Annotated in this window: 102 protein-coding genes and 1 riboswitch (1 of these 103 cut by a window edge); of the genes, 60 read left to right on the top strand and 42 right to left on the bottom strand. The window is 70.7% G+C overall.

The window, feature by feature from the left end; genetic code table 11:
* Nucleotides 1–670 carry the 5' portion of a universal stress protein gene (locus tag AB0E90_RS23380; RefSeq protein ID WP_360409229.1) on the bottom strand. The gene continues 167 nt to the left of window position 1, outside the view, so the window shows 670 of its 837 coding nt (coding positions 1–670); the start codon lies at nucleotides 668–670; its stop codon lies off the left edge, out of view.
* Complete coding sequence (locus AB0E90_RS23375) at nucleotides 667–1167, bottom strand: flavodoxin domain-containing protein (RefSeq protein WP_360409226.1); 501 nt, start codon at nucleotides 1165–1167, stop codon at nucleotides 667–669. The genes AB0E90_RS23380 and AB0E90_RS23375 overlap by 4 nt, the downstream gene beginning before the upstream one ends.
* 160 nt (nucleotides 1168–1327) lie before the next feature.
* Here AB0E90_RS23375 and AB0E90_RS23370 point away from each other — a divergent pair, with 160 nt between their 5' ends.
* Nucleotides 1328–2734, top strand: a complete 1407-nt coding sequence (locus AB0E90_RS23370; RefSeq protein ID WP_360409223.1) for a glycoside hydrolase family 6 protein — start codon at nucleotides 1328–1330, stop codon at nucleotides 2732–2734.
* Between the two features lie 38 nt (nucleotides 2735–2772).
* On the opposite strand, the gene AB0E90_RS23365 is transcribed toward AB0E90_RS23370, so the two are convergent.
* Nucleotides 2773–3621: an SMP-30/gluconolactonase/LRE family protein gene (locus tag AB0E90_RS23365; protein ID WP_360409220.1), complete on the bottom strand. Its 849-nt coding sequence runs from the start codon at nucleotides 3619–3621 to the stop codon at nucleotides 2773–2775.
* A 138-nt stretch (nucleotides 3622–3759) separates the two neighbouring features.
* On the opposite strand from AB0E90_RS23365, the gene AB0E90_RS23360 reads away from it, so the two are divergent.
* Nucleotides 3760–4230 carry a hypothetical protein gene (locus tag AB0E90_RS23360; protein ID WP_360409218.1) on the top strand — a complete coding sequence of 157 codons (471 nt, stop codon included), beginning with the start codon at nucleotides 3760–3762 and terminating at the stop codon, nucleotides 4228–4230.
* Nucleotides 4231–4271: 41 nt separating this feature from the next.
* On the opposite strand, the gene AB0E90_RS23355 is transcribed toward AB0E90_RS23360, so the two are convergent.
* The 5 genes from AB0E90_RS23355 to AB0E90_RS23335 are packed head-to-tail and all read right to left on the bottom strand — an operon-like array spanning nucleotide 4272 to nucleotide 10094.
* A complete protein-coding gene (locus AB0E90_RS23355) occupies nucleotides 4272–5669 on the bottom strand; it encodes an RICIN domain-containing protein (protein ID WP_360409215.1) in 1398 nt (465 codons plus the stop codon).
* Nucleotides 5666–7063, bottom strand: a complete 1398-nt coding sequence (locus AB0E90_RS23350; RefSeq protein WP_360409212.1) for a pectinesterase family protein — start codon at nucleotides 7061–7063, stop codon at nucleotides 5666–5668. The genes AB0E90_RS23355 and AB0E90_RS23350 overlap by 4 nt, the downstream gene beginning before the upstream one ends.
* Before the next feature lie 43 nt (nucleotides 7064–7106).
* A complete protein-coding gene (locus AB0E90_RS23345; RefSeq protein WP_360409209.1) occupies nucleotides 7107–7928 on the bottom strand; it encodes a carbohydrate ABC transporter permease in 822 nt (273 codons plus the stop codon).
* Nucleotides 7918–8793 (bottom strand): sugar ABC transporter permease, encoded by an 876-nt coding sequence (locus tag AB0E90_RS23340; protein WP_360409206.1) that lies wholly within the window; start codon nucleotides 8791–8793, stop codon nucleotides 7918–7920. Before AB0E90_RS23340 ends, AB0E90_RS23345 begins: the two co-directional genes overlap by 11 nt.
* Nucleotides 8790–10094 carry an extracellular solute-binding protein gene (locus AB0E90_RS23335; RefSeq protein ID WP_360409203.1) on the bottom strand — a complete coding sequence of 435 codons (1305 nt, stop codon included), beginning with the start codon at nucleotides 10092–10094 and terminating at the stop codon, nucleotides 8790–8792. Before AB0E90_RS23335 ends, AB0E90_RS23340 begins: the two co-directional genes overlap by 4 nt.
* 148 nt (nucleotides 10095–10242) lie before the next feature.
* On the opposite strand from AB0E90_RS23335, the gene AB0E90_RS23330 reads away from it, so the two are divergent.
* The 20 genes from AB0E90_RS23330 (at nucleotide 10243) to AB0E90_RS23235 (ending at nucleotide 34968) form a co-directional block, all read left to right on the top strand.
* Entirely contained in the window at nucleotides 10243–11100 is an 858-nt protein-coding gene (locus AB0E90_RS23330) for a PmoA family protein (RefSeq protein WP_360409200.1), read from the top strand.
* A complete protein-coding gene (locus AB0E90_RS23325; RefSeq protein ID WP_360409197.1) occupies nucleotides 11097–12653 on the top strand; it encodes a glycoside hydrolase 43 family protein in 1557 nt (518 codons plus the stop codon). Before AB0E90_RS23330 ends, AB0E90_RS23325 begins: the two co-directional genes overlap by 4 nt.
* A gap of 41 nt (nucleotides 12654–12694) precedes the next feature.
* Nucleotides 12695–13516, top strand: coding sequence for a PmoA family protein (locus AB0E90_RS23320; RefSeq protein WP_360409194.1), 822 nt, complete (start codon nucleotides 12695–12697; stop codon nucleotides 13514–13516).
* The gene (locus tag AB0E90_RS23315; protein WP_360409191.1) at nucleotides 13513–13716 is read left to right on the top strand and encodes a hypothetical protein; all 204 of its coding nucleotides are present in this window, start codon (nucleotides 13513–13515) and stop codon (nucleotides 13714–13716) included. Before AB0E90_RS23320 ends, AB0E90_RS23315 begins: the two co-directional genes overlap by 4 nt.
* Before the next feature lie 17 nt (nucleotides 13717–13733).
* Nucleotides 13734–15119 carry an ROK family transcriptional regulator gene (locus tag AB0E90_RS23310; protein WP_360409188.1) on the top strand — a complete coding sequence of 462 codons (1386 nt, stop codon included), beginning with the start codon at nucleotides 13734–13736 and terminating at the stop codon, nucleotides 15117–15119.
* 159 nt (nucleotides 15120–15278) lie between these two features.
* Entirely contained in the window at nucleotides 15279–16463 is a 1185-nt protein-coding gene (locus AB0E90_RS23305) for a serine hydrolase domain-containing protein (RefSeq protein ID WP_360409185.1), read from the top strand.
* Nucleotides 16456–17079 (top strand): VanZ family protein, encoded by a 624-nt coding sequence (locus tag AB0E90_RS23300; RefSeq protein WP_360409182.1) that lies wholly within the window; start codon nucleotides 16456–16458, stop codon nucleotides 17077–17079. The genes AB0E90_RS23305 and AB0E90_RS23300 overlap by 8 nt, the downstream gene beginning before the upstream one ends.
* A 9-nt stretch (nucleotides 17080–17088) precedes the next feature.
* On the top strand, nucleotides 17089–17763 hold the full coding sequence (locus AB0E90_RS23295; RefSeq protein ID WP_360409179.1) for a response regulator transcription factor: 675 nt from the start codon (nucleotides 17089–17091) through the stop codon (nucleotides 17761–17763).
* Complete coding sequence (locus AB0E90_RS23290) at nucleotides 17756–18922, top strand: HAMP domain-containing sensor histidine kinase (RefSeq protein WP_360409176.1); 1167 nt, start codon at nucleotides 17756–17758, stop codon at nucleotides 18920–18922. Before AB0E90_RS23295 ends, AB0E90_RS23290 begins: the two co-directional genes overlap by 8 nt.
* A gap of 116 nt (nucleotides 18923–19038) precedes the next feature.
* Nucleotides 19039–20493: a class I SAM-dependent DNA methyltransferase gene (locus AB0E90_RS23285; RefSeq protein ID WP_360409173.1), complete on the top strand. Its 1455-nt coding sequence runs from the start codon at nucleotides 19039–19041 to the stop codon at nucleotides 20491–20493.
* On the top strand, nucleotides 20486–21631 hold the full coding sequence (locus tag AB0E90_RS23280) for a hypothetical protein (protein ID WP_360409170.1): 1146 nt from the start codon (nucleotides 20486–20488) through the stop codon (nucleotides 21629–21631). Before AB0E90_RS23285 ends, AB0E90_RS23280 begins: the two co-directional genes overlap by 8 nt.
* The gene (locus AB0E90_RS23275) at nucleotides 21624–22742 is read left to right on the top strand and encodes a restriction endonuclease subunit S (RefSeq protein ID WP_360409167.1); all 1119 of its coding nucleotides are present in this window, start codon (nucleotides 21624–21626) and stop codon (nucleotides 22740–22742) included. Before AB0E90_RS23280 ends, AB0E90_RS23275 begins: the two co-directional genes overlap by 8 nt.
* A gap of 52 nt (nucleotides 22743–22794) precedes the next feature.
* Nucleotides 22795–23511 (top strand): DUF2238 domain-containing protein, encoded by a 717-nt coding sequence (locus AB0E90_RS23270; RefSeq protein WP_360409164.1) that lies wholly within the window; start codon nucleotides 22795–22797, stop codon nucleotides 23509–23511.
* Nucleotides 23512–23546: 35 nt separating this feature from the next.
* A complete protein-coding gene (locus AB0E90_RS23265) occupies nucleotides 23547–25154 on the top strand; it encodes a methyl-accepting chemotaxis protein (protein WP_360409161.1) in 1608 nt (535 codons plus the stop codon).
* Nucleotides 25155–25190: 36 nt separating this feature from the next.
* Nucleotides 25191–26186, top strand: a complete 996-nt coding sequence (dhaK, locus tag AB0E90_RS23260; protein ID WP_360409158.1) for a dihydroxyacetone kinase subunit DhaK — start codon at nucleotides 25191–25193, stop codon at nucleotides 26184–26186.
* Complete coding sequence (gene dhaL / locus AB0E90_RS23255; RefSeq protein ID WP_360409155.1) at nucleotides 26138–26818, top strand: dihydroxyacetone kinase subunit DhaL; 681 nt, start codon at nucleotides 26138–26140, stop codon at nucleotides 26816–26818. Before dhaK ends, dhaL begins: the two co-directional genes overlap by 49 nt.
* An 8-nt stretch (nucleotides 26819–26826) precedes the next feature.
* On the top strand, nucleotides 26827–29241 hold the full coding sequence (gene ptsP, locus AB0E90_RS23250; RefSeq protein WP_360409152.1) for a phosphoenolpyruvate--protein phosphotransferase: 2415 nt from the start codon (nucleotides 26827–26829) through the stop codon (nucleotides 29239–29241).
* 211 nt (nucleotides 29242–29452) lie between these two features.
* Complete coding sequence (locus AB0E90_RS23245; protein ID WP_360409149.1) at nucleotides 29453–34162, top strand: ExeM/NucH family extracellular endonuclease; 4710 nt, start codon at nucleotides 29453–29455, stop codon at nucleotides 34160–34162.
* Between the two features lie 100 nt (nucleotides 34163–34262).
* The gene (locus tag AB0E90_RS23240; protein ID WP_360409146.1) at nucleotides 34263–34574 is read left to right on the top strand and encodes a hypothetical protein; all 312 of its coding nucleotides are present in this window, start codon (nucleotides 34263–34265) and stop codon (nucleotides 34572–34574) included.
* A complete protein-coding gene (locus tag AB0E90_RS23235) occupies nucleotides 34477–34968 on the top strand; it encodes a GGDEF domain-containing protein (protein WP_360409143.1) in 492 nt (163 codons plus the stop codon). Before AB0E90_RS23240 ends, AB0E90_RS23235 begins: the two co-directional genes overlap by 98 nt.
* Here the strand turns inward: AB0E90_RS23235 and AB0E90_RS23230 are convergent.
* Complete coding sequence (locus AB0E90_RS23230) at nucleotides 34955–36691, bottom strand: AAA family ATPase (RefSeq protein WP_360409140.1); 1737 nt, start codon at nucleotides 36689–36691, stop codon at nucleotides 34955–34957. The genes AB0E90_RS23235 and AB0E90_RS23230 overlap by 14 nt on opposite strands.
* A gap of 100 nt (nucleotides 36692–36791) precedes the next feature.
* Here AB0E90_RS23230 and AB0E90_RS23225 point away from each other — a divergent pair, with 100 nt between their 5' ends.
* Complete coding sequence (locus tag AB0E90_RS23225; protein WP_360409137.1) at nucleotides 36792–38042, top strand: NAD(P)/FAD-dependent oxidoreductase; 1251 nt, start codon at nucleotides 36792–36794, stop codon at nucleotides 38040–38042.
* A 40-nt stretch (nucleotides 38043–38082) separates the two neighbouring features.
* Here AB0E90_RS23225 and araA read toward each other — a convergent pair whose 3' ends face one another.
* The 4 genes from araA to AB0E90_RS23205 all read right to left on the bottom strand — a co-directional run bounded on the left by araA (nucleotide 38083) and on the right by AB0E90_RS23205 (nucleotide 42541).
* Nucleotides 38083–39573 carry an L-arabinose isomerase gene (araA, locus tag AB0E90_RS23220; protein WP_360409134.1) on the bottom strand — a complete coding sequence of 497 codons (1491 nt, stop codon included), beginning with the start codon at nucleotides 39571–39573 and terminating at the stop codon, nucleotides 38083–38085.
* Entirely contained in the window at nucleotides 39570–40229 is a 660-nt protein-coding gene (locus AB0E90_RS23215; RefSeq protein ID WP_360409131.1) for an L-ribulose-5-phosphate 4-epimerase, read from the bottom strand. The genes araA and AB0E90_RS23215 overlap by 4 nt, the downstream gene beginning before the upstream one ends.
* Nucleotides 40226–41857: a ribulokinase gene (gene araB / locus AB0E90_RS23210; RefSeq protein WP_360409128.1), complete on the bottom strand. Its 1632-nt coding sequence runs from the start codon at nucleotides 41855–41857 to the stop codon at nucleotides 40226–40228. Before araB ends, AB0E90_RS23215 begins: the two co-directional genes overlap by 4 nt.
* A gap of 114 nt (nucleotides 41858–41971) precedes the next feature.
* Nucleotides 41972–42541 carry a TetR/AcrR family transcriptional regulator gene (locus tag AB0E90_RS23205; RefSeq protein WP_360409124.1) on the bottom strand — a complete coding sequence of 190 codons (570 nt, stop codon included), beginning with the start codon at nucleotides 42539–42541 and terminating at the stop codon, nucleotides 41972–41974.
* A 168-nt stretch (nucleotides 42542–42709) separates the two neighbouring features.
* On the opposite strand from AB0E90_RS23205, the gene AB0E90_RS23200 reads away from it, so the two are divergent.
* Together AB0E90_RS23200 and AB0E90_RS23195 are read left to right on the top strand one after the other, a co-directional pair.
* A complete protein-coding gene (locus AB0E90_RS23200) occupies nucleotides 42710–44875 on the top strand; it encodes an MMPL family transporter (protein ID WP_360409121.1) in 2166 nt (721 codons plus the stop codon).
* Between the two features lie 120 nt (nucleotides 44876–44995).
* Nucleotides 44996–45766: a trypsin-like serine protease gene (locus AB0E90_RS23195; protein ID WP_360409118.1), complete on the top strand. Its 771-nt coding sequence runs from the start codon at nucleotides 44996–44998 to the stop codon at nucleotides 45764–45766.
* Between the two features lie 227 nt (nucleotides 45767–45993).
* Here AB0E90_RS23195 and AB0E90_RS23190 read toward each other — a convergent pair whose 3' ends face one another.
* Nucleotides 45994–46599 (bottom strand): discoidin domain-containing protein, encoded by a 606-nt coding sequence (locus AB0E90_RS23190; protein ID WP_360409115.1) that lies wholly within the window; start codon nucleotides 46597–46599, stop codon nucleotides 45994–45996.
* Nucleotides 46600–46846: 247 nt separating this feature from the next.
* Between AB0E90_RS23190 and AB0E90_RS23185 the strand changes: the two genes are divergently transcribed.
* Nucleotides 46847–47059 carry a hypothetical protein gene (locus AB0E90_RS23185; RefSeq protein ID WP_360409112.1) on the top strand — a complete coding sequence of 71 codons (213 nt, stop codon included), beginning with the start codon at nucleotides 46847–46849 and terminating at the stop codon, nucleotides 47057–47059.
* 92 nt (nucleotides 47060–47151) lie between these two features.
* Here AB0E90_RS23185 and AB0E90_RS23180 read toward each other — a convergent pair whose 3' ends face one another.
* From AB0E90_RS23180 to AB0E90_RS23140, 9 genes are all read right to left on the bottom strand, one after another.
* Nucleotides 47152–48204: an FAD-dependent oxidoreductase gene (locus tag AB0E90_RS23180; RefSeq protein ID WP_360409109.1), complete on the bottom strand. Its 1053-nt coding sequence runs from the start codon at nucleotides 48202–48204 to the stop codon at nucleotides 47152–47154.
* An 80-nt stretch (nucleotides 48205–48284) separates the two neighbouring features.
* Nucleotides 48285–49013, bottom strand: a complete 729-nt coding sequence (locus AB0E90_RS23175) for a hypothetical protein (protein ID WP_360409106.1) — start codon at nucleotides 49011–49013, stop codon at nucleotides 48285–48287.
* 20 nt (nucleotides 49014–49033) lie between these two features.
* Complete coding sequence (locus AB0E90_RS23170) at nucleotides 49034–49765, bottom strand: hypothetical protein (RefSeq protein WP_360409103.1); 732 nt, start codon at nucleotides 49763–49765, stop codon at nucleotides 49034–49036.
* Nucleotides 49766–49839: 74 nt separating this feature from the next.
* Complete coding sequence (locus AB0E90_RS23165) at nucleotides 49840–50595, bottom strand: hypothetical protein (protein ID WP_360409100.1); 756 nt, start codon at nucleotides 50593–50595, stop codon at nucleotides 49840–49842.
* Nucleotides 50596–50675: 80 nt separating this feature from the next.
* Complete coding sequence (locus AB0E90_RS23160; protein WP_360409097.1) at nucleotides 50676–51860, bottom strand: hypothetical protein; 1185 nt, start codon at nucleotides 51858–51860, stop codon at nucleotides 50676–50678.
* The gene (locus tag AB0E90_RS23155; protein WP_360409094.1) at nucleotides 51857–52204 is read right to left on the bottom strand and encodes a hypothetical protein; all 348 of its coding nucleotides are present in this window, start codon (nucleotides 52202–52204) and stop codon (nucleotides 51857–51859) included. Before AB0E90_RS23155 ends, AB0E90_RS23160 begins: the two co-directional genes overlap by 4 nt.
* The gene (locus AB0E90_RS23150; protein WP_360409091.1) at nucleotides 52201–53100 is read right to left on the bottom strand and encodes a hypothetical protein; all 900 of its coding nucleotides are present in this window, start codon (nucleotides 53098–53100) and stop codon (nucleotides 52201–52203) included. Before AB0E90_RS23150 ends, AB0E90_RS23155 begins: the two co-directional genes overlap by 4 nt.
* Complete coding sequence (locus AB0E90_RS23145; RefSeq protein ID WP_360409088.1) at nucleotides 53097–54137, bottom strand: hypothetical protein; 1041 nt, start codon at nucleotides 54135–54137, stop codon at nucleotides 53097–53099. Before AB0E90_RS23145 ends, AB0E90_RS23150 begins: the two co-directional genes overlap by 4 nt.
* A gap of 98 nt (nucleotides 54138–54235) precedes the next feature.
* Nucleotides 54236–55252 (bottom strand): LacI family DNA-binding transcriptional regulator, encoded by a 1017-nt coding sequence (locus AB0E90_RS23140; protein WP_360409085.1) that lies wholly within the window; start codon nucleotides 55250–55252, stop codon nucleotides 54236–54238.
* 273 nt (nucleotides 55253–55525) lie between these two features.
* On the opposite strand from AB0E90_RS23140, the gene AB0E90_RS23135 reads away from it, so the two are divergent.
* From AB0E90_RS23135 to AB0E90_RS23110, 6 genes are all read left to right on the top strand, one after another.
* The gene (locus AB0E90_RS23135; RefSeq protein ID WP_360409082.1) at nucleotides 55526–56890 is read left to right on the top strand and encodes an extracellular solute-binding protein; all 1365 of its coding nucleotides are present in this window, start codon (nucleotides 55526–55528) and stop codon (nucleotides 56888–56890) included.
* Nucleotides 56891–56944: 54 nt separating this feature from the next.
* A complete protein-coding gene (locus AB0E90_RS23130; protein ID WP_360409079.1) occupies nucleotides 56945–57907 on the top strand; it encodes a sugar ABC transporter permease in 963 nt (320 codons plus the stop codon).
* Nucleotides 57904–58770, top strand: a complete 867-nt coding sequence (locus AB0E90_RS23125) for a carbohydrate ABC transporter permease (RefSeq protein WP_360409076.1) — start codon at nucleotides 57904–57906, stop codon at nucleotides 58768–58770. The genes AB0E90_RS23130 and AB0E90_RS23125 overlap by 4 nt, the downstream gene beginning before the upstream one ends.
* Nucleotides 58771–58779: 9 nt before the next feature.
* Nucleotides 58780–60291 (top strand): alpha-N-arabinofuranosidase, encoded by a 1512-nt coding sequence (locus AB0E90_RS23120; protein WP_360409073.1) that lies wholly within the window; start codon nucleotides 58780–58782, stop codon nucleotides 60289–60291.
* 54 nt (nucleotides 60292–60345) lie between these two features.
* Nucleotides 60346–60942 carry a GrpB family protein gene (locus tag AB0E90_RS23115; protein ID WP_360409070.1) on the top strand — a complete coding sequence of 199 codons (597 nt, stop codon included), beginning with the start codon at nucleotides 60346–60348 and terminating at the stop codon, nucleotides 60940–60942.
* 437 nt (nucleotides 60943–61379) lie between these two features.
* Nucleotides 61380–61568: a hypothetical protein gene (locus tag AB0E90_RS23110; protein ID WP_360409067.1), complete on the top strand. Its 189-nt coding sequence runs from the start codon at nucleotides 61380–61382 to the stop codon at nucleotides 61566–61568.
* Nucleotides 61569–61636: 68 nt separating this feature from the next.
* On the opposite strand, the gene AB0E90_RS23105 is transcribed toward AB0E90_RS23110, so the two are convergent.
* Nucleotides 61637–62194 carry a helix-turn-helix domain-containing protein gene (locus tag AB0E90_RS23105; protein WP_360409064.1) on the bottom strand — a complete coding sequence of 186 codons (558 nt, stop codon included), beginning with the start codon at nucleotides 62192–62194 and terminating at the stop codon, nucleotides 61637–61639.
* Between the two features lie 82 nt (nucleotides 62195–62276).
* Here AB0E90_RS23105 and AB0E90_RS23100 point away from each other — a divergent pair, with 82 nt between their 5' ends.
* From AB0E90_RS23100 to AB0E90_RS23085, 4 genes are all read left to right on the top strand, one after another.
* Entirely contained in the window at nucleotides 62277–62639 is a 363-nt protein-coding gene (locus AB0E90_RS23100) for a nuclear transport factor 2 family protein (RefSeq protein WP_360409061.1), read from the top strand.
* A gap of 54 nt (nucleotides 62640–62693) precedes the next feature.
* Nucleotides 62694–63038 carry a YciI family protein gene (locus AB0E90_RS23095; RefSeq protein ID WP_360409058.1) on the top strand — a complete coding sequence of 115 codons (345 nt, stop codon included), beginning with the start codon at nucleotides 62694–62696 and terminating at the stop codon, nucleotides 63036–63038.
* Complete coding sequence (locus AB0E90_RS23090; protein ID WP_360409055.1) at nucleotides 63035–64321, top strand: RNA polymerase sigma factor; 1287 nt, start codon at nucleotides 63035–63037, stop codon at nucleotides 64319–64321. The genes AB0E90_RS23095 and AB0E90_RS23090 overlap by 4 nt, the downstream gene beginning before the upstream one ends.
* A gap of 279 nt (nucleotides 64322–64600) precedes the next feature.
* Complete coding sequence (locus tag AB0E90_RS23085) at nucleotides 64601–65575, top strand: serine hydrolase domain-containing protein (protein WP_360409052.1); 975 nt, start codon at nucleotides 64601–64603, stop codon at nucleotides 65573–65575.
* On the opposite strand, the gene AB0E90_RS23080 is transcribed toward AB0E90_RS23085, so the two are convergent.
* On the bottom strand, nucleotides 65572–65844 hold the full coding sequence (locus AB0E90_RS23080) for a hypothetical protein (protein WP_360409049.1): 273 nt from the start codon (nucleotides 65842–65844) through the stop codon (nucleotides 65572–65574). The two genes, AB0E90_RS23085 and AB0E90_RS23080, sit on opposite strands and share 4 nt — an antisense overlap.
* 154 nt (nucleotides 65845–65998) lie before the next feature.
* On the opposite strand from AB0E90_RS23080, the gene AB0E90_RS23075 reads away from it, so the two are divergent.
* The 3 genes from AB0E90_RS23075 to htpG all read left to right on the top strand — a co-directional run bounded on the left by AB0E90_RS23075 (nucleotide 65999) and on the right by htpG (nucleotide 70128).
* The gene (locus tag AB0E90_RS23075; RefSeq protein WP_360409047.1) at nucleotides 65999–66916 is read left to right on the top strand and encodes an RNA polymerase subunit sigma-70; all 918 of its coding nucleotides are present in this window, start codon (nucleotides 65999–66001) and stop codon (nucleotides 66914–66916) included.
* A gap of 45 nt (nucleotides 66917–66961) precedes the next feature.
* The gene (locus AB0E90_RS23070; RefSeq protein ID WP_360409044.1) at nucleotides 66962–68155 is read left to right on the top strand and encodes a hypothetical protein; all 1194 of its coding nucleotides are present in this window, start codon (nucleotides 66962–66964) and stop codon (nucleotides 68153–68155) included.
* Between the two features lie 143 nt (nucleotides 68156–68298).
* Complete coding sequence (gene htpG, locus AB0E90_RS23065) at nucleotides 68299–70128, top strand: molecular chaperone HtpG (RefSeq protein WP_360409041.1); 1830 nt, start codon at nucleotides 68299–68301, stop codon at nucleotides 70126–70128.
* 18 nt (nucleotides 70129–70146) lie between these two features.
* Here htpG and AB0E90_RS23060 read toward each other — a convergent pair whose 3' ends face one another.
* The 3 genes from AB0E90_RS23060 to AB0E90_RS23050 all read right to left on the bottom strand — a co-directional run bounded on the left by AB0E90_RS23060 (nucleotide 70147) and on the right by AB0E90_RS23050 (nucleotide 72339).
* Nucleotides 70147–71166 (bottom strand): PfkB family carbohydrate kinase, encoded by a 1020-nt coding sequence (locus AB0E90_RS23060; protein WP_360409038.1) that lies wholly within the window; start codon nucleotides 71164–71166, stop codon nucleotides 70147–70149.
* A gap of 54 nt (nucleotides 71167–71220) precedes the next feature.
* On the bottom strand, nucleotides 71221–71376 hold the full coding sequence (locus AB0E90_RS23055) for a hypothetical protein (RefSeq protein ID WP_360409035.1): 156 nt from the start codon (nucleotides 71374–71376) through the stop codon (nucleotides 71221–71223).
* Nucleotides 71377–71451: 75 nt separating this feature from the next.
* Nucleotides 71452–72339 (bottom strand): amidohydrolase family protein, encoded by an 888-nt coding sequence (locus tag AB0E90_RS23050; protein WP_360409032.1) that lies wholly within the window; start codon nucleotides 72337–72339, stop codon nucleotides 71452–71454.
* A gap of 72 nt (nucleotides 72340–72411) precedes the next feature.
* Between AB0E90_RS23050 and AB0E90_RS23045 the strand changes: the two genes are divergently transcribed.
* Together AB0E90_RS23045 and AB0E90_RS23040 are read left to right on the top strand one after the other, a co-directional pair.
* Nucleotides 72412–73929, top strand: coding sequence for an MFS transporter (locus tag AB0E90_RS23045; RefSeq protein WP_360409029.1), 1518 nt, complete (start codon nucleotides 72412–72414; stop codon nucleotides 73927–73929).
* Nucleotides 73926–74525 (top strand): TetR family transcriptional regulator, encoded by a 600-nt coding sequence (locus AB0E90_RS23040; RefSeq protein WP_360409027.1) that lies wholly within the window; start codon nucleotides 73926–73928, stop codon nucleotides 74523–74525. Before AB0E90_RS23045 ends, AB0E90_RS23040 begins: the two co-directional genes overlap by 4 nt.
* Here AB0E90_RS23040 and AB0E90_RS23035 read toward each other — a convergent pair.
* Complete coding sequence (locus AB0E90_RS23035) at nucleotides 74470–75030, bottom strand: TetR family transcriptional regulator (RefSeq protein ID WP_360409024.1); 561 nt, start codon at nucleotides 75028–75030, stop codon at nucleotides 74470–74472. The genes AB0E90_RS23040 and AB0E90_RS23035 overlap by 56 nt on opposite strands.
* Nucleotides 75031–75102: 72 nt before the next feature.
* On the opposite strand from AB0E90_RS23035, the gene AB0E90_RS23030 reads away from it, so the two are divergent.
* Both AB0E90_RS23030 and AB0E90_RS23025 read left to right on the top strand, forming a co-directional pair.
* Nucleotides 75103–75774, top strand: a complete 672-nt coding sequence (locus tag AB0E90_RS23030) for an SDR family oxidoreductase (RefSeq protein WP_360409021.1) — start codon at nucleotides 75103–75105, stop codon at nucleotides 75772–75774.
* A 346-nt stretch (nucleotides 75775–76120) separates the two neighbouring features.
* Nucleotides 76121–78760, top strand: coding sequence for a hypothetical protein (locus AB0E90_RS23025; RefSeq protein WP_360409018.1), 2640 nt, complete (start codon nucleotides 76121–76123; stop codon nucleotides 78758–78760).
* A gap of 251 nt (nucleotides 78761–79011) precedes the next feature.
* Here AB0E90_RS23025 and AB0E90_RS23020 read toward each other — a convergent pair whose 3' ends face one another.
* Nucleotides 79012–80634, bottom strand: coding sequence for an FUSC family protein (locus AB0E90_RS23020; protein WP_360409015.1), 1623 nt, complete (start codon nucleotides 80632–80634; stop codon nucleotides 79012–79014).
* A 56-nt stretch (nucleotides 80635–80690) separates the two neighbouring features.
* On the opposite strand from AB0E90_RS23020, the gene AB0E90_RS23015 reads away from it, so the two are divergent.
* From AB0E90_RS23015 to AB0E90_RS22985, 7 genes are all read left to right on the top strand, one after another.
* On the top strand, nucleotides 80691–82106 hold the full coding sequence (locus AB0E90_RS23015; protein WP_360409012.1) for a gluconate:H+ symporter: 1416 nt from the start codon (nucleotides 80691–80693) through the stop codon (nucleotides 82104–82106).
* Between the two features lie 36 nt (nucleotides 82107–82142).
* Complete coding sequence (locus tag AB0E90_RS23010; protein WP_360409009.1) at nucleotides 82143–83813, top strand: sodium:proton antiporter; 1671 nt, start codon at nucleotides 82143–82145, stop codon at nucleotides 83811–83813.
* 354 nt (nucleotides 83814–84167) lie between these two features.
* Nucleotides 84168–84791: a maleylpyruvate isomerase family mycothiol-dependent enzyme gene (locus AB0E90_RS23005; RefSeq protein ID WP_360409006.1), complete on the top strand. Its 624-nt coding sequence runs from the start codon at nucleotides 84168–84170 to the stop codon at nucleotides 84789–84791.
* 49 nt (nucleotides 84792–84840) lie between these two features.
* On the top strand, nucleotides 84841–85155 hold the full coding sequence (locus AB0E90_RS23000) for a hypothetical protein (protein WP_360409003.1): 315 nt from the start codon (nucleotides 84841–84843) through the stop codon (nucleotides 85153–85155).
* Entirely contained in the window at nucleotides 85152–87305 is a 2154-nt protein-coding gene (locus AB0E90_RS22995; protein ID WP_360409000.1) for a bifunctional polysaccharide deacetylase/glycosyltransferase family 2 protein, read from the top strand. The genes AB0E90_RS23000 and AB0E90_RS22995 overlap by 4 nt, the downstream gene beginning before the upstream one ends.
* Nucleotides 87306–87315: 10 nt before the next feature.
* Nucleotides 87316–88761 carry a serine/threonine-protein kinase gene (locus tag AB0E90_RS22990; RefSeq protein ID WP_360408997.1) on the top strand — a complete coding sequence of 482 codons (1446 nt, stop codon included), beginning with the start codon at nucleotides 87316–87318 and terminating at the stop codon, nucleotides 88759–88761.
* Between the two features lie 36 nt (nucleotides 88762–88797).
* Entirely contained in the window at nucleotides 88798–88935 is a 138-nt protein-coding gene (locus AB0E90_RS22985) for a hypothetical protein (RefSeq protein ID WP_360408994.1), read from the top strand.
* On the opposite strand, the gene AB0E90_RS22980 is transcribed toward AB0E90_RS22985, so the two are convergent.
* Complete coding sequence (locus tag AB0E90_RS22980; RefSeq protein WP_360408991.1) at nucleotides 88936–90723, bottom strand: LamG-like jellyroll fold domain-containing protein; 1788 nt, start codon at nucleotides 90721–90723, stop codon at nucleotides 88936–88938.
* Between the two features lie 226 nt (nucleotides 90724–90949).
* On the opposite strand from AB0E90_RS22980, the gene AB0E90_RS22975 reads away from it, so the two are divergent.
* The gene (locus AB0E90_RS22975) at nucleotides 90950–91393 is read left to right on the top strand and encodes a hypothetical protein (protein ID WP_360408988.1); all 444 of its coding nucleotides are present in this window, start codon (nucleotides 90950–90952) and stop codon (nucleotides 91391–91393) included.
* Here the strand turns inward: AB0E90_RS22975 and AB0E90_RS22970 are convergent.
* The 3 genes from AB0E90_RS22970 to AB0E90_RS22960 all read right to left on the bottom strand — a co-directional run bounded on the left by AB0E90_RS22970 (nucleotide 91360) and on the right by AB0E90_RS22960 (nucleotide 94925).
* On the bottom strand, nucleotides 91360–92481 hold the full coding sequence (locus AB0E90_RS22970) for an FAD-dependent oxidoreductase (protein WP_360408985.1): 1122 nt from the start codon (nucleotides 92479–92481) through the stop codon (nucleotides 91360–91362). The genes AB0E90_RS22975 and AB0E90_RS22970 overlap by 34 nt on opposite strands.
* A 72-nt stretch (nucleotides 92482–92553) precedes the next feature.
* Complete coding sequence (locus tag AB0E90_RS22965; protein ID WP_360408982.1) at nucleotides 92554–93459, bottom strand: RNA polymerase sigma-70 factor; 906 nt, start codon at nucleotides 93457–93459, stop codon at nucleotides 92554–92556.
* 62 nt (nucleotides 93460–93521) lie between these two features.
* Complete coding sequence (locus AB0E90_RS22960) at nucleotides 93522–94925, bottom strand: DHA2 family efflux MFS transporter permease subunit (protein ID WP_360408979.1); 1404 nt, start codon at nucleotides 94923–94925, stop codon at nucleotides 93522–93524.
* A 78-nt stretch (nucleotides 94926–95003) separates the two neighbouring features.
* Here AB0E90_RS22960 and AB0E90_RS22955 point away from each other — a divergent pair, with 78 nt between their 5' ends.
* On the top strand, nucleotides 95004–95558 hold the full coding sequence (locus AB0E90_RS22955; protein ID WP_360408976.1) for a TetR/AcrR family transcriptional regulator: 555 nt from the start codon (nucleotides 95004–95006) through the stop codon (nucleotides 95556–95558).
* Here the strand turns inward: AB0E90_RS22955 and folP are convergent.
* A complete protein-coding gene (gene folP, locus AB0E90_RS22950; protein WP_360408973.1) occupies nucleotides 95555–96430 on the bottom strand; it encodes a dihydropteroate synthase in 876 nt (291 codons plus the stop codon). The two genes, AB0E90_RS22955 and folP, sit on opposite strands and share 4 nt — an antisense overlap.
* 55 nt (nucleotides 96431–96485) lie before the next feature.
* On the opposite strand from folP, the gene AB0E90_RS22945 reads away from it, so the two are divergent.
* Nucleotides 96486–97424 (top strand): TIGR03557 family F420-dependent LLM class oxidoreductase, encoded by a 939-nt coding sequence (locus AB0E90_RS22945; protein ID WP_360408970.1) that lies wholly within the window; start codon nucleotides 96486–96488, stop codon nucleotides 97422–97424.
* On the opposite strand, the gene AB0E90_RS22940 is transcribed toward AB0E90_RS22945, so the two are convergent.
* Together AB0E90_RS22940 and AB0E90_RS22935 are read right to left on the bottom strand one after the other, a co-directional pair.
* Complete coding sequence (locus AB0E90_RS22940) at nucleotides 97425–98048, bottom strand: hypothetical protein (protein ID WP_360408967.1); 624 nt, start codon at nucleotides 98046–98048, stop codon at nucleotides 97425–97427.
* Between the two features lie 193 nt (nucleotides 98049–98241).
* Nucleotides 98242–98790: a TetR/AcrR family transcriptional regulator gene (locus tag AB0E90_RS22935; protein WP_360408964.1), complete on the bottom strand. Its 549-nt coding sequence runs from the start codon at nucleotides 98788–98790 to the stop codon at nucleotides 98242–98244.
* 75 nt (nucleotides 98791–98865) lie between these two features.
* Here AB0E90_RS22935 and AB0E90_RS22930 point away from each other — a divergent pair, with 75 nt between their 5' ends.
* The 4 genes from AB0E90_RS22930 (at nucleotide 98866) to AB0E90_RS22915 (ending at nucleotide 103128) form a co-directional block, all read left to right on the top strand.
* Nucleotides 98866–100044, top strand: coding sequence for an acetyl-CoA C-acyltransferase (locus tag AB0E90_RS22930; RefSeq protein ID WP_360408961.1), 1179 nt, complete (start codon nucleotides 98866–98868; stop codon nucleotides 100042–100044).
* A 21-nt stretch (nucleotides 100045–100065) separates the two neighbouring features.
* The gene (locus AB0E90_RS22925; RefSeq protein ID WP_360408958.1) at nucleotides 100066–102099 is read left to right on the top strand and encodes a prolyl oligopeptidase family serine peptidase; all 2034 of its coding nucleotides are present in this window, start codon (nucleotides 100066–100068) and stop codon (nucleotides 102097–102099) included.
* 67 nt (nucleotides 102100–102166) lie between these two features.
* A complete protein-coding gene (locus AB0E90_RS22920) occupies nucleotides 102167–102622 on the top strand; it encodes a hypothetical protein (protein WP_360408955.1) in 456 nt (151 codons plus the stop codon).
* A complete protein-coding gene (locus AB0E90_RS22915; protein WP_360408952.1) occupies nucleotides 102622–103128 on the top strand; it encodes a hypothetical protein in 507 nt (168 codons plus the stop codon). The genes AB0E90_RS22920 and AB0E90_RS22915 overlap by 1 nt, the downstream gene beginning before the upstream one ends.
* Nucleotides 103129–103179: 51 nt before the next feature.
* Here AB0E90_RS22915 and cydC read toward each other — a convergent pair whose 3' ends face one another.
* From cydC to AB0E90_RS22900, 3 genes are all read right to left on the bottom strand, one after another.
* Entirely contained in the window at nucleotides 103180–106638 is a 3459-nt protein-coding gene (gene cydC / locus AB0E90_RS22910; protein WP_360408949.1) for a thiol reductant ABC exporter subunit CydC, read from the bottom strand.
* A gap of 392 nt (nucleotides 106639–107030) precedes the next feature.
* A complete protein-coding gene (cydB, locus tag AB0E90_RS22905; protein ID WP_360408946.1) occupies nucleotides 107031–108011 on the bottom strand; it encodes a cytochrome d ubiquinol oxidase subunit II in 981 nt (326 codons plus the stop codon).
* A gap of 13 nt (nucleotides 108012–108024) precedes the next feature.
* Complete coding sequence (locus tag AB0E90_RS22900; RefSeq protein WP_360408943.1) at nucleotides 108025–109383, bottom strand: cytochrome ubiquinol oxidase subunit I; 1359 nt, start codon at nucleotides 109381–109383, stop codon at nucleotides 108025–108027.
* 72 nt (nucleotides 109384–109455) lie between these two features.
* Here AB0E90_RS22900 and AB0E90_RS22895 point away from each other — a divergent pair, with 72 nt between their 5' ends.
* From AB0E90_RS22895 to AB0E90_RS22885, 3 genes are all read left to right on the top strand, one after another.
* Entirely contained in the window at nucleotides 109456–109803 is a 348-nt protein-coding gene (locus AB0E90_RS22895; RefSeq protein ID WP_360408940.1) for a BlaI/MecI/CopY family transcriptional regulator, read from the top strand.
* The gene (locus AB0E90_RS22890) at nucleotides 109800–110705 is read left to right on the top strand and encodes a M56 family metallopeptidase (protein ID WP_360408937.1); all 906 of its coding nucleotides are present in this window, start codon (nucleotides 109800–109802) and stop codon (nucleotides 110703–110705) included. Before AB0E90_RS22895 ends, AB0E90_RS22890 begins: the two co-directional genes overlap by 4 nt.
* Nucleotides 110706–110824: 119 nt before the next feature.
* A riboswitch (cyclic di-AMP (ydaO/yuaA leader) is annotated at nucleotides 110825–110959 on the top strand.
* 104 nt (nucleotides 110960–111063) lie between these two features.
* Nucleotides 111064–111966 carry an NlpC/P60 family protein gene (locus tag AB0E90_RS22885; RefSeq protein ID WP_360408934.1) on the top strand — a complete coding sequence of 301 codons (903 nt, stop codon included), beginning with the start codon at nucleotides 111064–111066 and terminating at the stop codon, nucleotides 111964–111966.
* Nucleotides 111967–112014: 48 nt separating this feature from the next.
* On the opposite strand, the gene AB0E90_RS22880 is transcribed toward AB0E90_RS22885, so the two are convergent.
* Together AB0E90_RS22880 and AB0E90_RS22875 are read right to left on the bottom strand one after the other, a co-directional pair.
* Nucleotides 112015–113361: a M1 family metallopeptidase gene (locus AB0E90_RS22880; protein ID WP_360408931.1), complete on the bottom strand. Its 1347-nt coding sequence runs from the start codon at nucleotides 113359–113361 to the stop codon at nucleotides 112015–112017.
* Nucleotides 113362–113382: 21 nt separating this feature from the next.
* Nucleotides 113383–113823, bottom strand: coding sequence for a MarR family transcriptional regulator (locus AB0E90_RS22875; protein WP_360408928.1), 441 nt, complete (start codon nucleotides 113821–113823; stop codon nucleotides 113383–113385).
* Between the last annotated feature and the right edge of the window lie 697 nt (nucleotides 113824–114520).

Genomic DNA, 114520 nt, shown 5'->3' with positions numbered 1-114520 from the left:
CCGTCTCCAGCCGGACCTGCGGGTACCGCTTCCGCCACGGCGCGAGCTGCTCCTCGAGACGGGACCGCTCGGCCGGGTCGTCGGCCGGCGGCATCGGCACGCCGGCCAGCCACCGGGGGATGGCCGGCAGGTAGGAGCGGATCACGATGAGCGTGGTGTCCCGCTCGGCGGCGGCCGCGAACGCGGTCGGCAGCACCTGCCCGGCTGCGGGGGAGTCGTCGACGCCGGCCACCACCGCGCCGTCGCCGGATGCGCCGTCGCGAACCACCGCGACCGGGCACGGCGCGTGCGTGGCCAGACGCTGGCTGACCGAGCCGAGCAGCATGCCGGTGAAGCCGCCGCGGCCCCGGCTGCCGAGCACCAGCAGGTCGGCGCCCTCGGCCCACTCGATCAGGCGGGGGATGGCCGGGCCGGGCCGGGTGTCGGTCTCGATGTAGAGGTCGGGGACGGCCGCCCGGGCCCGGTCGCGCGCGTCGGCGACCACCGCCTTGGCGAGGGACTCGGCGACGTCGAGGTATTCGGCGCCGATGTCGTAGCGGGACTCGAGCCAGTCGCTGTCGTACGCATAAACGATCCGCAGGCTCGCCCGGCGGCGGCGCGCCTCGGCGGCCGCCCAGGTGACCGCGACGGTGGCCGCCTCGGTGCCGTCGGTGGCGACGATGACGCTCATGACCGCTCTTTTGTGGTCGAGAGGGCGAGGAGGCTCGTCGCCCAGGTGCGGGCGCGGTCGGCCTCGCTCTCCAGCAGTGGGCCGGTCGTGCCGCTGACCCGGAACTCGGCCGGCGTCGACACGACCCGGCAGCCGAGCCGGCGCAGCCGCTTGGCGGATTTGCGGGCCGCCGAGCCGGACATCGGCTTGTTCATCCGGGTGCAGAACGCGGCCGCGGCGACGCCCGGCAGCGGGACCGAGGTGTCCAGGTATTCGCGCAGGCCGAGCGGGCCCGGCTCGGCGCCCTGCCGGGCGGCCTCCTCGCGGGAGGCGGGGCGGCTGAGCCCGAACGCGTGCGTGGGCGAGCCCACGACCAGCAGGTCGAAGCCGGCCGCCGAGGGCGCGGCGTTGACCTCGGTCAGGGTCACCTCGGCGGTCTCGGACAGCCCGTCGGCGATCGCCCGGGCGAGTTTCGCGGTGTTGCCGAACATCGATTCGTAAACGACCAGCGCTTTCATGCTCAGCCTCCTCGGTCTCCATGCTGTCGCCGCCGGGGCCGGGGGGTCAGGGCCGATCGGCCCTTGAGGACGGGACCTGTGTTGCCCGGACGTTCCCGGCGGGTTACCGTCTGGGAGCGCTCCCATTGACGGATGTCTCTTCACCTCGGAAGGAAGGTCCGTGTCCCCTCTCCCCGCCACCTCCCCCGCTCGCCGACGGCTGACCACCGCCGGACTCGCCGCCGTCTGCGCCACCGCAGCCGCCGGCGCCTGGACCCTCGCCGGCGGCACCGCCTCGGCCGGCACGATCAGCGGCGCTCTCTACCGCGACTCCGACACCGCCGTCGCCCGCTGGGTCACGGCCAACCCCAACGATTCGCGTACGGCGGTGATCCGCGACAAGGTCGCGAGTCAGCCGTCGTCCCGCTGGCTGTCGTCGTTCAACCTCGGCACCGTCCAGGCCGAGGTCACCTCGTACGTCGGCGCGGCCACCGCGGCCGGGCAGATCCCGCAGCTCACCCTCTACGGGATCCCCAACCGGGACTGCGGTGGCGCCAGCGCGGGCGGCGCGCCCGATCTCGCCACCTATCAGACCTGGGTCGACAACATCGCCCGCGGGCTCGGCAGCCAGACCGTGCTGATCCTCCTCGAGCCCGACTCGATCGCGCTGCAGACCTGCCTGAGCAGCAGCGAGATCCAAGCCCGGGACGCGGCTCTGCGCACCGCCACGCAGACGCTCAAGGGCGCCAACCCGAACGCCAAGGTCTACCTCGACGCCGGCCACTCGGCGTGGAACGCGGCGAGCGTCCAGGCGTCGCGACTCGTCGCGGCGGGCGTGGCCGACGCGGACGGCTTCTATTCGAACGTGTCGAACTTCAACTCGACCGCGAACGAGGCCGCCTTCGGCCGCTCGGTCCTGTCGGCGCTGTCCGGGCAGGGTGTCTCGGGCAAGCGTCAGGTCATCGACACCAGCCGCAACGGCGGCGCGTCCGGTGACTGGTGCGGCGACGACAACACCGACCGGCGGATCGGTTCCTACCCGACCATCGCCACCGGTGACGCCAACATCGACGCCTACCTGTGGGTGAAGCCGCCGGGCGAGGCGGACGGCTGCAAGTACGCGGCCGGCTCGTTCCAGCCGGACCTGGCCTACAGCCTGGCCGGCTCGGCGCCGAACCCGCCGGTGACGACAGCGCCCACCACGGTCCCGACCACGGCCCCCACCACGACGGTGCCGACGACCGCGCCGACCACCACCCCGCCGGCCACCGTGCCTACGCCCACTCCCGCCGCCGCGGGCTGCTCCGCGACCTACCAGACCACGAGCACCTGGTCGGGTGGCTTCCAGGGGCAGGTCACGGTCAAGGCGGGCGGCAGCGCGATCGGCGGCTGGACGGTCACCTGGACGCTCGGCAGCGGCCAGACGATCAGCCAGGCGTGGAACGGTGAGCTGAGCACCAGCGGCTCGGCCGCCACCGTTCGCAACGTCTCGTGGAACGGCGCGCTCGCCGCCGGTGGCACCGCCCAGTTCGGCTTCCTCGCCAACGGCACCGCCACCACCCCGGCCATCACCTGCACGGCCAGCTGAACGGTCCGGGCCCGGTCACGCGGCCGGGCCCGGCCCTCTCAGACGGGGATCGCGATGATGTGGCCCTCGCGGACGGCCCGGCGCGCGTGCTCGAAGAAGTCGGGGGCGGCGCACGCGAACAGGGTGTTGTTGCCGAACGCGCAGGCGTAGACCGGCGTGCCCGGCCGGATCTCGTCGGTGATCGTGCCGCCCTCGACGACGCGCAGGAGCCGCGAGCCGGTCGCGTCGGCGATCCACAGCGCGCCCGCCGGGTCGAGGCACGCGCCGTCGGGGGCGACCACGAGCTGGGGGAGGACCTTCTCGAACTCGCGCTCGGTCGGCAGCGGGCCGAACTGCGCCCAGACCCGCCGGTTGGTGAGCTCCCCGTCCGGGGTCAGGTCGAAGGCGGTGACCCGGTTGCCGAAGGTCTCGTTGACCAGCAGCACCCCACCGTCGGTGAGCACCGAGCCGTTCGGGAACCACAGGTCGTCGGCCACCTCGGTGACGCCGCCGTCCGGATCGACGCGGTGCAGCGACGCCGGGGCCAGCGGCGCGCCTCCCATCAGGTCGAAGCCGAAGTTGCCGACATAGACCCGGCCCTGATCGTCGACCGCCATGTCGTTGAGGTGCCCGGTGGCGTGGCCGCCGAGGTCGGCGTGCACCACCAGCGAACCGTCCTGTTCGCGGCGCAGGATCTTCCGGTCGCGCATCGAGACCACGAGCAGGCGGCCGTCCGGCAGCCAGCCCAGCCCGGACGGCTGCTCCGGCACGGTGGCCTCGACCCGGATGTCCGAGCCGTCCGCCCGCGCCGACCGCACCAGGCCGCCGTAGAAGTCGGAGAACCAGAGCCGCTCGTCGTGCCAGCGCGGCGCCTCGGCGAAATGAAGATCGGCGATGACGGTCTGCATGGAGCCACCTCCCGGTGAACCGCATGGTCACCACGCCGGCCGGCCGATGTCAAGGCCGGCGGCCGGATAACGGAAGGCGGGACATCGACGGCGGCGGTTATGCTCCGCGCCGAAAGATCCGGCCACGGGGGAGTTCCGATGTCTCGTCGTTTTCGCGGCGTTCTGCCGCTTGTCCTGGTAACCGTCGCCGCGCTGGCCGCCGGCTGCGACGACAAGAGCACGCCGGAGGCGGCCCCGGTCGCTACCGCTCCGGTTCCATCGCCCTCGGCCGCGCTGTCGCCCAGTGGACCGGCGTCCACCGAGACCTGTTCCGCGGTCATCAAGATCGTGATCGACGGCAGCGTGGGGATCGCCGACGACGCGGTCAAGTCGATCGACGAGCACTGGAGCCGCAAGAAGGTCGACGACAACATGCGGACCCGGTTCCGCGCGATGTCCGAGAAGGTGGCCGCCGAGGCGCCGCAGATCAGCGACCCGGAGCTGAAGGCGGCCGTGCAGAAGACCGCCGACGAGCTCGCCGCGGGCGCGAAGTCCAGCAAGCCCGAGACGTTCCTGAAGAAGGATTTCCAGACCCTCGGCAAGGACCTGGACTCCCACTGCAAGAGCTGAGAAACGGGCCGGCCGGAGCTTTCGCTCCGGCCGGCTTCGCTTCAGGAAATATTGGCCTGCGGGCCGGAATAGGTTTTCACCAGCGACGGTACGGCGGAAGCCGCATCCAAGGTGTACGAGTAGAAACTGCTCGGCGTGAACGCGGAACCGAGCGTCGTCTGGTTACCCGTGCAGTTCACCATGATGCTGCCGCTCTGCTTCAGCTGAGCCGTCGAGTCGGGGTAGAACGGGTCCTTGACGGTGTCGAAGTAACTGTTCTCGATCACCATCTTGGTGGCGCCACGCGAGTAGTTGCCGTAGCTGGTGACGTTCTGCAGGTAGTTGTTGTAGAGGTGGGCGTACAGCAAATTGTCGGCACTGGGGTTTCGCTGGTTGCTGTTGTAGATCCAGTTGTGGTGGATCGTCATCCGGGCGATCACGTTGTCGGTCCAGCCGATGCCGAACGTCTTGTTGTGATTGCCCATCTGGTTCCAGGACACCGTCACGTAATTGGTGTCCTTGCGGCTGTCGATGTAACCGTCGTTGATGTTCTGGAACGTGTTGTGGTCGATCCAGACGTGGTCGGCGGTGTCCATCTGGATGCCGTCGTAGTCGAAGTCCTTGTCGTCCGGGTCGTCACTCGCCACCGCCGTGTCGCCGATGGTGAGGTTGCGGATGATGACGTTCTTGACGCCGGCGCCGAGGAAGAATCCGCCGGCTTTGATCCGCCCGGTGGTGCCCACCCCGATCATCGTCTTGTTGCTGGTGACCGGAATTTCGTACCCGTAGGTCGGCACGGTGATCGTCCCGCTGACCTTGATCACGTAGGCGGCGCTGGCCGTCGCGTACTTCAGCAGGTCGGCGTAGGTCGTGACGGTGACCGTCGTGCCGCCCGCGCCACCGGTGGTCCCGGCGGCGAAGCCGTCGGCGGTGCTGGACCAGGTGCGTCCGCCGATCGCCACGAAGGCCCATTGCTTGTTGGTGTTGGCGGAGCAGGTTTCCTGGATGATCGCCGCACCACTCGTGGTCGAGGCGCCGGCGTCACTGATGCAGAGTCCGCTGCCGACGTTGACGATCTGGTAGGTGCCGGTGCCGCTGGCGACGAGCTGCCATTGCTGGTTGGTCTGACTCGATACGCACGTGTACTGCTGTAGCTGGGTGCCCGACGTGGTGGAGTAGTTCGGCACGTCGATGCACTTGCCGCTGTTGACGTTGACCAGCAGGTAGTTGGAGCCGCTCGCGGTCAGCGTGAACTGCTGCCACTTCGCGCCGTCGGTGCAGCCCCACTGTTGTAGAAGTGCGCTGTTGGCGGTCGAGGCGCTCGGGACATCGATGCACATCCCGCTCTTGGTGACTTTCAGTTGATAGGCGGCGCCGGTGGCAGGTGCGGCGGAGGCCGATGTAGAAGTCCCGACCAGCGCGGCCGCTGCGAGTAGCACGAGTACTAGAAGTTTCCTCATAGCGGGTTCCATCCGTCCGTGCCGGCCAGGTACTTCTGCGGGGTGTAGTTCGCCGCGGTCGAGTCGCTCATCTGCGGCCGGTTGCTGTTGGTGGTCGCGCCCGAACCGGTGTTCTTGTATTCGAAGAAGCGCGCGTTCTTCCAGGAGTTGCTGGACATGTCGATCCACGGCTGCGCGGTCGCGATCGTCGCGCTCAGCGACGACTCCCGGTAGAGGACCTGGGCGTCGGCGCCCCACGGCCGGCCGAGCTGGGTGGTGTTGTTCGTGGCCCCGGTGATCGTGCACTTGTAGAACAGGAAGCCGTAGGTCACGCCCGCATCCGTCTTGGCCGCCGTGATCGGGCCGCCGGTCGAGCGCTTCTCGTAGATCGAAGTGGCGTTGAAGACCGCGGTGCCGCCGCCGAAGATGAAGTCGACGGTGCCTTCCACATAGGAATTGGCATAGTACGAGCGGTAGGCGTTGACCAGCAGCGTGTCCTGCGCGCCGAGGAACCGGACGTTGCTGAAGACCGACCGGTCGGCGTTGACGTTGACCGCGACTGCCTGGCTGCCCTCGCCGTAATCGTTGGACATCGTCAGGTTGGTGGCCGCGAAGTCATGACCGTTGACGAACACACTCGCGCTGCCGGACGTGCCGTAACCGCCGGCCGAGCTGTGGTTGTTCACGATCACCGTCTGCGACGCCGACGAGCCGAGGCCCTGCAGCGTGACGTACGGCTTCGTGGACGGGATCGTCACGATCTCGCGATAGGTGCCCGCCTTGATCGTGATGACCTGCCGGGTGGTGTTGTTCGCCGGCACCGCGTCGACCGCCGCCTGGATGGTCGTGTACTTCCCGGTGCCGTCGGACGCGACAACCGCCCCGGTGCTGGACCCGACTGCCACGAACGCCCACTGCTTGTTGGTGTTCGCCGTGCAGGTCTCCTGGATGATCGCCGCACCACTCACTGTCGAGGCGCCGGCGTCGCTGATGCAGAGCCCGCTGCCGACGTTGACGATCTGGTAGGTGCCGGTGCCGCTGGCGACGAGTTGCCATTGCTGGTTGGTCTGCGACGAGACGCAGGTGTACTGCTGCAGCTGGGTGCCCGACGTGGTGGAGTAGTTCGGCACGTCGATGCACTTGCCGCTGTTGACGTTGACCAGCAGGTAGTTGGAGCCGCTCGCGGTCAGCGTGAACTGCTGCCACTTCGAGTTGTCGGTGCAGCCCCATTGCTGAAGCAGGGCACTGTTGGCGGTCGAGGCACCGGGGACGTCGATGCACATGCCGCTCTTGGTGACCTTCAGCTGATAGGCGACACCGGTCGCGGGAGCGGCGGCTGCCGGGGAGGGCGACGCGACCACGACGCCGGGTATCACCAGCGCCAGGGCCGCCAGAAGCAACCGTTTCCTTCCCATGGTGGGTCCTTCCTTCTCGGTCGCCCGGTGGCAGGCGACACATCTATCGGAGCCCCGTGGTGGCGATGCCCTTGACCAGGTATTTCTGCCCGGCGATGAAGAAGCCGATGACCGGGGCGAGAGAGACGAACGACATCGCGAACATCTCGCCCCACTGGCTCTGGCCCTCGGAGTCCATGAACTGCCGCAGGGCCAGCGGCACCGTGTAGAGGTTCGGGTCGGTGAGATAGAGAAGTGGTTCGAAGAACTCGTTCCACACCGCGATGAACGTGAAGATCGCGGTGGTGGCGAACGCCGGCAGGCACAGCGGCATGATCACCTTCCAGAACGTGCGGAACGGGCCGCAGCCGTCGATCCGGGCCGCGTCGTCCAGCTCGGTCGGCAGCGACCGCATGAACTGCACCATCAGGAAGATGTAGAAGCCGTTGGTGGCCAGGAAATGCGGAACCAGCAACGGGTAGTACGTGTTCAGCCAGCCCAGCTTGTCGAACAGCACGTACCGCGGGATCGTCAGGACGTGCCCGGGCAGCATCATCGTGCCGAGCATCAGCGCGAAGAACAGCCGCCGGCCGGTGAATCTGAGGCGGGCGAAGGCGTACGCGGCGAGCGAGCACGACATCAGATTGCCGACGATGCTGAGCGTCACGATGATCAGCGAGTTGATCAGGTAGACGTCGAACGACTCGGGCAGCGACGTCCAGCCGCGGGCGTAGTTGCCCGGCGCCCAGTGGTGCGGCCACAGGCCCTCGTCGGTGAAGACGGTGTTGCTCGATTTGAGCGAGCTGGAGACGAGCCAGAGCAGCGGATACATCATGAGGGCGCCGACCGCGGTCAACGCGAGATAGCGCAGCCAGTTAGTTCTCATAGAAGACCCAATAACGGGCGGCCAGGAAGTTGACCGCGGTGAATCCAGCGACGATCACCAGGAGCAGCCACGCCATCGCGGACGCGTAGCCCATGTCCAGCTCGCCGAAGCCCTTCTGGTAGAGGTAGAGGTTCGAGAACAGGGTCGACTCGGCCGGGCCGCCGGTGCCGCCGCTCATCACGTAACCCTGGGTGAAGGTTTGGAACGACGCGATCATCGACTGCACCAGGTTGAAGAAGATGATCGGGCTGAGCAGCGGCAGCGTCACCGACCGGAACTGCCGCCAGCCCGACGCGCCGTCCATCGCGGCGGCCTCGTAATACATGGCCGGGATCTGCTTCAGCCCGGCCAGGAAGATCACCATCGGCGAGCCGAACGTCCACACGTGCAGCAGGATCAGGGTGCTCAGCGCGTAGTGCGGATCGGACGTCCAGCCCGGCCCCTGGATGCCGAGCCAGCCGAGGAACTGGTTGACCACGCCCTGATAGCCGAACAGGTAGCGCCACAACATGACGATCGCGACGCTGCTGCCGAGCAGGGACGGCAGGTAGTAGACGCTGCGGTAGATCGCCAGACCCCGTACCCCTCGATGCAGGATCATCGCGACCGCGAGGGCCGCAGCGAGCGAGAGCGGCACCGAGACCAGCGTGTAGATGAACGTGACGCGCAGCGACTGGTGCAGGGTGGCGTCGCCGAACATCTCCTTGACGTTGGCCAGGCCCGACCAATGTGGGGGAGTGAGCAGGTTGTAGTCGGTGAACGCGAGGTAGAGCGAGACCAGGAACGGGCCGACCGTGAACACGATGCCGATCAGCCAGGGCAGCAGGAACAGGTACGCCGCCCGGTCCTGTCGTCCGGCTTTCACGCCGTCAGAGCCTTCTTGGCCTGGCCGACGAACTCGGTGGCGCCGGCCGCGGGAGTCTTGCGGCCGAACTCGACCTCGGTGCTGATCGACTTGAGGATGTTGGTGAGCTTGCTGGCGCCGATCGGATAGGAGTACGACGGCGGGAGCTTCTCGCTCTGCAGGTCGGTGAGGTACTGAGTGGCCCGCTGGTCATCGGGCTCCAGCTCCGGCGCGATCGCCTTGGCCACCACCTGGCTGGCCGGAACGCCCCGGGTGGTGCCGGCCGCCTTCGCCCCGGCCACGTCGTTCACCAGGAAGTTCAGCAGGACCAGCGTCTCCTTCGGGTGCTTCGACTTCGCCGCCACCGACCACAGCGCCGGCGTGTCGATCGACTGCCCGCGCCGGGTGGCCTGGGACTCGCCGGGGATCCGCAGCAGCTGGAGCTGCCCGCCGCAGACCTTGTTGTAGTTGAGGAAGTTGTTGGTCGGGATGATCTGCGACGCGATCGACTTCTTGGCCAGATAGGACTGGGCCGGCGAGGCGCCGCCGTTGGGGTCGATGAAGCCGGCCGGCGGGAAGCCCTTGTCGGCGCGCATCTTCTGCACCATCGCGAACCACTCGGTCACGGTCTTCTCGGTCACGCCGAGGCTGCCGTCCGCGGTGTAGAAGTCTTCGCCGTGCTGGCGGGTCCAGACGATCAGGTTGGCGATCGTCCACACCTCGAAGTTCGTCCCGTAGACCTTGCCGCCGCTGGCCTGCGTGACCTGCTTGGCGAACGCGGCGAGGTCGGACCACGACCACGCGTTGCCGTCCGGGATCGGCACGCCGTACTTGTCGGTCAGGGCCTTGTCGATGACGACGCCGATCGTGTTCAGCCCCGACGGCACCCCGAAGTTCTTGTCGCCGACGATGCCGAGGGCGCGGGCCGGGTCGGTGAGGCCGGAGAGGTCGAGCGTGTTCTCCTTCGCGAGATCCAGCAGAGCACCGCGGCCCGCGTACTCCCGGAGGCTGTCGATACGCATCGCCATCAGGTCCGGCGGATCACCGGCGGCGAAGCGGGTGACCAGCTTGTCCTTGTAGGGCGACGAGTCCTGATATTCGGTGCGTACGCGAATGCCGGAATGAGCCTTCTGGAACAGATCGAGAGCCTTCTGCGTCTTCTCGGCGCGCGCGGAGTCACCCCACCAGACCATGTTCAGCTCGACCGCGTCGCCCTTGTCGCCGCCGCCCCCGCCGAACCCGCGGCCGCAGGCGCTCGTGGCGGCCGCCAGCCCGGCCAGGCCCGCGATCTTCAGCGCATCGCGCCGGTTCACAGTGTTCACGATCAATTCTCCTTCATCAATTTGTTTCAGTGTTTTATCTATCGAACGCCGTCCATGTCAACAGGTGTCCCACCTCGACTTATTCAGGTAACGCAAATTTGTTACAGACGTTGACGTAACCGTCGCAGCGCCGGTAGCTTCACCGGCTATGTCGTCCGAGAACCTGATCTGCGCCGGGCGTACGGTGGCCCGCTACGTCTGGGACCCGGACCTGCCGGCCGCCGTCTCGCCGCGGCCCTACCTGCACCCGGTGACCACCCTCGGCGGCACCACGGTCACCGGCTTCCGGCCCGCCGACCACGAGCACCACCTCGGCGCGAGCGTCGCGATCCCGGTGCTCAACCAGGCAAACTTCTGGGGCGGGCGCACCTATGTGGCCGGCCGCGGCCCGGTCGGGCTCGACGACCACGGACGGCAACGGCATACCCGGTGGCTGCATCGCTCCGACGACCGCCTGGTCCAGGAGATCTGCTGGCTCGGCCGCGACGGAGCGCCACTGGCCCGCGAGGAGCGGTCACTGTCGGTGCGGGCGGTCGGTGACACGTCGTGGTTGCTGCGGGTGGGGTTCGCGCTCAGCGGCATCGACGGCGCAGCCCTGGTGATCGACAGCCCCGGGGCAAGAGGCCGGGCCGGCGCGGGGTACGGCGGGTTCTTCTGGCGCGCTCCGGCGGGGCTTGCGCAGGTCCGGGCGTACGGGGCGACCGGCGACCCGCACGGCAGCCGCCAGCCGTGGGTGGTCCTGACCGGCAGCGAGTCCGAGGCGGCGACGTGGACGCTGGTCTTCCGGGCCGGCGTGCACGCTGATCCGTGGTTCGTGCGGGCCTCGGACTATGCGGGGGTGTGCTCGGCGATCGCGTGGGACCGGCCGCTGGTGATCAAAACCGGCGGCGTCCTGACCCGCCGGCTGTCCGTGCTGGTAGCCGACGGCCCACCCACGGAGGCCCTGCTGGCCGAGGCAGAGGCAGACGTCAGTGCGCCTTACGGTCATGGGGCGGGTGGTGTGTGAGCGCGCCGTGGGTCGCTGACACCGGCGACGGCTGCTATCGCAACCCGGTGCTGTTCGGCGACTGGTCCGACCCCGACGTCGTCCGGGTCGGACGCGACTTCTACCTGATCGCGTCCAGCTTCAACCGGGTGCCCGGACTGCCCATCCTGCGCTCCACCGACCTGGTCAACTGGGAGCTCGTCGGCCATGCGCTCGCCCGGCTGGTGCCGGAGGCCGTCTACGCCACGCCGCAGCCCGGGTGCGGGGTGTGGGCGCCGGCGCTGCGGCATCACGCCGGCCGGTTCTGGATCGTCTATCCCGACCCGGACCACGGCATCTACGTCACCACGGCGGCCGACCCGCGCGGGCCCTGGACGCCGCCGCGGCTGATCCTGGCCGGCCGCGGGCTCATCGACCCGTGCCCGCTGTGGGACGCCGACGGCAGTGCTTATCTCGTGCACGCGTGGGCGAAGAGCCGGGCGGGCGTCAACAATCGGCTCACCGCGTACCGGATGACGCCCGGCCTGACCCGCCCGCTCGACACCGGCGTGGTTCTGGTCGACGGCGCGACCATCCCCGGCTGCTACACCCTCGAAGGCCCCAAGTGGTACCGCCGCGACGGCTGGTACTGGCTCTTCGCGCCGGCCGGCGGAGTGGCGAACGGCTGGCAGTACGCGATGCGGTCGAGCAGCGTCCTCGGACGTTACGAGCCGCGGATCGTCCTGTCCCAGGGCGGGACCGACATCAACGGGCCGCACCAGGGCGCCTGGGTGGACGACTGGTTCCTGCACTTCCAGGACCTCAGCGCGTACGGCCGGGTCGTGCACCTGCAACCGGTGACCATGGACGACGACGGCTGGCCGGTGATCGGGCACCACGGGGAACCGGTGACCCGGCACCGCAAGCCGCTGCAGGGCGCGCCGGTGTGCGCGCCGCCCACCGGCGACTGCTTCGCCGGCGGAGTGCCCGGACCGCAATGGACATGGCCGGCCAACCCGCAGCCCGGCTGGCTGCTCAACCGGGCCGGGAGCAACGGCCGCCGCGGGACCGGCGACCCCGGCGACGGACTGCGGCTGGCCTGCGTGCCGTGGCCCTCCGGGGATCTGCGTGCGGTGCCGAACGTGCTCGGGCAACGGCTGCCCGGCCCGCGCTTCCGCGCGGAAACCACGGTGCGGCTTGCGGCGCCGGCCGGGTCGCGGGCCGGTTTGGTGGTACGGGGTACGACGTACGCGTGGATCGGTCTTGAGCACCGGCCGAGCGGGACCGTCCTCGCCTACCGTGCCGCCGACGCGCCCGGCGGGCCGGAACGTGACCTGATGACGCCGATCCCGGTGACCGATGCGGCCGAGGTGCGGCTGTCGGTCACCGTCGACGACGACGGCGCCGTCGTCCGGTTCGCCGCCCGGACCACCTCCGCCGACGGGACCGAGGTCGCGGTCTCCGGCGGCGACGCCGGCTTCACCGCCACGCCCGGTGGCTGGATCGGGGCCACCCTCGGGTTGTTCGCCACCGCTCGGCCCGGCGCGGGCGGAGGCCATGCCGACTTCGCGTCCTTCGTCGTCGAGGCGCGGTGACTATCCTGCTGGCGTACCGATCCACCAGACCGGAGGCTTGCGTGACCGGTGACGCCACGGCCGTCCTTCGCCTCGCCGACCGGACCGTCGCCGACTACGTGTGGCAACCCGACGTGCCGGTCGGGCTCGCGCCCCGGCCGTACCTCCATCCGGTCCGCACCCTGGCCGGCGCGGTGGTCACCGAGCTGATGCCGCCGTCGCACCGCCACCATCTCGGGGCCGGCGTCGCGGTGGCCGAGGTGGGCGGCAGCAACTTCTGGGGCGGCCGCACCTTCCTCCCCGGCCACGGCCCGGCCTGGCTCGACAACCAGGGCACCCAGCAGCACGTGCGCTGGCTGCGGCGCGACGAGACGCAGCTCAGCGAGGCGTTGCGCTGGGACGCCATCGACGGCATGTCGCTGCTCGCCGAGCGGCGGCTGATCTCGGCCCGGCCGCTGGACGACACCGCATGGGCCCTCGACTTCACCTTCACCCTCGCCAACGTCGCCGGCCGCGAGCTGCCGATCAGCAGCCCGGCCGCGCACGGCCGCACCGGCGCCGGCTACGGCGGCTTCTTCTGGCGCGCCCCGTCCCCCGACCCCTGCCATGTCTCCGCCGACGTGCACGGCCGCTCCGCGCCGTGGCTGTCGGTCGCCACCCCGGGCTGGACCCTGGTCTTCGCCGGAGGTGACGCCGCCACCCGGCAGGACCGCTGGTTCGTGCGCACCCGAGACTATCTGGGCGTCGGCTCGGCGCTGGCCTGGGAGGCGCCGCTGGTCCTCGCGCCGGGCGAGTCGCTGACCCGGCGGGTGGTCACGGTGGTCGCAGACGGCACGCTCACCGATCCGCGGGCAGCCGCCTACGTGTCCCAGCTGGTGTCATGACCATCGGCGACCAGCGGCGCCGGGCCGCACCGTCAGTCGGCCGCCTAGGTGTCCCGGCTGGTGTCATGACCGCCGGCGACCAGCGGCGCCGGGCCGCACCGACAGTCGGCCGCCTAGGTGTCCCGGCTGGTGTCATGACCGCCGGCGACCAGCGGTGGCGGGTCGCGCCGGCGGGCGGCTGGAAGGGCTTCGGGTCGTGACCCGGCCGGTGCATCGCGTGGCGCCGGCCACGGACACGCCCGTACGGCAGGAGAGCCTGCGTGCCCACAACCTCTCGCTGACCTTCCGGCAGATCGTCGGCGCGCCGGCGCCGATCTCGCGGATCGAGCTCGCCGTCGCCACCGGGCTGACCCGGCCGACCATCTCGCGCATCGTCGACGACCTGCTCACCGGCGGGTTGATCGTGGAGGCCGGGCCGTCGCGGTCCGGGAACAGCGGGCGGCCCCGAGTCGGCCTGAGCCTGGCGCCGACCGGGCCGGCCGGGCTCGGCCTGGACATCCGGGTGGACACGCTGTCGGCGTGCGTGGTCGACCTGACCGGCACAGTGCGGCACCTGGCCTTCGCCCCGCGCCCGCCGGTCGCCGCCGACGCTCTGGCCAGCCTGGCCGGCATGGGCCGGGCCGCGATGGCGGCCGCGGCCGCCGAGGATCTCACCGTCGTCGGCACCACCCTGGCGGCGCCCGGACCGATCGTGGACGGCAGCGTCGTGCGGTTCGCGCCGATCCTGGGCTGGCGGGATGTGGACGCCGGCGCCGCGTTGCGGCCCGCGCTGGGCCCGGTGGCGGTCGACAACGACGCGGGCCTGGCCGCGCTGGGGGAGCTGTACGCAGGCACGCTGCGCAATTTCGTATGTGTCAGCGGAGAGTTCGACATCGGCGCCGGGATAGTTCTGGATGGGTCGCTGCTGCGGGGCGCCCGCGGGTGGGGCGGCTCGCTGGGTCACGTCGCGGTGGCCGGCGACGGGCCGCCGTGCGCCTGCGGCGCCACCGGCTGCCTGCAGCAGTACGCCGGACTGGGGCAGATCCTCGGCGTAGCGGTCCCGGTCGCCGCCCAGGCCCCGGGGGTTGCCACCCCGCCCGCAGCGGTTGCCGCCCCTGCTCCGGCTCTTGCCACCCCGCCCGCAGCGGTTGCCGCCCCTGCTCCGGCTCTTGCCACCCCGGCCGCAGCGGTTGCCGCCCCTGCTCCGGCTCTTGCCACCCCGGCCGCAGCGGTTGCTGCCCGGGAGGCGGCGGTTGCGGTCCGAGCCCCGGCGGTCGCCGCCACGGCCCCGGCGGTGGCGATCGACGCCCTGGTGGCGGCGGGGGACACCGAGGTCATCGCTGCTCTGGAGCGGGCCGGCACCGCGCTGGGCGTGGCCCTGTCCGCGCTGATCAACATCATCGACGTGGACACCGTTCTGCTCGGCGGCAGCTATTCGCTCCTGGCCTCCTGGCTGATCGAGGGCATCGAACGGGAGCTCGGCCGGCGGGTGCTGACGTCGGGGTGGGCGCCGGTTTCGGTGCGCCCGGCGCCGCTGGGGCCGGACGCCGCGGTGATCGGAGCCGCCCTGAGCGCGATCGACCAGGTCCGCCAGGACCCGAACTCCTGGCTCGCCCGCGTATAAGGCCTGGATCAAGAAGATGCCGGAATCGCTCAGACAGAACGGCGCACACGCAGCCGGCACCAGCTCGGCCCCTTGTGAACCAGGCGCCAGCGCGACGTATCGCGGGCGTATCAAAAAACGCATACGCCACCGCAACGGCCGTACGTCTTGACTAGCGGCATGGACTCGGATTCCGCACGTGGTATCGGCCGGCGGCAGCTGGTCAAATGGGGCGGGCTGGCGGCCGCGGGGGTGCCGCTGGCGAAGGCTGTTCCACCGGCCACCCGGCCCGTCGACGCCTACGACCGGTACATCGCGCAGCTCGCCGCCGATGGCAAGTTCTCCGGCGTGGTGCTGCTGTCGCACCGCGGCAGGACGGTGCTGTCCCGCAGTTACGGCCTGGCCGACCGGGAGCGGGGGATCCGCAACCACGAGGGCATCTCGTTCAGCCTCAGCTCGGCGGGCAAGCCGTTCGGCCCGCTGGCCGTTCTGCAGCTGGCGCAGCAGGGCAGGCTGCAGCTGTCCGACCCGGTCGGCAAGCATCTGACCGGCTTCGCCAAGGAGGTCGCCGAGCAGGTGACCATCCACCATCTGATCGCCGGCGCGTCCGGGCTGGACACCCCGGACGAGGACGTGCAACGCGTCTTCCGGAGCCGGTCGGAGGTGCACGAGTACTACGAGCAGCGGGCCCGGCAGGCGAAACTGGTCGGCATCCCGGGCCTGCCGAGCACCACCCACGAGGAAGCCGGGGTCACCATTCCCGCGCTGATCGTGGAGGCGGTGACCGGACAGTCGTACTGGGACTACGTCGAGGAGAACGTCTTCCGGCGGGCCGGCATGACCGGCACCGCGTTCTACACCAGGCCGCAGTGGCTCGCCGACAAGCGCATCGCGCACCCGTACATGACGCTGGCCGACGGCAGCATCGTCGATGCCGTCCGCAACCTGGACCAGAGCAGCTCGGACCCGTGGGTGCTCGGCAAGAATCCGGCGCGCTGCTTCATCGCCTCCCCGGGCGACGGCGGCTTCGCCACCGCCCCGGACCTGGTCCGGTTCGCCCGCGCGCTGACCGACGGCACATTGCTGGAGCGGCCCTGGGCCGACGTGCTCATGGGGGCCAAGTTCCCGCACGGGCCGGCGTCGTTCGGGGCGTACGGGCTGGCGGTCGAGATCGTCGGCGGCCAGTGGATCTGGGAGCGGGCCGGGGCCAATCCCGGGGTCGGCGCCAACTGGAGCATCTACCCGGACACCGGCTGGGTCGGCGTCATCCTCAGCAACACCGACGGCGCGCCGTTGCAGGACATGATCGGGCAGGAGACGCTGGCGGTCACCGGAGTCGCGCCTGGGCAGGGGTCGGGTGGCTGAGTCTGTCAACCACCGCCGGATCGTGCTCGCCGGCCTGGGGATCCTCGCCCTGGCCGGCGCGGCGTTCGCGATCCGCGGGCCACTGCTGATGTCGGCGCCGACGTGCATGGCCGGGCGGTGGCACGGCTGCTACGACACCGAGAACGGCGTGGTGCTCGTGACGCTGGCCGGCGCGCCGTTGGCGGTTCTGCTGGCGTGGGCGCTGGCGCGCCTTCGGCGGGTCGCCTTCCGCACGGCGCTGGCCGAGGTGGGCATGGTGTACGGGACGGTGCCGTTCGTCTGGATGACCCTGATGCCGGGGCCCGGGGCCCGCATCGTGCCCGGCCGGCTGAGCCTGATCCCGCTGCGGGACCTGATCACGATGGGGCCGATCGGGATCGGCGGCAACCTGCTGGTCTTCGCGGCGCTGGGGTTCTTCGCGCCGATCCGGTTCGCGGCGCTGGCGTCGGCGCCGCGGATCCTGGCGCTCGGGGCCACCTGCTCGGTCCTGATCGAGACCGCCCAGTACGTCTTCCAGCTCGACCGGGTGTCGTCGGTGGATGACGTGCTGGTCAACGCGGCCGGCGCCGGGCTCGCCGCACTGGCGTCCCGCCGCTGGTGGCGGACGGGACCCTAAGGTTCAGGCATGCGTGTGCTCATCGTGGAGGACGAGCCCTATCTGGCCGAGGCGGTCCGGGACGGCCTGCGGCTGGAGGCGATCGCCGCCGACATCGCCGGCGACGGCGATGCCGCGCTGGAGCTGCTCGGCGTCAACTCCTACGACCTCGCGGTGCTCGACCGGGACATCCCCGGCCCGTCCGGCGACGAGGTGGCCCGGCACATCGTGGCGTCCGGCAGCGGCATCCCGATCCTCATGCTCACCGCGGCCGACCGGATCGACGACAAGGCCTCCGGGTTCGGGCTCGGCGCCGACGACTACCTCACCAAACCGTTCGATCTGCGGGAGCTGGTCCTGCGGCTGCGGGCGCTCGACCGCCGGCGCGCGCACGCCCGGCCCCCGGTTCGCCAGATCGCCGGCCTGCGGCTCGACCCGTTCCGCCGGGAGGTCTTCCGGGACGGGCACTACGTCGCGCTCACCCGCAAGCAGTTCGCCGTGCTGGAGGTTCTGGTGGCCGCCGACGGAGGGGTCGTCGGCGCCGAGGAGCTGCTGGAACGCGCCTGGGACGCGAACGCCGACCCGTTCACCAACGCGGTCCGCATCACCGTCTCGGCGCTGCGCAAACGCCTCGGCGAGCCGTGGATCATCGCCACCGTCCCCGGCGCCGGCTACCGCATCGACACCGAGCCGGACCGTGGATAGGGCCCCGGGGCTGAGCGTCCGCCTCCGGCTCACCCTCAGCTACGCCGGGCTGATCCTGGTCGCCGGCGCCCTGCTGCTCGCCGCCGTGTGGTTGTTCCTCCTGCGGTACGTCCCCGATCAGGCGACGCTCATCGCCCGCGACGGCAACGACGTGGCCGGTGTCTTCCCGGTCCGGTCCCGACTCCTGCACGTCTTCGCGCCCCGGGCGGCCGCGGTGCTGGCGGTCCTGCTGATCTTCGGGCTGGTCGGCGGCTGGATCCTGGCCGGCCGGATGCTCCGGCCGCTGGCCCGCATCGCCGACGCCACCCGCACGGCCACGGCCGGGTCGCTCGCCCACCGCATCCGGCTGCCGGGCCGCCGGGACGAGTTCCGCGACCTCGCCGACGCCTTCGACGCGATGCTCGCCCGGCTCGAGTCGCACGTCGCCGAGCAGCAGCGGTTCGCCGCCAACGCCTCCCACGAACTGCGCACGCCGCTGGCGATCTCGCGGACGCTGCTCGACGTCGCCCGCAAGGACCCGGCCCGCGGGCGGGACGAGATCATCGAGCGCCTGCACGCCGTCAACACCCGCGCGATCGACCTCACCGAGGCGCTCCTGCTGCTCAGTCGAAGCGGAAACCTCAGCCGAAGCGGAGACCTCAGCCGGGGCGGAAACCTCAGCCGGGGCGGAAGCCTCAGCCGGGGCGGCGGCCTCACCCGGGTGAGCGTCGATCTGTCGCTGCTCGCCGAGGAGGCCGCCGAGACACTGCTCCCGCTGGCCGAGCAGCGCCGGATCACCCTGGAGGTGACCGGCGGCCCGGCCCCGGCCGGCGGCTCCGCCGAGCTCCTGGCCCGGATGGCGGCGAACCTCCTGCAGAACGCCGTGGTCCACAACCTCCCGACCGGCGGAACCGTGACGGTCCACACCGAGACGCATGACAGCACGAGCGTGCTGCGGGTCGAGAACACCGGTCGCCTGCTCCCACCGGAACTGGTGCCGACCCTGGTCGAGCCGTTCCAGCGCGGCGCCGAACGCACGCGCACCGACGAGCACGCCGGCGCCGGCATCGGCCTGGCCATCGTGCACAGCATCGTCCGCGCCCACGACGGCACGCTCGACCTCACCGCCCGCCCGGCCGGCGGCCTCGTCGTCACGGTCCGGCTCCCCGGCACGCCGTAGATGTAGCCGACGGCGTTTACTTCTCGAACGGGATGACGGGCGAGATGACGGACCGGACGACGAGCCAGAGGACGGAATGCCAAGTGCCAACACGCCGACGCGCTGCGGGGCCGGAGATGTCCAGCGCCAAGGGGATCCAGGACATCCTCTGGAAGGCGGCCAACCGGCTGCGCGGGACCATGGACGCCTCCCAGTACAAGGAGTTCGTGCTGGGGCTGGTCTTCCTCAAGTTCGTGTCGGACGCCTTCGCCGAGCGGCGTGAGCTCCTCGGCGGCGCCGAGGACCGGGCGCGGTTCGCGGGCGTGTTCTGGGTTCCGGTGAACGCGCGGTGGGACCACCTCGCCGCCAACGCGGGCGGGGACGTCGGGCGGCTGCTCGACGACGCGATGGACGCGATCATGCGGGAGAACCCGGCGCTGTCCGGGGTGCTGCCGAAGATCTTCGGGCGGGGCGGGGTGGACCCGGCGCCGCTGCGGGAGCTGGTCGTGCTGATCAGCGACGCCAGCTTCACCGGGCACGGCGAGCGGCCGGCGCAGGACCTGCTCGGTGAGGTCTACGAGTACTTTCTGGAGAAGTTCGCCCGCGCCGAGGGGAAGCGGGCCGGCGAGTTCTACACCCCCGCGTGCGTGGTGAAACTGCTGGTGGAGGTTCTGGAGCCGTTCTCCGGGACGGTCTACGACCCGTGCTGCGGGTCGGGTGGCATGTTCGTGCAGGCCGCCCGCGCGCACGGGCGGGACATCACGGTGCACGGGCAGGAGGCCAACGAGCGGACCTGGCGGCTGGCCAAGATGAACCTGGCCATCCACGGGATGGATCCGAACGGGCTGGGCGACCGGTGGGCGGACACGTTCGCCGAGGACAAGCAACCCGGGCTGGCCGCCGACTACATCCTGGCCAACCCGCCGTTCAACATGAGCGAGTGGGCGCGCCGCGACGACGACCCGCGCTGGGCGTACGGCCTGCCGCCGCGCAGCAACGCCAACTTCGCCTGGTTGCAGCACATGGTGGCCAAGCTGGCCGAGGGCGGCAGCGCCGGGGTCGTGCTGTCCAACGGATCGATGTCATCGAAACTCTCCGGCGAGGGCGACATCCGGCGGCGGCTGATCGAGGACGACCTGGTCGCCTGCATGGTGGCGCTGCCGCCGAACCTGTTCCGCACCACCGCGATCCCGGCCTGCCTGTGGTTCCTGAGCCGGGACAAGCGGGAGCGGCGCGGCGAGATCCTGTTCATCGACGCGCGCGGGCTCGGCACCATGGTCGACCGCACCGAGCGGGTGCTCACCGACGCCGACATCGCCCGGATCGCCGACACCTATCATTCGTGGCGATCCACGGCGTACACCGACGTGCCTGGCTTTTGTTTCTCGGCCTCGCTGGACCAGGTCGCCGAGAACGACCACATCCTCACCCCGGGCCGTTATGTCGGCGCCGCCTCGGCGGCGGCCGACCCGGACGCGGAGCCGGTCGCCGACCGGATCGCGCGGCTCACCAAGGAGCTGTTCGCGCAGTTCGAGGAGTCGGCGCGGCTCGAGGCGGCGGTCCGGAAACAACTAGGAAAACTGCATGACTGAGTACGCCGGGATCAGCGCGACCCTCCCGCCGGGCTGGCGGGTCGTGCCTCTCGGGTCGCTCGCGCACGTCTCCTACGGCATCGTCCAGCCGGGCGCGGACGTGGCCGGCGGCGTGCCGATCGTGCGGGTCCGCGATCTCAAGCAGGGGCGGATCGACACCGGCCGGCCGCTGCGGGTGCGGGCCGACATCGACGCCGCCTACGCGCGGACCCGGCTGGCCGGCGGGGAGGTGCTGCTGACGCTGGTCGGGTCGGTGGGCCAGGCGGCGGTGGTGCCGGCCGCCCTGGCCGGGTGGAACGTGGCGCGGGCGGTGGCGGTGCTGCGCCCGGCGCGCCCGCTGCCGCCCCGCTGGCTGACCAGGTGCCTGGCCGGCGAGTTCGTGCGGCACTGCATCGCGGCCTGGCTGAACACGACCGTGCAGGCCACCCTCAACCTGGCCGACGTGCGGCGGCTGCCGATCGTGCTGCCGCCCGCGCCCGAGCGGGAGTCGATCACCGCGCTGCTCGACTGCCTGGACGCGAAGATCGCCGGCAACGAGCGGCTGGCCGGCACGGCGCTGCGCCTGGCCGGGGCGCAGTTCCAGGCCGCCGGGCAGGGCGGCCGGTCCGCGGTGCTCGGCGACGTCGTCGACCTGGGCTACGGCCGGGCGCTGCCGGCCGCGCGGCGCCGGCCGGGAGCGGTGCCGGTCTACGGCAGCGCCGGGCCGTCGGGGTGGCACGACGAGGCGCTCGTGCCCGGCCCCGGCATCGTGGTCGGCCGCAAGGGCACGGTCGGCGCGGTGCACTGGTCGGCCGGCGACTTCTTCCCGATCGACACCACCTACTACGTGCGCTGCCCCGCCGGGGTGCCGCTCGAGTACGCGTACTTCCTGCTGCGGAGCCTGGGCCTGTCGGCGATGAACTCCGACTCGGCCGTTCCCGGCCTGAACCGATCCAGCACACTCAGCCTCCCGATCCGCCTCGCCGGCGGCCCCGAGATGGAACTCTTCGCCCGGCGATCCCGAACTCTGTTCGCGCTGCGTGACCGGCTGGCCCGGGAGACCCAGGCCCTGCGCGATCTGCGCGACTACCTGATGCCCCGGCTGATGTCCGGCCGGCTGCGGCCGGGGCCCGCCGATGTACGACGAGCCGATGTCTGACTGGCCGGTCGGCGTGGTTCGCGACGTCGCGGTCCCGAAGGGACTGATCGGCGGCCCGTTCGGCTCGCGGCTGGGCAGCAAGGACTACGTCCCGCACGGGGTGCCGGTGATCCGCGGCGGCAACCTGGCCACGCCCGGCTTCTTCGACCGGTCCGAGTTCGTCTACGTGACCCGCGCGAAGGCGGCCGGCGAGCTGGCCCGCAACCTGGCCCGGCCCGGCGACGTGATCTTCACCCAGCGGGGGACGCTCGGCCAGGTCGGCATCGTCCCGGCCGGCCCGCACGACACCTACGTCGTCTCCCAGTCGCAGATGCGCCTGCGCGTCGACCCCGGCCGGGCCGATCCGCGCTACATCTATTACCAGTTCCGTTCTACAACCATGCAGGCCGCGATCCAGAACAGCGCCATCACCACCGGCGTCCCGCACATCAACCTCGGCATCCTCGCCGCCCTGCCGATCGTGATTCCGCCGCTGCCGGCCCAGCGCGCCGTCGCCGACCTGCTCACGTCGCTGGACGAGAAGATCGCCGGCAACGACCGGATCGCGGCGACGGCGATGGCGCTGGCCGGGGCCGCGTTCGAGCCGGCCGCCGGGCGTCCGGGCCGGCTGGGCGACCTGGTCGACCTCGTCTACGGCAAGGCGCTGCCGGCCGCGCAGCGCCGCCCCGGCCCGGTCCCGGTCTACGGCAGCGGCGGCCCGGCGGGCAGCCACGACGTGCCCCTGGTCAGCGGCCCGGGAATCATCGTCGGCCGCAAGGGCACGGTCGGCGCGGTGCACTGGTCGGCCGGCGACTTCTTCCCGATCGACACCACCTTCTACCTCAAACCCCGAACCATCCCGATGGAGTACGCCTACCTCCTGCTCCGCACGCTCGGCCTGTCCGGCATGAACTCGGACTCCGCCGTCCCCGGCCTGAACCGGGCCCGAGCCCTGGCCGTCCCGGTGCGGGCGCCGACGAAACGAGCGATCGACGACTTCACCGCGCGCGCCCGCCCCCTGTTCGCCCTGCGCGACCGCCTGGCCCGCGAGAACGAGGCCCTGCACGCCCTGCGCGACGACCTGCTCCCGGGGTTGATCGAGGGGCGGATAGCGGTGGCCACCGATATCTGATCGTGCCGGGAGTGAGACCGGGGCGGTGGCCGGCGCTGGTTGACTCGCGGCCATGACCGGGGGACTGGCGCAACTGGATGTGGAAACGGAACGGCCGGGTCTGTCGCCGGCGCAACTGTGGAGTCTCGGGGGGTTCCTGCTGCTGCTCGCCGTCACCTGGTGGCGGCCGATCTATCCGGCTGAGCAAGCCCTGCACCATTCGCTCACGGTTCTGGGCCTGGCCGGGTTGTATCTCGTGAATCGGTCGCGGCCACTCCCGTACACCTCGTTTCTGCTGATCTTGATCTTTCTTGCTCTTCATTCGGTGGCGGCGCGGTGGATCTATTCGTTCGTGCCCTACGACGACTGGACCGAGGCCGTTTTCCGGGTGCGTCTCGACGACGTTCTCGGGTGGCGGCGCAACAACTTCGACCGGCTCGTGCACCTCAGTTACGGGTTGTGCTTCGGTCCGGTGCTCTTCCGTGCGCTGCGTGAATGGCGCGGCCTGCGTGAGCGGACGGCTGCCCTGGTGGCGGTCGAGATCGTGCTGTCCACCAGCGCGCTTTACGAACTGTTCGAATGGGCGATCGCGATGACGCTCGCCCCAGGTGACGCCGAGGCCTACAACGGCCAGCAGGGCGATATGTGGGACGCGCACAAGGACATGTCGATCGCGACCCTGGGCGCGGTTGCGGGCGTGGCCATCGTGTGGTGGATCGTCGTAAGGGAACGGGGAAAGGCGGAGAAACACCCCTCAGATCGGTCCGGTGGTTGCCGAACAGGTGCATGAAGGTTGTCGACTGCAACGATATGCGGGGGCTGGTCGTGACGGCAGAGGAAGCGGCTCGTGGGCGCCGCAGTTTCCAAGACCTGCCGGTTCTTCCCAAGATCATTGCGGGAGCAGTGCTCACCCTGCTCGTGGCGGTGGTGGTTGCGGTGGTCGCGCTGGTGAAGCTCAACGACACCGCCACCCAGGTGCAGGAGATGTACGAGATCCAGGTCAAACCGCTGATCGTGCTGGGGCAGGCGGACCGGGCGATGATGCAGCTGCGGGTCGATGTGCTGCGTCATGGCATCAGCATCACTGCGGCGAACAAGGCGGAGGCCGCGCAGCGGATCGACGACGACGACAACAAGCTCGCCGCGCTGATCGCGGCCTACCGGACGACAGCCGCCGACCCGTCGGTGGTCGACAAGTTCACCACGGACTGGGTCGCAGCCACCGCGGTTCGCGTGAAGCTGCTGGCCTTGTCGAACGCCGGCCGGACCGAAGACTTCGAGACGTTGCGCAACAACACGTACACGCCACTCGTGCAGACGGCGGCCGCCGATTTGGATGAGGCCTACAGCGCCGAGGCCGGGCAGTCGGCACAACGTGCGACCGATGCCCGCGACAGCTACCGGAGCGCGCGGCTGACCGTCATCATCATGCTGCTCGTGGGCGGCCTGCTGGCGCTCGGACTGGCGGTACTCGTGGCCAAGGCGATCCGTCGCTCGGTGCAGTCGGTATCCCGGGTCGCGAGGGCCCTGGCCGGCGGCGATCTCACGGTCCGCTCGGGGGTGCGCTCCGCCGACGAGCTCGGCCTGATGGCCCGCGACCTCGACTCCGCCATGGGCAGCCTGCGCAACACGGTCGAGGAGCTGGAGCAGAACGCGGTCACCCTGGCCGGTTCGAGCGAGGAGCTCGCCGCCACGTCGAGCCAGATCGCCGAGGCGGCCGAGCGCACCAACGCCCAGGTCAACGTGGTGTCGGCGAGCGCCGGTCAGGTCGGGGCGAACATCGCCACGGTGGCGGCCAGCTCCGAGGAGATGGGCGCGGCGATCAACGAGATCGCCAGCAACGCCGGCGAGGCCGCCCGGGTCGCCGCCGACGCGGTCGCGCTCGCCGAGTCGACCAACCAGACGGTCAGCAAGCTGGGCGTCTCGTCCGCCGAGATCGGCAACGTGATCAAGGTGATCACCCAGATCGCCGAGCAGACCAACCTGCTGGCGCTCAACGCCACGATCGAGGCGGCCCGGGCCGGCGAGCAGGGCAAGGGGTTCGCGGTCGTCGCCAGCGAGGTCAAGGACCTGGCCCAGGAGACCGGGCGGGCCACCGAGGACATCAGCAACCGGGTGCAGGCCATCCAGACCGACACGGCCGGCGCGGTCAGCGCGATCGCCGAGATCCAGGCGGTCATCGGGCAGATCAACGAATTCCAGACCACCATCGCGTCGGCCGTGGAGGAGCAAACGGCCACCACCAACGAGATGGTACGCAACGTCAGCGCCGCCGCCGCCGGTGCGGCCGAGATCTCCGAGTCGGTCAGCGACGTCTCCGGCGCCACCCAGAACACCGCGGCCGCGGTCACCGAGGCGCAGACCACTACGGCCGAACTTGCCCGAATGAGCAACGATCTGCAGCGCATCGTCAGCCAGTTCCGGGTGACGTAGCTTGGTCATAGGCCATCTCAAGGAGGAGGGGCGCCGATGAACAAGCTCATCAACGATCCTGCGAACGTGGTCGCCGACGCGCTGCGTGGCGTCGCGGCCGCCCACCCGGAGCTGCGCGTCGATCACGAGCAGCGGGTCGTCTACCGCGGTGACGCGCCGGTGCGCGGCAAGGTCGGCCTGATCTCCGGCGGCGGGTCCGGGCACGAGCCGCTGCACGCCGGGTTCGTCGGGCCGGGCATGCTCGACGCGGCCTGCGCCGGCGAGATCTTCACCTCGCCGGTGCCCGACCAGATGGTGGCGGCCACCAAGGGCGTCGACGGCGGCGCCGGGGTGCTGCACATCGTCAAGAACTACACCGGCGACGTGATGAACTTCGAGATGGCAGCCGAGATCGTCGCCGCCGACACCGGCACCGAGGTGATCGCGGTGGTCACCAACGACGACGTGGCGGTCGAGGACAGTCTCTACACGGCCGGTCGCCGCGGGGTCGGCGTCACCGTGCTGGTCGAGAAGATCGCCGGCGCCGCCGCCGAGGAGGGCCGGTCGCTGGCCGACGTCGCCGCGGTCGCGCGCAAGGTCAATGACAACGGGCGCAGCATGGGGCTCGCGCTCACCTCCTGCACGGTCCCGGCGGCCGGCAAACCCACGTTCGACCTGCCGGCCGGCGAGATGGAGGTCGGCATCGGCATCCATGGCGAGCCGGGCCGCCGCCGGGTGCCGATCGCGAGCGCCGCGGAGATCGCCGAGATGCTGGTGACCCCGGTGCTGGCCGATCTCGATTTCACCGGCGGCGTCATCGCCTTCGTGAACGGCATGGGCGCCACCCCGCTCATCGAGCTCTACGTGCTCTACTCCGAGGTCGCGACGATCCTCGAGAAGTCGGGCGTGCGCGTCGCCCGGTCGCTCGTCGGGCCGTACATCACCAGCCTCGACATGGCCGGCGCCTCGATCACCCTGGTCAAGGCCGACGACGAGATCCTGCGATGGTGGGACGCCCCGGTGCGTACGCCCGCGCTGCGCTGGGGAATCTGACCGGGATGGCCGACACCGGCGCTCTGTATGCCTGGATCCGCGAGTTCGCCCGCCTCATCGAGGAACACAAGGATCTGCTCACCGAGCTGGACTCCGCGATCGGCGACGCCGACCACGGATCCAACCTCCATCGAGGCATGACCGCGGTGGTCGCGGCGCTGGAGAAGGAGCCGCCGGAAACCCCGGCCGACCTGTTCAAGCGGACCGGGATGACGCTGGTGTCCACCGTGGGCGGCGCGAGCGGCCCGCTCTACGGCACCGCGTTCCTGCGCATGTCGGCCGCCGCCGGCGCCGGCGAGACCCTGGACGGCGCCGACCTGGCCAAGGTGCTGCGGGCCGCCCTGGAGGGCGTGGTCGCGCGGGGAAAGGCGCAGGCCGGCGACAAGACGATGTACGACGCGCTGGCCCCGGCCGTGCTGAGTCTCGAGGAGTCGGCCGCCGCCGGGCAGCCGCTCGCCGAGGCTCTCGACGCCGCGGTCCGGGCCGCCGAGCAGGGCCGGGAATCGACCATCGCGATGGTCGCGCGCAAGGGCCGGGCCAGCTACCTGGGCGAGCGCAGCGCCGGCCACCAGGACCCGGGCGCCACGTCGGTCACACTCCTGCTGGTGGCGGCTTCGGCGGCCCTGTCCTGAGCGCCGCCATGGTCGGACTCGTCGTGGTCAGCCACAGCCGGGCCCTCGCCCGCTCGGCGGTGGCGCTGGCCGCCGAGATGGCCGCCGACGCCCGCATCGAGATTGCCGCGGGGCTCGACGAGGAGACCTTCGGCACCGACGCGACGGCCATCATGGACGCGCTGGCCGAGGCCGACGACGGGGCCGGCGTGGTGGTGCTGATGGACCTGGGCAGCGCGGTCCTCTCCGCCGAACTGGCCCTGGAGATGGTGGACGACGAGCTGCGCGCGCGGGTGGTGCTCAGCCCGGCGCCGCTGGTCGAGGGCCTGGTCGCCGCGGCGGTGTCGGCGGCGGGCGGGGCCGGGCGCGACGAGGTCGCCCAGGAGGCCTCGGGCGGCCTGCTGGGCAAACAGTCCCAGCTCGAGCCCCCTTCGGCGCCGGCGCCGGCTACCGGGGTGGGCGACGCCATGGCGACCGTGACCGTCACCAATCCGCACGGCCTGCACGCGCGGCCGGCCGCCCGCCTGGTCACCGAGGCCCGCCGGCTCGATGCCGGGCTGGAGGTCCGCAACCGCACCACCGGCTCGGCCTGGGTGCCGGCCACCAGCCTGTCCCGGGTGGCGACGCTCGGAGCGGTGCGCGGGCACGAGATCGACGTGCGAGCGACCGGGCCACGCGCCCGGCAGGCGGTCGACGAGATCGTGGCGGTGGCCGCCCGCAGCTTCGACGAGACCCCACCCGAGGCCGCCGAGCTCGCCCGGGCCGGCGCCGAGGTCGCCGACGGCGTGCGGCTGGGGCAGGCCGCCTCGGCCGGGATCGGCCTCGGGCCGGCCTGGCGGCGGTCGCGAACGACCCCCGACGTGCCGGACGAGCCGTCGAAGGGCGCCGACATCGAGTGGCGGCGGGTCGAGGACGCGGTCGCCGCGGTCCGGCAGGCGATCGACAAGATCTGGGAGGGCACCCCCGAGGCGAGCATCTTCGACGCGCATCTGCTGCTGCTCGACGACGCCGACCTGCTGGAGGACGTGCGGCAGCGGATCGACCGGGGCGACGCGGCGCCGCAGGCGTTCCAGGGCGCGGCCCGCCGGGTCGCCGCCGAGTTCGACACCCTCGACGACCCCTATCTTCGCGGGCGCGGCGACGACGTGCACGCGGTCGGCGACCAGGTGCTGCGGGCCATGCTGGGGATCGCCGGCGCGGAGGCGTCCGGCGACGGCGTCCTGGTCGCGGCCGACCTCACCCCGGCCGAGGCGGCCACGCTCGATCCGGTGCGGGTGACCGGCGTGCTCCTCGCGTTCGGCAGCCCGACCTCGCACGGCGCGATCCTGGCCCGCACCCGCGGCATCCCGATGGTGGTGGGCGCCGGCCCGGCCGTGCTCAGTGTCCCGGCCGGCGCGACCGTCGCCCTCGACGGCGGCACCGGCGAGTTCGCGGTCAACCCGCCGGAGACGGTGCTCGCGGCCTTCACGCAGCGGGCGGCCGAGCGGTCGTCCCGGTCGGGCCGGGCCGCCACCCGCGCCCACGACCCGGCGGTGACCGCGGACGGGGTGTCCATCGAGGTCGCCGCGAACATCGGCTCGGTCGCCGACGCGCGGGCCGCCGCCGAGCACGGCGCCGACCTGGCCGGCCTGGTCCGCACCGAGTTCCTCTTCCTCGACCGGGACGCCGCGCCGGACGCCGATGAGCAGTTCGACACCTACCGGCAGATCGCCGAGGCGCTCGGCGGCCGGCGGATCACGCTGCGCACCCTCGACGTCGGCGGGGACAAACCGCTGCGGTACGCGCCGGCCGCGCACGAGCAGAACCCGTTCCTCGGCGTCCGCGGCATCCGGCACTCGCTCGCCCACCCGCAGTTGTTCGCCGAGCAGCTGCGCGCGATCGCCCGGGTGGCCCGGCAAGCGCCGGTCAGCGTCATGTTCCCGATGGTCAGCACGGTCGCCGAGGTCATCGCCGCGCGGCGGATGCTGGACGACGCGATCGCCGCCGCCGGTCCGCCGCGGGACCTGCGGGTCGGCATCATGATCGAGGTGCCGGCCGTCGCGCTGCGGGCCGCGGCCTTCACGCCGTACGTCGACTTCGTCAGCGTGGGCACCAACGACCTGACGCAGTACACCCTGGCCGCGGAGCGCGGCAACGCCGCGGTGCCGGCCGACGGCCTCGACCCGGCGGTGCTGCGCCTCATCGGCCTGATCGGCGCGGAGTCGGGCGTGCCGGTCGCGGTCTGCGGCGAGCTCGCGGCGGACGAGGCGGCGGTGCCGTTGCTGGCGGCCCTCGGCGTACGGGAACTGAGTGTTGCGCCGCCGTCCGTGCCGCTGGTGAAGGACGCCGTCCGGGCCGCCCGCCTTGATCTTGCCGGTCCGCTCGCGGAGCGTGCGCTCGGCCTGACCGGCGCCGCCGATGTCCGCGCCCTATTGAGTGACGGAAACGTCCAATCCGGACGCTGATACAAAGCGAACAATAAGGTTCGTGAAAAACGTCATATGACCTGGTCGATATGGTCAATTCTGTCGTGGGGCGCCCCCACTCCCGTTACCTCCGCGAAAATCTCCCGTCATCGGGTGTAATTACTCTCCTGCGGGATCGACAACCTTCGGAGGAAACTTTTAAATGCGCCTATATAGACGCGCTTTGGGCGCGGCCCGGCCGGTAGGGGTCGTGGCCGTGGTCACGGCGCTGGGCCTGGGCCTGGCCGGTCACGCCTTCGCGGCCGAGGACACGCCGTTCATCAGCGAGATTCACTACGACAACGCCGGCACCGACAGCGGTGAGGCGATCGAGGTTCAGGCCCCGGTGGGCTTCGACCTGTCCGGGTGGAAGATCGCTCTGTACAACGGCGACAGCGCCAGCGGCGCTTCGTACAACACCGTGACGCTTGCCGGCGCTGTTCCGGCCGCCGGTGTGGTCGTGCAGAACTACGCGGCCAACGGCATCCAGAACGGGGCGCCGGACGGCGTCGCGCTGGTGAAACCGGACAACTCGGTTGCCGAGTTCCTCAGTTACGAGGGCACCTTCACCGCCGCGAGCGGCCCGGCCGCCGGCACGGCCAGCACCGACATCGGCGTGCTCGAGTCGGGCAGCGACCCGGTCGGTTACTCGCTGCAGAAGATCGACGGCGCCTGGAAGGCCCCCGCGCAGAACACGTTCGGCGCGCTCAACTCGGCCTCCACTCCGGAGGAGCCGGGCGATCCCGACCCGGTCGGCTGCACCACGGCCGTGACCAACACGATCGCCGAGGTGCAGGGCACCGGCGCGGCGACCACGCTGGCCGGCTCGGTGGTGACCGCCGAGGGCATCGTCACCGCCGACCACCGCACCGGCGGCTTCAACGGCATCTACGTGCAGACCGCGGGCACCGGCGGCAGCCGCCCGGTCGCCGCGGGCACCGCCTCCGACGGCATCTTCGTCTACGTCGGATCGGGCACGAACCAGCCGTCGGTCGCCATCGGTGACCGGGTGCGTCTCACCGGCACGGTGAGCGAGTACAACGGCCTGACCGAGATCAGCCTCGCCGCCAAGACCGACCTGCAGGTGTGCGCGAACAACGCCGCGCTGCCCGCCCCGGTCCCGCTGGCCCTGCCGCTCGCCGCCGACGCGCGCGAGTCGGTCGAGGGCATGCTGGTCGCCCCGGCCGGCGCCTACACGGTGTCCGACACGTACTACGCCAACCTCTACGGCGAGATCGTGCTGGCCGCCGCGGAGAAGCCGAACCGCGTCCCGACCGACGTCGCCCGCCCGGGCACGCCGGAGGCCGCGGCGGTCAAGACGGCGAACGCGAACGCGCGGGTGCTGCTCGACGACGCGAAGACGACGAACCTGTCGACGGCCGGCATCGCCCCGCCGTACCTGAGCGCCGCCGACCCGGTCCGCACCGGCGACACGGTCGAGAAGTTCGGCCCGGTGGTGGTCAGCTACGAGTACAACGACTGGATGTTCGAGCCGACCACGCCGGTCTCCTTCGACACGCCGGCGGCGTCGCGCACCACGTTCACGGCCACCAACCCGCGCACCGCGCACCCGGCGGCCGTGGGCGGCGACATCAAGGTCGCCAGCTTCAACGTGCTCAACTACTTCGTCCACTTCGGTGGCGACGCCCGGGGCGCCGTCGACGCGGCCGCCGCGGCCAAGCAGCAGGCGAAGATCGTCTCGGCGATCACCGCGCTGAACGCCGACGTGGTCGCGCTCATGGAGATCGAGAACTCGGTCAAGTTCGAGCCCGACGACCCGCAGATGGCGCTCAAGACCCTGGTCGGCGCGCTGAACGCGGTCGACGGGGCAGGCACCTGGGACTACGTGCGGTCGCCGGCCGAGCTGCCGGGCGCGGACGCGCAGGACGTGATCACCACGGCGATCATCTTCAAGCCGGCGTCGGTGACTCCGAAGGGCGCCTCGCGCTCGATCAACGACGAGACGGTGTGGTCGAACGCCCGCGAGCCGATCGCGCAGACCTTCACCGCCGGCACGATCGACTTCACGGTCGTCGCCAACCACCTCAAGTCCAAGAGCGCCTCGGTCGCGCCGACCGGCGACAACGTCGACGCCGGGGACGGGCAGGGCCCGTACAACGGCGACCGCAAGCGGCAGGCGGCCTCCCTGGCGGCCTTCGTCGCATCGCTGAAGACGCCCAACGCCATCCTGCTCGGTGACTTCAACTCGTACACCGAGGAAGACCCGATGCAGGTGCTGTACGACGCGGGCTATGAGGACGTGCACACCACGCACGCCCCCGGCAAGTCGTCGTACGTCTTCGGCGGCGAGTCCGGCTCCCTCGACCACGCGCTGGTCACGCCGTCGCTCGCGACCCGGGTCACCGGCGTGGACATCTGGAACATCAACTCGGTCGAGTCGTACGCGTTCCAGTACGACGGCTTCGCGCCGTTCTACGCGCCGAACCCGTACCGGGCCAGCGACCACGACCCGGTCGTCATCGGCCTGAAGACCGGCCTGACCGGCCCGGTCGACCTGCAGCTGCTGTCCATCAACGACTTCCACGGCCGCCTCGAGGCGCCGTCCGCGGGAGTCGGCGGCGCCGCTCAGCTGGTCGGGCTGGTCAACCAGCTCCGGGCGGCCAACCCGAACACCGCGTGGGTCTCGGCCGGTGACAACATCGGCGCGTCCACGTTCATCTCGGCGATCGACTCGGACAACCCGACGATCGACGCGCTGAACGCCGGTGGCCTCAATGTCTCCGCGATCGGCAACCACGAGTTCGACAAGGGTCTCGCCGACCTGACCGGCCGGGTCGACGCCCGGGCCAACTTCCCGTACCTCGCGGCCAACGTCTACAAGGACGGCCAGCGGGTGCTGCCCGGCTACTCGGTGCAGACCGTGGGCGGCGTCAAGGTCGGCTACATCGGTGTGGTCACCGAGCAGACCGGCTCGCTGGTCAGCCCGGACGGCATCAAGGGCGTCGAGTTCCGCGACCCGGTGGCCGAGGCCAACACGCTCGCCAACCAGCTCAGTGACGGCGACGCGAGCAACGGCGAGGCCGACGTGGTCGTGCTGCTCGCCCACGAGGGTGCGGCCACCGAGAACATCACCTCGGCGGCGGCGCTGCAGGCCGACCCGGTCTTCGGACCGTTCACCCGGGTCAACGCCAACATCGACGCGATCATCAGCGGGCACACCCACCAGCCGTACGCGTTCGAGATCCCGGTTCCCGGGACCGACCGCACCCGCCCGGTCCTGCAGGCCGAGGACTACGGCGTCAAGCTGGGCAAGGCTGTGCTGACCTACGACCCGGCCACCAAGTCGGTGACCAGCTCCAGCGCTGAGCTGCTGCCGGTGACCGGAGCGCCGTCCGACGCGACGGTGGCCGACATCGTGGCGAAGGCCAAGGCGAACGCCGACGTGCTCGGCAAGCAGAAGCTCGGCAGCATCACCGCCGACATCAAGCGCGCCGTCACCAGCGCCGGGGCCGAGGACCGCGGGTCCGAGTCGGTGCTCGGCAACTTCATCGCCGACGTCCAGCTCGACCAGACCAAGGCCGCCGGCCGCGGCGGCGCGCAGATCGCCTTCATGAACCCGGGCGGCCTGCGAGCGGACCTGCTTTACAAGACCGACGGCACGATCACGTACGCCGACGCGTTCGCGGTCCAGCCGTTCGCCAACGACATGGTCACCCAGACGCTCACCGGCGCCCAGATCAAGCAGGTGCTCGAGGAGCAGTGGCAGCCGGACGGGGCTTCCCGGCCGGTGCTGCACCTGGGCTCGTCGAAGGGGCTCACCTACGCCTACGACGTGTCGCAGCCGCGGGGCTCGCGGATCATCGCGTCCACCCTGAAGCTGAACGGCGCCGTGCTCGACCCGGCCGGCACCTACCGGGTCACGTCGAACTCGTTCCTCGCCGCGGGTGGCGACAACTTCCTCACCCTCGGCAAGGGCACCGCCAAGATCACCACCGGCGACAACGACCTGACCATGCTGAGCAACTACCTGGCCGCCAACTCCCCGGTCACCGCGGACCCGGTGTTCCGCTCCGCTCCGGGCAAGGCCGACAGCACCGCCCCGACCGGCACCTTCACGGTCGCCCCCACCTCGGTGTGGGCCGGTCAGAAGGTGACGATCACGGTGACTGCCACCGACGACGTCACGCCGGCGGCCTCGATCACGAAGGCGGTCAACTGGGGCGACGGGACCACCGACGCGCTCACCGAGCACGTCTACACCACGGCCGGCACGTTCACCCCGACCGTGACCCTCACCGACCTGGCCGGCAACAGCGGCCCGGCGACGGGTTCGGCCACGGTGACGGTCACCGCCCAGCCCGGGTCGTACAAGCTCGACAAGACGTCGATCTGGGTGACCCAGTCGGTCACCCTGACGGTCAGCGGCATCAGCAAGGGCACCGTCGACTGGGGTGACGGATCCACCGCCACCGTGACCAACGGCCGCTTCACCCACACGTACACCAAGGCCGGCTCGTTCGCGGTCAAGGTGACGCCGTCCAACGCCAACGGGGCCGGCTCGCCGGTCACCGCCGGCACCGTGACGGTCAAGGCCGACACGGTCGCACCGGTCGTCTCGCTCGACGTCCCGCGCTTCCCGGAGTCGGCGGCGTCGTGGTGGGTGCTCACCGGCAAGGTCTCCGACGAGGGCCTCGGCGGCGAGAAGGTCAAGCTCAAGCTGATCGAGCAGAAGTCCGGCACCTGGTACTACTACGCCGGCGGCCGCTGGACCAAGGCCACGTCCAAGGCGCAGGCCCAGGACAAGGCGCAGGAGGTCGGCAACCTGCTCGATCTGTGGGGCAGCTGGCTGACCATCGTGGTCGGCGTCGACAAGGGCAACCTCGAGGTCACCTACTGGGCGCAGGACAAGGCGGGCAACGAGTCCACGCCGAAGACCTACACCCAGAAGATCACCAAATAGATTGCGTACGCGCGGCCCTCGCCCGGTTCTGCCGGGCGGGGGCCGTTTCCCTGTCGCGCCAAGCCTCAAGTCGGGCCTGGCGCAGCCGACGGGGGGCAACATGCTGATCAGGATGCGGTGGATCGCCGCCGTCGTCCTGGCCTACCTGGCCGTGATCTGGTTCGTGCCGCTGCCCGCGGTGGTCAGCGGCCGGATCAGTCAGATCGCGGTCACCGCGGCGGCGGGGGCGATGGGACTGCTCTGGTCCCGGGCGGCCCGATGGAGCTCCGGCCGGCTCCGGATCGGCATCGCCCTGCTGGGCGTGCCGCCGTGTCGTGGATGGTGGCCGAGGCGATCTGGCTGGTGGACGGCCGGTCGTCCGGCGGTGTGGGAGTGCCGGTCCCGGCCGCGTCCAATGCCTTCTTCACGGTGACGATGGCCGGCACGAGTACGGGCACGAGCTCGGCGACCTGGCTCTGGTCGCGGTGGCCGACCGGCTGCGCGGCGCGGTCCGGGACCAGGACGTGGTGGCCCGGCTCGGCGGCGACGAGTTCGCGATCCTGACCACAGCCGGGGACGGCGGGCCGGCCGTGCTGGCCGACCGGGTGCTGGCCGCCCTCCGCGCGCCGCTCGACCTGTCCGGCCGGCCCGTCACGGTCGGCGCCAGCATCGGCATCGCCGGGAGCGGGCCGGGCCATGCCACCCCCGGCGAGCTGCTGCGCAACGCCGACGCCGCGATGTACGCCGCGAAACGGCAGGGCCGGGACCGGATCGTGGTCTTCGACCCGGCGCTCTGGCCGGACACCCCCGCCGTCATCGCTCGATGACGATCAGGCGGTGGGTGGCGCGGGTGAGGGCCACGTAGAGGTCGCGCGGGTTCGCGCCGATCCCGGCCGGATCGACGACCAGCACGGTGCCGAACTCCCGGCCGCGGCAGACGTCGTCCGCGGTGATCACCTGCGCGCCCGGGTGAGCGGCCAGCTCGACGCCGAGGTCGTGGCTGGTGCGCGGCGTCTCGCCGTGCCGCACCGACCGGCTGAGCTCCTGTCCGGGGGCGATCCGGGCCAGCAGGTCGCGGCTGTACTCGAGGATCTCGGCCGTGGTGCGGTAGTTGACGGTCAGCGTGTGCAGCTCGATCCGGTCGCCCAGCGCCTGCCGCCAGCCGGTGACGGTCGAGCCCGGGCCGGCCTGGGCGAAGTCGCCGACGACCGTCATCGATCGCGACGGGCAGCGACGCAGAACGGCCCGCCAGTCCATCTCGGTCAGCTCCTGCGCCTCATCGACGACGACGTGGCCGTAGACCTCGTCCGGCGGCCCGTCGAGAAGGCTCGCGGCCTCGTCCCGCAGCGCCAGATCAGCCTCGGTCCAGGGCGCGCCCGGCGCCCGGCGCAGCCCCGCCAGGTGGGCCGGCGGATCGGCGAGCAGCCCTTCCACCACCTGCTCCGGGGTCAGCCGTGGCCAGAGCCGGTCGACCGCGTCGGTGACATCCGGTACCCGGTCGTCCGCGCCGAGGTCGGCCCGGCCCGGCGGCCCGCCGAGTCCCAGCGACGCCAGGTCGGCGGCGACGGCCGCATCGAGGTCGACCCCGGTCAGCGCGGCGGTCTCGGCGTCGATCCGGTCCAGGGCCGCCGCCATCGCCTCCGCCCGGTGCCGCCGGAGATCGACCGCGAGGCGTTCTGCGAAGGCCTCACGAGCCCGGTGGTACGGCTCCCGCCCGGCGACCGGCCGGCGGCCATCCACCCAGCCCGCCAGCGCCTCGGCCAGCACCGCCTGCCCCTTCAGCCGGGCCAGGTCCGGCGATTCCGCCGCCGAGTGCCCGGCCCCGCCGATGCCGGCCCGGGTCACCAGGCGGGCGTCGTTCTCGCCCAGTGACGGCAGTACCCGCGAGATGTAGTCCAGGAACCGGGCGTCCGGTCCGACCACCAGCACGCCCCGCTGCGCCGCGGCCGGGAACGCGAACAGGGCGTACGCCGCCCGGTGCAGCGCCACCACGGTCTTGCCGGTGCCCGGACCGCCCTGCACCACGGTGATGCCCCGGTGCGGCGACCGGACGATGGCGTCCTGCTCGGCCTGCAGGGTCGTCACCGCGTCGCGCATCCACCCGGTGCGCGGCGCGTCCAGCGCCTCGGCGAGCGGCCCGTCGCCGGGCACGTCGTCCGGCCCGGCGCTCGACCCGTCGAGGATCTCGTCCGAGACCGAGACCACCCGCCGTCCGTCGAGCCGCAGGTGCCGCCGCCGGCGCAACCCCATCGGATGGGCCGCGGTCGCCGCGTAGAACGGCGCCGCGGCCGGCGCCCGCCAGTCCACGAGCAACGGCTCCCGGCCGGCCCGGATGCCGCGCCGTCCGATGTAGAGGGCCGTGCCGTCCGGGTAGTCGATCCGCCCGAACACCAGGCCCTCCTCGGCGGCGTGCAGCTCACCGAGGCGGCGCCGGAGAAACGCCTGCCGGTCGGCGTCCGGCGCGGCGGTCAGCTCGGCCCGGATCTGAGCCGCCTCGGCGTCCAGCCGGTCGAACATCGCCGAAACCCGGTCCTGGTCCATCCTGTCCATTGTCAGGAGATTCGCCTCGGAGATAAGTCTTGACTTGCCCGCGGGCCTCAGACGTTGGCATCAAAGGGCTACGTTGCGTGCATACGTACGCCGTCCCGACATGATCCGGGGGCCCGTCATGGACTTCGACGTCATCGTGGTGGGGACCCGGGTGGCCGGCGCCGCCACCGCGATGTTGCTGGCCCGGGCCGGTCTGCGCGTGCTGGCCGTGGACCGCGCCCGCTTCCCGAGCGACACCCTCTCCACCCATCAGGTGCAGCTGCCCGGCGGCGCCCTGCTACGCCGCTGGGGCATTCTCGACCAGTTGGCCGCCCGGGGCACCCCGCCGGCCCGAACCGTGGTCTTCGACGCCGGAACGGCGGTGCTCCGCGGCGCCTACCCGCCGTTCGACGGGGTCGACGCCGTCTACAGTCCGCGCCGGACGGTGCTGGACGCCCTGTTGATCGCGGCCGCCCGCGAGGCCGGCGCCACGGTCGAGGAGAGTTACGTCGTCGAGCGGCTGACCCGCGACGGCGCCCAGGTGACCGGCCTGATCGGACGCTTCAAGAACGGCAAGTCCACCACGCTCACCGCCCAGCTGGTGATCGGGGCGGACGGCAAGCACTCCACCGTCGCCAAGGAGGCCGGCGCGCGGGAGTACCGGGAACGCCCGTCCGCGTCCGGCGTTCTCTACGGCTATTTCGCCGGGCTTCCGGTCGGCGGAGGAGAGGTCTACGTGCGGCCGGACCGGATGGTCACGCTCTGGCCCACCGACGACGACCTCACCCTCGTCTACCTGGGCGTCCCGGCGTCGCGCTTCGCCGAGGCCCGGGCGGCGGGGCTGCCGAGGATGGCCGAGGGAGTTGCCGAGCTCGGCGAACGCCTGGCCGCCGCGGAGCCGGTCGAGCACGTTCGCGGCACCACCGACGTTCCCGGGCTGATCCGGCAGCCGTCCGGGCCGGGCTGGGGTCTGGTCGGCGATGCCGGACTGGTCATGGACCCGATCACCGGCCAGGGGATAGGCAACGCCCTCCGCGACGCCCACGCCCTGAGCGGGGCGATCGTCGCCGGGCTCGGCGGCGAGCGCCCGATGATCGCAGCCATGCGCGACCACCACCGCCGGCGTGACCTCGGCCGGATCCCGATGTACGACCTGACCGCCCGGCTCGCCGCCTTCCACCCGGACCGGGCCGGCGACCTGCTCTTCCCCGCGCTGGCCGCGGATCCGGTGCACGTGACCCGTTTCCTCGGCATGCTCACCGGGATCCGCCCGGTGAACGACATCTTCGGCCCGGCTGCCCTGCACCGAACAGTCGGCCTGCGCGGCATGGCCCGGATGGTGACGGCTCGGGCAGGCCGGGCCCGCGGCTGATCGCACCTCGGGCCTGCGCCGGCCGGGCCCGGCGCTGCGGTCACATCGGGCGGGACAGCCGGTAGTAGGCCTGGTTCCAGCGGACCCGGTCAGCGAAGTCGTACGGCGTGGTGCGCTCGTCGATCAGCAGCAGCTCGGTCTTGACCATCTCGGCGAAGTCGCGCAGCGTCTCGGCCCCCACCGCCTGCGTCATCACCGTGTGGTGCGGGCCGCCGGCGGTCAGCCAGCACTCCGTCGACGTGGACAGCGACGGCGCCGGCTTCCACACCGCGCGGGCCACCGGCAGGCTGGGCAGCGGCTCGTCCGGCGGCACCACCTCGACGGTGTTGGCCACGAACCGGAACCGGTCGCCCAGGTCGGCCAGGCCGATCACCACGCCGGGGCCGGCCGCCGCGTCGAAGACCAGCCGCACCGGGTCCTCCCGGCCGCCGATGCCGAGCGGGTGGATCTCGGCCCTGGGCCGGGCGGACGCGATCGTCGGGCAGACCTCCAGCATGTGCGCGCCGAGGATCTTGGGCTCGCCCGGGCCGAAGTGGTAGGTGTAGTCCTCCATGAAGGACGTGCCCTTGCCGGTTCCGGCGCCCATCGCCTTGACCGTGGCCAGCAGCGCGGACGTCTTCCAGTCACCCTCGCCGCCGAAGCCGTAGCCGTCGGCCATCAGCCGCTGCACCGCGAGACCAGGCAGCTGCCGCAGCCCGCCCAGGTCCTCGAAGTTCGTGGTGAACGCGCCGAACCCGCCCTCGGTCAGGAACTGCCGCAGCCCGGCCTCGATCTGTGCCGCGTACCGCAGCGACTCGTGCCGGTCGCCGTCCTTGCGCAGCTCCGGCGCGAGTTCGTAGACGTCGTCATATTCGGCCACCAGGGTGTCGACATCCGCCGGCGACACCGCATCAACCAAGGCCACCAGATCATTGACGCCGTACGTGTTGACCGACACCCCGAAACGCAGCTCGGCCTCGACCTTGTCGCCCTCGGTGACCGCGACGTCCCGCATGTTGTCGCCGAATCGCGCCAGCCGCAGCGTCCGCAGGTGGGCGTAGCCCGCCGCGGCCCGGATCCACGCGTCGACCCGCCGCGCCACGTTCGGGTCGGCGGCGTGCCCGGCGACGGTCTTGCGTGGCACGCCGAGGCGCGCCTGGATGAACCCGAACTCGCGGTCGCCGTGCGCGGCCTGGTTGAGGTTCATGAAGTCCATGTCGATGGTGGCCCACGGCAGCGACTGGTTGTGCTGGGTGTGCAGGTGCAGCAGCGGCTTGCGCAGCGTGTCCAGCCCGGTGATCCACATCTTGGCCGGGGAGAACGTGTGCATCCAGGCGATGATGCCCAGGCAGTTGGGGTCGGCGTTGGCCTCCAGCATGGTCTGCCGGATCGCGCCCGAGTCGGTGAGCACCGGCCGGCTGACGATCTCGGCGCTGAGCCCGCCCGCCGCCAGCTGCCGCTGGATCTCGGCCGACTGGGCGGCGACCTGATCGAGGGTCTCGGGGCCGTAGAGGTGCTGACTGCCGGTCAGGAACCAGATCTGAGGCTTCATGCGGCGGGCTCCTGACCGTAGACGTTCTGGTAGCGGGCGTAGAGGGAATCGATGTCGGCCTGCCCGATCGGGATCGGGGTGCCGAGCTGGCGGGCGATGTGCACGGTGCGGGCGACGTCCTCGCACATGACGGCGGCCTTGACCGCGTCGCGGGCGGAGCGGCCGATGGTGAAGACGCCGTGGTTGCGCATCAGCACGGCGGGGGAGCGGTGGTCACGCAGCGTCTCGACGATGCCGCGGCCGATCGAGTCGTCGCCGATCAGCGCGAACGGGCCGACCGGGATCTCGCCGCCGAACTCGTCGGCGATCATGGTGAGCACGCAGGGGATCGCCTCGGCCCGGGCGGACCAGGCCGTCGCGTACGTCGAATGGGTGTGCACCACGCCGTTGACGTGCGGCATGTGCTTGTAGACGTACGCGTGGGCGGCCGTGTCCGAGGAGGGCTGGTGATCGCCCTCGACCAGGTTGCCGTCGAGGTCGGTGACGACCATCCGGTCCGCGGTGATCTCGTCGTAGGAGACCCCCGACGGCTTGATGACGAGCAGGTCCTCGCCCGGCACCCGGGCCGACACGTTGCCGGCCGTCCACACGACCAGGTCGTTGCGGGGCAGCTCGGCATGCAGATCGGCGACCAGCTGCTTGATCTTCTGGATCACGCCGAGACCTTTCGCTGGATGGCCCGCAGCTTGCGCATCACGCGGTTCGCGCCCCGGCCGAAGTAGTCGTGCAGCGCCGAATATTCGGCGTACAGCTCGTCGTAGATCGCGGCGCTCGCCGGGTCGGGCCGGTAGACGGACCGTTCGACCCGGCCCATGGCCGCCGCCGCGGCCCGCACGTCCGGGTAGGCGCCGGCCGCCGCGGCCGCGTGGATCGCCGACCCGAGCGCCGGCCCCTGGTCGGAGCCGATCAGCGACAGCGGCATGTTCAGCACATCGGCGTAGATCTGCATGAGCAGCTCGTTCTTCAGCAGGCCGCCGGCCGCGATGAACTCCCGCACCGGCACCCCGGCCTCGCCGAACGTCTCGACGATCTTGCGAGTGCCGAACGCGGTCGCCTCGATCAGCGCGCGGTAGATGTCGGCCGGCTTGGTGGCCAGCGTCTCGCCGACCAGCAGGCCGGACAGTTCCGCGTCGACCAGCACCGACCGGTTGCCGTTGTGCCAGTCGAGCGCGATCAGCCCGTGCTGGCCCGGCTTCTGCTGGGCGGCCAGCGAGGTGAGCCGTTCGTGCGTCCATTCGGCGCCGAGGTTCGCGACGTAGTGGCCGAAGATGTCGCCGACCCCGGACTGCCCCGCCTCGTAGCCCCAGAGACCGGCCACGATCCCGCCGTCGACGACCCCGCACATGCCGGGGACCTCGCGGACCTCGTCGCCGTTCATCACGTGGCAGGTCGAGGTGCCCATGATCGCGACCATCTGGCCGGGGTCGAGCGCCTTCGCCGCCGCGCTGGTGACGTGCGCGTCGACATTGCCGACCGCGACCGCGATGCCTTCCGGAAGCCCGGTCCAGGCGGCCGCCTGAGCGGTAAGGGTGCCGGCGGAGTTGCCCAACTGCCCGATGGGCTGTTCCACCTTGTCGGCGACGAAGTTCTCGAAGGCCGGGTTCAGCTCTTTCAGGAACTCGGCCGAGGGGTACTGGCCCTCCTGGCGGATGCCTTTGTAACCGGCGGTGCAGGCGTTGCGCACGTAGCTGCCGGTGAGCTGCCAGACGATCCAGTCGGCGGCTTCCACCCAGCGCGCCGTCGCGGCGTACGCCGCCGGGTCCTCTTCGAGAAGTTGCAGGCCCTTCGCGAACTCCCATTCCGAGGAGATCAGCCCGCCGTACCGGGCGAGCCAGGGCTCGCCGCGCTTCGCGGCGAGTTCATTGATGCGGTCCGCCTGCGGTTGTGCGGCGTGATGCTTCCAGAGCTTGACGTACGCGTGCGGACGGCTGCTCCACTCCGGGAGCTCGGACAGCGGCGTGCCGTCGGCCAGGGTCGGCACCATCGTGCAGGCCGTGAAGTCGGTGCCGACGCCGATCACGTGCGCCGGGTCGACGCCGGCGGCGTACAGCGCGGCGGGCACGGCGTACTTCAGGACGTCGACGTAGTCGGACGGCACCTGCAGCGCCCAGTCGTGCCCGAGCGGGGTGCCGTCGGGCAGCGCCTCGGTGAGCACGGCATGCGAGTAGTCGTGCACCGCGGAGCCGAGCTCGGCGCCGTCGGCCACCCGCACCACGACCGCACGGCCGGAGAGCGTGCCGTAGTCGACACCGACCACGCAGGCCACGGAGAGATCAACGGGCATGAGGGGTTACCTCCCGCATTTCGGGGATGTTCCAGCGCTGTGCCAGCATTGTTATCGCTAACAAAGCAGGTGTCAACGCCGCCCAGGGCAACCAGTTGTTATCGCTAACAAGACCTAGCGGCGGCGGATCTGCAGCAGGCGCCGCCCGCAGTCCAGCAGGAGTTCCCGCTGTTCGGCAGGCTCTAGCGCGACCATCTCGGGGTCGCTGAGCGGGGCCGTCATGCCGCTCAGGAAGATCAGCAGCGCGGCGCGGCCGGGGAGGTCGGTGCCGGCGCCGACCGACGTGACGATCCGGTGGAACCAGGCGACCAGGTCGAGGTGGCTCTCCATGAGCCGGCTCACGTACGGATCGCGGACCAGCATCGCGAACCGGGAGTGGTTGTCGACGATCAGCGTGACCATGCCGGTCAGGAACTCCTCGAGCCGGGCCGGGCGGCTGCGGTGCGCCTCGGTCTTGCGCACGACGGCGTCGAGCTCCTCGAACATCGGTGCCAGCACGCTCAGGACCAGGTCGTCCTTGCTGCGGTAGTGGTAGTAGACCGCGGCCTTGGTGACGCCCATCTCGTCGGCGATCGTCTGCAGGGAGGTTCCCTCGACCCCGTCGCGCGCGAACAGCCGCAGCGCCGTGTCGTGCAACTGGGCGCGCCCGGCGCCGCGCGGACGCGTTCCCGCCCCCTGTCTCATGCGCGTAATGCTATCGACACGAGCGCGCAAAGACTAGCCGAGCAGTAAGTGTGACGCTTACCGCTCGGCTAGTTATTTACTAGCCGGGCGTCAAGGCTCAGTTCTACGGTGGCGGTGCCGAAAAGCAAAGGGCGATGCCGCCGTGACCCGAAGCCTGGAGGATTTTAAGTGGCGACCTTGTTGTACCGGCTCGGCCGGTTCTCGTTCCGCCGTCGCCGCACCATGGGGCTGCTCTGGGTGGTGGTGCTGGCCCTGTTCGGCGTGGGCGCGGCAACACTCTCCGGGCCGACCAGCGACGCCTTCTCCATCCCCGGCACCGAGTCCTCGCGGGCGCTGACCGTCCTCGCCGAGAAGTTCGGATCCGGCTCCGACGGGGCCTCTGCCAAGGTCGTCTTCGCCGTCGACGGCGATACCAAGCTGACCGGCGCGGCGCAGAAGGCCGCCATCGAGAAGGCCGTCGCCGCGATCAGGTCGGCGCCTCAGGTCACCGCGGTCGCCGACCCGTTCACCGCCAAGACGATCTCGGCGGACGCGCAGACGGCGTACGCGACCGTCTCCTACTCCGTCGACGCCACCGCGGTCACCGACGCCGCCCGCACCGGGCTGCTGGCCGCCGGCCGCACCGCGGAGAGCGCCGGCATCCAGGTCGAGTTCTCCGGCGAGATGCTCGCCACCAGCTCGGGCGGCCACTCCAGCGAGGGCGTCGGCATCGCGATCGCCGCCCTTGTGCTGGTGATGACGTTCGGCGCCCTGGTCGCGGCGGGCCTGCCGCTGCTCACCGCGCTGATCGGCGTCGGCCTCGGGATGGCCGGCATCCAGATCGCCACCGGCTTCTTCGACCTGTCCTCGTCGACCAGCGCCCTCGCCACCATGCTGGGCCTGGCCGTCGGCATCGACTACGCGCTGTTCATCGTCTCCCGCTACCGCCACGAGCTCGCTCAGGGCCGCAGCGGCGAAGAGGCCGCCGGCCGCGCCGTCGGCACCGCCGGCTCGGCCGTCGTCTTCGCCGGCCTCACCGTGATCATCGCCCTGGCCGCGCTCTCGGTCACCGGCATCCCGTTCCTGACCGCCATGGGCCTGGCCGCCGCCGGCACCGTCGCGATCGCCGTGGTCATCACGCTCACGCTCACCCCCGCGCTGCTCGGCTTCGCGGGCCGCAAGGTGCTCGCCAAGAAGGACCGCGCCGCGATGCGGCCGCCGACCGGCAAGATGGCGTTCGGCGAGCGCTGGGCGCGGATCGTCCTGAAGAACCGGGTGGCCGCCCTGGTGCTCTCGCTCGGCGTGCTCACGGTGGCCGCCCTGCCCGCGCTCGACCTGCACCTGGCCCTGCCCGACGACAGCACGGCCGCGCCCGACACCACCCAGCGCAAGGCCTACGACCTGCTGGCCGAGGGCTTCGGCGCCGGCTTCAACGGCCCGCTGATCGTGGTCGCCGAGAACACCACGTCGTCGTCGGCGGCGGCAGCCCAGAAGACCATCTCCGGACTGGACGACGTCGTCATGGTCACCGCGCCGACGATGAACAAGGCCGGCGACACCGCGCTGCTCACCGTCATCCCGAAGAGCGGCGCCACCGACCAGGCCACCCAGGACCTGGTAACCGCGATCCGCGACCTGACCGTGCCGGGCGCCGACCTGGCCGTGACCGGCACCACCGCGATCAACATCGACGTCACCCAGAAGATCACCAAGGCGCTGGTGCCGTACCTGGCCATCGTCGTGGGTCTTGCCTTCATCCTGCTGATGCTGGTGTTCCGCAGCATCCTGGTCCCGCTGAAGGCGACGCTCGGCTTCCTGGTGAGCGTGGCCGCAACGTTCGGCGCCGTGGTCTTCGTCTTCCAGCAGGGCCACCTGGCCGGCTTGATCGGCGTCAGCTCCACCGGCCCGATCATCAGCCTCATGCCCATCTTCCTGATCGGCATCCTGTTCGGCCTGGCGATGGACTACGAGGTCTTCCTGGTAACCCGCACCCGCGAGGAGTACGTGCACGGCGCCGCCCCGAACGACGCGGTAATCAGCGGCATGAAGCACGGCGCGCGAGTGGTCACGGCCGCAGCCCTGATCATGATGAGCGTCTTCGCCGGCTTCATCCTGGCCGACGACACCATCATCAAGACCCTGGGCTTCGCCCTCGCCTTCGGCGTAGCGGTAGACGCCTTCCTGGTACGCATGACCATCGTCCCCGCAGTCCTGTCCCTGTTCGGCAAGGCCGCCTGGTGGCTGCCAACCTGGCTGAACAAGTTCCTGCCGAACATCGACGTAGAAGGCGAAGGCCTGACGAAGAACCTGGCGAACACCCCGCAGGAGAAGGAACTGGTGGGTTCGGCCGCGTAAGCAAAGCATCGGGTGGTCTCCTCGTCGCGAGTAGACCACCCGAGCCGAACCACTTTCCCGGCCGGTTCTAAGTGGACACAGAAAATGTGCCGATTGCGCAGCATCGATACGTTGGCGCCCATGTTGCGATCAATCAGTGCCGGCACCGCTGCCGGCCTCCTCGCACTATCCCTGTCCGCCACGCCCGCGCAGGCGATCGCCAACGGTGCGGAGGTGCCGATCGGCAAGTACACCTTCTCGGTGAAACTGACCATGACCGGCATCCCGACCGCCGACGGCGGCAAGCGCAACAGCGGGTGTTCGGGAGCGCTCATCTCGGCCCGATGGATCATCACGGCCGGCCACTGCTTCCGCGACGAGAACGGAGTCCGGGTCGAACGCCCGGTCGCCGACGTCACCACCGCCGACGTCGGCCGAACGGACGTGACCGACACGACGCACGGCATCCAGACCACGATCATCGCGGTCCGCCAGTCACCCACGGCCGACGTCGCCCTGGCCGAACTGGCCGAGCCCGCCCGCGGCATCCGCCCCATCGCCCTGGCGAACAACGCGCCGAAGATCGGCGCAGTCGTCCGGGTCACCGGCTACGGCTCGACGACGAGCACCAACCCCACGCCGGTCACCCGCCTGCGGACCGGCCAGCTGACCGTGGTCTCACTGACCGACAGCGAAACCGGCCTGCACGGGTACGCTCCTGCGCCCGACACCACACCCTGCCCCTACGACTCGGGCGCCCCGTACTTCGTGGAGCGCGCAAAGCTGTGGCCTCGCCTGGTAGCCGTGGTCAGCAACGGCCCGAGCTGCCCGCACACCGAAACCGAGAACGGCGCCCGCACCGACAACATCACCCCGTGGATCCGCAGCGTGATCCACACCAACGGCCGCTGAAACAGGTCGGCCAGTCCGACCAGGACGACACTCTCGTCCTGGTCGGCGGTGGCCATCAGGTCGTCGGTGAATCCCGCGTCACCGCAACAGGCCAGCCCCATGATCTCGCCCCACTTGGCTTTGCCGAGGGCAATGTACGGGCGGAAGACTTCTGCGGGCCGGCCAGGTCGGTCACAGCTCTCCACTCTCATCAGGGGAGTTCTCATAACTCGACTTATGAGAAGCAGTTATCGGACCTCGAACTCCAGCAGGGAAAAGCCGTACTGGCTGACTCGTTTGGTGCCGTACATGCGGGCGTAGCGGGCCGGGACCGTGGACAACCGGATGTCACGGGTGCCGTCGGTTCCGGTCGTGGTCCGGTAGACGGTCGACCAGTGTTCGGCGTCCAGGGAGAGGTCGACCCGGTAGCTGATGGCGTAGGCGTGCTCCCATGCCAGGCGCACGTCGCTGACTGCCCACACCGCGCCCAGGTCCACGGTGATCCATTGGGGATCGGCGAAGCTGCTGCTCCAGCGGCTCGTCATGTCGCCGTCCACCGCTGCCGAGGCGGGCCAGGTGCCGGACTCGACGCTGGAGGCGGTCGCGGTCTTGTGCAGGGCGAGGTTGGCGCCGGCCGGGTTGGCGCGGCCGATGGGCGTCGTCGCGACCGGCGACGACGCCGGTGATGATGGTGGTGCGGTGGTGCCCGGCGCGGCCCGGGTGGGTTCGAGCGACGGTGCCGCCGACGGCACCGGTGAGCCGGCCACGCCGGTCGCAGCCGGCCGGTCGGCCGGGGCGTCCTGCGTGTTGACCGCGGTCGCGGAGCCGCCGGCCTCGTCCTTCTTCAGATTCATCGCGAGCCCACCACCGGCGGCCCCGATCGCCAGCGCTCCGACAACTACCGGCGCGAGCCACAGCCGCCGTCTCCGGCCGCTCGCCCGGTCTGCGTGCGGTGCGGCGCCGGGCGCTGAGTCGACGCCAGACGCCGAGAGTGGTCCGGCGGCTGACCGTGTGCCGGGGGCGTCGGTCGGTGTGAAAGCGGATGTCGGCCCTGGGTCACGGCGGGCGGCCGGATCGAGGTGATAGCGAAGGTCGCGGGAGGTGAATTCCGACGGCTGGCCGGGGCGGGGTGACGCCGCGAAGACCGCGCGCAGCGACGCGGCCCGGTCGGACGCCGCGCGGGCCGCGGACGCCCGGCGGTCGGCTTCGCTGGGGGAGGGGCTCTGGGCTGGTACGTCAGGCGGATCGGGATGGTCCGATGGCGTGCCGTTCACCCACGTCTCCTCGATGGCGGTCGGGCAGGACGGGGCGTAGCTTAGCGATCTTTCGATCGTCGATGGGTTCGCCGCCGCACGGTGGCACTGTCCGTTACCGGACCGAAGGGCGGCGCTGCGGGTCGGCGTGGCTCAGAACAACAGTGGAGCGATGTCGCCCAGCTCGGATTCGCCGTTGTCGGTGTCGAGCGAATCGCGCACGAAATTTGCGATCTGCGGGGCCAGTTTGAAGAGGTTCTCTCCCCAGACGAACAGGAACGGCCCGTCGCGTTCGATGCCGACGCCGTCGCCCAGGCCCCGGACGGCGTTGCAGGAGATGGTGTCCAGGGAGCCCGGCTCGCAGGCCGTCACGAATTCCTCGATATATCGGGAGATCCGTTCGCCGGCTCGTTCGTGGGCGACGCCCCAGGGGACAGTGATGGCATCGTCGGATCCGGCAAGCCGGCCGCCCACGGCCCATCGGCCGGCCTGGCTCGAGTGGCCGTAGGAGCGGAACCCCGGCTTCCAATCCTCCGACCAGTCCAGCCAGCAGGCCGGTTCGGCGCCCGGATCCTTCAGCTGGAAAGTGAAGCGAAAATTGTAGATGAGATCGGTGGGCAGCTCGATCTTCAGGTCGGCGGCCAGTTCGGCATTCCCGGCGCCGGCCGCGACGACGGCGGCGTCGTAACCGATCTTGCCGCCGCCGGGGAGGTGCAGAATTGCCGCGTCGCCGAGCCGCTCCAGCGATGCCACGCGGTGCTTTCGGAACCGTGGCCGGGCCGCCGTGAACAGGAAGTCGGCGGTGGCGTCGACGTCAATCACGCCGGCTCGATCGTCGACGAAGAACGGCCCGCGGGCGCGAGTGGTCGGGAGCGAACCGGTGGCGTCGGCGATGCGGTAGCCGGCCTGAGCGCCGTCCATCGCCGACTGCACTCCGCGGGCATCGCCACTGATGACGAGGCCCTGGCTGCCGACCAGTTCTCGTTTCGCGAGGCCGCTCCACTCGCGCCAGCCGAGCACGGATCGCATGGCCCAGTCGACCAGCGCCGGTCGCGTGTGCGCGACCCGGAATATCCGGCTGCTCCCGCTCGATCGGGCGCCCATCGGAGTGCCGCTGTCATAACAATCGACCTCGTGGCCGGCCCTGATCAGTTCGAAGGAAGCCGCCAGACCGACGATTCCTGCCCCGACGACCGCTACTTTCATGGTATGAGAATACCCTCCTTCCCAAGATAAGCCGCGCCATCATGGTAAACCTCGGCTATTGCGGGACTGTTGATTAGTTGTCAACTCGCGCGAGTCAGCAGAAGGACGAATGTGCGGACTCGCTCCCCTTGCCAGCCCCGCTCGTATTCGATGCGCACGTCGTATCCCAGCGAAGCCGCCAATCCGGAGAATCGCCGAATCGGCGCGGTGTTCGAGAGAACGAAGTAGATCTTCGAGTGCGGCGCCAAGATCTCCCGCTGACTCAGCTGTGCGAAGAAACTTTCCGCGATGGGGAAGCCCCGGCACAGCGTCCTCGCAATGTCCGGGTCCGGCGACAGGGTAATGTCGATCATCGGCGGATTGAATGTCACCACGTCGATCGGCGGGTTTTCCGGCACCGCCGACCACAGATCGCTCACTACGCCGACAAAATCAGAGGCGTCGCTGCCGACATGGAGCCGGAAGTTCGACTCGGCTGCGGCGACGCTTGCCGGATGTATGTCGATGCCATAAACAGTGCGCGCTCCGCGGAGCCCGGCTGCGACCGCCTCGGCGCCGAGCCCGACTCCCATTGCGGCATAATGCTTTCCCTGGACCGATATCGCGCCGTCCATTATCAGGTCGGGTATCAGTCGCGCGGTCGGACTCGGCATGAATACGCCCGGCGGGACGTCGAACATCATGTCGCGCCAACTCAACCTGCGGTGCGTATGAATCTCGGTGCCCAGCGATCTCGTGTTCACCGCTCGGATTTCGGCTTCCGGCAGGGTTTCGGGGAGTGGGGAGAGGGATTCTGCCTTGTCGTCCATGATTTCGCTCCCTGCTGGTGCTACCGGAAATAGGTATGCACCGTGGACGGGCCCGGAAAAATGTACGGTGGAAAGGTCTCGGAAACCAGGGCGTGGGCGCCGAATTCGAGAATCTCGGTCAGGCTGTGTCCGGTCTGGCCGTAGACGATGACCTTGCAGCCCGACGCCGCCGCATGATCGAGAATGGTGTCGAACTCGCAGGAATGCATCGTCATCGCGGTGAGGATCGCGAAGTGTGACCGGTCCAGCAGGGCCAGCCGATTTTCCACCGGCTCGATCCGGATGCCGGCGAAATCAAACCCGGCCAGGTTAGGATTGTTGTCGCAGGCGGCGACCTGATATCCACGGCCGGCCAGCGCCAGCAGAATTTCGCCGGCCACGCCGATATTGACAACTCTCGTCTCGGCCGGTGTTACCTGGCTGCCGGCAATCTCCGCGACCAGGTCACAGATCAGCTCGGCTCTCCGGCGTGCTTTCTGCGCGGGGCTGCCGGTCAGGATGTCGGAACGCCGGGGGACCGGTGGGGTGCCGGCGGGCATGGAGTCGGTCAGTGCCAGCTCCCATTCCGGCACGCCGGTCCGGACCGACCGCGGGTCGCGCCCGACCCAATCCTCCGGCAGGCCGACCTCACGCTCGACATAGGAGCAGCCCAGGCGTTCTCCGCTCAGGACCAGGGCATATCCGTAGCGACCGGGTGAGGCCGTCGAGGAATGGAGACTGTCGATCGCGCTGCTGCCGTCGATGACCCACACGCCGCGGATGAGATCTGCGTCAGCGTCGGCGGCACGTCGTTCCCGAATCTTCCGGACTATGTGGGACGGTTCGGTCACTCGCCACTTCCCTCGGGGCGCGCCTCGCGCATCTCGTGCAGAGTGGCTTCGATCTTTTTCTTGTAGATGGAATCGGCGAAAATATGGCCGATGACGCCCCAGGCGCGTTGCACATCCGCCGAGGAGAGGAGGGTGTGATAGTAGGAGCCGGCCGGGAAAGGTTCCGAGTTCACCGACTCCGGGTTGCTTATCGCGGTTGCCTTGATCGGAATGCCACCGGCGGTCAGCGTGGCCATCAGATAGCTGAGCTCCGCCGCGGTGATCCCGGCTCGCTCGAGGTCTTCCTCGCCGAGCCCGTGGAATCGCAGGACGGACGGGACCTGGGCGATGGATCGCTCCAGAGTGACGAAGGTCTGCTCGCCGATGGCGAACATGTTCGCCCTCATCTGCAAGGTGTTCTCCTCCAGCTCCCGCCGGGCGGTGGCGGCCATCGACGCCTGATGCTCCAGTGCGCTTTCCAAGCGGCGCTCCGATGCCAGCATGTCCTTGCGTTGATAAATTACCGTGCCGATCAGGATGGCGAAGGCGAGCCCGGAGAAGAGTGTGTTCAGGCCGCCGAATCCCTCACCCAGCAGTGACGTGGTGGCGAGGTCCGCCGAGGAGACGCCGGTCGTCACCGGAACGTAGAGAAGGACGAGCAGGTAGGCCAGGAAGAGCGCAAATACCAGGCTGATGGCCACAAAGACCGGGATCCAGTGGCGGACTCGTTGCCGAGTGAGCCGTGCACCGTGGTTTGTCTGCTCTCGTTCCATCTACTTCCTTCGGCATCGAGGTTCCGGGTCGGCACTTCTCTTTCGGTGTAGCGGATGCGGTCAAGACATTGATCGGTCGCTCAGCGGACGAACAGCAGGAACAGGCCCGCCCAGGTGCAGGCGATCATGAAGAGGACCACCGGCAGTTCGTCGGCCAGGGTGGCCAGCGGTGGGCGGGTCGGTGGGGCGTCGGCCAGGGCCAGGTCGTGGGCGGTCAGGACGCCGATCGCGTGGCCCGCCAGGATCAGGGCCACCTGCAGCACCGATACGAGGCGGGGGTCGGGGGTCATCGTCCAATCGGGATCCTGGTGCGCCAGCAGCAGGATGCCGCGCGGGCCCTCCACCAGCAGCAACGTCAGGTAGTGGGCGAGGGTGTAACCGGCCGCGATCGGAATCAGGGAGTTGGTGACACCCAACTTGCCGGCCAGCCGGCGTACGCCCAGAAGCACCGCGCCGCAGACCGTGAGCAGACCCGCCGTGCCCAGCCACGCAGCGTGCCCGGTTCGTTGCACGAAGCCGGCCCAGGCCGGTGATCCGGAAGCGCTGTCGAAGATGGTCGAGCCCCACCAGACCGCGAGGAACGCCGCCCGCCCGAGCCCGGCCGGATGATCCACCGCCAGGCCGGACAGCCACGGCCGCCAGCGGATCGGGCTGAGCCGGCCGGCGAGGTCCGAGTAGACCTCGAAGGCGTCGCCGCGCCCGAACCAGGCTTCCCCGAAGCGGGCGGCGAACCCGAGTTGGACGACCGCATAGCCGACCAGGAAGCTGCCGATGACCAGCGGGTCCGTGCGGTCCGGCGCCACCAGTTCCAGCCAGGCGAAACCGAGCAGCGCGACCACCGCCACCCACGGTCCGATCGTGGGCGGGTCGGGTCGGGCGAGGCGGTTCAGGTGGAGTAGGCGGTACAGGGTTCGCAGGGGATTCATTGCTCGCCAGGCGGGGCCGACGGCGATGCTCAGGGGGATCAGGCCGACCCACAGCCATACATATAGAGCGTGGGCGGCCGGGTTCGACTCGTCTCGCGGACCGAGGAGCGCGTTGGCCGTGAGGTAGAGCGAAACTGTCAGCACGGCGATCTGCAACGGCCGGCGCCACCATATAGAACGCGGGCGGCGCTCGGTGGCGGGGGACAGGCGGGGGCGGCGCCACAGCAGGGCCGAGCCCAGGAAGGAGATGACCACCGTGGCCGCGCCGGCCTGGAGCACCAGGTCGAGGGGGAGTGGCAGGTCGGTGGACTGGCCGATGCCGTGGGCCAGGACGGTCATCGCACCTCGAGCTGCAGCAACAGCGTGTCCGGGTGCGCTTCCACGTCGAACAGGCCGGCCAGATCCGCGGTGAAGGTTACGCAGCCGGGAGCGTCGTACTCCATGTCATAACCATGGATGTGCACTTGCAGAACTTTGTCCGAGTCGATCTGCAACCGCACCGTTCCGTTGAGCGGCACCGCGACGCGATGGGGTGCGGGATCGGCTCTGCCTTCTATAACTGCGGTGGTCACCGATGTAGAACCGGGGGCGACCGAGGTGCAGTCCCAGACCGCGTGTGCCACCGGCGTCCGGCTGCAGCCGGCGAGCAAACCCGCCGCGGCGACAGCCAGGATGCGTTTCATGCGGCTTCCTGACGGGCGGCGAGGGTACGCAACACCGACGCTCCCGCCACCGCGGCGCCCGCCCCGCCGCCCAGCGCGACCACCACGAGGATCCGCTCCACCACGCCCGGCCCGGCGAACGGCAGCACCGACCGGTGGAACGACGTCACGTCCGGCAGCACGAACACCCCGGTCAGCGCCGCCCCGGCACAGACCGCGAGCAGCCCGGCCGGCTTGCCGCGCAGCACCGCGACCGCGCCGCCGGCGATGAGCGGCCAGGCCAGCAGGTTGATCCCGGCCGCGTTCACGAACGTCCCGAGCAGGGGCGCCGACGTGACCGCCAGGCTCGACCCGATCACGTGCGCGATCGACGCCGCCATCGCGGCCAGGCCGGCGGTGGTCAGCGCCAGATCACCCCGGCGCACCCGCCGGCAAAGCACCGGAACCGCCACGGCAAGGGCGGCCACCCCGGCCCACCACAGCACGAACGGCGGCGGCGCGAACCAGTCGAAGACTCCGCGCACGACGACCGGCGTGCCGCCCACGTCCAGCGCCAGCGACCAGTCCCCGCCGCTGCGTCGGCCGACCGGCGAGCTACGCGAGTCCGCCCAGGTCAGCGAGGATCCAGGCGCGATGGTGGCGCCGGGCGCGGGAGCGACGCCGGATGTGGTGGGTGAGCTGGGCGCGGTGGGGGCGCCGGGGACAATGACCGGCGAACCGGTCCGGTTGACGAGGCGGAGCTTGGCGCCGTCCTCGACGGTGGTTACCGACAAGCCGGGCACCGCGGGTGAAACCGACGCGACCCGGCTGCGGGCGTCGGTGGCGACCAGGCCGCCCGCGTGTGCGAGCGCCGGCGTGGCCCAGCCCCCTACGACCCCGGCGGCGAGCAGGAGCAGCAGGCAGAGACGGCGGGTCACGGGGCAGGGACGACCTCGGCCGGGGGTTCGGCGGGCACCCGCGCCGGCGGGCGGAGGTTCCGTGCGACCAGCACGGTCCCGATCCCGGTCAGGGCGGTGTAGGTGAGCAGGCCGGTCACGATGTGCACGTTCCAGCCGACGCCTTCCTCGATGTCGGCGACCAGGAGCAGCGTGCCCCACAGCACCGGCGGCGCGGCGAGGCCGAGCACGGCCCAGGTCGTGGCCGGCGGCAGCAGTGGCGTCACGACCCGGGCGACCAGTTCGATGCCGAGTGCCGCGAGCGCCACGGTCAGCGACGCCCACCACGGGTCGCCCTCGAGGAACATCAGGTGCATGGCGAGGGCGGGCACGGCGACAAGCACGGCCGGCACGCCGATCGGCAGCCGCCAGCGGCGGCCGATCAGGATGATCGGCAGGAGAAGGAGCACGGTGGTGAAGAGGAAGCCGTGCATGACCTGGGCATCGGTGGAATAGATGCGTACCGGATCATCGCCTTCGCCGAAGAAGAACTCTCCTAGAACGTTGGCGTGCAGCGAGTAGATGTGCAGCGGCAGCGCGGTGAGCAGCGCCGAGATCGTCACGACCGTGCCGTCCGCGATCGTCAGCCGGTCGCCGGGGCGCAGCGCCGTCATCATCGCCGGCCCGGCCGCGACCAGCACCATGCCGAGGATGATGAACTCGTGGCTGGGGCTGACGAAGATCTCCAGGCCCTGCTCGATGCCGAAGATGTTGTGCCACAGCGTGTCCACGCCGCCGCCGACGAGCAGGAACGCCATGCCGAGCAGCGGGACGCGGAGGGCGTTCGGCAGCGCGATCAGCGTGCGGTAGGTCGGGATGGTCGGCAGCCGGGAGCGCAGCAGCCAGACCAGGGTGAGCCCGGAGGCGGCGATGCCGGAGTAGAGAACGGCATGCCACGGCGTCCAGAACGTCTCGAGCTCCGGCGTGGTCGCGTGCGCGTACGCATCCAGTTGCAGCCCGGTGACCAGCCATGCGCTGGCCACCAGCATGATCCAGCGTTCGCGCGCGGTGAACGACACGTCTACCCGCTCCTTAAAGGATCCCGGCGGGGTGGGGGCCTCGCCACGGACAACCTACATTTCCGCGGGTCAATGATTAGTCAACATGCCGTTCATATTTAGCCGCCGATCGTGCTCTGCCGCGCGATCAGTCGGTGCGGGGCGCGCAGCTCGACGCCGGGGATCGGCTCCGGGGCGGCGATCCGCAGGACGAGACGATCCACCGCGAGCTGGGCGATCGCCTTCTTGTCGGGGGAGATGGTGCTGATCGTGGGCTGGCTGTAGCGCCCGTCCTCGATGTCGTCGTAGCCGATGATCGCGATGTCCTCCGGCACCCGCAGGCCGCGCCCGATGGCGGTGTGGATCGCCCCGGAGGCGACGAGGTCGGAGTAGCAGAACACGGCGTCCGGCGGATCGGAGCGGTCGAGCAGGGACTGCATCGCCGAGGCGCCGTCGATCCGGTTGAAGCGCGCGGTGCCGACGATCAGCGATTCGTCGACCGGCAGGCCGGCCGCGGCGTGTGCGGCCCGGAAGCCGCGGGTGCGCAGCTGGGCGGCCTCGCCGGTGGGGTACGGCTGGTCGCCGATCGCGGCGATCCGGCGCCGCCCGATCGAGATCAGATGGGCCACCGCCTCGGTCGAGGCCGCCACGTCGTCGATCCCGACATGGTCGAAGCTGCCGCCCGAGGTTCGCTCGCCCAGCACGACCAGGGGCAGATCGGGGTCGCGGGCGGCGAGATCCTCCTGGGCCAGACCGAGCGGACTGAGGATCATTCCGTCAAAAAGGAAGCGCCGGGAGCCTCGCCCGATCAGCTCGCCCTCGTGTTGCCGATCACCGTCCGTCTGGTCGACGAGCACGTTGTACCCGACCTTGCGGGCGGCCGGGATGACCGCCTGCAGGAGCTCGGCGAAGTAGGGAGTGTCCAGATAGGGCACCACCACGACGATCTGGCCGGACCGCCCGGTGGCCAGGTTGCGGGCGAGCACGTTGGGCCGGTAGCCGAGTTCGGCGATCGCCGCCTCGACCTTGGCCCGCGTGCTGTCGGTGACTTTGGCGTAGCCGTTGACCACATTGGAGACCGTGCGCGGGGAGACGCCGGCCAGCTCCGCGACATCACGCAGCGTAGTTTCTCGCAAGGGTTGCCTCCCCGTCGGGGTGGGCCGCAAAGACCCGCGGTAACGAAAGTATTTCCACGACGTTGCCTCTTGCCAGACCCGAACGGCCGAGGCATAGTCCTTTGCAGCGCTGCAATTGCAACTTACATCACACATCACCGGCGAGTGGTGAGCTCCCCCCACCCTCGGCATCCATCACAGATAGCGCACCCCCACCCCGAACCGGACATCACGGTCGGTAACCTAACGTGCCCGAAATGCCCGGATCCGGTGCCCATCTAAAGGAGGCCAGGAATGCGCTTCAAGACAACTCTCTCCGTCGTGGCCCCCGTCGTTCTCGCTCTCGGACTTGCCGCCTGCAGCGGCAGCGACGACGGCGGCAGCAGCGGTAGCACGGCGGCCAAGCCCACCAACTGCACCAACAAGATCGTAAAAGAGGACGCGCCGCGCGTTCTCGTCTGGGCCTGGTACCCGAACATGGCCAAGGTCGTCGACAACTTCAACAACCAGCACACCGACGTCCAGGTCTGCTGGACCAACGCCGGCCAGGGCCAGGACGAGTACTCGAAGTTCCAGACCGCGGTCTCGGCGAAGAAGGGCGCGCCGGACGTCGTCATGCTCGAGGGCGACCAACTGGTCGGCTTCGAGATCCAGGACGCGCTGGTCGACCTCGTGCCGTACGGCGCAAATGATGTTAAAAAGAACTTCAGCGAGGGTGCCTGGAAGGACGTCTCGCAGGGCGACAAGGTCTACGCGGCCCCGATTGACGGCGGCCCGATGGCGCTGATCTACCGCACCGATGTCTTCGCGAAGTACGGCATCACCAAACCCCCGGCGACCTGGGCCGAGTACGCCGCGGACGCCGCGAAGGTGAAGGCGGCCGGCGGCCCCCCGTTCGGCGACTTCGCCAGCAACGTGCCGGCGGTGACCACCGCGCTGATGATCCAGAAGGGCGCGACGCCGTTCCAGTACGACCTGTCCGACAAGCAGAACATCGGCATCAAGGTCGACGACCAGGCCACCAAGGACGTGCTGAACTACTGGGCCGACCTGTCGACCAAGAAGCAGATCGGCAAGGAGGACCAGTTCACCACCGACTACGTGGCGGGCATGGTCGGCGGTAAGTACGCCACCTACGTCTCGGCCGCCTGGGCCCCGGGTTACCTGACCGGCGCCGGCGTCGGCAACGGCTCGTCCAAGGGCAAGTTCGCGGTGGCGCCGCTGCCGCAGTGGGACGCGGCCAGCCCGGTCTCGGTCAACTGGGGCGGTTCCGCGTTCGCGGTGACCAGCCAGGCCTCCGACAAGGCCGCCGCGGCCAAGGTCGCGCTCGGCCTGTACGCCGACGAGGCGTCACTCACCGACGGCTGGAAGACCCAGACGATCTTCCCGCTCAACCAGACGGTGCTGAAGTCGGACGACTTCGTCAACGCGAAGGTTGACTTCTTCAGCGGTCAGACGGCGAACAAGGACATCTACATCCCGGCCGAGAACGCGTACAAGGGCGCCGTCTACAGCCCCTTCACCGTCTACTACTACGCCCAGCTCCAGGCCCAGATCGTGAAGCTCAACGCCGGTCAGACGACCGGCGACAAGGCGGCCACCGACCTGCAAGCCGCGCTGGTCGCATACGCCAAGACCCAGGGTTTCACCATCAAGTAGCCCGCTCGAGCCGGGCGGCCTTCGGTGGCCGCCCGGCTTTGCGGAGGGAGCATCATGGCCAGCATCGAGACACCGCCGACCGCGCTGAGCGCAGGCGCCGTCGTCCCCGACACCCCGGCGGCACCCGGCGGCCGTCGCGGATCGGCGCGGCGCCACTGGGTCGGCTGGTTCTTCATCTTCCCGTTCCTCGTCGTGTTCCTCGCCTTCCTGGTGGCGCCGCTGGTCTACGCGGCCTACCTGAGCCTTTACACCAAGGGCCTGGCGACCGGCACCACGTTCGCCGGCATCGACAACTACAAGCGGGCGTTCACCGACCCGTCGTTCCTGCACGGACTGTGGTTCGTGCTGAAGTTCAGCCTCGTGGTGATCCCGCTCCAGGTGCTCGTGGCGCTGGCCGCGGCGCTGCTGCTGGACGAGATCGCCGGCCGCCTGGCCCGCGTCGCACGGTTGGTCATCTTCCTCCCGTACGCAATCCCGGTGGTTCTCGGCTCTTTGATGTGGGGTTTCCTCTACAGCCCCAGCTTCGGGCCGATCGAGCAGATCTCGACGCTGTTCAACGTGCAGGCGCCGTTCCTGCTCAGCCAGGGCAACATCTTCTACGGGCTGCTGAACGTGGTCACCTGGCAGTGGGCCGGCTACTACATGATCATCATCTACGCGGCGCTGCAGGGCATCGACACCTCCATCTACGAGGCGGCCCGCACCGACGGCGCGACCGCCCGGCAGATCGCGTTCCGCATCAAGATCCCGCTGATCACCCCGGCGATGGCGCTCATCCTGGTCTTCGCGCTGATCGGCACCCTGCAGTTCTTCGTCGAGCCGAAGGTCCTCGGTCCGATCGCGAACGGCACGGTCACACCCGACTTCACGCCGAACATCTACGCGGTCACCCTGGCCCTCCAATATGCGCAGTTCAACTACGCATCGGCCATCTCGTTCTCGCTCGGTTTCGTGGTCTTCGTGGCCGTGGCGATCTTCATGTTCGTTACTCGCAAGCGAGGGAGCCTCTTCACATGAGTGACACCCCGCGCCGTATTCCCCGGCATATCTGGGGGAAACTGCTGCTGCTGGCCCTGATCTGCTATTTCCTGGTGCCGGTCTGGTGGCTGCTGGTGGCGAGCACCAAGAACGCCGAGGGCCTGTTCGCCGGCAGCGGCGCGCTCTGGTTCAAGGGCGGCTTCCACTTCTTCGACAACCTGCACGACCTCTTCGCCTACAACAACGGCGAGTTCCTGACCTGGCTCGGCAACTCGGTGCTGTACGCGCTCACCGGCGGCATCGGCTGCACGATCATCTCGGTGCTCGCCGGCTACGGGTTCGCGAAGTTCAAGTTCCGCGGCCGCAACCTGGTCTTCGCCGCGGTCCTCGGGTCGGTCGTGGTGCCGCTCACCTCGCTGGTCATCCCGACCTTCGTGATGATGACCAACATCGGGCTGATCGACACGATCTGGGCGGTCATCCTGCCGTCGCTGCTCAGCCCGTTCGCGGTCTATCTGATGCGGGTGTACGCCTCCGCGTCGATCCCGGACGAACTGCTGGACGCGGCGCGCATCGACGGCGCCGGAGAGTTGCGCACCTTCTTCCGGGTGGCGCTGCCACTCATGCGCCCGGGTGTCATCACGGTGCTGCTGCTCTCGGTCGTCTCGACCTGGAACAACTTCTTCCTGCCGCTGGTCATGCTCTCCACCTCCAAGCTCTACCCCCTCACCGTCGGCATCACCCTGTGGACCACCCTGGCCAGCTCCAACAACGGCGGCGGTCAGTCGCTGTGGAACCTGATCATCGTCGGTTCGCTGGTATCCATCGTGCCTCTCGTCATCGCCTTCCTGACCCTCCAGAAGTACTGGCGGGGCGGGCTGGCGGTCGGCAGCCTCAAATAGGGGAACCCCGTGCTCAACGCGTCATTTCGTCTCGACCCGGCCTTCACCATCGCGCCGGTCTCCCGCCGCACCTTCGGCTCGTTCGTCGAGCACATGGGCCGCTGCGTCTACACCGGCATCTACGAGCCGTCGCACCCGACGGCCGACGCCGACGGCTTCCGGCAGGACGTGCTCGCGCTGACCCGCGAGCTGGGCGTGTCGGTGGTGCGCTACCCCGGCGGCAACTTCGTCTCCGGCTACCGCTGGGAGGACGGCATCGGGCCGGTCGCGGACCGGCCGGTCCGGCGCGACCTCGCCTGGCACAGCCTGGAGACCAACGAGGTCGGCATCGAGGAATTCATGCGCTGGGCGGGCAAGGCCGGCGTCGAGGTGATGTACGCGTTGAACCTCGGCACCCGCGGCGTCTCCGAAGCGCTCGACGTGCAGGAATACCTGAACCACCCCGATCGCACCCGCCTCGCCGAGCTGCGCCGCGCGAACGGCGCCGACAAACCCTACGGCATCACCATGTTCTGCCTCGGCAACGAGCTCGACGGCCCTTGGCAAACAGGACACAAGACCGCGCATGAGTACGGGCGCCTGGCGGCGGAAACGGCTCGGGCGTTGCGCGCGGCCGAGCCGTGGCTGGAGCTCATCGCGGTCGGGAGTTCCAGCTCTTCGATGCCGACGTTCGCTTCATGGGAGTCCGAAGTTCTGGAACTCACCTACGACCAGGTCGACTACATCTCGGCGCACGCGTACTACGAACCCTTCGACGGCGACATCGCCAGCTTCCTGGCGTCGGCCGTCGACATGGATCACTTCGTCAACAGCGTGGTTGCCACCGCGGACAGCGTCGGCGCCAAGCTGAAGAGCGCCAAGCGCCTGAAGATCTCGTTCGACGAGTGGAATGTCTGGTACCAGAAACGTTTCCAGGCCACCCAGGAGACTGAGTGGCAGGTTGCTCCGCCGGTCATCGAGGACGTCTACAACGTGGCCGACGCGGTGGTGGTCGGCAGCCTGCTGATCTCGCTGCTGCGGCACAGCGACCGGGTGACCGCCGCTTGCCAGGCCCAGTTGGTGAACGTGATCGCCCCGATCCGCACCGAGCCCGGCGGCCCGGCCTGGCGGCAGACCATCTTCCACCCGTTCGCGATCACGTCCCGCCTCGCCAAGGGCGACGTGCTGCGGGTGGAACCGGCGTCGCCGCTGTACGCGACGGACCGCTACGGCGACGTGCCGGTCGTCGACGCGGTCGCCACCCACGACCCGGAGTCCGGCGACGTCACGGTCTTCGTGGTCAACCGGTCGCAGGATTCGGCCGCGTCCCTCGTCGTACCCCTGGCCGGTTTTGATCGTGGTCTGCAGGTCGCCGAGACCTGGACCCTGCACGACGACGACCTGGAAGCCGTCAACACCGCGGCGGAACCGGAGCGGGTGGTCCCGCACGCGCTCGGCGACGTGACGGTGTCCGATGGGGAGCTGCGTGCGACCCTGGCCCCGGTGTCCTGGAGCGCGATCCGGCTCACCGCCGCCGGGTAACTGTCGTATCCTGGCCGACTTCCCTTTTCCCGGAACTTTTCCTGGAGGTGTGAGTTGGCCGGTCACCCGAAAGACATTCGCGAGCGCCAGGTCGGAACGCCCGAGCAACAGGCGTCCGGCCTGGTCGGCTCGCGCCCGCGGAGCTGGGGCGCGAGCGTCGTCATCGTCGGCTGCGACCCGTCGTGGCCGGAGCGCTACGCCGCGGTCGCCGCCCCGATCCGGGCCGCGCTCGGCGAGCGGATCATCTCGCTCGAACACGTCGGCTCGACGTCCGTCCCCGGCCTGCCCGCCAAGCCGGTCATCGACATCGACCTGGTCATCGAGGACACCGCCGACGAGCCGGCCTGGCTGCCCGCGCTCGAGGCGCTGGGCTACCGCCTGCTGCTGCGCGAGCCCTGGTGGCACGGCCACCGCATGCTGATCGCGCCCACCGACGACGTGCACCTGCACGTCTGGCCGGCGGACTCGCCCGAGATCACCCGCCACCGCCTCTTCCGCGACTGGCTGCGCAGCCACCCGTCCGACCGCGACCTGTACGCCACCACCAAGCAGCGCCTGGCCGCGGAGACCGCAGCCGCCCCGGACAGCTACACGATGGCCAAGAGCGACGTAATCGACCAGATCTTCACCCGCATCTTCAACGAGCCCTGAGACCCACCCCACCCCACCCCGCGCCCCCGCCCGCGCTCCGGCGCTTTGCGCCTTGCGTGCTCCGGCGCCTTGCGCCTTGCGTTTTGCGCCTTGCCTTTTGCGCCTTGCCTTTTGCGCCTTGCCTTTTGCGCCTTGCGCCTTGCGCCTTGCCTTTTGCGCCTTGCGCCTTGCCTTTTGCGCCTTGCGTGCTCCGGCGCCTGCGCTTTGCGTGACCCGGCCTCGCGCCTTGCGCCCTGGGCGCCTCGCGCGCTCCGCGCGCCGCCTCGGGCGATCTTGGGTACTTGCGGCTCCCCGGCCGCACGAACTCGCCAAGATCGACAGGCCCGGCATGGAAATGACCCGTTGGAGCGTATTTGTCGGATGCTACCTCCTGCCATGTGGACCGCCAATCCGCCATGCGGGACTGCGTGCCGGCATCCGGGACACGCGTCCACTCCATGAAGATCGAGTCCACCATGCGGACGATGTCATCCGCCGGACGCCTGGCGCCCATCGGCGTCCGCTGCCAAGGCGAGGCCCATGAAGAGGGGTTCGCCGACGCGCTGACAACGAACGAACGATTCAGGACACTCGAGAACTTCGGCATCCGGGTCGAGCGTCGTTGCAAGCCGGCCCCGATTCCTTGAGACCGGGTCTCGAACGCGGGCGGAGACCCTGGTAACCAGGAAATGGGGGCCAGCTCGGCCGGGAAAGATCACTGCTGGGTGGCGCGGAGGCCGGTGAGGACCACGTCGAGGATGCGGCTGCGGGCGGGGGCGCTGCCTCCGGCGTACTCCATCGCCTTGGAAGTGCCGGCGAGTAAACCGATCAGCTCGGGGACCTCTAGGTCCTGGCGCACCGCGCCGGATTGCTGCGCTCGGCGCAGCAGCGTGCCGAGGGCCTCGCGGAGCGCCCGCTGCGGCTCTCCGCTTTGTATCTCGAGGCCGGCGGCCGTCAACATGCCGGCCAGAGCGTTCTTCACCTCGCTCTGATCGACCGCCTGCCGCAGGAAGGTCGCCAGGGCCGCGCCGGGGTCGTCCGACTCGGCGAGGCGGGTCGCGTCCTCGGCGAGTCGTTGCAGCCGGGCCTCGAAGACGCCTCGGACCAGCTCCTCCTTGGTGGGGAAGTGGCGGAACAGGGTGCCGATGCCGACGCCGGCGGCCTTCGCGATCTCTTCGGTGGACACCGTGGTGCCCCGCTCGACCAGCACTTTCTCGGCGGCGTCGAGGATGCGGGCGCGGTTGCGGACGGCGTCGGCTCGCTGCGGCGTCATGGCTTCCCTTGCTAAGCGGAGTGCTGACTCCGTATGGTGACAAGCGGAGTGAGGACTTCTATTTTGCCATGGGGGTGCGACTATGACGCCACGCGAGGTCTTTCAGAAGCTCAGCGCCGGGATCGGCAGCGGTGACTGGTCTTCGTTGCATCTGCTCTACGCCGACGATGCCGAGGTCGAGATGCCGTTCCTGCCCGCACGCCTGCAGGGGCGGGAGCAGGTGCGGGAGCACTTCGCGCAGCACGCCGGGGGCATCGTTCTGGAACCCCGCGATGTGCGCATCTACAACACCGACGACCCGGAGGTGGTCGTCGCGGAGTGGAAATATGACATCCGTGGGCGGCTCGTCGCGAACATTCAGGTGCTGCGGGTGCGCGACGGGCTGATCGTCGAGACGCGTGACTATCACGATCATCGGCAGATCGCCGAAATTCTTCGCGGCTGAGTGTCGAGAAGCGGGGCGGCCGATCGTATGGCTGGTAAACGAAGGGAGCGCACCATGCGCCAGTACCTGGTCAGCATTTACCAGCCCGACGGACCCCCGCCGCCGCCCGAGGTCCTCGGGCCGATCATGGCGGGGCTCGGGAAGCTCAACGAGGAGATGAAGGCCGCCGGGGCCTGGGTCTTCACGGTCGGGCTGCACCCGCCGGAGAGCGCCACCGTCATCCGCGACCGCGATGGCGAGCCGGTGCTCACCGACGGGCCGTTCACCGAGGGCAAGGAACACCTCGGCGGCTTCACCATCATCCAGGCCGAGGATCTGGACGAGGCTCTGACGTGGGGCGGCCGGATGGCGAACGTACTGGCCCCGCTCGCGGTCGAGGTCCGCCCCATCCAGTCGTGACCGAGATCGAACAGATCTTCCGAGCGGAGTACGGCCGGGCCGTCGCGGTCCTGATCCGCTACTTCGGCGATATAGAACTCGCCGAGGAAGCGGTGCAGGACGCGTTCGCCACCGCTGTACAACGCTGGCCGGAGCTGGGCATCCCGCCCAGCCCGGCCGGGTGGATCATCACGACCGCCCGCAACCGGGCGGTCGACCACCTGCGCCGCGAGTCGCAGCGGCCCGCGCGCGAGGCGGCCGCGGCGATGGACCAGTTGCGCGGCGAGCCCCAGCCTCCCGTGCTGCCGGCCGCTGGCGTGGGCCCGCGCGAGAGCGGATCGGCGCCGCCCGTGGCTGACGCGGACGCCGGGATCGACGGCGTATTCGGCGAGGAGCCTGATGACATGCTGCGGCTGATCTTCACCTGTTGCCACCCGGCGCTGGCGCCGGGCTCGCGGGTGGCGCTCACGCTGCGCCTCCTCGGCGGGCTCACCACCGCGGAGATCGCGCGGGCGTTCCTCGCGTCCGAGGCGACCATGGCGCAGCGGATCAGCCGGGCGAAGAACAAGATCCGCGACGCCGGCATCCCCTATCGGGTGCCGCGGGACGCGGACCTGCCGGGGCGCCTCGGCGCGGTCCTGGCCGTCCTCTACCTGATCTTCAACGAGGGGTACGCGCCGGGCGGCGGCGAGCTGATCACGCGTACCGAATTGACCGCGGAAGCAATTCGCCTGGCCCGGCTGCTCGTGGTTCTGATGCCGGACGAGCCGGAGGCTCGCGGCCTGCTCGCCCTGATACTGCTCATCGAGTCGCGCCGGCCGGCCCGCGCCACCGCCGACGGTGATCCGGTGCTGCTCGCCGACCAGGATCGCTCTCTCTGGAATCGGGAACTGATCGCGGAGGGGCAGGCCCTGGTCCGCGGGTGCCTGCGGCGTGGGCAGCCGGGGCCGTACCAGATCCAGGCCGCCATCAACGCCGTGCACGCCGACGGGGTGACCGACTGGCGGCAGGTGCTGGCTCTTTACGACCAGCTTCTCACGCTCACCCCTACCTCGGTGGTCGCGCTCAATCGGGCGGTCGCGGTCGCGGAAGTGGACGGACCCGCGCCGGCGCTGCAGATCGTTGACGGGCTGAGTTCTATAAGTCGTGAGCACCATGTCTGGCACGTGGTTCGCGCCGATCTGCTGCGTCGGCTCGGGCGATCCGGCGAAGCCGCCGAAGAGTTCCGGAAGGCTGCCGAGATGACCGGGAACGCGGCCGAGCGTCGTTTTCTGCTCGACCGCGCCGCCGGCGCTCATGGGTGACCGGCGTTCATAGGTGAGCTGACGCCCCAGAGCCAGCTCACCGGACACGTGGCCCGGAATTGACGCGGCCGCAGGCGTGCGGTGGCGGCCACCCGTCCACGACCACGCCGTTCAGCATTCGACACCGAAAGAATCGTCGATGCAACAGTTCTGTCCAGTTAAGACGCGCTCTGCTATTTCCGAGGTCTTGGGCGCAACCGTCGGAATGCCGACCCGGCCCGTTCCTGGAAACTAGGTTCCTAGGATGCTCTAGAGGAAGTCACGCATTACCTTTGGATCGTGGATCTGTGGCGAGCGGTCGAGCTGATCGAGGAGCGTCCGAATCGGGCGCAGCTCTGCGTTATCCGGGACGGGCAGGTCGTGCTCGACCAGGCGTGGGGAGCGGATGCCGATACGCCGTTCCTGCTGTTCTCGGCGGGGAAGCCGTTCACCGCCATGCTGGTGCACCGGCTCGCACGGCAGGGCGCCTTCGCGCTGGACGATCCGATCGCGCGCTATTGGCCCGAGTTCGGAGAGTTCGACAAGGGCGGGATCACCCTTCGACATGTGCTGCGGCATCGTTCCGGATTGCCGTACGCGAAAAGTGTGCGTGGCGATGCCCTGCTCGCCACCCGATGGGATCGGTCGGTCCGCGCCCTGGCGCGGGCCCGGCCGCACAGCGCGCCGGGCGCGGTGTGCGCCTATCACATGATCAGCCACGGGTTTCTGCTCGGCGAGGTGGTGCAGCGGGTCACCGGGCGACCGCTTCCCGACGTGCTGCGGACCGAGATCTTCGAACCGGCCGGGATGTGGCACACCAGGCTCGGGCCGCCGGGGTCGCGGGTGTCGATGGTCGGCGGGCCGGTGGTGATGCGGACGCTGTTCAATCGGCGGTCGATGCGCGACGCGGTCATCCCGGCCGCGACCGTGTCCAGCACCGCGCGTGACCTGGCGGCGTTCTATCAGTCGCTGCTCGACGACGGGAGCTGGCGGGACGCGACCACGCCGACCAGCGAGGGCGAGACCGACCAGATCTCGGGCATGCCGATCCGCTGGTCGGAGGGGTTTCAGCTCGGGCAGCCGGGGCGGGAGCGGTATTTCGGGAGCCGCAGTGATCCGCTCACCTTCGGGCACAACGGCTCGAATGCCTGCTTCGGCTGGGCCGACCCGGGGCGCCGGCTCGTCGTCGCCTACCTGACCAACCGGCTCGGCGGCGGCCCGGGCCGGTCACCGTATCAATGCGCGGTCAGCGACGCGGTGCTCGACGCCGCTTAGGCCAGCTCGAAATGGCCGGCCACCTCGGCGGCGATCACCTCGGCCGGGCGCGAGCCGTCCACCTCGATCACCCGGATGCCGAGGCGTCGTGCCTGGTCGACGGCGTCCTGGTCGATCAGGCGGTCGCGTTCGATCCGGGCCGCGGTGGCTCGCGCCTGACCGCTGAGGTGGTGGCCGATGCGGGCGGCGCGGGGGAGCGTGGCGGCCTGGTGGCGGCGCCACTCGTCGGTGGGGACAGCAGACCGGCGACCGTGGTCTTGCCGGCCCACCGACCGCCGCCGATCCAGAAGGCGTTACGGATCGTGCCGTCGTGGGTCCATCGCATGCCATCGACGGTTCTCTCTCACCAACTCAAGATCAAGTCTTGAACTTCAGACCCAGGTCTGATGAATTAGTCGTACGGGGCCGGTAACTTCTCCGAGCATGGAAGCACAGCTCACGGCGATGCGACCCGAGCTGGTCGGGTTCGCGTACCGGATGCTCGGTTCACCATATGAAGCCGAGGATGCGGCACAGGAGACTCTGCTGCGCGCCTGGAAGCACGGCGGTGATTACGACCCGTCACGCGCTTCGCTGCGCACCTGGGTCTACCGGATCGCCACCAACGTGTGCCTCGACATGCTCCGGTCGGCGTCCCGGCGGGCCCGGGCGGTCGACTTCGCCTCCACCGCGGCGGCCGGTGGCGAGCTCGGCGCGCCGCTGCCCGAGTCCACGTGGGTGCTGCCCATCCTCGACAGTTCCCTCGGCGACCCGGCCGAGGTGGCGGTGCGGCGCGACACCGTGCGGCTCGCGTTCGTCGCCGCCCTGCAGCACCTGCCGGCCCGGCAGCGGGCGGTGCTGATCCTGCGTGACGTGTTCTGCTGGCCGGCCGACGAGGTGGCCGCCCTGCTCGACACCACCGTCCCGTCGGTGACCAGCGCCCTCCAGCGCGCCCGCACCGCTCTGCGCAAGGCCGACCCGGCGCCGCCGAGCCCGCTGTCCGACGAGGCGAAACGCGCCCTGGTCGAGCGCTATGCCGACGCCTTCCAGCGCGATGACGTGGCCGCCCTGGTCGCGCTGCTGCAGGCCGACGTGATCAACTCGATGCCGCCGTTCACCTGGTGGATCCGGGGCCGTGACACGGTGGCCGCCGTGATGGCCGCCTCCGACGGTTCCTGCCACGGGGCGCGGCTCGTGCCCGAGGCGGCCAACGGCGGCCTGGCCCTCTGGCAGGAGCGCCCGACCGGTCCCGGCGGGTCGTTCGAGCGGTTCGCGCTGCTGCTCTTCGAGTTCGGCGACGAGCTGATCTCCGAGGTCACGACGTTTCTCGGCTACCGTCCGGATGCCACGGAGCAGCCATGACATAAGGCCCAGATGATCCGCACGCGCCGACGCGAGCATCAATCTATGTCCATACGCCGTGCGGCACCCGCGATCGCGCTCTTCTTCCTGTCACCGCTGGTGGCCGAATTCCTGCTGGGCGACTTCACGCTGGCTCAGCTCAACTTCCTGATCCTGCTGGCCCCCGCCTACGGGGCCGCCGCCGTGCTGATCCGCGAGGTGACCCGTCGCGCCGGTCGCGGCTGGCCGACGATGGTGCTGCTGGCCCTCACCTACGGCTTGGTCGAGGAGGGCTTGGAGACGCAGTCGCTGTTCAACGCGGACTATCTGCACGCCCACCTGCTGCAGCACGGCTTCGTTCCGGCGCTGGGCATCTCGATCCCGTGGACCATTTTCGTGCTGGCCCTGCACACGATCTTCAGCATGAGCGTGCCGATCGCCCTGATCGAGGAGTGGACCCCGCGCCGCACCGAGCCGTGGCTGCGCCGTCCCGGCTTCATCGTCATCACCGTGCTGGCCGTCCTGGGCGCCGCGGCGACGTTCGCCATCTCCTACGCCGACGGCCACTTCATGGCCTCCCCGGCCCAGCTCACGATCACCGTCGCCATAGCGGCAGCCCTGGTCGTCACGGCCTTCCGCCTCCCTCGAGCCGTCCCGGCCTCCGCGGCCGTCCCGGCCTCCGCGGCCGTCCCGGCCTCCGCGGCCGTCCCGGCCTCCGCGGCCCTCCCGGCCTCCGCGGCCCTCCCGGCCTCCGCGGCCCTCCCGGCCTCCGCGGCCGACGGCACGCTCGTCTCCGCCGGTGTCTCGCCAGCCCTCGGATCGCCTTCCGTCGCCGTCGCCGGATCGGCGGCCGGTTCGGTGCCGGCGCCGTGGGCCGTGCTGGTCATGGCGCTCATCGACGGTGCTGTCCTCTCGGCCATCGACCCCCTGCCGGCCGCGGTCAGCGTGCCGGTGGTCGTCGTGGCCCTGGCCGCGACCCTGATCGTGATCCTGCGCTGGTCGCGTCGGTCCGGCTGGGACGGGCGCCACCGCCTGGCCCTGGCCGCGGGCGGCCTGCTGACCTACGTCTGGCACAGCTTCACCATGCGCCCGGTCGTCCCCGCCTCGGACACCCTGATCGTCGTCAGCCACGCGGTTTTCGCCCTGGCCGCCGTTCTGCTGCTGGTGTTCGGGGCACGCCGGGTCGAGGCGCGCGAGGGCCGCTTGTGGAGTTCCCGCCCGCCCCGCGTGGCCACGCTGCCGGATCGCGCCGCCGCGTGACGGCGGCCGGCGGCGTGGGCTGGGGGTATGCAAGATCGGGAGCGGCGGGGGAGTGATGAGGACCGGCCGGTGGTGGGGTGGTGACGCTGGGGTCATACGATCTGGGCGGGTGACTACCGTTGACGATCTTTGGGAGTGCGGGAATGGAGACGTTGGAGTTCCAGGCCGAGGCCCGGCAGCTTCTGCAACTGATGGTTCATTCGATCTACTCGAACAAGGACATCTTCCTGCGTGAGCTGATCTCGAACGCCTCCGATGCGCTGGACAAGCTTCGACTGGCCACGCTTCAGGACGGCCTCGAGGCGGACACGTCCGACCTGCACATCGAGGTCGAGGCCGACAGCGAGGCCCGCACCCTCACCGTGCGCGACAACGGCATCGGCATGACGCACGAGGAGGTCGTCGAGCTGATCGGCACGATCGCCAAGTCGGGCACGGCGGAGCTGCTGACCAAGCTGAAGGAGGCCAAGGAGTCGCCGGAGCTGATCGGCCAGTTCGGCGTCGGGTTCTACTCGACGTTCATGGTCGCCGACAAGGTCACGCTGGTGACGCGCAAGGCCGGCACCGAGGGCCACGGCACCTCCTGGGAGTCGGCGGGCGAGGGCACCTTCACGATCGAGGACGCGCCGGACGCCCCGGTCGGCACCGCGGTGACCGTCCACCTGCGGCCGAAGGACGAAGAGGACGCCCTCTACGACTACGCCGACGAGTGGAAGATCAAGGAGATCGTCAAGCGGTACTCCGACTTCATCTCGTTCCCCATCAAAATGGGCGACGAGACGCTCAACTCGATGAAGGCATTGTGGGCGAGGCCGCGCTCCGAGGTGACCGACGAGGAGTACCACCAGTTCTACCGGCACATCAGCCACGACTGGAGCGACCCGCTCGAGATCATCAACATGAAGGCGGAGGGCACCTTCGAGTACGAGGCGCTGCTCTTCCTGCCCTCGCGGGCGCCGCACGACCTGTTCCAGCGGGACTCACGTCGCGGCCTCCAGCTGTACGTCAAGCGCGTCTTCATCATGGACGACAGCAAGGAGCTGATCCCCGACTACCTGCGCTTCGTCAAGGGCGTGGTGGACGCGGCCGACCTGTCGCTGAACATCTCCCGGGAGATCCTGCAGCAGGACCGGCACATCCAGATGATCCGCCGGCGGCTGGTCAAGAAGGTGCTGTCCACGATCAAGGACCTGCTGAACAACAACGCCGAGAAGTACGCGACGTTCTGGCGAGAGTTCGGCAAGGCTCTCAAGGAGGGTCTGCTCAACGACCAGGACAACCAGAAGGCCATCCTTGACGTGTCGACGTTCTCGTCGACGGCCGGCGTCGAGCCGACCACCCTGGCCGCCTACATCGAGCGGATGAAGGAAGGTCAGGAGGAGATCTACTACCTGACCGGCGATTCGCGTACGCAGGTGGAGAACTCGCCGCACATGGAGGCGTTCCAGGCGCAGGGTTACGAGGTGCTGATCCTCACCGACCCGGTCGATGAGATCTGGGTCGAGGCGGTTCCGGACTACGACGGCAAGAAGTTGCAGTCGATCGCCCGCGGCAATGTGGAACTGCCGAAGGACTCCGAGGAGCCGGCGCCCGAGGGTGACTTCGCGCCGCTGCTGACCTTCCTCAAGGAAAGCCTTGAGGAGCAGGTCAAGGACGTCCGGCTGTCACACCGCCTGACCACCAGCGCGGCCTGCCTGGTCAGCGACACCGACGACATCACGCCGGCGCTGGAGAAGATGTACCGGGCGATGGGCCAGGAGGGCCCGCGGGTCAAGAGGATCCTCGAGCTCAACCCGAACCACCCGCTGGTCGGCGGCCTGCGCACGGCCCACGAGCAGGGCGCGGAGGATCCGGCTCTGCCGGAAACGGCCGAGTTGCTGTACGGGACGGCGCTGCTCGCCGAGGGCGGCGACCTGGAGGACCCGGCCCGATTCGCGAAGCTGCTGGCCGACCGCCTGGCGAAGACGGTCTGACTGGCGAAGACGGTCTGATCAGGCGCGCTGAGGAAGGGCCGCGAGCCAGGCTCGCGGCCCGGAGCAGCTGACACGCACGCCGGCCACCCACGCGGCGAACGCGATGGCCTCGGGAAGGTCGGCACCGGCCGGGAGGGCAGCACCGGCCAGTGCGACGGCCAGCGCGCCGTGGAAGGCATCGCCGGCCCCGGCCGTGTCGATGGCCTCGACCGCTGGCACCTCCACAGCGCCGGAACTGCCGCCGGAACTGCCGCCGAAGCGGTCGTCGGAACGGCCGCCGGATCGGGTGCCGGAACGGCCGCCGGATCGGGTGCCGGATCGGGTGCCGGATCGGGTGCCAGAGCGGGTGCCGGAACTGCCGCCGGAGCGAGCATCGGATTCGCCGCCGGAGCGAGCTCTGCTGAACCAGCGGACCGGGTCGGGACCGTGCGTCACCACGACGTGCGGCGCGCCGATCGCGGCGGCCAGCGCCTCGTCGACCGGTGCGGCCTCGGCTGGGTGACGGAACGCCGCCGACGCGGCCACCACCTCGGCGAACGGCAGGATGTCGGCGAAGACCGGGCGCCAGGTGCCGGCGTCGACGACCAGTCGGCGAGCGCTTCGCGCCGCCGCGACGGCCAGTGCGGGGTGATGCCCGTCGACCAGCGTCAGGTCGGCGTCGGGCAGACCCGCTTGCGGTACGCGGACAACCATGTCACCGGCATTGCGGCTGACGATGGTCCGCTGCCCGGTCCCGGCGAGCACCGTGATGGCCGAGACGGGTGGCGGAGTAGAAGAGTCAGGTGACGCATCTATAACTCGTACACCGCAAGTTTCTAGATCGGAGCGGATGAGGTCGCCCAGCGGATGTGCGCCGACCGCGGTGACCAGAGTGACCTCCGCGCCGAGCGCGGCCGCCGTGACGGCGGCGTTGGTGGCCGGACCACCGGCCGCGATCTCCACACCGGACGCCTGGGCCTTCTCGTCCACGCCGGGAATGCGGTCGACGCGATAGATCAGGTCGACCGTGGCCAGGCCGACGAACAGCAGACGGGGCACAACGCGCAGCGTAGACAGCTGGGCCGTGTCTCAAGAAAGAGCCGGGCCGGAAAGTCAGTTGGCCAGGTTCTGGAAGAACGTGCCGATGCCCCGGAACATGTTGGCGAGCCCGTCGCCGAGGCTCTGTGCGACGTCCGCGGCGGGGCCGGGATTGGTGCCGATGTAGAAGATGAGCAGGACGAGCACGATCCAGCCGACGGCCTTCTTCATTTCGGCCCCCTTCCACGCCCGGTGCGAGTGGCCTTACATGATCGTGGCATGTCCGCGCATCTCGTTCCGGGATTCTCACCCGCGCGGCGTCATACCGAACAGATCACAGGCGTTGTCCCAGAGCACCGCGCGCAGCCAGTCGTCGCCGAGATCGAGGCGGGCGAGTGACTCGAGCTGGTGCGCGTACGCGTACGGGATGGTCGGGAAATCGCTGCCCAGCAGGACCTTTCCGGCCAGGCCGAGGTCGCGCAGCGGAGGCCGCAGGCCCGGTGGGAAGGGTGCCATCTCCTCGAAGAAGTCGGTGAACGCCATCGTTGTATCGAGCCGGACCCGGTCATATAGAAGTGCCAGGCCGAAGAACTGCTCGTATTCGGGCGCGCCCATGTGCGCCACGATGATCGACAGTTGCGGGTGGCGGCGGAGCACGTCGCCGATCGGGCCGGGGCCGGTGAAGCCGGCGGCGACCGGTCCGGAGCCGGCGTGCACGACGATCGGCGTGCCGGTCTCGGCGAGCAGGCCCCAGACGTCGTCGAGCAGCGGATCGCCGGGATCGAAGCCGCCGACCTGCAGGTGCAGCTTGAAGATCTGGGCGCCGCGGGAGAGCGCGTCGCGGGTGTAGCCCGGCGCGCCCGGCTCGGGGAAGAACGTCGCGCTCGCCAGGCAGCCCGGGGTGGCGGCCGCGAAGTCGAGGGTCCAGCGGTTGAGGTCGGCCGCCATGTCCGGTTTGTGGGCGTAGGCGAGGGCGCTGAACATCCGCACGCCGAGCCGGCCCATCGTCTCCACTCTCTCCGGCAGGTCGGATCGGTAGCGGATGGGCCATGCGCGGCCGATCAGCGGCCCGGCGGCGTCGAAATGGTGCCAGACCCGGCGCTCCATCCGCGGTGGCAGGAAATGCGTGTGCACGTCGGCCAGTCCCGGCAGGCCCAGCCTGCCCCAGAACGCCGGCACATCCTCATCGATCACCACCCCATTCTGAGCGCACGCTGAGATCGGCTCTATTGACACCGACTACCAAGTGACAGCTACTGTCAAAACATGGCTACTTCCAAATCCCGTTGGTACGCATTGGCCGCCCTGGCCCTCAGCACGCTGGCCATCGGTCTCGACACCACGATCCTCAGCGTCGCCCTGCCAACGCTCAGCCGCGATCTGCATGCCTCCACCGGCGATCTGCAATGGTTCACCAACGCTTATCTACTGGTGCTCGCCGCAGTTCTACTTCCGGCCGGCATGCTGGGCGACCGCTTCGGCCGCAAGAAGTTCCTCCTCGGCGCGCTGTTCGTGTTCGGCGCCGCCTCCGCCGCCTGCGCCTGGTCGGCCTCGACCGGCCAGCTGATCGCCGCCCGTACCGCTCTCGGCCTGGGCGCCGCGGTGATCATGCCGCTCTCCGGCGCCGTGCTCACCGTGCTCTTCGAGGAGAAGGAGCGCTCGCGGGCCCTGTCGATCTGGCTCACCGCGAGCGCGCTCGGCATCCCGCTCGGCCCGCTGCTCGGCGGCTGGCTGCTCGACAACTTCTGGTGGGGCTCGGTCTTCCTGATCAACGTGCCGCTGATCGGGATCGCCCTGATCGCCGTGACCCTGTGGGTGCCCGAATCGCACGGCGACCGCACCCGCCGCTTCGACCCGCTCGGCGTCGGACTGTCGGCGGCCGGCCTGGTCGCGCTCACCTACGGCATCATCGAGGCCGGCGACCGCGGCTGGGGCGACACCCGCTCGCTGACCACCATGATCGCCGGGGTGGTGGCACTCGGGGCCTTCGTGTTCTGGCAGCGCACGACGAGCGCCCCGCTGGTCGATCTCGGCCTATTCAAGATCAAGCGGTTCACCGGCGGCGCCGTGCTCGCCACCGTGGCCAGTTTCGGCATGCTCGGCCTGCTGTTCTCCCTCCCGCAGTTCTTCGCCGCGGTCGGCGGCCACGACGCGTTCGGCTCCGGCCTGCGCCTGCTGCCGGTGATCGGCGGTCTGCTGGTCGGCGCCCGTACCGCCGAGAAACTCGCCGCCAGATTCGGCAGCCGCGCGGTCATCGCCGGCGGCCTGACCCTGATGGCCGCCGGCATGCTGCTCGGCGCCACCACCAGCGCCACCAGCGGTTACGGCTTCGTCGCGACCTGGATCAGCATCGCCGGCATCGGGCTCGGCTTCACCCTGCCGCCGGCGATGGATGCGGCGCTGGGCGCGCTGACCGCCGAGCGCAGCGGCGTCGGCAACGGCCTGCTGCAGGCGATGCGCCAGGTGGGCGGGGCGATCGGCGTGGCCGTGCTCGGCACGGTTCTCAACGGCGCCTACCGCGACGACCTGCCCGCCACGGCCGGCGACGCGGCCCGGGAGAGCGCAGCCTCGGGCGTCGCGGCCGCGACGCAGGCCGGCGACCCGGGAATGCTCGACGCGGTGCGTACCGCGTTCACCCACGGCATGGACACCTCGCTGGTCGTCGCCGCGGTCGTGGCCGGCGCCGGCGCGATCCTCGCGCTGTTCATGCTGCCCGGTAAGGACCGGCCGGCCGCGCCGGTGGTGGAGCAGACGGAGTTGACCCTGGCAGAATCGGGTCTATGACGTCGTCCCTGCCGGCCGGTTTACGGGAACGTAAGAAGGCGAAGACCCGGCTCGCCATCCGCGAGCACGCGATGCGACTGTTCGAGGAACAGGGTTATGCATCGACCACCGTGGACCAGATCGCGGAGGCGGCCGAGGTATCGCCGAGCACGTTCTTCCGTTATTTTCCGACCAAGGAAGACGTCATCCTCACCGACGACTACGACCCGCTGATCGTCGAGGCGATCAAGGCGCAGCCGCCGGGCACGCTGCCGGTCCCGGCCCTGCTGGCCGCCATGAAGTCGGTGTTCCTGAACATGTCCGCCGAGGAGTGGGCGAGCGAGGGCCGCCGTCAGCGGATCTTCCAGGACGTGCCGGAGCTGCGGGCGCGAGCGATGAGCCAGACGGTGCTGGCCCTCGATCTGCTCGCGGCCGCACTGGCCGAGCGCGACGGGCGGTCCGGCGACGAGCTGACCTACCGGGTGATCGCCGGCGCCCTGGTCGGCGTGGTCCTGGCGATCAGCCCGCCCGGCGGCGCCAACAGCTTCGGGCCGGCGGATTTCAGCCGGCTCGAGCAGGCCCTGGAGCTTCTCGCGGAGAACTTCCACCTGCGGTGAGCGCGGCCTTCGCCGCCTCGAGGATGCGGTCGGAGAGCTCGGTGCCGGCCGTCGCGCGGGCGAGCACCATCGCTCCGACCAGGGTGCTCACGGCCGCGAGATCCTCACCCATCCGCTGCGCATAAAGACCGACCCCGCTTGCGTACGCCGTGAGCGCCGCGTTTCCCTCGTCCTCCCGGGCCATATCGCCGCTGAAACCGGCCGCCGGGCAGCCGGCGCCGGGGTCGTCGCGGTGCTCGGGCGTGAGGTACCACTCGACGAAGCTGTCCCGGTCGAGCCCGGCCAGCAGGTCCCGGGATTCCGCGAAGGCCTGCCCGACCGCCTCGGCGACCAGCGCTTCCTTCGACGCGAACTGCTTGTAGAAGCCGCCGTGCGTCAGCCCGACCTCGGTCATCACGTCGGCAACGCTGACCCCGGCCACGCCCCGCTCACGAAACAGCCGGGCCGCCGTCTCGACGATCCGCTTCCGGTTCTCCTGCGCCTGCGCCTGCGACACCCGTCCCATGCCGTCAACTATAGATGGCGTGTGTCATCTATTACCTTGCCGAGATTAGATGTTGGTCATAATCTAATTGGCATGGACATCACGAACTCCGTAGCCGTCGTCACCGGCGCCAACCGCGGCCTCGGCCGCCACTTCGCCGCCCAGCTGCTCGAGCGGGGCGCCAAGGTCTACGCCGGCGCCCGGGTGCCGGGCAGCATCGACCTGCCCGGCGCGATCCCGCTGCAGCTCGACATCACCGACCCGGCCTCGATCGAGCGCGCCGCCAAGGTCGCCTCCGACGCCACCCTGCTGATCAACAACGCCGGCACATACCTCAACCAGCCCCTGATCGGCGGCGACCTGGACCTGATCCGCCAGGAGATGGAAACTCACTACTTCGGCACACTCGGCGTGACCCGCGCCTTCGTCCCGGTCCTCGAGGCCAACGGCGGCGGCGCCATCCTCAACGTGCTGTCGGTGCTGTCCTGGTGGCACCCCGCCAACGCGGGCGCGTATTCGGCGGCGAAGGCGGCCGGCTGGGCACTGACCCGCGCGGTGCGCGACGAGCTCGCCCCGCGCGGCATCGCGGTGTCCGCCCTGCACGTCGGCTACATGGACACCGACATGGCCGCAACCATCCCCGCCGACCAGAAGACCGACCCGGCCCTGGTGGCCCGCCAGGCCTTGGACGGCCTCGCCGAAGGCAACCCAGAGATCCTCGCCGACGACGTAACCCGCACGGTAAAGGCCGGCCTCGGCAGCTGACCAAAGGCGCGGCCCGCCGATCCGGTGGCGCATCCGACCGGTCGGTCCGGCTTTGGTGGGCGTGCCCGGCCGGTTGGTCCGGCCTTGGCAGGGGTGGCCGGCCCGTCGGTCTGGCCTTGGCGGGGGCGCGCCCGGCCCGTCGGTCTGGGCCCGGAGCGAGAGCCGAGTGGTCAAGCCCGGCCATGCGGGGTGTGGGCTCGGGCAGTCGGGCCCCGCCCCGGCGGCGTGAGCCGGTTGTGCGCCGCCGGGCCGGCCGGAGATCGGTGGTGCCGCACCATCGATTTCGGGCTCGATGGCTGACATTCTGTGCGGCTTCGCCGTGTGCCCTACGTGTTTCAATCCGTCAATGATGGTCGCCGGCAGCCGTGAGCCGTGGCTGGCACCGCCGGCGGTGCTGCGCCGGATCGCCGAGATGCGCGCCGCCGGCGGCCACCGGGCCGCCGAGATGCTGCTCGACGCGGTCGGCGCCGGCCGGGCGGCGCACGAGGTGGCCGGCATTGCCGCGGCCCTGGACACGGCGGGCGACACCGCCGACGCCGACCGCCTGCTGGCCGCGGCGTGCCGGCGGCCCGCCGCCGAGTTCGCCGCGCTGCTCACGGTGCTGGCCGACTTGCGCCACCGGTCGGTGCTGACCGGGGCGCACGAGGCCGCCGCGACCCTGGCCGCCGCCGACATCGCGGCGATCGCCGCCCTGCTCGAGCCGGCCGACCGCGACGCCCTGCTCGCCGGGGTGACGGAGGCCCGGTCCGACCGGCCGGACGAGTTGATCGACCTGTTCGGGACGCTGTCCGGTGCGGCGGCCCCCGAGGCGATGCTGTCCGGCGCGATGCTGGAACGGGCCGCGGCCCGAGTCCCGGTGTCCGGCGCGGCCGCGCTCGCTGACACCCTGCGCCGGGCCGGCCGCGTGGTCGAAGCCGACCACCTGATCAGCCGGGTTGCCGGTCGCTGCCGGGACGTCGCCGAGTTCCTCGACCTGCTCGGCTCGGTCACCGTCGACGAGGTGATCGCGGCGGCCGTCACGCGGCGTGACCCCGGCGACGTCGCCGCGATCCTCACCCACCTGGAGGCCGCCGACTCGTCCGCGGCCGCGGAACTGGCCGACGCGATGCTCGACGCCGGCCCGGCCATGACCGCCCAGGTGCTGTCCGGGCTCGGCGACGTCCCGCTGCGGCGGTTCCTGCACCGGCTCGCTGTCCGCCCGGCCGCCGACGCCGTGCGGGTGATGGCCGAGCTGGTCGCGGCCGGCCACCGGGCGTTGTCCCGCGCCGTCGCCGCCGCGGTGCCACCCGAGCTGGAACGACCGGCCGACGCCGACGCGCGAGTCCTGATCGACCTGGTCGTGGCCTCCCCGGCGCACACTGCTCTCCTGGCGGCACACGGCGCGGCGCTCGCCGGGGACCGTGCCAGGCTCCCGCGGGAAGGAACCGGATTCAGCGCCGGCCACGCTGAAACCGACGACGGTGTCACTCCGGACGGCTCCCGGCCAGCCGGCGATGATTCCGGGTTGACCGGGGAAACGGTGGAGTCTGCTCAGGAGAGCGCAGGGCTTGCGCGTGGTGCGGTGGGACCTGCTCAGGAGAGCGCAGGGCTTGCGCGTGGTGCGGCGGGACCTGCTCAGGAGAGCGCAGGGCTTGCGCGTGGCGCGGCGGGACCTGCTCAGGAGAGCGCAGGGCTTGCGCGTGGCGCGGCGGGAACGGCTCAGGAGAGCGCAGGGCTTGCGCGTGGCGCGGCGGGACCTGCTCAGGAGAGCGCAGGGCTTGCGCGTGGTGCGGCGGGAACGGCTCAGGAGAGCGCAGGGCTTGCGCGTGGCGCGGCGGGAACGGCTCAGGAGAGCGCAGGGCTTGCGCGTGGTGCGGCGGGAACGGCTCAGGAGAGCGCAGGGCTTGCGCGTGGTGCGGCGGGAACGGCTCAGCTGAGCACAGGGCTTGCCCGAGGCGCGGCGGGGACGACGGTGGGTAGGCGCACCGGAGGCGTTGCGGAAGCGGCTGGGTCGGCCGCGGCGGCTGCGGGGGCCGAGGCTGGGCTGGCCGGGGGTGGCTTGGCGCTCGCTGAGGCGGTGACGAGTCGTGGCTTCACGGACGCGCTCGCGGGTGAGCCGGCCGGTGTCATCGCGGCCGTGCTCACCCGGGCCTGTGCGGCCGGGACCGACGACCTGGTCGACGAGATCCTCGACGAGCTGGCCCGGCGGCCCGATCCGGTGCGGTGGATGGCGCGGCTGTGGCATCTCGATCCGGAGCCGGCCGCGTCCGCCGGTCACCGGCCCGACCTGGTCGACCGATATCTCGGCCCGGTTCTCGGGCATCGCTCGCCGCGGCAGGTCGCGGCCCTGATCGGCGAGCTCGACGCGGGTGACGGCGGCCCGATCGCCGCCCGGATCGTGCGGATGCTGCTCGACGATCCGGGCCGCCGCTGGGTCCGCCCCTACGTCGGTCATCTGCTCGGCGACTCGCCGCGGGCCGCCGACCTGTGCGGGGACTGGACCGGCGACCGGGCCGAGCTCGCCCGCGCCGCCGCCGTCGACGAACTGCGCCGCATGCTGCCCGAACCGACCCCGGTGCACAGCTGGCGGCCGGCGTTGTCGCTGCGCGCCGCCGAGCGGCCGCTGTGGCTGGTGCGGCTCGGCGACCTGGACGGCGGATCGCTGATCGGGCTCAGCGACCGCGGCGTGCACTGCCACAGTGCCCCCGGCCCGCATTCCGGCCCGCGGATCCAGCAGTCCGGCCGCGAGTTCCGGATCGACTACGAGCAGTTCGCCGACCTCGCGTTCGCCTTCGCCGAGGAGGGCCGCCGGATCCGCATCGCTCGTTCCGGCTCCACCTACTACTGGGCCGCCGACCACGCCGCCGGCGCCGAGGCGCGAGCGGTGACGGCCCTGCTCAACGCCGTCGCCACGGCCGTGCGAGCGATCTACGCGGTAGGGCTGGACGAGCCGCTCGGAGCGCCCGGCCGAAGCACCGCAGCAACCGCCGGACACCGTCTTCCTTGAAGTCGGGGTCTCGAACGGCCGAGAAGACCCGACTTCAAGGATGTTGTGCTGGCAGCGCGCGCGGCCGTCTCCGGGGAACGCGGCCACGGTGTGCGAATGCGGCGGTGAGCGGCCGGCGCGAGATGGTGGCGGTGGACGCCGGGCGGTGGGCAGTGACAGCGGGCGGTGACGCCGGGCGGTGACGGCGAGCGCTGGGCGGTGGTGACTGCGGGCGGTGACGGCTGGCGGTGGGCTGCCTCGCGGTCGGCGAGTTACGCGGTTTGGGTGGGGGAGTCGGTCGGGTCGCCGGCTTCGGGGCGGTGCAGGGTGGCGAGGGCCTGGCGGCCTTCTCGTTCGGCGGTCAGCACACGCTCGGTGACGTCGGGGGCGAGGCCGGGTTCGCCGCTGGTGACGCCGTACGCCTCGCGGAGCGTCAGCAACAACAGCGCGAGCCGCCTCGCCTGGGCGGTGGGATCGCTCGGCCGGCGTCGCAGTTCGGCCGACGCCGCCGTCACCTCCGCGATCGCCTCGTCGAGATGCCGGGCGGCCGCCCGGTTGCGCACCAGCGCGGCCGCGACCAGGCCGAGGGCGCAGCCCAGCAGGGTCTGCACCAGGCGGTCGCCGATCAGGTCAGCCGCGGGGGTGGGCCGGCCCAGTTCGCCGACCAGGAGCGCCAGGGGAGTGATCGCCAGCATCGCGAGGCCGTAGTTGCGGACCACCAGGAGTTCCGCGCAGACCTGGGCGGCCGCGATCGAGGCGACCAGGGTCCAGCGGTCGCCGGGCAGCGCCACCGCGGCGCCGGCCAGGAAGAGACCGATGATCGTGCCGACGGCGCGCTGGATCGATTTGTGCAGGGTCAGGCGCAGCGAGTCGGCCTGGAGCACGGCCACCGCGGACAGCGCCGCCCAATAGGGATGGCCCAGGCCGGTGACGTGCGCGAGCACGCCGGCCGCCCCGCCGGCGGCGCCGGCGCCGAGCGCGACCCGCGCCGCGGCCGGCCACACCGGGCCGGGCCGGCGGGCGCCGGGCTCGCGCAGCAGCAGGTGGTACACCCGGCGGCCCAGCACCGCGTCGGCCTCGTCACCTGCGGTATCTGGGGCCGGAGGCGTGGGGGCCGGGCCGCGGCGGGCGGCGGTGTCGGCCAGGGCGCGCAGGGTGGCGGCGGCTTCCGGGCGGTGGCCGTGGACGCCGCTCAGCTCGGTCTCGGCGCGGGCGATCAGCAACTCCTCGGCGGGGCGGTCCGGGGGGACGGCTCGCCAGGCGCGTTCGATCGCGGCGGCGGCCTGGAAGCGGGCCTGCAGACCGGCCGGGCCCGGCGGGGCCTCGTGGAGGGTGGCGGCGGCGCGCAGCGCGCGGGCGACGGCCAGGCGGACGGGTGCGTCGCGGTCGACGAGCACGCCGGCCATGGCGATCAGCCAGGCCAGGGCGGCCGCGCCGGCGCACAGCAGCGGGTGGCGCCACAGGTCGGTGGTGGTGGCCGGCACCGCGCTGGTCACGGCGGTGGCGAAGGCGAACATCAGACCGCCGGGCGGGCCCACCCGGAAGCGGCCGCAGAGCAGCGTCGCCACACCGCCGACGATCGCCACCGCCGCCGTGCTGACCGCCTCGGTGTCTGGGGCCAGGGCCGCGCAGGTGCCGGCGAACACGCAGGCGACCAGGCCGGCCGCGGCGAGAGTCAGCACCCGCGCGCGGCGCTGGTAGGGCTCGTCCCGCGCGTACAGGGCGGTGAACGCGCCGAACGTGGCCACCCCGGCCCAGGCGGGGCGGCCGGCCGCGACCAGCACGACCAGCGGGACCGCTACCGTGAGGCCGGCCCGCAGCGCGAACGCCCACGCCGCGTCGACCGGCCGGACCTTCGCCGCGGCCCGTACGTCCGGCATGATCGATTTGGCCATTTTCCCTTTTTACCCAGCGGAGATTCAAAGCAACTTGTCAGGGGTAAGCCCGGCTCATGACGCCCCTCGCTGCCGAGGCAATCACCGATGCCGGAACCGGTCAACTAGTGCTCGCCGCGGTGCTCGGCATCGCGGTCGTCATCGTTCTCATCGCCTGGGCCAAATGGCATCCGTTCCTCTCGCTGATCATCGGCTCGGCGGTGCTCGGCCTGGTCGCCGGGGCGGGCCCGGCCGACGTGGTCACCTCCTTCACGACCGGTCTCGGCAGCACGGTCGGCAGCGTCGGCCTGCTGATCGCGCTGGGCTCGATGATCGGCGCGCTGCTGGCCGAGTCGGGCGGGGCCGACGGCATCGTCAACCGGATCGTCGACCGGGTGTCCGGCAACGCGCTGCCGTGGGCGATGGCGGGCGTCGCGGCCCTGGTGGGGTTGCCGCTGTTCTTCGAGGTCGGCGTGGTGCTGCTGGTGCCGATCGTGCTGCTGGTGGCTCGTCGCACCGACATCGGCCTGCTGCGGGTCGGCATCCCGGCGCTGGCCGGCCTGTCGGTGCTGCACGGGCTCGTGCCGCCGCACCCGGGCCCGCTGGTCGCGGTCTCCAGCCTGAACGCCGACCTCGGCCTCACCCTGCTGTTCGGCCTGATCTGCGCGGTCCCCACGGTCATCATCGCGGGCCCGGTCTACGGCAACTGGATCGCCAAGCGGGTGCACCTGCCGGTTCCGGCGCTGCTCGCGAAGGCCGACGCGAATGTCGCCTCCGGCGACGAGGACTACGAAAAAGACGCGACTGAGGTACGCCGTGAGCAGCGCAACCCCGGTTTCTGGCCGGCCGTGCTGACCGTGCTGCTGCCGATCGTGCTGATGCTGGCGCGGGCGATCGGCGAGCTGACCGCGGACAAGGGCAACCCGGTGCGCGACACCCTCGACGTGCTCGGCAACCCGCCGGTGGCGCTGCTGTTCGGCGTGCTGCTCGCGATGTGGAGCCTGGGCCGGCGGGTCGGCATGGACCGGCGCGAGACCAACGCGGTGCTGGGCGGCTCGCTGCCGCCGATCGCCGGCATCCTGCTGATCGTGGCCGCGGGCGGCGGCTTCAAGCAGGTGCTGGTCGACGCGGGGGTGGGCAACGTGGTCGCCGACGCCGCCAAGGACGCCAACATCAGCGCGCTGCTGCTGGGCTTCCTGGTGGCGGTCGGCATCCGGGTGGCGACCGGCTCGGCAACGGTCGCCACGATCACCGCGGCCGGCATCGTGCAGCCGCTGGCGGCGACCCTGGACAAGCCCGAGGTATCCCTGCTGGCCCTGGCGATCGGCTGCGGCTCGCTGTTCTTCTCGCACGTCAACGACGCCGGGTTCTGGCTGGTCAAGGAGTACTTCGGGATGACCGTCGGGCAGACCATCAAGACCTGGTCGGTGATGGAGACGATCATCTCGGTGGTCGGCGTGTGCTGCGTTTTCCTGCTGAACCTGGTGGTCTAGGCAGGCGGAACCGGCAAAAGCTGCTTGGCTTGATCCATGACCGAACTGCTCGTGGTCGCCGTGACCGCGCTCGTGGTGATCGCCGCCGCGACCGAGTTCGGGCCGCGCCTGGGCATCGCGGCGCCGCTCGTGCTGGTGGCGATCGGCGTCGCGGCGAGCTTCCTGCCGGTGTTCGGCTCGGTGCACATCGAGCCGGAGTGGATCCTCGAGGGCGTCCTGCCGCCGCTGCTCTACTCGTCCGCGGTGTCGATGCCGGCGATGAACTTCCGGCGCGAGTTCGGCGCGATCAGCGGCCTGTCGGTGATCCTGATCATCGGCAGCGCGCTGCTGCTCGGCGTGTTCTTCATGCTGGTCGTGCCGCAGATCGGGTTCGCCTGGGGCGTCGCCCTCGGCGCGATCGTCAGCCCGACCGACGCGGTGGCCACCTCGATCATCAAGCAGATGGCGGTGTCCAAGCGGGTGGTGGCCCTGCTCGACGGGGAGAGCCTGCTCAACGACGCGACCGCGCTGGTCATGCTGCGGGCCGCGATCGTCGCCACGTCGGCGGCCTTCTCGTTCTGGGGGGCGGCCGGCTCGTTCGTCTACTCGGTGCTGGTCGCCCTGGTCGTCGGCGGGTTCGTCGGCTGGCTCAACCTGCTGATCCGCAAGCGGGTGACCGACCCGACCGTCAACACCGTCATCTCGTTCGCGGTGCCGTTCGCGGCCGCCGTGCCGGCCACCTATCTCGGGGCGTCCGGCCTGGTCGCGGCGGTCGTCGCCGGTCTCATCACCGGCATCCGCGCGCCCCGCGACCTGTCCCCGCAGAACCGGCTGTCCGACTCGCAGAACTGGCGCACCGTCGAGCTGGTCCTCGAGGGCGCGGTGTTCCTGACGATGGGCCTGCAGATCAAGTCGATCGTCACGAACGTGGAGAACGACCACTCCGGGGTGGCCAACGCCGTGCTGATCGCGGCCGGCGCCTTCGGGCTGACCGTCCTGGTGCGCGCGGCGTACGTCGTCCCGCTGCTCGGCGTCCTGGTCGGCCGGGCCCGGCACGGCGCCGGCATGCAACGGCAACTTCAAGAGATGCAGGACCAGATGAGTACGCCGGAGGGCAAGCAGCAGACGTTCGCGCAGATGAACAACCGTAAGCGGCAGGCGTCGGAGCGCGAGCTCGACTACTTCACCCGCCGGATCACCCAGGGGCTCGCCAACATCGAGTACTTCCTGCGCGAGCCGCTCGGCTGGCGCGAGGGCATCGCGGTCGTCTGGGCGGGCATGCGCGGCGCGGTGACGGTGGCCGCCGCGCAGACGCTGCCCGAGGACACCCCGCAGCGGTCGGTGCTGGTGCTCATCGCCTACGCGGTCGCGGCGATCTCGCTGCTCGTCCAGGGTGGCACCATCGGCCCGCTGCTGCGGCTGATCACCCCGAAGGTCGACCAGGCCACCCTGGACGAACAGACCCACGCCGAGCGGACCCGGATCTTCGACCTGATGCGGACGAGCGCGGAGAGCGTCCCGAAACCGGAGAATCCGGAGAACGACCGGACGGCTCAGGGGTTCGAGCGGGCCCGGCAGCACCGGCTGGCCATGCTCACGGCCCAGCGGGCGGCGCTGCTCGACGCCCGCGACAACGGCACCTTCGACGCGGACGTGCTGGCGAACGCGCTGGCCAATCTCGACGCGTCGGAGATCGAGATGCAGATGCGCGGCAGGTTCGCCAGCTGACGCCGCTCGACGGCGGGCGGCTGGCCGGGCACGTCGCCTTCTTCAGCGCCGACTGGCCGACCTCGCGCTCTACAGCATGATCGAGTCGGGTGTTCCGGAAGTCGGCGACCTGGCCGGCAACAAGCACATCAAGGCGGCCCAGGCGATCGCCGAGCTCGGCCGCATCTCCAAGTAACGCCTCGGGGCGCGCGCGGCGGTGCCGCGCCCGCCCCACGATCTCTATGAGCAGCCGGGTTCCGCCGCCGCTGCGGTTGGTCACTCCCGCCGCGTACCGGAAAAGAAGCGTGCGCGGACCGATGAGAATGACCCGCGCCGGGCGTATCCCCTCCGAATGGCTTGCCCGGAGGAGGGGTTGTGGACGAGGAAGTGGTGCGCGCGGCCGATGTGGCCGAGCGGCGTGAGCTGGCGGCGATGCTTGCCGAACTCTCGCCGGCGCAATGGGGATCGGCGTCGCTGTGTGCCGGATGGCGGGTGCGTGACGTTCTGGCACACATGACGATGCCGTTCCGGATGTCTGCGCCGGCGTTTGTGAAAGAGCTGGCCCGGGACTTCGGGAACTTCAACCGCATGGCGGACCGGGTGGCCCGGCGCGATGCCGACAAACTGGGCGACGCCGCGCTGCTCGCCCTGCTGCGCGACAACGCCGAGCATCCGTGGCGCCCGCCGGGCGGTGGCCTGATGGGGGCGCTGTCCCACGACGTGATCCATGGGCTGGACATCTCGGTCGCGCTCGGGCTTTCCCGCAGGCCGCCGGTCGACCGGATCGCTCTGATCCTCGGCGGGATGCAGGATAAGAACGTGCGGTACTTCGGGGTGGATCTGAGCGGGGTGCGGCTCGAGGCCACCGACCTGGACTGGGCGCTCGGGGACGGCACGCCGCTGCGCGGAACCGCCCGCGACCTGCTGCTGGTGGTGTGCGGGCGGCGGCTGCCGGGTTCGCTTCTGGAGGGCGCGGCGGCGGCCCGCTTCACCGGCTGACACGTCCGCCACCGTGCGCGGCGGGCATTCATCTCCTAGCGTCGATGATGTGCCTGACGAACCGCCCACCGGACGCGCCCCCGTGCGCCCACCCTCGCGTGGGCGGGCCCGGGTCGGGCGGGCGGTCGGGAAGGCCCGGTTGCCGGCCGACGAGGTCACCGGGCTGATCCGGTCGGACGTCCCGCCCGCAGCGCCGGTGTTCGTCGACCCGAGCGGGGCGCGACGCCGGCGGATGCGGTGGGCCGTCTACGTGGCCGGGGTGCTGCTGGTGCTGGTTCTGGCGGCGGTGTGGGCCAGCCAGCTGTCCGGGCCGGCCGCACCGCCGGCCCGCCCGCCGTGCGCCTCGGGGGCCTGCCCCCGGTGACGGTCTACGGAGGCGCCCCACCGCCCGACGATCCGCTGTCGACGGCGCAGATCCCGGCGCTGCGACGCCGCCGGCGGGCGTGGCGGGCGTTCCTGGCGCTCGCCGTCGTCCTGCTGCTCGCCACCGTCGTGGTCGTCGAGGTCTACACCGACGCCGGGTTCAGCCCGGACGGGACGACCCCGCGGTCGTCGCGGGACTCGTCGGTGCCGTCGGCGGTGCTGGACGGCGGGCCGGCCATCTCCTTCGCCGGAGGCAAGCCGTCGTCGGTGCAGATGCCGGCCAAGACGATCGCTCTGACCTTCGACGACGGGCCCGACCCGGCGTGGACGCCGAAGATCCTCGACGTGCTCGCCCGCCACCACGTGCCGGCCACGTTCTTCGTGGTCGGCTCGCAGGTCGCCCGGCATCCGGACCTGGCCCGGCGGACCATGGCCGAGGGACACGAGATCGGGGCGCACACGTTCACCCACCCCGACCTGGCCGTGCTGCCGCAGTGGCGGCGCGACCTGGAGAACTCCCAGACCCAGCTGGCGATCGCCTACGCCACCGGCCGGTCGACGTCGATGCTGCGGCCGCCCTATTCGTCTTTCCCGGACGCGTTGACCGACGCCGACTACGCGACGGTCAGAAGTGTCGGGGCACAGGGCTATATCACCGTGCTCGACGATGTGGACAGCGAGGACTGGCGACGGCCAGGGATCGACGCGATCATCCGCAACGCGACGCCCGAGAGTTCTAGAGGGGCGATCGTGCTGTTCCATGACGCGGGCGGCGACCGTTCGCAAACGGTGGTGGCGCTGGACCGGTTGATCCCGCAGCTGCAGCAGGACGGTTACCGCTTCACCACCGTCACCCAGGCGCTCGGCCTGCCACCCGACCCGACCGCCGGCTCGACCGACGTCTGGCGCGGCCGGGCCCTGGTCTGGACCGTGCAGGGCGCCGACGCGGTGCTCAAGGCGCTGTGGGTGCTGCTCATCGTGGCCGGCGGGCTGATCCTGATGCGCACCCTGGTGCTGTTCGCCTTCGCCTGGGTGCACGCCCGCCGGCGACGCGCGCCGAGCTGGTCGTGGGGGATGCCGGTGACCGCGCCGGTGACGATCGTCGTCCCCGCGTTCAACGAGGAGACCACCATCGCGCCCGCGGTCAGCTCGCTGGCCCGCTCGGCGCACCCGGGTGTGAAGGTGCTGGTCGTCGACGACGCCTCGACCGACTCGACCACCTCGGTCGTGGAGAGCCTCAAGCTCGGCAACGTGCGGGTGGTGCGGATCCCGAGCGGCGGCAAGGCCACCGCCCTCAACACCGGGGTGGCGCTCAGCCACGACGACCTGGTCGTCATGGTGGACGCCGACACCGTGGTCACCCCGGACGCGATCCACCAGCTCGTGCAGCCGTTCGCCGACCGGCGGGTCGGCGCGGTCGCCGGGAACGTCAAGGTCAGCAACCGGCGCAGCGTGCTCGGCAAGTGGCAGCACATCGAGTACGTGATCGGCTTCAACCTGGACCGCCGGCTGTACGACACATTCGGCTGCATCCCCACCATCCCGGGCGCGCTCGGCGCATTCCGCCGGCAGGCCCTCACCGACGCGGGCGGGCTCAGCACCGACACCCTCGCCGAGGACACCGACCTGACCATGGCGATCCAGCGAGCCGGCTGGAAAGTTGTCTACCAGGAGTCGGCGATCGCCTACACCGAGGCGCCGGCCACCATGCGGCAACTGTGGCGGCAGCGGTACCGATGGAGCTACGGCACCATGCAGGCGATGTGGAAACACCGCCGCGCCGTCCTGGAACCCGGCCATTTCGGGCGGGGCGGGCTGCCGCTGATCGCCGTGTTCACCGTCCTGCTGCCACTGCTGGCCCCGCTCATCGACCTGATGGCGGTCTACGGCATCTTCTTCCTCGACCGGCAGGTCACCCTGCTCGGCTGGCTGGCGGTGCTGGTCATCCAGATCCTCACCGCGGTGCTCGCGTTCCGCCTCGACCGGGAAAAACTGGGTCCGCTCTGGACCCTGCCCCTGCAACAGGTCGTCTACCGGCAGCTCATGTACCTGGTGCTTCTCGCCTCGGCGGTGGCCGCGGTGACCGGGCGCCGGCTCGCCTGGCAGAAGATGAGCCGCACCGGAGATTTCAGTTCCGCCCCGAGTGGGTAGTGGGGAGGGCATGCCCCACCCCGGAGAGATACTCGGCGATCGATACCGCCTGGACGACCGCATCGCGGCGGGCGGCATGGGCGAGGTCTGGCAGGCCACCGACACCGTGCTCGGCCGTGACGTCGCGGTCAAGACACTGCACGCCGGCCGGGCCGGCGACCCCGGCTTCCAGACCCGGTTCCGGCACGAGGCGCGCGCCATGGCGGTGCTGCACCACCCCGGGGTGGCCGACGTCTACGACTACGGGCAGAGCGGGCCGGACGCGTACATCGTGATGGCCCGGGTCAACGGCCAGGCCCTCAACGAACGCATCGCCGAGCGGGGCCGGCTGAGCCCGGCCGAGACCATGTCGATCGTGGCGCAGGCCGGGCGTGCCCTCGAGGCCGCCCACCAGGCCGGGATCGTGCACCGCGACGTCAAACCGGGCAACCTGATCATCCAGCCCGACGGCACCGTCGTTCTCGTCGACTTCGGGGTGGCCCGCTCGGCCGAGTCGGCCGCGCTGACCGGAGCGAAGGAAGTCGTCGGGACGGCGCTCTACATCGCGCCCGAGCAGGTCTCCAAAGAGGCGACCGGGCCGTCGGCCGACGTGTACGCGCTGGGCGTGGTGGCCTACCACTGCCTGGCCGGGCACCCGCCGTTCATGGGCGACACCCCGATCGCGGTGGCGATCCAGCACGTCAACGAGGAACCGCCGGCCCTGCCCGCGGACGTGCCGCCCGCGGTGGCCGACCTGGTCATGACGGCGATGGCGAAGGACCCGGCCGACCGGTTCTCCTCGGCGTCCGCGATGGCCGACGCGGCCGAGCAGGCCCTGGTCGCCGCAGCGGAGGGCGCCGGGTCGGGGACCACGGCGATTCTCGCGGCCACTCCGGCGCCGGCCCGCCCGTCGTCGCCGGCGACCGACGGGCACACCTCGGTGCTTCCGGCGGTGCTCCCGGACGTGGTTCCGGTGAGCGGCTCCACCGGTGGCGGCAACGGCCGGCGTACGACCTGGCTGGCCGCACTGGGCCTGGCTGTCCTGGGCACGGCGGTGGCCGTGCTCGCGTTCGCGAACCCGGGTGGCATCTTCGGCGGATCGACGCCGGCGAACTCCGCGACGGTGGGTCCGAGCAGCTCCGTCGCCCCGGCCACGACCAAGAACACCGGCAACAAGGGCAACGACAACAAACCGGGCCAGGTCGTGACGAAGACCCCGAAGAACTCGGCCGCCGCCACCACCGCCGCCAGCACGACACCGACCAAGGCGCCGACCACTCAGGCCACCACGAGCGCGCCCGAGCAGACCACCACGACCGGCGCCCCGGCCACCACCGAGACCACCGGCGGCGACAGCGGCAGCGACGGCGGCGACAGCGGCAGCGACAACAGCGGCACCGGCGGCGGCGACGAGGACAACAGCGGCAGCGGCGGCGGCGCGGAGGAAGCGGCCGCAACCGGCACTCCGGCCCCGTAAAACCCCCGAACGGGCGAACCGGCGTACCTCTCATCGATGGTCGCGGCCGACAACGCCGAGCTGGCCGCGGCGACCCGGGTGCTGCTCGACCCGGCCGGCACGGTCGAGCCGGCCGACCCGCGGATCGCCGCGATGATCCGTGAGTCGGCCGGCGTCCTAGATGAGGCCCGTTGATCAGCCGATGTGGATCCACACGTCGTCGAGGCTGCCGTGGAACTGGTCGCCGTCGGCGCCCACGCCCTTGCCGCCGACGCTGAACGGCAGGCTCGACACCACCGACAGCTCGACCGGAACGGCCACGCTCGTCATGATCTGGCCGTCGACCACGACCGACAGCGTCGGGCCGGTGCGCCGGCACTCCAGGGTGTGCCACTTGCCGTCGGCGATCGACTCGCGGCTGCGGGCGATGTGCACGGCCTTCTCGTCCTTGCCGCCCATCCCGCAGCTCGGCTTGCCGGACACCCCGTCGACCTGCAGCTTGTACTGCCCGCCGCCGGTCGAGTAACCCTTCTGCAGGATGTTCTCGCCGCTCGCGGTCTCGGCCGCGGCCAGCAGCACGGTCGCGCCGTAACGCAGCGGCCGGTTGCCCGGGTTCAGGTCGGCGGTGTCGGCGGCCTGCAGCACCAGTCGCGGGCAGGTAGTGCCGGTGCACTTGGGCGGGAACGTGAGCGCCTGCCCGCTGCCCCGCGGCGCCATCGTCACCTTGCCGCCGTTACGGCTCACGGCGCGCAGCAGATGTCCGTGCCCGGAGCCGTCGTCGAACGTACCGTCGGCAATGGTGGTGTCGAAGTTGTAGGACGCGACGTAGTCGTTGGCGGTGGTGTTCGTGTCCGTCGCCTCGGTGCGCGTGGCGCCGGCGAACGACACGTAACGCTTGCGGGCCACCCCGCCGACCGTGGTGAAGTCGCCGACCGCGCTGATCGCGCCGAGCGCATCGCTGGTGGCCAGCTGCCGGGTGCCGGCGACGCCGTTGGCCTGCGGCGACCAGTCGAGCAGGTTGCCCTGGGCGTCGATCGCGGCCAGCTTGCCCCGGGTCACCGACCCGTCGGTGCAGACGCCCTTGATCCCGTTGTTCGAGGTGGTGCAGGCCTTGTCGAAGTGCCCGCCGACGTAGGTGATGCCGCCGAGCGTGGCGATGGCCTGCGCATCCCCGTCGAAGACGCGGGTCCACCGGGTCTGGCCGGTGCGGGTGTAGGCGATCGCCCGGCCGCCTTGGCCGCCGAGGGCGGCATAGACGCCGGCCTGGTCGGCGGCGAGCGCGAAGACCTGCGACACCGGCTTGGCGACGAAAGACTTGTCGAGTACGCCGGTGGCCGGGTCGACGGCGCTCAGTCGCAGCGTGGACGGGACGCCGTTGGTCTTGTGGAAGCGCCCGCCCAGATAGATGCGATCGGACGTGTACGCCATCGCGCTCACCACGTCGTCGGTGGTCGGCGCCCACGCATCCAGCGCGCCGGTGGCCAGCGTGAACGCGGCCAGGTTGGTGCGCGGCGTGCCGTCCACGGCGGTGATCCGGCCGCCGACGTAGAGCCGGCCGAAGCCGGCCACCAGGGCGCTGGGCTGGCCGAGGACGGTGTGCCGCAGCGCGGTGAGCTGGCCCGAGGTCGCGCCGATGCCGGCCACCGCGTCCCGCGACGTGCCGTTGACGTTGTCGAAGTCGCCGGCCGCATAGACGGTGTCGCCGTCGACGGCAAGGGCGCGCACGTTCGCGTCGGCCGCCGGGTGCCAGTCGAGCAGGGCGCCGGTGCGGGCGTTGAACGCGGCCAGCCGGGTCCGGGCGACGTTCTTCCCGCCGGTGTTCGCGCTGGTGAAGTTGCCGCCCACGTAGACGGTGTCGCCGCGGTAGGCGACCGCGTAGACCGGTCCGTTGAACGAGGGGGAGACGACCGGATCGGTCGAGACCACCCCGGCCAGGGCCACGCCGCCGGCCGCGACGACCGCGGCGGAGACGGCGGCGATCATAGTCCGACGGACGACCGATTTACCGCTTTTTCGCATGTTGGGCACAATGTCGGTTAACTGTGGTCTACCGCAGGGAGATGTGTCGCCTAACGGGTGGCAAATTGGACCGATCGGCCTAATCCCGCCGGATTTCATCGTGCGCGATCAATCTTCCTACCGGTGGGTATCTATGCTTGTCCGCACGCGAGCGCGAGCATCGCGTACGAGAGCTCGAGGGAGAAACGCCGTGCCGCAACGCCGCCTCACCGCCCTGCCCCTCGCCCTGATCGCGACGGCGGGTCTCGCCTCCGGCTGCGCCATCGAGATCTCCCCGGAAGCGGTGCCGGTGCCGTTCAGCGTCGCGCCCACCCCGTCCGCCTCGGCCGGGGTGCCGGCCTACGTGTGCACCGCCGCCTACAAGATCCTCACCGACGGCGCGGTGCAGCTCGCGGTGAAGATGAACGGCTCGTCCGACTCGGCGAAGCAGGACATGCGCGACGCGTTCACCGGCATGGCGGCCAAGCTCGACAAGGAGGCGGCCGGCACCCCGGACGCCGACCTGAAGCAGGCGCTCGCGGCGGTGTCGGCCGACCTCCGGACGGCGTCGCAGCAGACCGACCCGAAGGCGTACGTCAACGGCGGCTTCCAGACCGTCGGTCAGAAACTCGACGACGCCTGCGCGGACTCGTAACGGCCGGTCCGGACCCGGTGGCGGCGAACCACCAGGACGGTGGGGTGGGCGGTGCCCCAGGCCGCGCCGGCGCAGACGAACTCCTTCACCCGGGCGGCCGCGGCGCCGGTCAGCGCGGACTGCTTGGCCCGGTCGTCGGGGGTCACCCACTGGACGATGCCGTCGTGCCGGCCCAGGCTGATGCACTGGCCGTAGTAGCGGAGCGGGATCGTCTTCACCTCGCGGCCGGTCAGGCGGGCGGCGATCGCGTCGGCGGCCTGCCAGGCCATCGGGACGCCCGATGCGCAGGACATGCGCAGCGGCTTGTCGCCGGGGCCGGCGGCGAAACCGGCGTCGCCGACCGCGTAGACGTCGGGGTGCGAGACCGAGCGCATCGTCGCGTCCACCTCGATCTGCCCGGTGCCGGCGACCGTCAGGCCGCTGGCGGCCGCGATCGGGTGGGCCGCGAAGCCGGTCGTCCACACGGTCAGGTCGGCCGTCATGTCGCCCGGGGCGATCTCGGTGCGGTCGTGCACGGTGACGCCCAGCCTCGTGAAGGCGCGGGCCAGGTGCTGCCGGGCCTTGTCGCTCAGCCAGCCGCCCACGACCTCGCGGGCGGCGATCGACACGGTCAGGTCGGGGCGGGACTCGGCGATCTCGGTGACCGCCTCGATGGCGGTCAGGCCGCCGCCCACCACCCGGACAGTCGAGCCGGCGGCCAGCTCGCGCAGGCGGTCCCGCACCCGCAGCGCGGCGGGGCGGCTGGCCACGTGGTGGCCGTCGGCGGTGGCGGTGCTGCCCAGGGCGTACACCAGGGTGTCGTAGGGAAGTTCGCCGTCGGAAAGCTGCACCGTTCGGCGGTTCACGTCGACCGCGGTGACCCGGGCCGTCCGTACCGTGACATGGGTTTTGGCATAGAGGTCGCGCAGCGGCCGGGGGCGCAGGTCCTGGCCGGTGGCCAGCTGGTGCAGGCGGATCCGCTCGACGAAGTCGGGCTCGGCGTTGACCAGGGTGATCTCGGCGTCGCCGGGGTGCAGGCGGCGGGCCAGGCGGCCGGCGGCGTGGGTTCCGGCGTATCCGGCGCCCAGGATCACGATGCGGTGTTTCATGACGTCGCTCCTGTCAGGTGGGGTGCGCTCGGTTCCTGAACCGGGCAGCGGCCCCCTTCCTGACAGGCGCGGCTATGACGTGGGCCACAGGCGCCGGAGCTTCTCCGGGTTGGCCTGGATGTAGAGGGCGGCCACGCCGTCGGTGGTCACGTCCATCGAGATGACGCCGACGACCCGGTCGCCGACCAGGGCCAGCACGGCGGGGGTGCCGTTGACGTCGGCGACCCGCGCGCTCAGGGCGCCGGTGCCGACGTATCGCTCGACCAGCGCCGGCTGCCACGCGCCGCGCAGGAACCGGGCGATGGTCAGGGCGCCGGTGACCGGGGTCGCGCGGGCCGGGACGTGTCCGCCGCCGTCGGCCACGCCGGTCGCGTTCGTGGTGAGCAGCTGCACGAGGCCGTCCACGTCGCCGCTGAGCGTCGCGGCCAGGAACTCCTCGACGATCTTCCGGGTGGTGACGGCGTCCGGCTGGGTGCGGGCGCGGTCGGTGGCGATGCGCTGCTTGGCGCGGTGGTGGATCTGCTGGCAGTTCGCCTCGGTGAGGTCGAGGATCTGGGCGATCTCGCCGTGCGGGTAGCCGAACGCCTCGCGCAGCACGTACACCGCGCGCTCGTTGGGGGACAGCCGCTCCAGCAGGGTGAGCACCGCGATCGACACCGACTCACGCTGCTCGGCCGTCTCGGCCGGGCCGAGCATCCGGTCGCCGGCCGGCAGCGGCTCCGGGAGCCACTGCCCGACGTAGGTCTCCCGCCGGGCCCGCGCCGAGGTGAGCTGGTTGAGGCAGAGGTTGGTGAGCACCTTGGTCAGCCACGCGCCGAGTGTCTCGATGTGCTCCCGATCGGCCGCCTGCCAGCGCAGGAAGGTGTCCTGCACGGCGTCCTCGGCGTCGCTCGCCGAACCCAGCAGGCGGTAGGCGATCGCCTCGAGCCGGGGCCGGAAGCGTTCGAAGAGATCTATCTCGGACGAACTGAGCGCCATCGCCGCACTGTAGCGCCCCCGTCCCCGGCTGCCCCGGGCAAAGCTGCCCGGGGCGCCGGTGGTCAGTGGCGCTTGGGGAGCCAGAGCGCCACCACCGCGCCGGCGGCCACGATCGCCGCGCCCACGAAGACCGCGGGGCGCAGGCCGTCCACGAAGGCCGCGTGACTGGTGTAGCTGCCGTACGAGCTGAAGACCGAGGCCAGCGCCGCGACGCCGACCGCGACGCCCAGCTCGCGGACGGTGTTGTTGGCGCCGGAGGCGACGCCGCGCTGCTGTTCGGAGACGCTGGCCAGGGCCATCGTGCTGATCGGGGCGAAGGTCAGGCCCATGCCGACGCCGGCCATGGCGAACGCGATGACCAGGTCGCGGTAGCTGACGGTGGCGGTGCTGGCCAGGCCGATCCAGAGGATCGCCCCGGCGAGCAGGACCTGGCCCGCGAAGATCAGGTTCCGCTGGCCGAGCCGGTCGCCGAAGATGCCGGCCAGCGGCGCCACCACCATCGGGGCCATCGTCCAGGGCAGCGTGCGCAGGCCGGAGTCGAGCGGGCTCAGCCCCTGCACCACCTGGAAGAACTGGGCGAGCAGGAACACCGCGCCGAACGTGCCGGCCGAGAACGTCAGGGTCACGATGTTGACGAGGCTGAAGGCGCGGGACCGGAACAGGCTCAGTGGCAGCATCGGGGTGCGGTTGCGGTTCTGCCACAGCAGGAACGCGGTGACCAGAACGGCGCCGGTGATGAGCATGCTCAGGACGCGGACCGATGCCCAACCGTGGTCGGGGCCATCCACCACTCCCCAGATCAGCAGGAGCATCCCGCCCGCGGAGAGGGCCAGACCGAGCGGGTCGAGCTTGCGGGCGCCGCCACGGGACTCGTCCAGAACGGTCGCGGCCAGGACGACTGCCACCACGCCGACCGGGACGTTCAGCCAGAAGATCCAGTGCCAGTCGAGGCCCTCGACGACGGCGCCGCCGACCACCGGGCCGACCGCGACGCCGAGGCCGCTGATGCCGCCCCAGGCGCCCACCGCCGCGGTGCGCAGCCGATCCGGCACCGCCTCGGCCAGCAACGTCAGCGCCAGCGGGGCGACCGCGGCGCCGCCCAGGCCCTGGATCGCGCGGGCCAGGGTCAGCTGCCAGCTCTCCGAGGCCAGACCGGCGGCGGCCGAGGCGAGGGTGAAGACGGTGATGCCGGCCAGGAACATCCGGCGGCGGCCGATCCGGTCGCCGAGCGCGGCCGCGGTGAGCAGGAAGGCGGCGAACGGCAGCGTGTACGCGTTGACGAACCACTGCAGGTCGGTCAGCGACGAGTGCAGGTCCTCGCGGATCACCGGCAGTGCCGTGCTCACCACCAGGTTGTCGAGCGTGACCATGAAGGTCGGGATGCCCACGGCGGCGAGAACCGCCGCGAGGGGGCGCGCTTTGCGGGCCGGCGGCGAGGCCGGCTGGCGTACGGCGGTGGTGGTCATCTGCTTTGCTCCCCGGAAGTTGTTATCGAATGATAACTACGACAGCCACGTTAGTTATTGACTGATAACCTGTCAACCATGACCACCCGCACACGTCTCACCGCGGAGGAGCGGCACGCTCAGCTCGTGACCGCCGCCGTCACCGCGTTCAGCCTCGGCGGCTACGCCGGCACCACCACTGACCAGGTCGCGCGTCTGGCCGGCGTCTCCCAGCCGTACGTGATCCGGATCTTCCGCACCAAGCAGGAGTTGTTCATCGCGGCGGTCAATCACGCCGGCGACCGGGTCGAGGCGAAGTTCCGCGAGGCCGCCGCGGTCTCACCGACCCTGGCCGCGATGGGGGAGGCCTACGACGATCTGCTGGCCGAGCGGGAGCTGATCGTGCTGCTGCTGCACGGCTTCGCCGCGGCCGGCTCCGACCCGGTGATCGGCGACCCGGTGCGGGCCTGCTTCGGCCGCCTCTACGAGACCGTCCGCGAGCTGACCGGCGTCAGCTCCGAGGAGGCCCGCGAGTTCTTCGCCGTCGGCATGCTGCTCACCTGCCTGGGCGCGATGCGCGTGCTCGGCCCGGACGCCGTGCCCCCGCAGCCCTGGGTCACCGACATGATGACCGGCTGGGATCACAAGGATTAGATGTTGTGCCTGGTGTAGGCGGGCTGGCGCCAGCCGAGGACGGCTTCGGTCAGGCGTACGGCGTCGACCGTCGCCGCCACGTCGTGCACCCGGACGATGCGGGCGCCCTTGGTGATGCAGAAGACGACCGCGGCCAGGGTGCCGGACAGCCGCTCGGTCTGGGCGGCGTCCAGGGTCTCGCCGATGAAGTCCTTGTTGCTCACCGCGGCCAGCACCGGGTAACCGATCCCGGCGATCTCGTCGAGCCGGCGGGTGATCTCCAGGGTGTGGAAGGTGTTCTTGTTCAGGTCGTGACCCGGATCGATGATGATCTGATCGGCGCGCACCCCGCGGGACAGCGCGAGCGCGACGCGTTCGGACAGGAAGGCGCCCACCTCGGCGGTCACGTCCTGATACTGCGGGCTCGGCCACGGGGTGCGCGGGGCGGCCAGGCTGTGCGTGATCACCAGCTGGGCGGCGGTGCCGGCGACCGCGTCGGCCATCGCCGGGTCACGCAGGCCGGAGGTGTCGTTGATGACGCCGGCGCCGGCCGCGATCACCTCGCGGGCCACCTCGGGGCGGAACGTGTCGACCGAGACCACCGCGAGGTCACGGGCCGCCGTCACCACCGGTAGCACCCGATCAAGCTCCTCGGCGGCGCTCACCTCGGGGCCGGGGGCGAACGGGACGCCACCGATGTCGATCCAGTCGGCGCCCTCGGCGGCCGCCTGCCGGACCCGTTGCAGGGCGTGCTCGAGCGCGAACGTGCTGCCCCGGTCGTGGAACGAGTCGGGCGTCCGGTTCACGATCGCCATCACCGCGACCTGCCGGGCGAAGTCGAACTTGCGCCCGCCGATGACCCGTGCCCCGTTGTCGCCCACGATTCCGCCCACGATTCGCGAGGTTAACAGGCAGTGTGGGCGCGCCGTTTCGGGGAACTCGGCAGTCATGGAACTGGGATTCAAGCTGGCGGCGGAGGCCTTCGGGCCCAAGGAGCTGATCCGGCAGGCGGTGCGGGCCGAGGAGGCCGGGTTCGCGTTCGCCGAGATGAGCGATCACTACCATCCGTGGTTGGACGTGCAGGGGCACTCACCGTTCGTGTGGAGCGTGCTGTCGTCGGTGGCCTCGCGGACCTCGACGCTGCGCCTCGCGACCGGTGTGACCTGCCCGACGGTGCGTTACCACCCGGCGATCATCGCGCAGGCCGCGGCGACTCTGGCGATCATCTCCGATGATCGATTCACGCTGGGCGTCGGCGCCGGCGAGCGGCTCAACGAGCACGTGGTGGGGCGCGGTTTTCCGGCCGTACGGGAACGGCAGGAGCTCCTCGCCGAGGCGCTGGACATCATCAACCTGCTGTGGCAGGGCGGGTACCAGTCGTACGACGGCCGGTATCTCAAGCTGGAGGACGCCCGGGTCTTCGATCTTCCCGACCGGCTGCCGGCCATCGCGGTGGCGGCCGGCGGCAAGCAGGCCGCGGAGCTGGCGGCCACGCACGGCACGGGTCTGTTCGCCACCGAACCGCGGGCCGATCTCGTCGACGCGTTCGCCGCCGCGGGCGGAACCGGGCCGAAGTATGCCGAGATCCCGGTCGCGTGGGCGCCCACCGTCGACGAGGCCGTCCAGGCCGCGCACAAGACCACCCGGTGGGCGGTGACCGGCTGGAAGGTGATGTCCGAGCTGCCCAACCCGGCGAACTTCGAGGCGGCCAGCGCGACGGTCCGGCCCGACGACATCAAGGACAAGTTCGCCGTCGGCCCGGACCCGCAGCCCTATCTGGCGGCGATCCGCGAGTACGAGGCGGCCGGCTACGACCACATCGCGCTGATGAACTGCGGACCGGACATGGACGGCTTCCTCGACTTCGCGGCGAAGGAGCTGATGTAACTAGTAGAGCTCGGCCAGAACTGTCGGGGCGGAGCTCCCCTCCCAGGTGCCGGAGAGATACAGAAGACCGGCGGCCGGCTCGTCGCTCAGCACGCGACGCACTTCCAGCCGTACGGCCGAGGTGACCACGACGGCCGGATCGCCCTCCTCGGCCCGGAACACCTCCCCGGCCGGCTCCGAGGTCTGCGCCCAGCCGCTGCCGCGCACCCGCATCTGCGGGTCGCGGCGCTGCGGCCCCTCGGCCGTCTCCACCAACTCCTCGGCCTCGTGGCCGCCGGTGCGGATCGCCGTCGTGAGCGCCTCGATGTAGACGGGGTCGGCCACCGCGTCGTAGACCCAGCGGGTGCCGAGCACCGAGTGCTCGGTCGTGCCGACCAGGTGCTGCTCGGCGTCCTCGAGCGCCGCGGCGCGGTAGGTGAGCGGCACGTGCACGAGCGGGCCGCCCTCCGCACGGACCAGGAGCATCTCCACCCCGACCTCGCCCGCCGGGTCGTCGAAACGACACGCGGCGATCCGCTGGAGGTCCTTCACATCGTCGGCCGGGTACCAATGGCGGCCGGGAAGCCAAGCCGAAAGCAACTCGAGTTTGGTCGGAGAAAGTGTGGCCTGGTGGATAGTCGCCATGGGCGGACTCTAGGCGATCGGGTCGGCACAGTCTGCTGCGACCCGGCCGTGTTACCAGCCACATCTCCTGGTAGTCGCCCTGCGGCCACCGGCCCGACACGACCCGGTTCCGAGGCGGGGCAGCGATGTTGCTCGATGAATGGCAATGTGGATCAGGCGGAGCGCTCGCCTGCTTGGGCCGCGCTGATCGCCACTACCCCTCGCCGACCAGGTCGCGGCACCAGTCGACGGCCACGTCCGGGTCGGTGCCGGTGCCGGCGTAGAGGGCGCCGATCAGCAGCCACAGCCGGTCGGCCAGCAGTGGCGGCCGGCCCAGCTCGGCGACCAGGTCGTCGACCTGGCGGCGGGTGTCGGCCAAGTATCTGCGGGCCACCCGGGCCGGCTCGTCGCTGCCGGCCGGGAACTCGGTCAGGTAGTTGCGGAAGGCGCAGCCCCGGAAGTCGCGGCGGCGGGTCCGGGACGCGACCTCGGCGACCACCGTGACCAGCCGGGACGCCGGGTCAGGCGGGCATGCTGACAGCGCGGCCGCGGCGGTCCGGTCGCGGTCGGTGCGGATGTGCTCGAGGTACGCCGCGGTCAGCGCCGCCTTGCTGGGAAAATGGCGGTAGAGCAGGTTCTTTCCGCAGCCGGCCGCCTCGATCACCCGGGACATGCCGACCGCCCGCACCCCATGGGAGTAGAAGAGGGTGGTGGCCGTCGACAGGATGCGGTCGCGAGCCGTGGGGTCTGCGGGGCGGGCCATGAGTGACGAGCTTAACGGACCGATCGGTCCGCCATGCGGATAGTATCGGGCCGACTCTATGTGGAGGGCAGACACATGCGGGACGCAGTCATCGTCGACGCGGTACGCACCCCGATCGCCAAGGGCAAACCCGGTGGCGCCTATCACCAGGTGCATCCGGTCGACCTGCATGCGTACGTGCTGCGCGCGCTCGCCGAGCGCAACCGGCTCGACCCGGGCGAGATCGACGACGTCATCGGCGGGATCGTCGGCCAGGTCGGCGAGCAGAGCACCAACGCGACCCGGCTCGCCGCGCTGGCGGCCGGCTTTCCCGAGTCGGTGCCGGGCGTCACCGTCGACCGGCAGTGCGGCAGCAGCCAGCAGGCGCTGAGCTTCGCGGCGCAGGGCGTGATCGCCGGCTCCTACGACCTGGTCATCGCGTCCGGCGCCGAGTCGATGTCGCGCGTGCCGATCGGCAGCTCTGCCCTGGTCGACGGGGCCCGCGCCGACGTCGGCGGGCCCGGCGTCGAGCGGCGTTACCCCGGCGGGCTGATCCCGCAGGGGATCGCGGCCGAGCTGATCGCCCGCCAGTGGGGGTTCAGCCGGGCGCAGCTCGACGAGTTCTCGGCCACCAGCCACCAGCGGGCCGCCGACGCCTGGAAGCAGGGGCACTTCGACGCGCAGATCACGCCGGTCAACGACCTCGCGGTCGACGAGACGATCCGGCCCGGCACGACCGTGGAGATCCTCGGCGGCCTCCGGCCGGCCTTCGCCCACCCGAGCTGGGCCGAGCGCTTCGGCGAGATCGACTGGAAGGTCACCGCGGGCAATTCCAGCCCGGTCAACGACGGCGCCGCCGGTCTGCTCGTCACCACCGGCGAGATCGCCGAGCGGCACGGCTGGCGGCCGCGCGCCCGCGTCCACACCGTCACCGCCGTCGGCGACGACCCGATCATGATGCTCACCGGGATCATCCCGGCCACCGCCAAGGTCCTCGCGCGGGCCGGGCTCGGCATCGGCGACATCGACGCGTTCGAGGTCAACGAGGCGTTCGCCTCGGTCGTGCTGGCCTGGCAGGCCGAGACCGGCGCCGACCCGGCCAAGGTCAACGTGGACGGCGGGGCGATCGCTCTCGGGCATCCGCTCGGCGCCAGCGGGGCCCGGCTCGCCACCACGCTGCTCGGAGTTCTGGAACGCACCGGCGGCCGTTATGGACTGCAGACCATGTGCGAGGCCGGTGGCACCGCCAACGCGACAATCATCGAGCGCTTGTAGCTTTCGGCAAGACTGGCCGGTATGTCGTCGACGTTCCCGGGTCTTCTAGCTCGCACCCAGCAGTTCCGGCTCGGCCGGCCGCAGCGGATCAGCCTCACCCCGGACGGCCGGCGGGTGCTGTTCCTGCGGTCGTCCGGCGGCGAGGACCCGGTGCGCCGGCTCTGGCAACTCGACCTCGAGACCGGGGCGGAACGCCTGCTCGCCGACCCGCTCACCGCGGGCGGCACGGCGCCGACGGCGCAGGAGCGGACCCGGCGGGAACGGGCCCGCGATCAAGGCGCCGGCATCGTCGATTACCACTTCGATCATGGTGTACGGGCTATCGCGTACACGGTTTCCCAAGAACTGCATCTGGTCGATCCGTGGACCGGGCAGGGTGGCCGGGTTCCCGCCCGGGCGCCCCTGACCGATGCGGTGATCAGCCCGGACGGCACCGCGGTGGCCTACGTGCACGAGGGCGCGTTGCGGCTGATCGGCGCCGACGGCGGCGGCGATCGCGCCCTGGCCGAACCGGAGAGCCCGGACGTCACCTACGGCCTGGCCGAGCACGTGGCGGCCGAGTCGATGGACCGGCAGCGCGGGCACTGGTGGTCGCCGGACTCCGACCGGCTGGCCGTCTGCCGGGTCGACAACGAGCCGGTCGCCACCTGGTACCTGAGCGACCCCACCGAGCCCGCCCGGCCGCCGTCCGCGCACCGCTACCCGGCGGCCGGCTGCGCCAACGCGGTCGTCAGCCTGCACCTGCTCGACCGCGACGGCGGCCGGGTCGACGTGGACTTCGGCTGGGACGACTACGAATATCTGGTCGCCGTCGTGTGGGATGCACATGGCTTGCTGGCGGTGTTGCAGAACCGTCCGCAGACAGTTCTGCGTACCGTCGAGGTCGACCCCGGCACCGGCCGGGTCCGCACCGTCGCCGAGAACCACGACGCGGCCTGGACCCAGATCGTCCCCGGCGTGCCGGCCCGCACCGCCTCCGGGGCACTGATCGGCACCGTGGATCTCGGTGACACCCGCCATCTGACCGTGGACGGGAAGCCGGTCACCCCGGCCGGGCTGCAGGTCGCCGAGGTGCACGGATGCGACGGCGACACGGTCCTGTTCGGGGCGTCGCAGGAACCGGCCGAGCGGCACCTGTGGACCTGGTCGCCGCCGGACGGCAGCATGCAGGTGACCACCGTGCCGGGGCGGCACTCCGGGATCCGGGCGGCGGGCACCACCGTGGTCAACTCGGCGACCCTGGACGGGCAGGCGATCACCGTTGCCGGGCGTACGGTCAAGGATCTTTCGGTCGCGTCCCCGTGCGTACCGCAAGTGACGCTGTTGAAGGCCGGGGAGCGGGAGTTGCGGACGGCCGTGCTTTTTCCGGCCGGCTGGCAGGGTGAGCGGCTCCCGGTGCTGATGGATCCCTATGGTGGCCCGGCCGCGCAGCGGGCGGTCGCCAACCGGGACCTGTTCTACGTCTCGCAGTGGTTCGCCGACCAGGGTTTCGCGGTGATCGTCGCCGACGGGCGCGGGACACCCGGGCGTGGGCCGCGCTGGGAGCGGACCATCCGCGGCGACCGTTCCACCGTTCTTCTGGAAGACCAGGTTGCGGCGTTGCAGTCGGTGGCCGCCGACCATCCGGAACTCGACCTGACGCGGGTCGGCATCCGCGGCTGGTCGGCCGGCGGATACCTGGCCGCCCTGGCCGTCCTGCGCCGGCCGGACATCTTCCACGCCGCGGTCGCCGGTGCGCCGGTCACCGACCACCTGCTCTACGACTCACACTGGCAGGAACGCTTCCTCGGCGATCCGCGCACCGACCCGGCGGCCTACCAGCGGTCGTCGCTCATCGACGACGCCCCGTCCCTGGAACGGCCGCTGATGCTCATCCACGGCCTGCGCGACGACAACGTCTTCCCGGTGCACACGATGCGACTGTCGGCGGCCCTGCTCGCCGCCGGCCGGCCGCACACCGTCCTCCCGCTGCCCGGCGGCAGCCACCTGGCCCCCGACGTGGACCTGCTCACGCCCCAGCTCCGGTTCCTCCGCGAGGCGCTGAACATCGACTGAATGTCGCGGCCGCGTCAACTCCACAGTGGATTAACAGTACGGATGACGAGGTCTACCGTCGGCCGGTATGAGCGGGGGCCTGCGGGTGATGATCGTGTCCGGCAGCGGTGGGGTGCTGCTGGACATGCTCGCCCTGCGCCCGTGGTGGCAGCAGCACGACACGACCTGGGTCGCGGTGCCCGCCGCCGACACCGAGATCGCCCTGGCCGGCCTGCCGGTGACCTGGCAGCCCGACCCGGCCGCGTGGCCCCATGCGGCCGCCGCGGTGTGGCGGGCCTTCCGGCTGCTCGGCCGGGCCAAGCCCGACCTGGTGGTCTCGGCCGGGCGCCGGCTCACCCTGCCGTTCTTCCTGGCCGCGCGGTTGCGCCGGGTGCCGACGATCTGGCTGGAAACCCTGACCCAGACGGGTACGCCGTGCGGCGCCGCCCGCCTCCACGCCCGGCTGGCCCGGCTGGTGCTGGTGCAACGGCCGGAGCGGGTCGCCGCCCACCGCGACGCGGTGCTGGTGGGCGAGCTGTACTGATGGCCGCCATCCTGGTCACGGTCGGCATGGGGCCGTGGCCCTTCGACCGGCTGATCCGGGCGGTCGAGCCGCTCTGCGCCTACCACGACGTGTTCGTGCAGACCGGCACGTCGGCCGTGACGCCACCCTGCCCGCACGCCCGCTGGATCCCGCTGGACGAGATGCGCCGCCGGCTCTCCGACGCCGACCTCGTCATCACCCACGCCGGCAGCACGGTCCGGCTCGTGCAGCGCCTCGGCGGCGTGCCGATCGTGGTCGCCCGGATGCGGCCCGCGGCCGAGACCGGCTCGGACCGGCAGGAGCTCTACTTGCGGTCCGAGGAGCGGACCGGCCGGGTCCAGGCCGTGTGGGACGTCGCCGACCTGCCGGCCGCGGTGGCCGCCCACGCCGCGGTGGCGGCCGGCCTGCGCGAGTCACGACCGCTGCCACCCGCCGTCTCCGACGAGACCTTGATCAAGACCCTGGACGAGGTCAGCCGCCGGCTCACGGGCAGGCCTCGACGGTGAGCTGGTCGGGCGGGGGAAGCTCATCCGGTCCTTCTCGCCAGAACTGAGCCATCAGCCGGCGATCGCGGGGGCGGGTCGGCCGCTCAGGTCGATGACCCGGTCGACCCGGTCGAGGCCCTCGGGGCGGTGGGTGAGCAGGAGAACCGTGCGGCCGGTGGCGGCGTCGAGCAGGTCGGCCATCAGGGACTCGGCCAGCTCGGTGTCGAGGCCCTCGGTGGGCTCGTCGAGGATCAGGATCTCCGGGTCGGCCAGCAGGGCGCGGGCGATGGCCAGCCGGCGCGCCTGACCACCCGACATCGTGCTTCCGCCGGTGCCCAGCCAGGTCTCGAGGCCGTCGGGAAGGCTGTCGAGCCAGTCGCCGAGGCGGAGCCGGTCGAGAGCCGTGCGCAGGTCTGCGTCGGTGGCGGTGGGCCGGGCCAGGCGAAGGTTCTCCCGAACGGTCGAGGCAAAGATGTGACCGGTGTCGTCGCCGACCAGAACGATGCGGCCGCGCACCGCCGCTTCGGGGAAGGTGCGCAGGTCACGGCCGTCTCCAGCGGTGATCGTCCCGGCCCGGGGGTCGAGCAGCCGAGCAAGGACCGCACCGAGCGTGGACTTCCCGGACCCGGAACGACCGGTCACCGCGACGCGCGCACCGGCGGGAAGGTCGAGGTCGAAGTCGCGCAGGGCAGGTGCATTGCCCGGGTCCCAGCCCGCGGAAAGGCCCCGCACCACGAGACCGCCGATCGCCAGGCCGCTCTTCGAGGCGTTCCGCCATTGCCGGGAGTTGGTGGGATCGGCGTGGACTTCCGTGGGGAAGGTGACCGGCGCCGGGGCGGAGGCCAGGTCGGTGAGGCGGATGGTGGCGCCGGCCTCGCGCCGGCGGGCGATGGCCGCGTCGGGGAGGGACAGGGCCGCTTCGCCGAGGGCGACCAGGGCCAGGATGAGCGCGGCCGTCCACTCGGGGGAGACGGTGGTCTGCGACAGCGCCCAGGCGGAGCCGGCCACGGCGATGCCCCAGCCCAGATGAGCTAGCGCGGTGGCCTGGCCGGCCAGTCGGGCGGAGCGGGACTCGATGGCGGCGAGAGCGCGGCTCCGTTCCACCGGCACGCGGCTTCCGGTCGGGAGCTCTTCCAGGCCGTCGATGGTTTCCACCATGGCGTCGCGAAGGTGAGCGCGGGCGGTGGCGGTCGCCTCGTCCTCCCGGGTCGTGTGCCGAGCGGCCAAGGCGGGAGCGAGAAACGCGGCTACCACCAAACCGATCGACAGTGGAATCATCGCCGTCGGAGCGATCGCTCCCGTCGCGAGCGCGGCCACGGCCAGGGTCACGGCCGCGCTCGCCGCCGGGAGCCGCCCACGGAGCAGACCGTCGACGCGGGCGTCCACGTCGGTGGCCACCCGGTCCAGCAGCTCGCCGCGCCGGCGCAACCGCGGCCCGGGAACGCGAGCGATCAGGTCGGCATAGACCCGCGCCCGGCGGGCGCCAAGGCGGGCGAAGGCGATGTCGTGGGCGACCAGGCGTTCCAGGTAGCGCAGCAGCGGCCGAGCCACCGCACTGCCCCGCACCAGCACCACGGCCGCCGAGAGAGTAAGCACCGGCGGCAGGGTGGCCGCCCGAACCAGCAGCCAGGCCGCGGCGCCGGTCAGCACCAGCCCGGCCAGCGAGGAGCCACTGCCAAGCCCAACCGCAACAGCCCGCGGAAGCGCCCGGCGAACAGCCCGTTCCGGCGGATGCGTGGCGTGCTGCTGCGGCCAGGCCTCGGTAACCGGCCCGGGGGAGCCCTTGGTGGAAGCGTCGTCCTCGGCCGGCGACAGCAGGCGCGGCGACCTCGCGGTGACCGGAACGATTCGGTCGGCGGCGTCCAGCAGAGCCGTGCGGTGGGCCACCACGAGCACAGCGGATCCCGCGTCGGCGACGGCCCGGATCTGGGCGATCACCTGACGTTCGGTGTCCGCGTCCAGGTGAGCGGTGGGCTCGTCCAGCAACAGCGTCGTGGGTGCTGCGGAAGCCCGCTGCAGGAGCGCAGCCAGCGCGAGCCGGTGCCGCTGCCCGGCGGAGACGCCGGCGCCGTGCTCGCCGAGCGGCGTCTGCGGCGTGAGCTCACCGCCCAGCCCAACCATGGCCAACGCCGCCGGCGCGGAGCCGGCCGGAAAGAGATCGGCGACCACGCGAGCGTGCGGCAGGACAGGCCGCTGCGGCAGATAGAGAGTTCTGCCCGCGCTGCCCGCGCTGCCCGCGCTGCCCGCGCTGCCCGCGCTGCCCGCGCTGCCCGCGCTGCCCGCGCTGCCCGCGCTGCCCGCGCTGCCCGGGTGGCCTGTGCTGCCCACGACGACCGTGCCGGCCTCGGCCGGATGAAAGCCGGCGATGACCCGCAAGGCGGTCGATTTCCCAGCCCCGGATGGGCCGCTGAGCGCCACGATCTCGCCGCCAGCAACGGTGAACGCGGGAAGCGAGAGCGCGTCGACCACCGCGCCGGGGTAACGCGCACGGAGGTCGGAGGTGACAACGCCGGTAGCCGGCAAGGTGTCCGGCTGGACGCTGGTAGCTGGCAGGGTGACTGGCTGGACACCGGTAGCCGGCTCGGTGAGCGGCTGGACGCTGGTAGCTGGCGGGGCGCTCGCGGGTTTGGGGTGCTTCGTTGGGTGGGTGGGCTGGTCGGGTGGGGACTGGGGTGGGGTGCTTAGGACCTCGTCTATGTCGGTGATTACTGCGGTGGCGTCGGTGGCGGCGTGGTAGCGGGCGGCCATTTCGCGCAAGGGGCGGTAGGCCTCGGGGGCCAGCAGGATTACCAGCAGGGCGGGAGCCAGGCTCAGATGGCCTGCTGCGACTCGCAGGCCGGCCTCTACCGCGATCAGGCCGACCGAGAGGGTGCCGACCAGGTCCAGGGCCGTCGACGACAGGAAGGCCACTCGCAGGACCTGCAGGGTGGCGGTTCGGTGCTTGTCGGTCAGGGTGGTGATCACCTCGGTCTGGCGGTGGGCGCGGCCGAAGACTCGCAGGGTCGGTAGGCCTCGGACCGCGTCCAGGAAGTGGCCGGCCAATCTCGCGTCGGCCTGCCATCGCTGCCGGGCTCGGGCCTCGGTGGCCCAGCCGATCAAGGCGCCCAGCACCGGGATCAGCGGAAGCGTCACCAGGGCTATCAGCGCCGACGCCGGGTCCACGATGGCCATCACGATGATTACCAGCGGAGGGAGAGCTACCCCCAAAACCAGGGATGGGAGGTAGCCGCTGAACCACGGGCGCAGGGAGTCCAGGCCGGTGGTCAGGACGGTGGTCAGGCGGCCCGCGCCGAATGCTGCCGCCCACGCCGGGCCACGCTTCGGCAGGGTGTGCAGCAGGCTGCGGCGCAGTTCGTCGGTCACCTTGGCTGCGGTGCGGACGGCCACGATCTGTTCGGCCCCCGACAGGGCGGCGCGTAGCGCGTACGCGCCGAGCAGCAGAGTGACCGCCCACCAGCGATGGGCCGCGATGATCAGGGTGAGTGCCGCCGCGATCGCGATGGTTGTCGCGGCCTGGAACGCGCCCAGCACCGCCAGCGTCAGGACGCCCGACCGGCCGCTGCGGGCGTGCCTCAGCAGGCGCGGGTCGATGGGTCCGCGCCGCCGCCCCGCGCCGTCGGCGCTGGTGACGCGTCCAGAGATCCTTCGCGGCCGGGGTGCCGCCGGTTTCCTTGAATTCGGGGCCTCGGACGCTTCGGAGGCCCCAACTTCCAGGACATTGGGCAGGTGACTCGCGTAGCTGCCGGGCCGGGACGCCGAAGGCTCTCTGGACCCGGAGTCATCCGGGTTGCTGCTGGGTCCCGTGGTCCCGGTCCCGGCCTTGGGGTCGGGCGCAGTGTGGGTTCCTTTGCTGGTGTGTTGGCCGGCTGGGTCTTCGGTGCTGCTGGCGGGCCGGGCGGGTGAGGGCTGGGTGGTTGAGGGGGTCATGAGGGGACTCGGTCGCTGGCTACTCGGCGGCGGAAGATTACGTAGGAGAAGGTCTGGTAGGCGAGTACGCCGGGGAGGATTACCGCGCCGAACCCGGTCAGCAGCTTCAAGGCGGTGGGGGTGGCGGCGGCTGCGGTTGTCGTCAAGGACCAGGCGTCGTTCAGGGTGCTTGGCAGGATCACGTGGCCGTTGGCGGTCAGCACGGCTACCACCGTTCCGGCCACGCCGACTGCCGTAGTCGCGAACGCCAGGGCCTCGCGGCTGTTTCGGGCCAGCATGCCGGTGGCCAGGGACAGGGCGGCGGCGGCCAGGACCAGGCGGGACGACGTGGCTATGCCGGCGACTACCAGGACTACCGCGCCTGCGGTGCCCAGCCACCTGGCCAAGGTTCTCGCTCGGCGGCGGACCGGGCCCGTCGTGCGCAGGCTCAGGAACGTGCTGCCGAGCAGGAGGGCGGCGAAGAGGGCGGCTGCGGCGCCGGCCAGGGACGCCGGGGTCAGCAGGGGGTCCAGGCTGCGGGAGAGGCCCGCGCCGCGGACGGCGCCGTCGGGGCCTAGCGCCAGGCCGCGCACGAAGACCGTGAGCAGGGCGCCCCACAGCAGCACGATGGCGGCCGAGCTTGCCGCCAGGAACAGGTCGCAGCGGCGGCGCCAGGTGGCGCCGGAGCCCTTGCCGCGGAACTCCAGGGCCACCCCGCGGACGGCCAGGAGCAGCAACAACGCTGCCATCGGGAGATACAGGCCGGAGAGCAGGGCGCTGTACCACGCGGGGAAGGCGGCGAACGTCACGCCGATCGCGGCTACCAGCCAGACCTCGTTGCCGTCCCAGAACGGGCCGATCGTGCTGACGATCGCGCCGCGCTCGTGTTCAGAACGGCCGAGCAAGGGTTCCAGAACTCCGACGCCGAAGTCGAAACCTTCCAGGACGAAGAAGAGCACCCAGGCGAGTACGACGATCCAGAACCAGAAGGTGATCACGGAGCTGTCCTCCTCAGTAGACGGGCGCGGGTTCGGCGGCCGGTGAGTCGGCGGGCGGGCGCAGCGGCTGGCGGGCGACGTGGCGGATCACCCGGAACCACGCGATGGCCAGGACGCCGTAGATCACGGCGAAGCCGAGCAGCGAGGTGAGGACCTCGGCGCTGGTCAGGCCGGGGGAGATGCCGTCGGCGACCTTCGAGATGCCGAACGCGATCCACGGCTGGCGGGCGGTCTCGGTGAAGATCCAGCCGATCGTGTTCGCCGCCGCCGGCAGCAGCGGGATCAACGGCAACCAGCGGGTCAGCCAGCCGGGCGCGTCGCGCTTCTTGCGGGTACGCCACAGGTAGTACGCGGCAATCACCGCGGCCAGCATCCCCGCGCCGATCATGAGCCGGAACGACCAGAAGGCGACCGGGATCATCGGGACGTAACTGCCCGGGCCGTACTGGGCGGCGTATTGGGCCTGGAGATCGTCGATGCCCTGCACGGTGGCGGTCGGCGAGCCCTTGGCCAGGATGGACAGCAGCCACGGGATGTCCAGCGAGAACGACGGCAGCGGGTGGCCGATCGTGAAGAGCGAGAACGACGCCCCGCGGGTCGTCTCGTAGAGGGCCTCGGCGGCGGCCATCTTCATCGGCTGGACTCCGGTGATCACCTTGCCGAGGTGGTCGCCGGTCAGGGCGGTGGCGGCGCCGCCGGCCACCATCAGCCAGGCGCCGAGGCGGGCCAGGGTGCGGTGCGCCGGCTCGGCGGCCAGGCGCCAGACCGCGATCGCGAGCAGCAGCGCCCCGCCGACCATCGCGGCGCCGGCCAGGGTGTGCGGGAACGCGGCCAGGTTGACCTTGTTGAGCAGCAGCTCACGGAAGGAGGTGAGGCGCGCGCGGCCGGTGACCGGATCCAGCGCGTACGCAATCGGGTTCTGCATGAAGCTGTTTCCGGCCAGGATGATGAAGGCCGACAGCATGGTGCCCAGCGAGACGATCACGATCGTCGTCGCGTGCAGAAGGCGGGGCAGGCGGTCCCAGCCGAAGTACCAGAGCGCCAGGAACGTCGCCTCCAGGAAGAACGCGAGCATGCCCTCGATGGCGAGGGTGGGGCCGAAGACGTCGCCGTAGAACTTGGCGAACGCGCTCCAGCCCATGCCGAACTGGAACTCCTGCACCAGCCCGGTGACGACGCCGACCGCGAACGTCACGATCAGCAGTTTCCCGACGAACTTCGTCAGATCCAGCAGATCCGGGCGACGGGTGCGGAGCCAGGCGATCTCCAGCCCGGCGGCCACCGCGGCCAGGCAGATCGACAGCGGTACGAAGAAGTAGTGATAGATCGTGACGACCGCGAATTGCAGCCGGGTCAGGTCCAGCACGTCCATGAGGCCCCCCTACGACGTCTCGTAGTAGATACTACGACGCGTAGTACGACGCCGTGCAGTAGGATGCGTTACATGGCACTGGGGGACCTCGAGCGCGACGTCATGGCGCAGCTGTGGGACGCGGCGGAGCCGCTCACGGTGCGCCAGGTCCACGAGGCGCTCAGCCGCGGGCGCGACCTGGCCTACACGACCGTCATGACCGTGCTCGACCGTCTCGCCAAGAAGGGCGTGGTCGTGCAGCAGAAGGCCGACCGGGCCTACCGCTACACCCCGGCGCAGACCCGCGAGGAGATGACCGCATCGGTCATGCTCGACGCGCTGCGCACCACCGAGGACCAGGACGCCGCCCTCGCCTACTTCGTCGGCCAGCTCCCACCGGACGCGCTGGCCGCCGCCATCGAGGCCGCCAACAAGAAATGACGGCGCTCCTGCTCGGGGCGCTCGGGCTGACCCTCTCGCTGGTCGTGCCCGGCATCCTCGCGGGCGCGCGCTGGCCCGACCGGGCGCCGGCCGCCGCCGTGCTGCTCTGGCAGGCGATCACCCTGGCCGGCGTGCTCTGCGCGCTCGGCGTCGTGCTCGCCGCGCCGGAGGAGCTGACCCGCGCGTCCGGCAAACCCGTCGCCGCCGCGGCCCTGGCCGGCGCGCTGCTCATCGCGGCGACCATCGTGCTGCGCCTGCTGTGGTCGCTCTACGGCGTCTCGAAGCGCTCCCGCGCGCGCCGCGCCCGGCACCGGCTGCTCGTCGACCTGCTCGACCGGGTCGAACAGCGCGAGGAGCTCGGCGTCGACAACCTGCGTGTGCTGCAGGGGGCGCTGCCGCTCGCCTACTGCGTGCCCGGCCGGGAAGCGCGGGTGGTGCTCAGCGACGGGGCGCTGAAGATCCTCGACCGGCCGGAGATCGACGCGGTCCTCGCCCACGAGCAGACCCACCTGCGGCACCGCCACGACCTGGTGATGGAGTCGTTCACCGCGTTCTACCGGGCGGTTCCACGGCCGTTGCGCAGCCGGGCGCCGCTTGACGCCGTACACCTGCTGCTGGAGATGGTGGCCGATGATGCCGCGAGTCGCCGCGCCGGGCCCGCGCCCCTGCAGGCCGCGCTGGAGCGGCTGAGCGACGCCGTCCCGCTGGCGGAGGATGCCGCCGCCAATCCGAAGGGTGATGCGCGGCGTCGCCGGCTGGCCCGGCTGGGGGCGCCGCACACCCGGTCCGTCGGGCTCAACGCCCTCGCGAGTGTCGCCGCGGTCGGCCTGCTTGTTCTACCCACGGTGATCCTCGTGGTGCCGTGGCTGCACGTTGCGCTGCTTAAATGGCCGTTGAAGTAACGCTTGGTAACTACGCCCGAGCAAGCAGTTTCCTTGCCGTGGCCGCTTCAGTTAAGGACTTGATCCGGAGTACGGTGGTCCCCGGTTCGGCAGCCCCCCATCGTCCATCCGGACGATCTGACGGACCACCGCCTAATCGTCATTCGTGACGAACCGGGGACCCGAGTAGTTGGGGTGAAGCCGCGGCAACGCGGCCGGGCGCGCTTCCCGCTCGAACCCGTCAGCTAACCCGGTCGGCGGCCGAGGGAAGAAAGGACTACGCACCTACGTGAAACGGATTGGGGCGCGACGCGCCGCAGTTCTGCGCAGCATCGTCTGCGCTGCCGCCGCGCTGGGGGTCGTTCTTACCGGACCCTCCGTGGCGCACGCTGCTCCCTCGCCGAGCACGGTCGAGGCCCAGATCGACAAGCAGTGGAACGACCTCGAGCCGGTCATCGAGCAGTACAACGATGTGCACGGCACACTGCTGAAGAACCAGGCCCAGCAGAAGAAGCTGGCCTCCCAGATCACCCCGCTCCAGGTGCAGGTGGACGTTGCCCTGTCGCAGGTGCGCGGGCTGGCGACGGACGCGTACATGCAGGGTTCGCCCAACGCGTTCAACGCCATGCTCATCACCGGGTCGCCGACCGGGCTGACCGCCAAGCTGACCTACCTCGATCAGCTGGCGCGTCATCAGCAGGACCAGATCGCCGGTGTCGCCAAGCTGCGCGACAAGTACACCAGCACGAAGTCTGATCTGGACGTGCTGACCACGTCGATCGCGGCACGCGACGCCGACCTGTCCAAGCGCAAGGCCGCGATCGAGAAGAAGATCAACGACCTGCAGAAACTACGGATTCAGGCGTACGGGGCGAGCGGCGAGTCCGACGGCCCGTACAAGACCGGTCCGTGTCCTGTCACCTACACCAACGACAAGGGCGGCCGGGCGGCGCAGCGAGCCTGTGACCTCATCGGCAAGCCGTACGTCTTCGGTTCCGACGGCCCGAACAGTTACGACTGCTCGGGTCTGACGAAGGAGGCGTGGGCCAGCGTCGGCGTCCACCTCGAGCACTACACGAAAGACCAGTGGAACGAGGGCAAGGCGGTGTCACGCGACGAGCTTCAGCCGGGTGACCTGGTCTTCTACTATCCGGGCAGTCTCCATCACGTGGCCATCTATATCGGTGGCGGCATGGTGGTGCATGCCCCGCACACGGGCGACCATGTGCGGATGGCGACGATCGAGCGCGGGCCGATCGCCGGCTATAGACGACCGGGCTAGTTGGTGTGGCAGAGCCGCCGTTCTCTGTGAACGGCGGCTCTTTCGTGTCTAGCCCTCTACCCGGTGCGCGGTCCAGAACGAGGTCAGGTCGGTCGTGGTGGCGGCCTGTGCGGCGGCCTTGAAATCGGCCACCGTGGAGACTCCGTACCAGTGGCCGGCGGCGTACGACTTGAGCAGGTTTGTCATTGCCGTTGTGCCGATCAGGCGGCGCAAATCGTGCAACGTGCACTTGCCGTATCCGTAGATCACGGTGCTGTAGCGGCTCGAGTGTGCGTCCCAGTAGGCCATCGAATTGGTCAGCTTCTCCGCCGACGACTGCCAGGTGATGCCGCAACCGGTGCCGGTCTTGTTGAAGTACAGGTCGGTGGCGTAGTCGGTGAAGCCTTCGTCCAGCCACGGCGTGTTGTATTCGTCGTCGCCCACTATGCCGTAGAACCACTGGTGGGCCAGCTCGTGCGCGAGGGCGGTCGTGCTGATCACGTCGAGCACGAAGCCCGGATATTCCATGCCGCCGAACCAGTAGCCGTTGTCCAGCACCACGTCGGCCTCGCCGTACGGGTAGGCGCCGAACCGGCTCGAGTGCGCGTCCAGGGCGCCCTTGGCGGTGGTCAGCATCGAGTTGGCGCTCGTCGCGCTGATCGAACTCACCGAGTAGACGTTGACCTTCACGCCACCGCTGCTCGTCCCGGTGATCAGCTTGAACGGCCCGGCGGCCCAGGCGAACTCCCGCACCTGCTTGCCGACCGCCTTCGTCACCGTGCGGCCACTCGTGCCGGCGGTGTCGGTCGAGGCGCCGGTCGCGGGCACCGAGATCGTGCTCGGGTGATCCAGCGTCACCGTGTAATCAGAGGCGAGGGCATAAAAGGACTCACCATTATTGGTGTACGGGTCGAGATGCCACCCTTTTTCGTCCCTGATCGCCAGCACCGGAATGGCATTGCCGATGAAGTAATAGCTGCCGTCGTGGCCGAACCGGTCGATGCCGTCGGTCACCGTGATCGACAGGTCGAAGCCGACGGTGCCGCTCGCGCCCTGGGCCAGCGGGGCCGGCAGGGTGATCTTCAGGGCGGTGCAGGCGACCTCGGGTGACGCGGCAGTGCCGCCGGCTACGTTCGTGACCTTGATCGGCAGGGTCGTGCAGGTGCCGTGCGCGTTGTCCCAGAGGCGCAGGTAGACCTCGCTCAGCGCGACGGCGGACGCGTTGGTGAAGGTGACGCTTTCGTGCCCGGTCCAGACCCCTCCGGTGGAGTTACTGGTCAGGCTGATCGTGTACGCCGGGGTCGCCGGAGTACGGGTCGCGTCGGTGGCCGCTTGCGCCGGGGTGGCCGGCACAGCGATGCCCGCTGTCATGCTCGCGATGATCGCCAGCAGTGCGGGGGCGAGTCGTCTCATCATTCGATGAGGATGAATGTGTTGCTACTTCATGGGCAACGGAGGAAACCCTTGCCGGTGGTGCTCGTACAGCTTCGTGAGCAGCCTCGTCAGCTCCTGGCGCTCGGTCTCGTCGAGCGGCTCCAGCAGGGCATCCTGGATTCCTGCTGCCGTTGCGGCCAGCTCTTGCATGCGCTCTCGACCCTTGGGGGTGATCGTGATGACGTTACGGCGCTTGTCCGTTCGGTCGAGGATTCGCATGACGTATTCGCCGGCCTGCAGCTCGTTCAGGGCGGCGACTATGTCGCTCTGGTAGATGCCGGTGCGGCGGCCCAGGCTGGCCTGGCTCGTCGGGCCGTCCTGGTGCAGCGAGTTGAGGATGCGGTAGTGGTAGCCGCGGCCGCCGGAGGTTGCGAAACCCTCGCTGACCAGGCGGCCGGCGTGGGCGGCGGTCTGAGTTAGAAGCCAGCTCGGGAGTCGCTCCATGCGGCCGACCCTAACATTCGCCGCCCTAACGTTCGCCGCCCTAACGTTCGCCGCCCTAACGTTCGCCGCCCTAACGTTCGCCGCCCTAACGTTCGCCGCCCTAACGTTCGCCGCCTAACGTTCGCCGCCTAACGTTCGCCGCCTAACGTTCGCCGCCTAACGTTCGCCGCCTAACGTTCGCCGCCTAACGTTCGCCGCCCTAACGTTCGTGGCCCTAACGTTCGTGGCCCTAACGCTGTGAGCCGTTAGGTCAGCGTCAGTGCTTCGGCCGACGCGCGTGATCGTTGGGCGAGTGCTGCGGCTGATGCGTCGGCGTCCCGGGCGAACGGTGATCGGCTCGCATGATGGACGCGACGTGCACTGATCGGGAAGGCGTCCCGGATATTGGTTGATCTTCCGGATGCTGGACGTGCGGTCCATTTCATGGACAGTTGCACGAGACAAAAGACCCATAAAGTTGTATTTCATAGCACCAAATGTCGATCTAGGGAGTTTTCTGCGAGCTCGGCGCAGCAAAGTACCAAGATCGGCGCGAGGTGCGCGAGGTGCGCGAGGTGCGCGAGGTGCGCGAGGTGCGCGAGGTGCGCGAGGTGCGCGAGGTGCGCGAGGTGCGCGAGGTGCGCGAGGTGCGCGAGGTGCGCGAGGTGCGCGAGGTGCGCGAGGTGCGCGAGGTGCGCGAGGTGCGCGAGGTGCGCGT

This window comes from Actinoplanes sp. NPDC026619 (assembly GCF_040638295.1).
Classification (GTDB): Bacteria; Actinomycetota; Actinomycetes; order Mycobacteriales; family Micromonosporaceae; genus Actinoplanes.
The sequence above is the reverse complement of the archived record's forward strand: the minus strand, read 5'-3'. Positions and strand labels throughout refer to the sequence as shown.

Coding starts and splice junctions, on each gene's coding strand:
- AB0E90_RS23330 (WP_360409200.1), top strand. CDS start 10,243: ATGTCGTCCGAGAACCTGATCTGCGCCGGGCGTACGGTGGCCCGCTAC.
- AB0E90_RS23350 (WP_360409212.1), bottom strand. CDS start 7,063: ATGGGAAGGAAACGGTTGCTTCTGGCGGCCCTGGCGCTGGTGATACCC.
- AB0E90_RS23365 (WP_360409220.1), bottom strand. CDS start 3,621: ATGCAGACCGTCATCGCCGATCTTCATTTCGCCGAGGCGCCGCGCTGG.
- AB0E90_RS23015 (WP_360409012.1), top strand. CDS start 80,691: ATGACGCCCCTCGCTGCCGAGGCAATCACCGATGCCGGAACCGGTCAA.
- AB0E90_RS22930 (WP_360408961.1), top strand. CDS start 98,866: ATGCGGGACGCAGTCATCGTCGACGCGGTACGCACCCCGATCGCCAAG.
- AB0E90_RS22920 (WP_360408955.1), top strand. CDS start 102,167: ATGAGCGGGGGCCTGCGGGTGATGATCGTGTCCGGCAGCGGTGGGGTG.
- AB0E90_RS22890 (WP_360408937.1), top strand. CDS start 109,800: ATGACGGCGCTCCTGCTCGGGGCGCTCGGGCTGACCCTCTCGCTGGTC.
- ptsP (WP_360409152.1), top strand. CDS start 26,827: ATGGTCGGACTCGTCGTGGTCAGCCACAGCCGGGCCCTCGCCCGCTCG.
- AB0E90_RS22940 (WP_360408967.1), bottom strand. CDS start 98,048: ATGGCGACTATCCACCAGGCCACACTTTCTCCGACCAAACTCGAGTTG.
- AB0E90_RS23075 (WP_360409047.1), top strand. CDS start 65,999: ATGGAAGCACAGCTCACGGCGATGCGACCCGAGCTGGTCGGGTTCGCG.
- AB0E90_RS23110 (WP_360409067.1), top strand. CDS start 61,380: ATGAAGATCGAGTCCACCATGCGGACGATGTCATCCGCCGGACGCCTG.
- AB0E90_RS22875 (WP_360408928.1), bottom strand. CDS start 113,823: ATGGAGCGACTCCCGAGCTGGCTTCTAACTCAGACCGCCGCCCACGCC.
- AB0E90_RS23345 (WP_360409209.1), bottom strand. CDS start 7,928: ATGAGAACTAACTGGCTGCGCTATCTCGCGTTGACCGCGGTCGGCGCC.
- AB0E90_RS22900 (WP_360408943.1), bottom strand. CDS start 109,383: ATGGACGTGCTGGACCTGACCCGGCTGCAATTCGCGGTCGTCACGATC.
- AB0E90_RS23105 (WP_360409064.1), bottom strand. CDS start 62,194: ATGACGCCGCAGCGAGCCGACGCCGTCCGCAACCGCGCCCGCATCCTC.
- AB0E90_RS23070 (WP_360409044.1), top strand. CDS start 66,962: ATGTCCATACGCCGTGCGGCACCCGCGATCGCGCTCTTCTTCCTGTCA.
- AB0E90_RS23270 (WP_360409164.1), top strand. CDS start 22,795: ATGACCGGGGGACTGGCGCAACTGGATGTGGAAACGGAACGGCCGGGT.
- AB0E90_RS22965 (WP_360408982.1), bottom strand. CDS start 93,459: ATGGCGCTCAGTTCGTCCGAGATAGATCTCTTCGAACGCTTCCGGCCC.
- AB0E90_RS23230 (WP_360409140.1), bottom strand. CDS start 36,691: ATGGACAGGATGGACCAGGACCGGGTTTCGGCGATGTTCGACCGGCTG.
- AB0E90_RS23040 (WP_360409027.1), top strand. CDS start 73,926: ATGACGTCGTCCCTGCCGGCCGGTTTACGGGAACGTAAGAAGGCGAAG.
- AB0E90_RS23360 (WP_360409218.1), top strand. CDS start 3,760: ATGTCTCGTCGTTTTCGCGGCGTTCTGCCGCTTGTCCTGGTAACCGTC.
- AB0E90_RS23020 (WP_360409015.1), bottom strand. CDS start 80,634: ATGGCCAAATCGATCATGCCGGACGTACGGGCCGCGGCGAAGGTCCGG.
- htpG (WP_360409041.1), top strand. CDS start 68,299: ATGGAGACGTTGGAGTTCCAGGCCGAGGCCCGGCAGCTTCTGCAACTG.
- AB0E90_RS22945 (WP_360408970.1), top strand. CDS start 96,486: ATGGAACTGGGATTCAAGCTGGCGGCGGAGGCCTTCGGGCCCAAGGAG.
- AB0E90_RS23045 (WP_360409029.1), top strand. CDS start 72,412: ATGGCTACTTCCAAATCCCGTTGGTACGCATTGGCCGCCCTGGCCCTC.
- AB0E90_RS23095 (WP_360409058.1), top strand. CDS start 62,694: ATGCGCCAGTACCTGGTCAGCATTTACCAGCCCGACGGACCCCCGCCG.
- AB0E90_RS23375 (WP_360409226.1), bottom strand. CDS start 1,167: ATGAAAGCGCTGGTCGTTTACGAATCGATGTTCGGCAACACCGCGAAA.
- AB0E90_RS23135 (WP_360409082.1), top strand. CDS start 55,526: ATGCGCTTCAAGACAACTCTCTCCGTCGTGGCCCCCGTCGTTCTCGCT.
- AB0E90_RS23315 (WP_360409191.1), top strand. CDS start 13,513: ATGACCATCGGCGACCAGCGGCGCCGGGCCGCACCGTCAGTCGGCCGC.
- dhaL (WP_360409155.1), top strand. CDS start 26,138: ATGGTGGGACGCCCCGGTGCGTACGCCCGCGCTGCGCTGGGGAATCTG.
- araB (WP_360409128.1), bottom strand. CDS start 41,857: ATGCCCGTTGATCTCTCCGTGGCCTGCGTGGTCGGTGTCGACTACGGC.
- AB0E90_RS23305 (WP_360409185.1), top strand. CDS start 15,279: ATGGACTCGGATTCCGCACGTGGTATCGGCCGGCGGCAGCTGGTCAAA.
- AB0E90_RS22895 (WP_360408940.1), top strand. CDS start 109,456: ATGGCACTGGGGGACCTCGAGCGCGACGTCATGGCGCAGCTGTGGGAC.
- AB0E90_RS23275 (WP_360409167.1), top strand. CDS start 21,624: ATGTCTGACTGGCCGGTCGGCGTGGTTCGCGACGTCGCGGTCCCGAAG.
- AB0E90_RS22960 (WP_360408979.1), bottom strand. CDS start 94,925: ATGACCACCACCGCCGTACGCCAGCCGGCCTCGCCGCCGGCCCGCAAA.
- AB0E90_RS23055 (WP_360409035.1), bottom strand. CDS start 71,376: ATGAAGAAGGCCGTCGGCTGGATCGTGCTCGTCCTGCTCATCTTCTAC.
- AB0E90_RS23165 (WP_360409100.1), bottom strand. CDS start 50,595: ATGGAACGAGAGCAGACAAACCACGGTGCACGGCTCACTCGGCAACGA.
- AB0E90_RS23175 (WP_360409106.1), bottom strand. CDS start 49,013: ATGGACGACAAGGCAGAATCCCTCTCCCCACTCCCCGAAACCCTGCCG.
- AB0E90_RS22985 (WP_360408994.1), top strand. CDS start 88,798: ATGGTCGCGGCCGACAACGCCGAGCTGGCCGCGGCGACCCGGGTGCTG.
- AB0E90_RS22970 (WP_360408985.1), bottom strand. CDS start 92,481: ATGAAACACCGCATCGTGATCCTGGGCGCCGGATACGCCGGAACCCAC.
- AB0E90_RS23025 (WP_360409018.1), top strand. CDS start 76,121: ATGATGGTCGCCGGCAGCCGTGAGCCGTGGCTGGCACCGCCGGCGGTG.
- AB0E90_RS23355 (WP_360409215.1), bottom strand. CDS start 5,669: ATGAGGAAACTTCTAGTACTCGTGCTACTCGCAGCGGCCGCGCTGGTC.
- AB0E90_RS23195 (WP_360409118.1), top strand. CDS start 44,996: ATGTTGCGATCAATCAGTGCCGGCACCGCTGCCGGCCTCCTCGCACTA.
- AB0E90_RS22980 (WP_360408991.1), bottom strand. CDS start 90,723: ATGATCGCCGCCGTCTCCGCCGCGGTCGTCGCGGCCGGCGGCGTGGCC.
- AB0E90_RS23280 (WP_360409170.1), top strand. CDS start 20,486: ATGACTGAGTACGCCGGGATCAGCGCGACCCTCCCGCCGGGCTGGCGG.
- AB0E90_RS23130 (WP_360409079.1), top strand. CDS start 56,945: ATGGCCAGCATCGAGACACCGCCGACCGCGCTGAGCGCAGGCGCCGTC.
- AB0E90_RS22880 (WP_360408931.1), bottom strand. CDS start 113,361: ATGATGAGACGACTCGCCCCCGCACTGCTGGCGATCATCGCGAGCATG.
- AB0E90_RS22990 (WP_360408997.1), top strand. CDS start 87,316: ATGCCCCACCCCGGAGAGATACTCGGCGATCGATACCGCCTGGACGAC.
- AB0E90_RS23100 (WP_360409061.1), top strand. CDS start 62,277: ATGACGCCACGCGAGGTCTTTCAGAAGCTCAGCGCCGGGATCGGCAGC.
- AB0E90_RS23190 (WP_360409115.1), bottom strand. CDS start 46,599: ATGAATCTGAAGAAGGACGAGGCCGGCGGCTCCGCGACCGCGGTCAAC.
- AB0E90_RS23180 (WP_360409109.1), bottom strand. CDS start 48,204: ATGAAAGTAGCGGTCGTCGGGGCAGGAATCGTCGGTCTGGCGGCTTCC.
- araA (WP_360409134.1), bottom strand. CDS start 39,573: ATGAAGCCTCAGATCTGGTTCCTGACCGGCAGTCAGCACCTCTACGGC.
- AB0E90_RS23030 (WP_360409021.1), top strand. CDS start 75,103: ATGGACATCACGAACTCCGTAGCCGTCGTCACCGGCGCCAACCGCGGC.
- AB0E90_RS23285 (WP_360409173.1), top strand. CDS start 19,039: ATGTCCAGCGCCAAGGGGATCCAGGACATCCTCTGGAAGGCGGCCAAC.
- AB0E90_RS23205 (WP_360409124.1), bottom strand. CDS start 42,541: ATGAGACAGGGGGCGGGAACGCGTCCGCGCGGCGCCGGGCGCGCCCAG.
- AB0E90_RS22935 (WP_360408964.1), bottom strand. CDS start 98,790: ATGGCCCGCCCCGCAGACCCCACGGCTCGCGACCGCATCCTGTCGACG.
- AB0E90_RS22925 (WP_360408958.1), top strand. CDS start 100,066: ATGTCGTCGACGTTCCCGGGTCTTCTAGCTCGCACCCAGCAGTTCCGG.
- AB0E90_RS23035 (WP_360409024.1), bottom strand. CDS start 75,030: ATGGGACGGGTGTCGCAGGCGCAGGCGCAGGAGAACCGGAAGCGGATC.
- AB0E90_RS22915 (WP_360408952.1), top strand. CDS start 102,622: ATGGCCGCCATCCTGGTCACGGTCGGCATGGGGCCGTGGCCCTTCGAC.
- AB0E90_RS23010 (WP_360409009.1), top strand. CDS start 82,143: ATGACCGAACTGCTCGTGGTCGCCGTGACCGCGCTCGTGGTGATCGCC.
- AB0E90_RS23225 (WP_360409137.1), top strand. CDS start 36,792: ATGATCCGGGGGCCCGTCATGGACTTCGACGTCATCGTGGTGGGGACC.
- AB0E90_RS22955 (WP_360408976.1), top strand. CDS start 95,004: ATGACCACCCGCACACGTCTCACCGCGGAGGAGCGGCACGCTCAGCTC.
- AB0E90_RS23155 (WP_360409094.1), bottom strand. CDS start 52,204: ATGAAACGCATCCTGGCTGTCGCCGCGGCGGGTTTGCTCGCCGGCTGC.
- AB0E90_RS23160 (WP_360409097.1), bottom strand. CDS start 51,860: ATGACCGTCCTGGCCCACGGCATCGGCCAGTCCACCGACCTGCCACTC.
- AB0E90_RS23125 (WP_360409076.1), top strand. CDS start 57,904: ATGAGTGACACCCCGCGCCGTATTCCCCGGCATATCTGGGGGAAACTG.
- AB0E90_RS23295 (WP_360409179.1), top strand. CDS start 17,089: ATGCGTGTGCTCATCGTGGAGGACGAGCCCTATCTGGCCGAGGCGGTC.
- dhaK (WP_360409158.1), top strand. CDS start 25,191: ATGAACAAGCTCATCAACGATCCTGCGAACGTGGTCGCCGACGCGCTG.
- AB0E90_RS23240 (WP_360409146.1), top strand. CDS start 34,263: ATGCTGATCAGGATGCGGTGGATCGCCGCCGTCGTCCTGGCCTACCTG.